Source organism: Agrobacterium sp. 22-226-1, from assembly GCF_053522345.1.
On the sequence record NZ_JBNWCP010000003.1, the window covers coordinates 318031 to 432703 of the forward strand.

Consider the following 114673-nt stretch of genomic DNA (forward strand, 5'->3'; position numbering starts at 1 on the left):
CCCCTAGGGCGTGCCACTTGCTTCTCCTTTAAAATCAGCTGTCTGCACGAAAATCTTCACACTTCGCGTAAAGAAGTTTCGTTGCGCCTCGTCCGCTCGCCTGGGCCGGTGTCCGGTGAAATTCCAGGATAGCTGGAAGGCCCTGTCAGTGCGCAAAGTCAGGGCGCAAAAGCAGCGTCCAGAACGCGCAGTTGAACGCGCCTCTGGCCCTGCCAGAGATCGGCGCCCACGGTGCCAGCGACGTGAATGTTCCTGCCACGCGCATTCAGCAGCATCTGCCCCAGAGGCGCTTCTGCGGCGCGAAACGCGATGCCATCCAGTCGTGAGCCGTCCATGGCCTCCAGCGTGATCTTGACGTGAGCTGTCCCCACAAGCCGCACATCGCGCAGGCGATGCGCCGGTACGGCAAAGATGGGCTGCGAATGACCGGAGCCATATGGACCGGCCTGCTCCAACTGGTCGACAAGCTGCAATGTGGCACCCGACGCGCCGATAGCGCCGTCGATCTTCAGCACGCTGCTTTCTACCAGCTCGTTCACGGTCTTTGCCGCCGCTTCCTCGAAGAAAGTCCTGAGCTTACCGAGATTGGCGCGCTCCACCGTCAGTCCGGCCGCCATGGCATGCCCGCCGCCCTTGACCAGCAACCCGGCCTCCACGGCGGCGCGCACCATGCGCCCCATATCGAAGCCGTTGATCGAACGGCCGGAACCGGTGCCCTTGCCGGAGGGATCGAAGGCAATGGCGAAGGCGGGACGACGGAAGCGATCCTTCAGACGCGAGGCAAGCAGACCGACAATGCCGGGATGCCAGTTTTCACGCGCAGTCACGATGACGCCCGCACCCGAGCCGTCGCCATATTCGAACAGCGCCTCCGCCTCTGCTTCCGCCAGCATGGCGGCTTCCATCGCCTGCCGCTCGCGGTTCAGCTCATCCAGCCTCTCGGCAATGACCTCGGCCTGCGAAGCATCATCGATGGTCAGGAGACGGCTGCCGAGCGCAGCGTCGCCGATGCGGCCGCCGGCATTGATGCGCGGCCCGATCAGGAAACCGAAATGATACGGCGTCACAGGTCCGCCCAGCCCCGCCTTCTTGAAGAGAGCAGCGAGCCCGGCATTGTTCATATGGCGCGCGGCAATCAGCCCCTTCACCACATAGGCGCGGTTGAGCCCCTTCAGCGGCACCACATCGCACACGGTGGCAAGCGCGACGATATCGAGAAGCGATAGCAGATCGAGCGTGAAAGCCTGCCTGTGCCGCCTCTCTTTCAACAGCCGCAGGGTGGCCACCAGCACGAGGAACACGACGCCGGCGGCACAGAGATGCCCCTGCCCCGAAAGATCGTCCTCGCGGTTGGGATTGACCAGCGCGACGGCCGGCGGCAGCTCCGTGCCGACCTGATGGTGGTCGATCACCACCACATCCGTTCCCGCATCCCTGGCGGCCTTCAGCGATTCATGGCTGGTGGAGCCGCAATCGACCGTCACGATCAGCGTCGCACCATTGGCGGCAAGCTGCTGCATCGCCGCCGGGTTCGGCCCATAGCCCTCGAAAATACGGTCGGGAATATAGATTTCCGGTGTCAGACCGAAATGCGCGAGAAACCGGTACATCAAAGCGGAGGAAGCAGCGCCGTCGACATCGTAGTCGCCAAAGATTGCCACCTTCTCCCCTGTCTCGATGGCCCGGACCAACCGCTCGGCGGCCTTTTCGCAATCGGTCAGCACATGCGGATCGGGCATTAGGGAACGAATGGTCGGATCGAGGAACGCCAGGGCGTCATCGACACCCACACCGCGCCCGGCAAGCACCCGTGCGATCAGTTCTGGAATGGCGTGGATCTGGGACATGGCCAGCGCGCGGTTCTGCCCGGCCTGATCCAGCCGCGACACCCAGCGCTGTTCTGTCGCCGACCGCTCCACGCTTAGAAACGCGCGGGCCACGGTATCGGCCGGCTCCATCATTGCCATCCTGTCCATTCATCCTGTCATGCGCCCAATCGCGCTTTAAAACGGGCTAAATGGCGATGACGCGTTTTTCAAGCAAAAACGCGCTTATGAGGATTCACACCGAAAAAATCGAAAAAAACGGGCTGACGATCGAGACAGCGCCAACAAGCAGTAGCAGCGAGAACACGGCAAGCGAACACCAGTTGCGCTCATGTTCCCCCATATCGAATTCCATGCTGCGAATATTGTCATTGGCATTGTGAGGCCGCGCCCGGTGATGGGCGGCCGCAACGCCTGCGCGCTTATTGTCCTTGAACAGGATGATCGATGTCACGGCCACGCCTCCCTCGCTTGGTGAACAGAATTAACCATAGTGCCGAATCGCCTTGTTTTCCAGCGCTTCCGACGCCGTCCCCCCAAATTTTATGGGCGCGAGACTACCGGCACGATGCAGGCAGCCATAGAACGAAAAACCGCGCCTCCATCCGGAAGCGCGGCCCTCGATAACATCAAGATGACGAAGCGTCTCAGGTGCGCTCGATGCGGATGACCTGCGGCTCGCTGACGAGATATTTCTCGTTCTTGATCGCCTTCACGGCCTTGCGGATCGCATCTTCCATCGTCGCGTGGGTAACGAGAATGATGGTCTGCGGCGCGCCTTCCACATGCACGCGCTGACGCTGCACGATGGATTCCAGCGAGATGTTGTTATCCGCCATGCGGGTGGCGATGGAGGCGAAGACGCCGGCCTGATCCTTCACCGTGAGGCGAATGAAATACCCCCCCTCATGGCTCTTCATCTTGGCGCGGCGGTATTCCGTCAGCGATTTCGCCGGACGGCCGAGCACCGGCACCTGCTGGGCGCCCGGACGGCTCTTGGCGATATCGGCAATGTCGCCGAGCACGGCAGACGCCGTGGCGTTGCCGCCCGCACCTGGGCCAACCATCAACAATTCGCCGAGGATGTCGGATTCGATCGCCACCGCATTGGTCACGCCATCCACCTGGGCGATAACGGAATCGAGCGGCACCATGGTCGGATGCACGCGCTGCTCGATGCCGGATTCGGTCACCTGCGCCACGCCGAGAAGCTTGATGCGGTAACCGAGTTCGGCGGCCGCCTGAATGTCCTCGCTGGAGATATTGGTGATGCCTTCCAGATAGATGTCGTCGGCCGAAATCTTGTTGCCGAAGGCAAGCGTCGTCAGGATGGCCAGCTTGTGGGCGGTATCGTTGCCCTCGATATCGAAGGCAGGATCGGCTTCGGCATAACCCAGCCGCTGCGCTTCCTTCAGACAGGCCTCGAAGGACAGCCCTTCCTTCTCCATCTTGGTCAGGATGTAGTTGCAGGTACCGTTCATGATGCCATAGATGCGCGACACATGGTTGCCGGTGAGAGACTCACGCAGCGCCTTGATGACGGGGATACCGCCGGCCACCGCCGCTTCGAAATTGAGAAGCGCGCCCTTGTCTTCGGCAATGGTCGCCAGTTCGACGCCATGCTTGGCCAGCAGCGCCTTGTTGGCTGTCACCACATGGAGACCGCGTGCAAGTGCCGCGCGCACCGCATTTTCCGCCTGACCGGAAGCACCGCCGACCAGTTCGACGAAGACGTCGATCTCGGCTTCGCTCGCCAGCTGCTCCGGCGTGTCGAACCAGGTAATACCCTTGAGATCGATGCCGCGGTCACGCGAACGGTCGCGCGCGCTCACCGCAATAATCTCAATCGCGCGTCCGCAGGTAATCGCAAGTTCGTTGCTTCTCTGCTGGAGGATGCGCACGAGCGAAGCGCCGACAGTGCCGAGCCCCGCTATGCCGATTCTCAATGAATCTGCCATGGGTATGTTCCTGATTTGCTGATGATGGTGGCGGCCGAGGCCCGGCCGCCTTCGGTTGCCCTTATCTGTGGGCGTTGAGCGAAACGACGTTATGCATCGTTTCGTCTGCGCTCGACAGGAAACGCTTCAGATTGCGCGCTGCCTGACGAATTCGATGCTCGTTTTCCACGAGCGCGAGACGGACGTAATCATCGCCCATTTCGCCAAAGCCGATGCCGGGAGCAACGGCAATATCTGCCTTCTCGACCAGAAGCTTGGAGAATTCCAGGCTGCCGAGATGGCGGAACTTTTCCGGGATCTTCGCCCAGGCGAACATCGTCGCCGCCGGCGGCGGAACCTCGAAACCGGCCTTGCCGAAGGTGTCGACCATCACATCGCGGCGGCGGCGATAAACGCTGCGCACTTCGGCGATGTCGGAACCGTCACCGTTCAGCGCATGGGTGGCCGCAACCTGGATCGGCGTGAAGGCGCCATAGTCGAGATAGGACTTCACGCGGGTCAGAGCCGCGATCAGCCGCTCATTGCCAACGGCAAAGCCCATGCGCCAGCCGGGCATGGAGAAGGTCTTCGACATGGAAGTGAATTCCACCGCAACGTCGATTGCGCCGGGAACTTCGAGAACCGATGGCGGCGGATTGTTTTCGTCGAAATAGATTTCCGAATAGGCAAGGTCGGAAAGCACGATGATCTCGTGCTTCTTCGCAAAGGCGATGACGTCCCTGTAGAAATCCAGCGAGGCGACATGCGCCGTCGGGTTCGACGGATAGTTGACGATCAGCGCCAGCGGCTTCGGAATGGAGTGGCGCACCGCGCGCTCCAGTGGCCCGAAGAAGCTGTCATCCGGCTCTACATTCATCGAACGGATAACGCCGCCCGCCATCAGGAAGCCGAAGGCATGGATCGGATAGGTGGGGTTCGGACACAGGATCACGTCACCCGGCGCGGTAATGGCCTGCGCCATATTGGCGAAGCCTTCCTTGGAGCCGAGCGTGGCGACGACCTGCGTGTCGGGGTTCAGCTTCACGCCGAAACGGCGGGCATAATAGGCTGCCTGCGCGCGGCGAAGGCCGGGAATGCCCTTGGACGAGGAATAACGATGGGTACGCGGGTCCTGAACGACCTCGCAAAGCTTGTCGACGATGGCCTTCGGGGTCGGAAGGTCGGGATTGCCCATGCCGAGATCGATGATATCGGCCCCGGCCGCTCGCGCGCTCGCTTTCAAACGGTTGACCTGTTCGAAGACGTATTGCGGCAGACGCCGGACCTTGTGAAACTCTTCCATCTCTTTCCTCATGGGAATGGACCGGTTCTGCCGGCCCATAACGAAGGTTCGTTTTTTGTTGTTAAACGCCGCCGACACGAACCGACCCGGCAGGCGTTATTCATTGTAGCGCAAAGCACGGGAAAACCTACAAGGCTTTTCTCGGCCCACGCCGCATAGCGGTGATCCGCCCGTCCTTCCGGCACGGCCTTCTCAGGCCCGCCGGCAAGGCGGATCGCGCACTATGATCAGGGAACTTGCATAACGCCAGATTCTTGGAAAATGCAAGGCAAGCCATGCTCAAGAACGGCCATTCCTGTCGTTCAGCCGCGCTCACCCTTCACAATTGCCGCGCGGATGACCGAAAGCACGCGCTCCGGCTCGATATCCGTGCAGATGAGCTGGCTCGGATGCCCGTCCCAGTCGCCAGGCGGAAAGGCGCGGCCATCCGGCTTCTGGATCGTCTGGCCGTCGGCAAGACCGCCGCACACGACACGCACCGGGCCGCTGCGGGTGGTAAACAGTTCCGGCGCGACGAGATAAACGCAGGCGCAGCTGTCATGCACCACCATGCCGTCGCCGGTGCGGGTCTTGTAGAAATCGATATAGAATTGCGACAGGTCGGAAAGCAGCTGCACGGGCTTGCCGCCGGCCTCTGCCATCTCCGCCATGAAGGCGCTGGTCATCACGGTTTTCGTCGTCACGTCCAGACCGACGACGACAACGCGCCAGGGCGCGGTGAAGACGAGATCGGCCGCTTCCGGATCGCCGTGAATATTGGCTTCGGCCGCCGGCGAGACATTGCCGTTCATGTCGAAGGCGCCGCCCATGACGATCACTTCCTTCACCAGCGCGGCGAAATCCGGTTCCTCACGCAGTGCCAGCGCCAGATTGGTCATGCGGCCGACGGCGATCAGCGTCACCTCGCCGGGATTGGCCTTCACCGTCTCGATGATGAAGCGATGCGCCGGGCGCGGATCGAGCGGCAGATCGATGGTTTCAGGGATATCGATATCGCCGAGACCGTTTTCGCCGTGGATAAAGGTCGGCCAATGGCCTTCCTTGCGGGCGGGATCGAAAGTCACGCCGGCGCCTCTCGCAACCGGCGCGGTCATCTGCCATTCCCGCTTGAGGAAAAGCGCATTGCGGGTGGTGATATCGATGGGGGCGTTGCCGAAAACCGTGGTGACGCCGATCAGATCGATATCGGGGTGGCGGTGCAGGAACAGAAGCGCCATGGCGTCGTCTACACCGGGATCCGTATCGAATATCACTTTATGCATAATGCCCTCATCCATATGTCTTCAAGCGCCATCCTCTTCTGCCGGCGACGCGCCACGGAAACATAACGATAAGCGGCAACACCGCAATCCCCCCGCAGGCGGCATATCATGCAGAAAAATATTGCGTGGCGGTCTTTTCAGTGAAAGAAGAAGCCCTCTCCCGCCGCCTGCCCGGACATCCCCAGTGCAAGACATCGCCCTCAACGTATTTATCGTCCTTTTCTGCGTCGCCATCTTTGCCGGCTTTATCGATTCCATCGCCGGTGGTGGCGGTCTCATCACCATTCCGGCGATGCTGATCATGGGCATTGCACCGCTCGATACGCTCGGCACCAACAAGCTGCAATCGCAGTTCGGCTCTGCCTCCGCCACCATCGCCTATGCCCGGCGCGGCCATGTCAATCTGAGGGAACAATTGCCCATGGCCGTCATGGCCATGCTTGGCGGCGGGCTCGGTGCGGTCACCGCCGCCTTCGTGCCGTCGGACCTGCTGCGCACCATCATGCCGTTCCTGCTGATCGCGATTGCGATCTATTTCGCCTTCAAGCCACAGATCAGCGATATCGACAGCCATCGCCGCATCACACCTTTCGTGTTCGGCTTCACCGTCGCGCCGCTGGTGGGCTTTTACGACGGCGTTTTCGGCCCCGGCGCGGGATCCTTCTACATGCTCGCCTTCGTGGCGCTTGCCGGTTTCGGCATGTTGAAAGCAACCGCCCACACCAAGCTTCTGAACCTCGGCTCGAACTTCGGCGGTTTCGTCGTGTTTGCGATAGGCGGTGCGGTTTTGTGGAAGCTCGGCCTCGCCATGGGCGTCGGCCAGTTCATCGGCGCACAGATAGGCTCCCGCTTCGCCATGAAGAACGGCGCCAAGATCATCCGCCCTCTGCTGGTGCTTTCCTGCCTGGCCATGGCGACAAAGCTCCTTGCGGATGCATCATCCGCATGGTCCATCGCCGCGATATGGGAAACGATATTCCCAAAATAAACGGGAGTGTCGTCAGAGACGGACGTGCAGCGTCATGCCGTGGCGCGGCGTCTGCGATCCTCGATTTCACGGATGACGACCATCGCGCCAACAAGCTTGTAGGCAGATGAATAACACGGCGACATTTCCAACGATTTCACGATCGTGCGGCCGTTCTGGTCTTCCGCGTAGGTATACTTCGACGTATCGCCCTTGAAACAATTGTCGAGCTTGTCCCTGAGATCGTTCTGGAAACGGTGGACGCCAACCAGTTCCGCAATATGGCAACCCACAAGCCCTTCCGGCGCATTGCGCTGAAATGCGTCAAGAGAATTGGCGAACGAAACGCGATAGCCGGGTGTAACGATCACGACAGGATCGTCCAGATCGTTGAGCATGTCTTCATCGAGGATCAGGTGGCGATGGTGCCACTCCAGCGTGTCCTCGTCCTCGTCACCAACGACTTTGGCCTTCGAAGGCATGCCGACGTAACGATCAACGAGCGTCCGCAGAAGCTCGGAGTTGCGCTGGACGCAGCCCAGATCTTCCGCCTCGTGGTTGAGGAGGTCGATGGCAAAACGAAACTGCTCGCGAATATCTTCGGAATTTTCTGTCTTGCGTCCGACGACCCGCTCGAGAAGCTGCTCCAGTTCACGCTCCAGCACTGCGATCTTGTCGGCTTCGTTCTTACCAACGGCAGATTGCAGTTCCGTATAACGCAGCCAGAACAACTCAATCAAATCTTTCAACCCAACTCTCCCTGAACGGGCATAACCCGGTTCCCAATGCGAACGGATTAACCCTTTGCCCCCTGATTATAGCGTCTTTGCACTTAAAAATGACGTAACGAAACGCAGGAACGCCGCGGGGATTGTTGTCCAAAATATCACAGCAGCCGCCAATTTTTCAATTTCGATAATCCATGAACGAAAAATGAGGTTCCGCTAATATGGAAAAACACCAAAACGCACGGTTTCCCGGCCGAATTTCGTGAAAGGCGCGGAAAATCCGGCCGCACGGCAGTCACCTCAAATCTGGTGCTTCACGTCCCAGCGATCGTGATACCACAGCCATTGTCCGGGGTATTCGCGCACCCAGCTTTCCACCTTGTCGTTCAGAAGCTGCGCCGTCGCCTGAATGTCGACATTGCCCTTCTCATCGCGCGGAATTTCAACCCTGGGCTCTATTTCCAGCCTGTAGCGATTGTCGGGAAGACGCACGCAACGGGCCGGATAGACATCGCAGTTGAACTGCCGCACCAGCTTGGCAAGCAGCGGATTGGTGCGGACTTCAAGGCCGAAGAACTTCGTTGTCAGACCCTTGCCGAACTTCTGGTCGACGAGCACGCCGACGCCACCGCCCTTTTCCAGCTGCCGCGCAAGCGCGAAAGAGGAACCGGCGTGCGACGGCACGAGATTGCCCATGCGCTCCTTGCGGAAATTGAACACCTTGTCGGCCACGAAAGGATTGTTCGGCGGACGAAACAGCACCGTTACATCGAGACCGAAAGCCGAGCCGGCCACCGGCAGCAATTCGAAATTGCCGCTATGGGCGGTAAAGACGATGAAGGGCCGCGGATTGTCGCGCAGCTCGAGGAAGGTCGGAATGCCCTCGACCTCGATGCGGCCCGGTTCGTTCTTTTCCGGATCGAAATCGAACAGCCGGTCGAGAAACACATATTCCGCCGCAAGCCGGCCCATATTGGCCCAGCTATCCATGGCGATCTCTAGCCGCTCCTCCTCGGATTTCTCCGGAAAGGCGCGCGCTAGATTATGGAGCATCAGCCTGTGGCGGCCGGTTTTCGGCCCCACCCAGCGCGCCAGCCGGTCGGCGGCGCGAATGCCCGCATCGGCGGGAAAAAGCTTCAGCAGGTTGAGAAGGCCGAAGGCGAATGTCGCAATCAGCCACTGCCGGAAGTGGTCCAGTTTCAGGACAATCCGTGTCAGGAACAGCTTCAAGATGTTCAGTCCATCCGCAGAACGATCTTGCCGAACACCTGACGCGTCTCCATGCGCTCCAGCGCCCGGTCGATATCGTCGAAGGTGACTTCGGTGTCGATGACGGGATGAACGATGCCGCGCGCCATCTTCTGCATGGCGTTGGCCATGTTTTCCATGCGGCAGCCGAAGGAGCCAAGCAGCTTCAGCTGCTGCTGGAACAGCATCATTAGGTTGATTTCGGTGGAAACGCCCGACGTGGAACCGCAGGTGACGAGACGGCCGCCACGCTTCAGCGAGAACATCGAGGCGACGAAGGTGTCCTTGCCGACATGTTCGAACACCACGTCGACACCCTTCTTTTTCGTCAGCTTGCGCACGACGCCTTCGAAACGGTCGGTGCGGTAGTTGATAACGTGGTCGGCGCCCAGCGCCTTCGCCCGTTCGATCTTGTCGTCGGAACCGACAGTGGTAATGACGGTACAGCCCATCTTCTTGGCAAGCTGGATCGCCGCCGTGCCGATGCCGGAACCGCCAGCATGGATGAGGATCGTTTCGCCCGGCTCAAGCTTGCCATTGTCGAACAGCATGTGTTCGACCGTGCCGAAGGTCACCGGTGCGAGAGCCGCAGCAACGGCATCGACGCCATGCGGCGCAGGCACGAGCTGGCGGGCGGGAATATTGATCTTTTCCTGCGCGAAACCATCAAGGTGGAAACCGTGCACACCCTGCACATGTTCGCACAGATTGTCACGGCCTTCGCGACAGGGCTTGCACAGCCCGCAGGTGCGCGCACCGTAGATCGACACGAGCTGGCCGGGCAGCACATTCGAAACGCCCGGACCGATGGCTTCGACCACGCCCGAAGCCTCGGCACCGATGGTCAGCGGCATCTTGCGCTTGGCGAAAGCCATGCCACGCCAGCCCCATACATCGATGTGGTTGAGCGCAACCGCCTTGACGCGCAGCGTCACCTCGCCCGGCGCCGGTGCATCCGGTTCGGGCAGGTCCACTTTTTCGAGCTTCCGGTCGTCCACGAGTTGAAGAGCGCGCATATATCAGTCCTTCGCCCGAAGGCGTTAATCTCTAGTGCGATTCCAGCAAAACTCTGTAACCGTTTTGCGGCCGGAATGCGTAATCAAAGAAGCGAGAGCGTTTCCGCAGTTGCCCGGGAAACGCTCCTGTTGATGGCGAAACCGGTTAAGCCGGTTCCCGCGTCATGACAAGGCTTGCATTCTGCCCGCCGAACCCGAAGGAGTTGGACAGAACCGCACTCACCTGAGCATCCCGCTTCACATTCGGCACCACGTCGAGCGTGATGGTCGGATCGGGATTGTTGTAGTTGATCGTCGGCGGCAGCGTGCCGGTCAGCATGGTCTGCAGCGAGAACACCGCTTCCACGGCGCCTGCGGCGGTCAGGGTATGGCCGATCATCGACTTGTTGGACGACAGCGGAATATCCTTCAGGCCCTCGCCGAAGACGGCGAGCATGGAGCCATATTCCATCTTGTCGTTCTCGGGCGTCGAAGTGCCATGGGCGTTGATGTAACCGATATCGCTTTCGGCCACGCCCGCATCGGCCAGCGCCGCGCGGATCGTCGCAATCGCCGGGCCGCCATCGGGCGAAGACCGCGTGCGGTGGAAGCTGTCGGCCTTCTCGCCAGCACCCTTGATGATGCCCAGCACCTTCGCACCGCGTGCAACCGCAGCTTCGAGCGATTCCAGCACCAGCGTCGCCGCACCTTCGGCGATCACGAAACCGTCGCGGTCCTTGCTAAACGGCTTGGAGGCCTTTTCCGGCGGGTCGTTCTGGGTCGAAAGCGCGGAGAGAAGCGAGAAACGAATGAGCGCCTCGGCACTGACCGAACCGTCGGTCGCAACCGTCAGCGCCCGCTCGGTGCGGCCCTGGCGGATAGCCTCGACACCGAGCTGGATCGCGGTCGCGCCAGATGCACAGGCGGTGGAAAGCGTGACCGGCAGGCCGCGTGTACCGAAACGGTCGGAAAGACGCTCGGAAATCGCGCCGAACAGGGCGGCTTCCTGGAATGCCGGGTCGGGACGCTGGCGGAAAGCCGTCAGGAACCGTTCATAAGCATCGCCCGGCTGGGCGGCCGGCGGAGACCGGTCGGCAAGCTCGAAACGGGCGCTCCATTCCGGCTCGATAGGCGGCGCTGCGAGAAACAGCGGGCCGTCGAAATCGCCGGAGATCCCGGCCTGCGCCAGCGCCTCGATGGTGGTTTCGCGGGCGAAAGCATAAGAACGCTCGACGGAATTCGGAACAGGTATATCGATGAAATCCACCGTGCCGCTGATGCGGGTCGAAAGCCCTTCGGTCGGAAAACGGGTGATCTTGTGGATGCCCGATTTTCCCGATGTCAGCGCCGCCCAGTTATCGGCAAGCCCCTGCCCGAGCGAGGTGATGATGCCCATGCCGGTGACGGCGACGATGGGACGACCGAGATGATCCCTGAAATTGGAAGTCATGGTCTTTCTCCTCAAACGTCGCGGGACAGAACGGCGACACCTTCGCCGCGCACATGGCCGACGGTGGTGACGACGGCTTCGCTGGCCACCTCGCCCATGGGCTTTTCCTCAGCCGCATCGAAGGTAGGCACCTTCGCGCCGCTTTCAAGCGTCAGCGCGGCAAACGCCAGCCCGAGCGGGAACTGTGCTTCCAGCCCATGACCGGTGACACCGCCAAAACCGCGAATGACGGCATTCGGAAGGGTCTTTTCGAGAATATCCTTCTCGCGGGCCGTCACGCCGTCATAACCGCTCGCGCCGGAAAACACGACGGTCGCCGCGCTGTCCTTGGCGGGAGCAAGCAGCCGCTCCATGCGCTTTTCCATCTTGCCTTCGTCACGGCTGCCGCGGTCGCCCTCGATGGCGTCGATGCGGGCATAAATGCGCGCGCCGCGCTCGCTGGCGTGCTTGCGCGATTCCAGCACCAGGAAGGCTCCGAGCGAACCGGAAACCATGCCGCCGCCTTCCTGGCCTTCGCGCGACCACAGCGGCTGCCAGCCGCCCTGCGCATGCGCGCCGATGGCCTCAAACAGCAGGATCATGTCGGGACGTTCCGCCGAGAAAGCGCCGCCCACCAGCGCATGGCTCGATTCGCCGGAGCGAATGCGGTGAAATGCGGTTTCGACGGCGGAAATGCCGGCCGCTTCCTCGCCCATGAAGGTGCGGGAAGAGCCGGTGACCTTGTGCACGATGGAGATATTGCCGGCCATCAGGTTGGAAAGCTGGGCGAGAAACAGCGTCGGGCGCAGTTCCGTCGTCAGCTTCTCATTGAGCAGCTTTTCGCGGTCATTGCGCTTCAGCGCCTCGTCGACGATCAGCGTATCGACATTGATGTCGCGCTCACCGCCGCCGGCCGCAACTATCATGTCCATGGTGGCGCAGGCTTCGGCATCTTCCTTCAGCCCGGCATCGTCGAGTGCGAGACCGGCGGCGAAAACGCCGAGGCGCTGCCAGTTTTCCATCTGGCGCTGGTCGCCGCGCTTGGCGATCTGCGCGGACCAGTCGATCTCCGGCATGGGATGGACCGGATAGGGCTTGAACTTTTCGGTCTCGACCACCGGCTCCGGCACGGCGGTTCCGGAAAGAAGCGCCACATGCGCCTGGCTGCCGACGCCGTGACAGGTCACGATGCCGACCCCTGTTATCACCACATCATTGTCAGATTTCATCGTCTGTCATCCTTTGCAGCCGGCCCCGTCGAAACGGTCACGGCTATCCAACAGCGGTCGCGAACAACCACTTCATGCGTTGCGGAATAAAGCGCGCGATGCGGATTGGCAATGGTGAAGGCCTGATCCGCCGTCGCGAGCCCACGATTTTCGCGCTCAAAAACCGGGCCGGCGGGAAAAACGCTCTCCTTCGAAACGAACGGAAACGCTTATTTCTGCGCATCCGCGGCAATCGCCGCCATCAGGCCGACTTCTTCCGCCCGCTTCTTGACGATAGGCCCGAGCGGAATTTCGCTGAAGGGCATGGTCCTGAGCTTAAGCTGCGCGTCGCAGACCTTCTTGCCATCCGAGGTGATCTTCGCCTTGGTAACGGCAAAGCCGGAGCCGTCATGCTCCAGCACCGCCTCGATGTCGAGAACAGCGCCCGGCTCCACGAAGGTACGCATCTTGGCGCCGTCGACCGACATCAGGAACGGCATGGACGCAAAATCGGAAAACGCCAGAACCAGCATGCCGGAAGCCTGCGCCATGGTCTCGATCAGAAGCACGCCCGGAACGAGCGGCATGCCGGGAAAGTGGCCCTCGAAAACCGGGCTTTTGTCGGGAACGACAGACTGCGCCTTCAACGTGCGCGTCGCCATGTCCACGGCCTCGACCTTGTCGATCATCTGAAAATATTCAAGCAGCATCCGTCCGGCCCGTCTCTGGTCGGTTAGTCATGGTTTGCCCGCAGGCGGCATCAAAAGAAAATGCCCGCTGCAAGCGGGCATTGTCACATCAGCCCTTGGCTGCGCGCAATTCGTCGATCTTGGCGCAAAGGTTCTTCAACACGAAATATTCTTCGGTGGAAACCTTGCCTTCGTTGACTTCCTGCGTCCACTGCTCGAGCGGAATCTTGATGCCGAATTCCTTGTCGATCGCGAAAACGATATCAAGAAAGTCGAGGCTGTCGATGCCCAGATCGTCGATCGTGTGGCTCTCCGGCGTAATGGTTTCGCGGTCGATTTCGCTGGTTTCGGCGATAATGTCGGCAACCTTGTCGAATGTAGCTGTCACGCCCATAATCCTTATTGTCGTTCGTATGAATTATCCTGTCTGACGCACCACATAGGCAAGTCGCACAAAAAAGCCAATGGTTTCGTGACGTAACTTTGAAATTTGCCCCAAAACTGTTGCCTAAACAGCAACCGAATGACGGCCGCGTCCATTGCCGAGATAAGCGTCGAAGATTGCCGCGATGTTACGCACGAAGGGCTTTCCAGCCTCCGTCACCGCAAAAATATCGGCGTCCATCCGCACCACGCCGTCCCTGTCGCTTGCGGCAAAATGCTGCGCCTGGGCTCTCACGGAATGGCTCACCTTTCCGAAACGGTGCTGCAACTGCGAAAGATCGATAGCGAAATCGCACATCAGCCTTTCGATGACATGCGAGCGCAGATGATCGTCCTCAGACAGCTCTATGCCCTTGACGGCGGCAAGACCGCCCTCGCCCACCATCCGCTGATATTCCCCCGTCGCCACCATGTTCTGCACATAACCCTGCGGCAGCCTGCCGATGGATGATGCGCCAAGCCCGATCAGCGCATCGGCCGTGTCGGTCGTATAGCCCTGAAAATTCCGCCGCAGGGCGCCGGCTTCGGCGGCCTGACACAATGTATCGGTCGGCTTGGCGAAATGATCGATGCCGATGGCCTCGTAACCCGCCTGCTTCAGCATCTCCGCCGCCATTGTCATCTGGCGGTAGCGCTCGGCAATATCCGGCAGGGCGTGCTCCTGAATCAGCGACTGGTGTTTTTTCATCCACGGAACATGCGCATAACCGAAAAGCGCGATACGATCGGGGTCGAGCGACACGATCTGGTTCACCGTCTTTTCCAATGTCCCGCAGGTCTGGAACGGCAACCCATAAAGAATGTCGCAATTGACCGAGTGAACACCCCTCGCCCGCACCGCATCCACAACGGATTTCGTCTGTTCGAAGGACTGGATGCGGTTGATGGTTTTTTGCACTTTGTCATCGAAGTCCTGCACCCCGAGGCTCGCCCGCGACATGCCGATGGCGGCAAGCGCATCGTAGCGGCTGTCATCCAGATCGTTGGGGTCCATCTCGACGCTGATCTCGGGTGCGAGGCCGAAGGTGAAATGACGCCGCAGACAATCCATCAAGTCCTGCATGTCCTCCGGCTTCAGCATGGTCGGCGAACCGCCGCCGAAATGCACGGCGCTCACCACCGCATCCGGCGAAACAAGCGCGCCGACAGCTTCTATCTCCTGCTTAAGTGCTTCAAGATAAACGGCAATCGGTTCGTATTTCAGGGTGTGCTTGGTGTGGCAGGCGCAGAACCAGCAAAGCCGGTCGCAATAGGGAATATGCAGATAAAGCGACAGGCGATTCCTGTGACCGAGCGCGCCGAGCCAGCGGCGATAGGTGCCATTATCGATTCCCTCGTGGAAATGCGGCGCGGTCGGATAGCTCGTGTAACGCGGCACTGCACCCGAATATTTGTGAAGAAGTTCGGTATTCATCGCCCGATTTGCCTTTTATCAAGAAAATGTCGATTTCCTCTCTTTCAGTAACGGCTGCGACAGTTTGCAACTTTGACTTCAATCAAATTGCACCGTAAGTTCTTGCTAAAGTAGACGCAGGGGCGACGGCTACGTGGCGAAAGCCTTGCATGAGACCGGATTTGACACCCACGGTCGCAATCGTCCTGAAAAAGCCAGCATTGGAAAAGGCTTATGGACACGCTGCAGAAGACCATCCACAATTCGGAAGAACCCGTCGTTTGTCGCTCCTGCGAGGCGCGCCATGGCGGGCTTTGCAGCAGCCTGACGCCGCAGCAGCTTTGCGAGCTGAACCGCCATTCCAGCCGGAAAAAACTGGAAGCGGGCAACGAGCTTCTTGGCCAGGGCGAACTCGTCACCTCCTACGGCAATATCCTGAACGGCGTGGTGAAGCTGTCGAAAATGATGTCGGATGGCCGCCAGCAGATCGTCGGCCTGCAATTCGCACCGGACTTTCTCGGCCGACCCTTCATGGCGGAAAGCAAGATGACGGCGGAAGCCGCAACCGATGTGGAGATTTGTCTCTTCCCGCGCCGCGTCGTCGACCGGATGGTTTCCGAAGTGCCCGATATGGAACGCAAGCTCCACAGCCAGTCCCTGAAGGAATTGGACGAGGCGCGCGACTGGATGCTGACGCTGGGCCGCAAATCGGCGCAGGAAAAGGTTGCCAGCTTCCTTTATATGATCGCCACCCATATCGACCCGGAAAACGACGACAAATCCTGCTTCGACCTGCCGCTTTCACGCGCCGATATCGCCGATTTCCTCGGACTCACCATCGAAACGGTTAGCCGGCAAATGACAAAGCTGCGCAAGGAAGGCATTATCCGCATCGAGAACAATCGCCACATCACCGTGCCCGATCTCGACGTGCTGAGTGACGCCGCCGGCAACGACTGACGGAATTCGCCCTCTCACTGCCCCTGAAGTGCAGGTGTCCCGAAATTGATGTGCGGCGCCCGCGCCTGAGCGGGTGCGAGCGCAAAACCGGCAAGAACCAGCAAAGCGGCGATGCATTTCATGATATTTCACCCCGTGCCCCGCTTTTTCAGCGGCCTGTTTGTTATGGCTGCATCATAAGCGGCAAACCTAATCCATCCGCTTAACATCTTGGGTAAGCGGAAGGTTCAAAGGCAGGGTAAAGAAGGGGTTACAAGCTCGGCATCGCCGCGTGTCTCTTCTCCCCGGCGGGGAGAAGAAGCAGAGGCACCCGCTCGCTCCATATGGAATCGCGCGTTTGGGGGCCTGTTTCGTCAATCAAAGATAATCTGGCTAGTCGCTGAGACCGCGCAAACTGCGCGGCGTGATCTCACTGCGAGGCGGCAGGCGTCGCAACCGGCTTCTGGTTTTCGGCAAGCGCCCGCAGCTCGGCCACGCGGCGCTTGTATTCGGCTTCAGAAATCTGGCCGTTGCGCCGTGCCGCACCGAGCCGCGACAGGCTCGATTCCATGGTGGAGGCCTCATCCTCGCCCATCTGGGTGCCAGCGGCCGTCAGCGGCTGCGAGAAGGTGGGATAGGTGCCGGTGTCGCGCTTCTGGCTAACCGCAGTGTCGCTGACCGGGCGCGGGCCGACGATTTCGGCCGTCGGGCGGCGCATATGGGCGGGCGCGACGATCGGCTCCGGAGCCTTGCAGGCGGCAAGTGTGGCGGCGAGCATTGCGCCGGAGAGCGAAAGCACAGCGATTCTTGCCGCATTTTCCGCATATGTTCCCCATGTGCCCATGTGCTTGCCCATCGTCATGTTCCGCCTGTAAGGATATCTGCCGATATCGAATTCGACCACGGTTCGGCCCTTTGCGGCCTCCCCTTGCTGGTGGAACTTGTATTCGTTTTCATGCAGAATGTGCAAACACAAATTTGGTGGAGGATGGTGCATGGCAGGTGTTGACGGCGGGGGCACGAAAAAGGGCGGCAAAACGCCCGGCTTCGACGCCAGCTCCGCCGAGGCTTACCTGATCCGCGATCCGGAAACCTTCGCGATCAACATCGCCCGTGCGCTCGAAAATCTCGGCAAGGCCGCATCCGAGTGGCTGGCGCCGCGCGAACGCGGTGAGATTCCCCAGACCAGCGCCGATCCGGTAACCGATCTCGTCAAGACGCTCTCCGATGTCGCCGAATACTGGATGGCCGAACCGAAGCGCTCGCTTGAGGCGCAGACCCATCTGCTTTCCAGCTATTACGATCTCTGGGCGAAATCGGTGGCGCAGTTTTCCGGCGATGCCGATTCGGCCCCGGAAAAACCCGCCGAAAGCGGCCCTGCGGAACGCAGGAGCAGGCGTTTTGCCGATGCCGACTGGCAGGCTAATCCGTTCTTCGATTTTCTCCTGAAGGCCTACCAGACCACCGTCGGTTTCGCCGACCGGATGGTGACGGAGGCAGACGGGCTGGACGAACATACCCGAACCAAGGCGCTGTTTTACATGCGCCAGGTAACGGAGGCCCTTTCGCCGGCCAATTTCGTCTTCACCAATCCACAGGTCTTCCGCGAAACGGTCGCCTCCAGCGGCGCCAATCTCGTCAAGGGCATGGCGCAACTGGCGGAAGATGTCGCGGCCGGCAATGGCCACCTGAAACTGCGCCAGACCGATTACAGCAAATTCGTCATCGGCCAGAATATCGCCGTCACGCCGGGCAAGGTGGTGGCAAAAAGCCCGCTCTGCGAAATCATCCATTATGCGCCGACGACGCAGAAGGCCTTCAAACGGCCTTTGCTGATCGTGCCGCCATGGATCAACAAATTCTACATCCTCGATCTCAACCCACAGAAATCCTTCGTCGGCTGGTGCCTCGAGCAGGGCCACAGCGTCTTCATGGTCTCCTGGATCAACCCGGATGCCCGCCTCGCCGACAAGGGCTGGGATGATTACGTCCGCGAAGGCATCGATTTTGCGCTTGATACCATCGAGGAGCGGACCGGCGAAAAAGAAATCAACGCCATCGGTTATTGCGTCGGCGGCACGCTTTTATCCTCAGCGCTGGCGCTGCATGCGCAGCAAGGCGATGAGCGCATCCGCAGCGCCACGCTGCTGGCCGCCCAGACCGATTTCATCCATGCCGGCGATCTCAAGGTCTTCATAGACGAAGGCCAGCTTGCCGCGCTGGACAAGCATATGCAGGCGGTCGGTTATCTCGACGGTTCGATCATGGCGACCGTCTTCAACATGCTGCGCGCCTCCGATCTCATCTGGCCCTATGTGGTCGATAACTACCTGCGCGGCGCCGAGCCCCTGCCCTTCGACCTGCTCTACTGGAACTCCGATTCGACCCGGGTGACGGCCGCCAGTCACTCGTTTTATCTGCGCAATTGTTACCTCGAGAACAATCTCGCCCGCGGGCTGATGCGGGTCGCCGGCAACCGGATCAATCTCGGCGACATCAAAATCCCCGTCTATGATCTCGCCACCCGCGACGACCATATCGCCCCGGCGAAATCGGTCTTCACGGGTGCCGCCCTGTTCGGCGGGCCGGTGGAATTCGTGCTCGGCGCATCCGGCCACATAGCCGGCGTCATCAACCCGCCGCAGCTTGAAAAATACCAATATTGGACAGGCCCGTCACCGGCCGGAGACTTCGACGGCTGGCAAGCGGCCGCCACCCCGCATAAGGGCTCCTGGTGGGTGCACTGGCAGAACTGGATCGAAAGCCAGGATGGCGAGAAGGTAAAAGCGCGAAAACCGGAGGACGGCAAGCGCCCCGTGCTCGGCGATGCGCCGGGAACCTATGTCCTTTCGTAGGATGTCGGTGAAAAAGATGACCACACACGACAGAAAGGTGTCTTCCACCGGCGTTCCCCTCACCCTCATTCCTGTGCTCGTCACAGGAATCCAGTCGACGCGCGTCTGCGAGGCGAAAGACTCGCTTCAGCCCAAGGACTTGGGCTGGCTGGATCCCTGTGACAAGCACAGGGATGAGGGATAAAAAGATCCCGCAAACACACACGCTTACCTTCAAGGCATCATGCTCTTCACACCCCCGCTTACCCCCGCCACGCTGATCGCCCGCTACAAGCGCTTCCTGTTCGACGCTGTTCTGGAAGACGGCACCGCGATCACCGGCTCCTGCCCCAATACCGGCTCCATGCGCGGGCTCACGACACCGGGCTCCCGCATATGGCTGTCGGAACATGACAGCCCCACCCGCAAATACCGGCACATGCTGGAAATGGTCGAGGCCGATGGCACCACGGTCGGCATCAATACCGGCATGCCCAACCGGCTGGCGGAAGAAGCGATCCTCACCGGCCGCATCCCCGAACTTGGCGGCTATTCGACGATCCGGCGCGAACAGAAATATGGCCGCAATTCGCGTATCGACTTCCTGCTGTCGCAACCCGGCCGGCCGGACGCCTATGTGGAAGTGAAGAACGTGCATTTCATGCGCGAGCAAGGCCTCGCCGAATTTCCTGATACCGCCACCAAACGCGGCGCGAAACATCTGGAGGAACTGGGTGACGCTGCGGAAGCAGGTTACCGTTCGGTGATGCTCTATCTCATCCAGCGCGACGATTGCGACCGCATGCGCATCTGCGACGATCTCGATCCCGTCTATGCGCTGGCGTTTCAGCGGGCGATGGCGCGCGGCGTGGAGGCCTATGCGGTGAAATGCGCGGTTTCCCCGACACAAATTTCGGTCAGCGGAACGGTTAAGATGGACGAATGGCGTCCGGCTGTTTTATGAACAGGGACGTAAAGAGACAGAAAGCACCAAGATGGTCACCTATATCGACGCAGCCTCCGCCCCCCTCAAGAATACCGGCGTCATCCGCCTCTATACCCCTGAGGACTTCGACGGGATGCGCAAGGCGTGCCAGCTGACGGCGCGCTGCCTCGATGAACTCGCCGCAATCGTCAAGCCGGGCGTGACGACGGACGCCATCGACCGTTTCGTCTTCGAATTCGGCGCTGACCACGGCGCGCTGCCGGCGACGCTGAATTATCGCGGTTATACCAAATCCGTCTGCACCTCGATCAACCACGTTGTCTGCCACGGCATTCCGGATGAAAAGCCGCTGCGCGATGGCGATATCGTCAATATCGACGTGACCTATGTGCTGGATGGCTGGCATGGCGATTCGAGCCGCATGTATCCGGTCGGCCAGATCAAGCGCGCTGCCGAGCGGCTGATGGAAGTGACCTATGAATGCCTGCTACGCGGCATCGCGGCGGTGAAGCCCGGCGTACGCACCGGCGCAATCGGCGCGGCAATCCAGGCCTATGCGGAAGCGGAGCGCTGCTCTGTCGTGCGCGATTTCTGCGGCCATGGCGTCGGACGCCTGTTCCACGACACGCCGAACATCCTGCATTACGGCCGCCCGGACGAAGGGCCGGAAATCCGCGAAGGCATGATCTTCACCATCGAGCCGATGATCAATCTCGGCAAACCGCATGTGAAGGTGCTTTCCGACGGCTGGACGGCGGTAACGCGCGACCGGTCGCTCTCCGCGCAATATGAACATGCCGTCGGCGTCACGGCCACGGGCTGCGAAATCTTCACACTGTCGCCCGGCGGCTTCGACCGTCCGGGCCTGCCGCCGCTTCCCCCCGCATAAGGCCAGACCCGCCTATGGCAAAACGCCCCGCCCCGCCTTCCGCCGATCTTTCCACAACTCCCGGCTTTCAGGCGGGCGAAGGCGATCTTTTCGGCGAGGCGGATGAGCGCGGCTTTTTTGCCGAATCGCGAAGCGGCGCGAAAAAGCCGGCAGCCATCGTCGAACAGGAAACGGATGCCGCCCATTATCATGGACATCGCGACCGGCTGCGGGCGCGCTATCGCGATGGCGGCGACGCGGCGCTCGCCGATTACGAATTGCTGGAGCTTCTTCTCTTCCGGCTGATCCCGAGGCGCGATACCAAACCCATCGCCAAGGCCCTGATCGCCCGTTTCGGAACGCTTGGCAGCGTGCTCGGCGCGCCCTTGCCGTTGTTGCAGGAGGTGAAGGGCGTGGGTGAGACCGTAGCGCTCGATCTGAAGCTCGTCGCCTCCGTTTCCCAGCGCATGCTGAAAAGCGAGATCCGCAACAAGCAGGTGCTCGGTTCCTGGTCCTCGGTCATCGATTATTGCCACGCCGCCATGGCCCATGAAACGCGCGAACAGTTCCGCGTCCTGTTCCTCGACAAGCGCAACGTCCTGATCGCCGATGAGGTACAGGGTCAGGGAACCGTGGATCACACGCCGGTCTACCCGCGCGAGGTCGTGCGCCGCGCCCTTGAACTTTCATCTACCGCCTTGATTTTAATCCACAATCATCCAAGTGGAGACCCAACACCTTCGCGCGCCGATATCGAGATGACCAAGACCATCATCGATACGGCAAAGCCGCTCGGCATCACCGTCCACGACCACATCATCATCGGCAAGGACGGCCACGCCAGCTTCAAAGGGCTTCGGCTGATCTGAAGTAAACGCGAAAGTTTAAGAAGAGCTGCAACCCATAGGAGCGACATCAACACAAAATTAACACCTATAAATTAGCATTTCCGAAAATAATAAATCAAGGCATCGAACCTTGATGCCTGAAGGAACGGGGGTGCTTTATGTTTAATGGAGTGCGTTTCTTTCGCGATAGATCTGGCTCGTCTGCTGTCGAGTTCGCCATCGTCGCACCGATATTCTTTCTCGTCCTGCTCACCATGATCGCCTACGGCATTTATCTGATGGCGGCCTATTCGGTGCAGCAGATTGCCGCCGACGCGGCACGGACGGCGGTTGCCGGCCTCAACACGACCGAGCGCCAGCAGCTTGCCCGGGATTTCGTCACCAAAAGCGACCTCAGCTACGCCTTCATGGACAAGAGTCGCTTCACCGTCAATGTCGCGACGGATCCCGCCAATGCCAACCAGTTCACGGTGAAGGTCGAATATGACGCCCGCGATCTGCCGATCTGGAGCCTCTACAGCTACACCCTGCCCGAGCCGGTCATCCGGCGTTTTTCCACCATCCGGATCGGAGGAGCATGACATGCGAGATATTCATTCCCTGCTTCCCCGCTTCCTCAAGGATAAAACGGGCAACATCGCCATTTCGGCGGGGCTCACCGCACCGCTCTTCATCGGCATATTGGCGCTCGGCGTCGACTACGGTTATCTGACATTGCAGAAACGGCAATTGCAGCAAACCGCCGATCTCGCAGCCATATCGGCGGCAGCCAACGCCACGGACGCCGAAAAGGCGGTTCAGCAATATTTCGCCCTCAATGGCATGGATCTCGGTGTCAGGACGGCCCAGGGCCTTTTGACCGAAAAGGGCCTGCAGCCCTTCGACCCGCTGAATGAATTCGCCAACAGCAAGGGTTATGCCGAGGTCATCAAGGGTCATTACGAGCCGGATGCGACAATCCCGGTCGGCCAGCGTTTCGTCGATAACGCCCTGCCCACCAATGCGATAAAGGTGAACATCGTCGAACAGGGCCAGATATTCTTCGCTTCCGCCTTCACCAAGCCGCCAAAGGTCTCGGCGGTCGGAACGGCCTCGTCCCAAAGGATCGCGGCATTTTCGGTGGGATCGCGGCTCGCCAGCCTCGATGAGGGAATTCTCAACAGCCTGCTCGGCGGTCTGCTCGGCACCACGGTTTCATTGAAACTCATGGATTATCAGGCGCTTCTCGCCGCCGATGTCAATGCGCTGAAGATCGTCGAGGCGCTGGCCATCGATCTCAACCTCACCGCCGGCACCTATAAGGATGTTCTGAAGACGGAAATCAGCTACGGAAAATTCCTCGACGTACTGACGAAAACCACAGGCTTGCAGCCGGCGGTCGTCAACATTTTGAATACGCTGCAAAAAACCGTCAACAAAAGCAACGTCAAGATCAAGCTCGAGGAAATCCTCAATCTCGGCCCGTTCTCGGACAAGCTGATCGGTACGGGCGAAAACCTCAAGGTCACCGCCGGCGTCTTCGATCTCATCAATGCCGCCGCCGTGGCGGGCAATGGCGGCAACCAGCTGGGGCTTAATATCAACGCCAATCTTCTCGGTCTCGCCTCGGTCAAGGCAACGCTCGCCATCGGTGAACCGCCGGTCGAAACGCCGTCGCTCGCCGTTGGCGGTCAGGGCACCGTGGTGCGTACCGCACAGACCCGTCTTGCGGTCAGTGTCGTGGTGGACGGGCTTCAGGCCATTGCCGGCCTCAAGGTCAATCTCCCGCTTTATGTGGAAGTCGCCCATGCCGAAGCGCGGCTTGCCGATATTCGCTGCACGGGCGGCGGACAGGGCACCGTCGATGTCGAGGTCGTTCCCGGCATCGTCGAAATCGCCCTTGGCAATGTCGATACCACGGCTTTTGCCAATTTCGGCAGGGACCCGCGCGTCACCAAGGCCGCAATCGTGGATTCGGCGCTGCTCGCCATCAATGGCAGCGCCCTCATCAACGCCACCAACATGACCAAGACCAAGCTGACCTTCACGCAGTCCGACATCACCCAGGCCAAGATCAAGAGTGTCTCCACCAAGGACACCGTCACCACTCTTGTCAGTTCACTGCTGAAGAACCTCAACCTGGATATCAGGCTTCTCTTCCTCAACCTGGATTTGGGAGGTCTGGCGGGCATTCAGTCGGCGCTTGCCAACACGCTTGCGGCAGTCACCGCTCCGGTCGATCAGCTGCTCTACAACGTGCTTCTGGTTCTCGGCGTCAAGATCGGCGAAGCCGATGTGCATGTCACGGATGTTCGTTGCCAGCAGCCGGCGCTGGTGCAATAATTCAGCGCCGCGCATGAAAAAGCCGCCGGAAGGTCTCCCGGCGGCTTTTTTGTTTATGGTGTCAGATCAGGCGTTGGCGATTGCCAGACGCTTCTCATCGCGGCCGCTTTTCATGCGCTCGGACAGCAGGAAGGCCAGTTCCAGAGCCTGATCGGCATTGAGGCGCGGATCGCAATGGGTGTGGTAACGGTCGGACAGCGAATCCGCCGTCACGGCGCGCGCGCCGCCCGTGCATTCCGTCACGTCCTTGCCGGTCATCTCGATATGGATGCCGCCCGGATGCGTGCCTTCGGCGCGGTGGATCTGGAAGAAGCTCTCGACTTCCGACAGGATGCGCTCGAACGGACGCGTCTTGTAGTGGTTGAGCGTGATCGTGTTGCCATGCATCGGATCGCAGGACCAGACGACCTTGCGGCCTTCCTTCTCGACAGCGCGGATGAGCTTCGGCAGGCTGTCCGCCACCTTGTCATGGCCGAAACGGCAAATCAGCGTCAGGCGGCCGGCCTCGTTCGCCGGGTTCAGCGCATCGATCAGCTCGATCAGATTGTCGGGCGTCAGCGACGGGCCGCACTTCAGGCCGATCGGGTTCTTGATGCCACGGAAATATTCCACATGCGCATGGTCGAGCTGACGCGTGCGGTCGCCGATCCAGATCATGTGGCCCGAGGTGGCGTACCAGTCGCCGGAGGTGGAATCGACGCGGGTGAGCGCCTCTTCGTAGCCGAGAAGCAGCGCCTCATGGCTGGTGAAGAAGTCGGTCTCGCGCAGGCTCGGATTGCTCTCCGCCGTGATCCCGATCGCCTTCATGAAATCCATGGTCTCGGAAATACGGTCGGCCAGCTTGCGGTAACGGTCCGCCTGCGGGCTGTCCTTGATGAAGCCGAGCATCCACTGGTGAACGTTTTCAAGGTTGGCGTAACCGCCCATCGCGAAAGCGCGGAGCAGGTTCAGCGTCGCCGCCGACTGGCGGTAGGCGTCAAGCTGGCGCTCCGGGTTCGGAATGCGCGAACCTTCGTTGAATTCGATGCCGTTGATGATGTCGCCGCGGTAAGACGGCAGCGTCACGCCATCCTGCGCTTCCACGTTGGAAGAGCGCGGCTTGGCGAACTGACCGGCAATGCGACCGACCTTCACGACGGGCAGCTGCGCGCCATAGGTGAGCACGACGGCCATCTGCAGGAACGCGCGGAAGAAGTCGCGGATATTGTCCGCGCCATGTTCGGCGAAGCTTTCGGCGCAATCGCCGCCCTGCAGCAGGAAGGCGTTGCCTTCCGCCACATTGGCAAGCTGCTTCTTCAGGCGGCGGGCTTCACCGGCAAAGACCAGGGGCGGATAGGTCGCAAGCGTGGCTTCCGTTGCCGCAAGCGCTGCCGCATCCGGATATTCGGGAACCTGCTGGATCGGTTTCTGCCGCCAGCTGCCGGGGGTCCAATTCTGTGCCATGTTCTCACCCTTTTCTCGCCCGCGCGACGTCGCGCGGCCGCCTCGAAAAATTGAGCGGCTTATAGCTCCAAGCATCGGCTTTGCATAGCCGATCCCTGAGCCATCCGGCTCATTCTGCCCGTTTTGAGCGCTCCAGACGCACAAAAGTCAATTCAAACGATTTAACAACCCCGCCGCCATTCGAAAACTTCGCTTTCAAAGGGCGGCAGGCTGATGTGGGCGGCGATTATATCACGCCTGTACCGGCGTTACACACGCTCGCCATTCACGACGCGATAGCTCGGCGAATACATCGTCACCAGCTCTTCGGCGGCTGTGGGATGAACCGCCATTGTGCGGTCGAAATCATCCTTGGTGCAGCCGGCTTTCAGCGTGATGCCGAGAAGCTGCGCCATCTCGCCTGCCTCATGGCCGAGAATATGCGCGCCGACAACCCTGCGGTCGGCGGCATTGACGATCAGCTTCATGATCGTCTTTTCCTGACGGCCGGACAACGTCGCCTTCATCGGGCGGAACTGGGCGCGATAAACTTCCAGCTCCGGATACTTCTTGCCCGCTTCCTCTTCCGAAAGACCGACAGTGCCGATTTCCGGCTGCGAGAACACCGCCGTCGCGATCAGTTCGTGATCCGGCTTGGTCGGGTTGTTCTTGTATTCGGTTTCGATAAAGCACATGGCCTCATGGATCGCCACCGGCGTCAGCTGTACCCGGTCGGTGACGTCGCCCAGCGCGAAGATGTTCGGCACATTCGTGCGCGAATAATCGTCGACGATGATCGCACCCCGCGCATCCACCTTCACACCGGCATTTTCCAGACCCAGCCCCTTGGTGTTCGGATCGCGGCCGAGCGCCAGCATGACCAGGCCGACATGCAGCGAGGCGCCCTGCTTGGTGCGGGCCACAAAGCCGCCGGTACCATCCTTGCTGACTTCCTCGATGATATCTTCCAGAAGGATGCGGATGCCCTTGGCCTCCATCGCTTCATGCAGGCCTTTGCGCATGTCCTGATCGAACCGCGACAGGATTTCCTTGCCGCGATAGATCAGGGTCGTTTCGACGCCGAGCCCATGGAAGATATTGGCGAATTCCACAGCGATATAACCGCCGCCGGCAATCAGGATCGATTTCGGCAGTTCTTCCAGGTCGAAAGCCTCGTTGGACGAGATCGTCAGCTCATGACCGGGCAGCGCCTTGTGCTCGTTCGGCGCGCCGCCAACGGCAATCACGATACGCTCGGCGGTGAAGGTCTCGCCGGTTTTCGTCAGCTTCACGGTATGGGCATCGACCAGTTCCGCCCGGCTGTCGAAAATATCGGCCTTGGCGTTTTCCAGACCCTTGCGGTAGAGCCCTTCGAGACGGGTGATTTCCTTGTCCTTCGCCGCGATCAGCTTCTTCCAGTCGAAGCTGCGCTCGCCGACGCTCCAGCCGAATCCTTCCGAATCCTCGAAATGCTCAGGGAATTGCGAGGCATAAACGAACAGCTTCTTCGGCACGCAGCCGCGGATGACGCATGTGCCGCCATAGCGGTATTCTTCAGCAATCCCCACGCGCTTGCCGAGCGAGGCCGCCACGCGGCCGCTGCGCACGCCGCCGGAGCCGCCACCGATGACGAAAAGATCGTAGTCATAAGCTGTCATAGTCAAAACCCCTGATCAAAACCGCCGCCATCAGCCTCGAGACGGGCGGCGGCGCATTCACGGCACATATAGGTGCTGCGACGCACAAATGAAAAGCCCGGTCTTGCGGCCGGGCTTTGAATATTTCTGAAGATAGGCCTTTTTGCCCGAGCGTCGGATTTTCCGGAAACCGCTTCACACGTTCCGGCCCGATGCTCTCCCTGTTCAATCAGGGCTTGGGAGCCGCCGGAGCGCCACCGGTGGCGTTCTGATCGGCCGGAAGCGGCTTCAGATCGGCGCCGGCAACCTTCTGCAGTTCCGACATGCTGGAAGCGTTGAGGTCGCGGTTGATGCCGGCTGCCCAGATGTCGGCGGCCTTCATCAGTTCGCGCGTGGCGATCGGGCCGTCCTTCAGAAGCTTCTTGCCGGCTTCGCTGCTGTAGAAGGTGGAAATGGCGTTCAGCTCTTCGACGGTGAAGGCGCGCGCATAGGTGAGCGCTGCTTCGCGCTCCAGATCGGCGCGGCGCGGCGCAAGCTCAAGAGCCTTCGCGTCAACAGTCTCGGTGATCGCGTCCTGAACGTTCGGCGAAGCCTGAATGAGTTCGGCCTTCAGACGCTCCGCCAGACCCGGCAGAATGTCGTCGAAACGGTCGGTAACGCCAAGAGAGGTAATCGCCTGCCGTGCGGCAGCGATATGCGCTTCCGAAATTTCCTGAGCGCGTGCGGCAGTACCGAACACGATGCCGGAAATGAGGATCGAAGCAGCGGCAGCTTTGCCCAGTCCCGCTAGTTTGACCATGAAAATCTCGCTCCTGTTATACTGCCTGCATCACGCGGGCGCCTTCAGGACCCGCGATAATGGCAAGCGATGCCAAATTTATGAAAAGTCCGTGCTCGACGACACCGGGAATCGTGTTCAGCTCGCGTGCTAGCGCTTCTGCATCAGGAATACGGCCAAAAGATGCGTCGAGAATAAGGTGTCCGCCATCCGTCATGAAGGCGCCGTCGCCGGAAGAACGCATCGTCAGCGTGCCGGAAAGCCCGGAACGCGACGCCAGTTTTTCGATGGCGATACGCGTCGCCACCTGGCCGAACGGGTTGATTTCGATGGGCAGCGGAAAGGCGCCCAGCGTCTCCACCACCTTGCTCTGGTCGGCGATCACGATCATGCGGGCGGATGCCGCCGCAACGATCTTTTCGCGCAGCAGCGCGCCGCCGCCACCCTTGACGAGACGCAGCGCATGATCGACCTCATCCGCACCGTCGATGGTCAAATCCAGTTCCGGCAATTCATCCAGCGATTTCAGCGGCACGCCAAGCTCGACACACAGGCGCGCGGTGCGCTCGGATGTCGGTACGCCCTCGACTTTCAGACCGGCGGCGACCTTTTCGGCCAGAAGCCTGACGAATTCCTCGGCCGTCGAACCCGTGCCGATACCGAGCCTCATCCCATCCTGTACGTGGGACAATGCGGCCTCGGCGGCCTTGATCTTCATCTGGCGGGCATCCATGTGCCTGAAACTCCGGTAACTTTGTCGTCGCCGTGCTGTTTACACGGGTCGAAAGCCAAACGAAAGCCTTTTTCAAGCCAACGAACAGAACGTTGTGACGCGGTTGCAAAGACAGGCCCGTTTGCCTAGGCTTGGCGGGAATGAAAGCACCGATACATCAGTTACACGCATTCCCGAGAGGCCAGTTCCCGTGACATCCCGCCCGCTCTCCCCGCTCGCCATTTTCGATCTCGACGGCACGCTGGTCGATACCGCTGCCGATCTGGTCTCGAGCCTCAACCACACTATCGCCGCAGCCGGGCTTGCTCCCGTCACCTATGACGACCTGACCCACCTCGTCGGCCAGGGCGCGCGGGTCATGATCAAGCGCGCCTTCGCGCTTCGCGAGACGGAACTGCCGGAAGCCGAAATCGAGCCGCTCTATGAGCGCTTCATCACTCATTACCGCGCCGAAATGCCCGGCGAAAGCCGCCCCTATCCCGGCATCATCAACACGTTGGATGCGCTGTCGGAAGCCGGCATCACGCTCGCCGTCTGCACCAACAAGACTGAAATCCTCGCTCTGCCGCTGCTCGAAGAACTCGGGCTGACACGCTATTTCGCCGCCATCACCTGCGGCGACACCTTCTCCTTCCGCAAGCCGGATGCCCGCCATATTCTCGGCACCATCGAAAAAGCCGGCGGCGACGTCCAGCGCTCCATCATGGTCGGCGACAGCATCAACGACATTCTCGCGGCAAAGAACGCCGCCGTCCCGTCGATTGGCGTCACTTTCGGTTATTCGGATGTGCCGATGGTTGAACTCGAACCGGATGTCGTGATCGACGATTTCACTGCGCTGACGCCGGCGCTCTTCGAGAAACTGATTAGCAAGGGCGCCGCTGCGGCCTGAAATGGGAGGCCGGTCTCCAAAACAAAAAAGCGCCGTCTCCGGCGCTTTTTTTCTTGATGCTGTCCTAATCAGATCGACGCAGCCCGCGCCTTCGTCGTCACGGCGAACGCCTTCTGCACATAGCTGTCGCGGTCATAGACATCGTCGAAGAACAGCACCTTGCCGTCCTTGTCCGGCCAGGCGGTGAAGTAGGCCACATAGACCGGAACCTTCTCCGGCACCTGCACGGCGCGGTTCTTGCCGGATGCGATCTGCTCGCCAACCTTGTCGACGCTGGTGCCGAGAACGGCGGCGGCCATGCGGCGCGGATCGACCAGACGGATACAGCCGTGGCTCAGCGCCCGCATGTCGCGGTTGAAGAAGCTCTTGGCGGGCGTGTCATGCATGTAGATGGCATGCGCATTGGGGAACAGGATTTTCAGGTCGCCCAGCGCATTGTCGCTGCTCGGCGGCTGGCGTACGGAAACGGCGTTGGTGGAGCCGTACCAGTTGACGCTGGTGGAGGAGACGGCACGACCGCCCACCTGCACTTCGTAGCCCAGCCGGTCGAGATAGGACGGATCGCGGCGCAGCTTCGGCAGCATCTCGTTGACGATGATCGACTGCGGCACGCCCCAATAGGGGTTGAACTCGACGGTCTGGATTTCGTCCTGGAAGAAATAGGTCTGGTTGGCCTTGGAGCCGACGACCACCTTCATGCCGAACTGTTCCACGCCATCATTGTGGTAATAGGCCATGAAGGCGGGCTGGTTGATAAAGACATAACGCTGGCCGAGATCGGCCGGCAGCCAGCGGACCTGCTCCATCGCCACCTGCACCTTGGCAATCTTCGCGTCATTGCTTTCGCCGACCATGGCGCGCACGGTGGCGCGGCCGATCACGCCATCGGGTTTCAGGCCGTTTTCGCTCTGGAACGCCTTCACCAGATCGACGAGATCGGGCGTATAATCCGGCGTCTGCTGGTAAGCGGAAATGGTCGCGGCATGCTCGGCCTTGAAGGCGGGCGAAGCGCGATGTTCGATGGCCTTGACGACATTGGCCATGTCCGCGCTGCTGTTGCCGGGCTTCAGCACCAGATCGGCAGGAACGCGGACGACATGCGCCGCATCGCCCTCACCGCGCAGGCGGGCAAGCTCCGCCTTCAGCGCCAGATATTCGGCGCTCGACGGTTCGCGGCTGCGCAGATAGGCGGCGACATCGGGGCTCAGGCCCGCAAGCTTCAGCACGGGTGCGAGGTTCACCGTCTTGCGCTTGAAATCGTGATAGCCGGAGAGCCGGTTCGGATCGACACGGCCACGGGCCGTATCCTGCACATAGGCGAGAACCTTGGCGGAAAGCGCCAGCTCGAACTGCATCTGCGCCCGCTGATAGGCGTCGGACACGGGCGCCGAGGCCGTCTCCACCGGCGTACCGGTCGCAGCCGCACTGGAAGCGTTACTGATGCTGGCCGTCACATCCTTTGCCGGTGGCGAAATGCTGTAATCGGCCGGATCGAGACCGCTTTCTCCGACCGTCTCGAGAAAGGCGATGACAGCATTGGCGCGCGCGGTCAGCTCGCCTTCCGAAATCCAGAGCGTCTTGCCGCCGGCGCCGTAATAGGCTTCCAGCGCCTTGGCGATCTCGGGGGTGGCGCTGAATTTCAGATTGGCAAGGCCTTCACCGAAATTCACCGTGTTCACCGCACGGGCCGTATCCGCCTTGTAGTCGTAATAACGCGGGCCGGAAACACGCGGCAGCGGCTCGGGATCGGAAGCATCGGCACTTTGGCCGGCACTCGATCCGGGGGGCGAGGTGACGATGCCGGCCGGCGGCAACTCACCGCGATCGCGCGCGATCTTGCCAGGGCCGCCGCGCAAGAGGTCCATCAGCGTTACCGCACCGGCGCTGCCGGGAAGAGCGGTGGAAACGGAAAGACCGAGAGCCAGCACCAGTGCTGCCGATGTTTTTCCAGATGTGACTTGCAATTTGATCCTCGTAGCACCCAGCACCGCCAGCGAAAGGGCGGGCATCAGTTTCATGCCTGTCTAGCCGATCGACGGCCCGTTGAAAAGAAAACGCGAAAAAGCCCACAACCGTGCCGAAATGAACCTTATGATACAGCCAAAGCCGTAAAAACGTAATTTCCAGAATTGGCGAGAATGGTTAAATTTCCATTTATTTCATTCACTTTGCCCTGCCCCGCCAGACCTTCCGGGCACCCCGGAAAGCCCGGTTTTCCGGCCATTTCGCGTCGTAGTAAAAATGACACGCCGGCGCCTTTTTCATCCCGCGCCGCGCCATACGGCGAAATCGCTTTTGCGCGGCGGGAAATATCTGCCTCCGCTGCATTGCAGCGCTTTCATTGCCGGCGCGATGATTCTATATATCGGCCGCGCAAGGCGGGCGAAGGCGCCGTTTTGGCGGAGGAAAACGAGTAAAAAGGCAAGATTGATGACAGCCACACGGACGGAAACCGATACATTTGGACCCATTGAAGTTCAGGCCGATCGCTATTGGGGCGCGCAGGCGCAGCGCTCGCTCGGCAACTTCAAGATCGGCTGGGAAAAGCAGCCCGCCTCTGTCGTTCGCGCGCTCGGCATCGTCAAGCAGGCAGCCGCACGTGCCAACATGGCGCTGGCAGGCCTCGACCCCAAGGTCGGTGACGCCATCATTGCCGCCGCGCAGGAAGTCATCGACGGCAAGCTGACCGAGCATTTCCCGCTCGTCGTCTGGCAGACCGGCTCCGGCACCCAGTCCAACATGAACGCCAATGAGGTGATTTCAAACCGCGCAATCGAGATGCTCGGCGGCGAAATGGGCACCAAGAAGCCGGTTCATCCCAACGACCACGTTAATATGAGCCAGTCCTCGAACGACACCTACCCCACCGCGATGCACATCGCCTGCGTGGAAGAGATCGTTCACCACCTGTTGCCGAGCCTCAAGCACCTGCACAAGGCGCTGGAAGCCAAGGTCAAGCAGTTCGAAAAGATCATCAAGATCGGCCGCACCCACACGCAGGATGCAACGCCGCTGACGCTCGGCCAGGAATTCTCCGGCTACGCCGCGCAGGTCGCCTCGGCCATCGCCAATATCGAAACCACCCTGCCCGCGCTCTCCAAGCTCGCACAGGGCGGCACCGCCGTCGGCACGGGCCTCAACGCTCCCATCGGCTTTGCCGAAAAGGTCGCCGAGGAAATCTCCAAGATCACCGGCCTGCCCTTCGTGACCGCGCCGAACAAGTTCGAGGCGCTCGCCTCGCACGATTCCATGGTCTTCTCGCATGGCGCGATCAATGCGGCCGCTGCTGCGCTGTTCAAGATCGCCAACGACATCCGCTTCCTCGGCTCCGGCCCGCGCGCCGGTCTCGGCGAATTGTCGCTGCCGGAAAACGAACCCGGCTCGTCGATCATGCCCGGCAAGGTCAACCCCACCCAGTCGGAAGCGCTGACGCAGGTCTGCGCCCACATATTCGGCAACAATGCAGCACTGTCCTTCGCCGGTTCGCAGGGTCACTTCGAGCTCAACGTCTATAACCCGATGATGGCCTACAACTTCCTGCAGTCGGTCCAGCTTCTGGGCGACGCGGCCGTCTCCTTCACCGACAATTGCGTCGTCGGCATCGAGGCCCGCGAAGACAACATCCGGAAGGGCGTCGAGAACTCGCTGATGCTGGTGACGGCGCTGAACAGCAAGCTCGGCTATGACATCTGCGCCAAGATCGCCAAGACCGCGCACAAGAACGGCACGACGCTGCGCGACGAGGCCGTCGGCGGCGGATACCTCACCAACGAGGAGTTCGACCAGTATGTGCGCCCGGAAAACATGATCGGGCCGAAGTAATCGGTTTGGATTTTGGTAGAATGCAGAACGGGCCTTCGGGCCCGTTTTGTTTAACGAAGGGTGCTTCGGTCTAATGTCTTTAATATTAAAACTGCCTGCTCTGGGATTTTTGGCGGCTGTTGTCACTGCAAGCCCGGTATTCTCAGAAGAAAGAACCAAGGCACATCTGCCTGTGGTAGATGTGATTTCAGCCTTCAATGAAGTCTGCCGCGAAGGTCGCGCATCTCCTTCCAGCAAAGCTTGGGTGATTGCATCACCTCAGAGCGCGCCACTCGCGAGAGAAGACATCGGCTCAGATTCAATCAAATTAAAAAAGCTCTTCTCAACAGATGGCGGCAAGACAATCGTCAAAGTAGAAAGCGAGAGTGGCAAGGGTGGAAACGTTACCTATTGTTCGCTCAAGACGTCGCTTGTCTCTAACGCGGTCTCAGATCGACTAACTTCCGATCTGACTTCACTTGCAAAAAGCGCGTCGCTCGGCGAGCCCGAAAAGCACGTTGGACGACGCTTCAAAAACACGAACACAAGCTGGAATCTCAAAAACTGGCGGCTAGACACTTATGACAACCGAAAGGTTCGATCTGGCATTGTAGCGATAAGCTTACAGAGTTTTCCGCCAGAGGCGCCTGCGAAGTCGGTGTTCATCGCAGCGATCGCGGTAAATAGAGGCTGACCGTACATGCCACGAGCATGCAAATCGCCATGCACCAAACCACGATTAAGTTTTTGACCTTTGAACCTTGCAAAAAGGGCCGCTTTTTGCGGCCCTTTTCCTAAAATCTATCAAACCAACCGGCTCTGCTCCACCGCAGCTTCGACGAAGCTCGCGAACAGCGGATGCGGGTCGAGCGGGCGGCTCTTCAGTTCCGGGTGGTACTGAACGCCGATGAACCACGGGTGATCGGGATATTCCACCGTTTCCGGCAGGACGCCATCCGGAGACATGCCCGAGAAGACCAGGCCGCATTCTTCCAGCCGGTCCTTGTAATCCACATTCACCTCATAGCGGTGACGGTGGCGCTCGGAAATATCCGTGATGCCGTAGATTTCGGCAATCTTGGTGTCTTTCTTCAGCGCCGCCTTGTAGGCGCCGAGACGCATCGTGCCGCCGAGATCGCCCTTGGAGGAGCGCTTCTCCAGCTCGTTGCCCTTGACCCATTCGGTCATGAGGCCGACGACCGGCTCGGACGTCGGACCGAATTCGGTCGAAGAGGCATTTTCGATGCCGGCCAGATGACGGGCCGCTTCCACGACCGCCATCTGCATGCCGAAGCAGATGCCGAAATAGGGCACGTTGCGCTCACGCGCGAACTGCGCCGCCATGATCTTGCCTTCCGAACCGCGCTCGCCGAAGCCGCCGGGCACCAGAATGCCGTTGACCTTTTCGAGATAGGGCGTCGGATCTTCCTTTTCGAAGACCTCGGACTCGATCCATTCCAGCTTGACCTTGACGCGATTGGCAAAACCGCCGTGATGCAGCGCCTCGATCAGCGACTTGTAGGCATCCTTGAGGCCGGTATATTTGCCGACGATCGCAATCGTTACCTCGCCTTCCGGCGTGCGGATGCGGTTGCAGACCTCTTCCCAGGGCTCCAGACGCGGCTTGGGCGCCGGCTCGATGCCGAAAGCGGCCAGCACTTCCGAATCGAGGCCTTCCTTGTGGTAGGCAATCGGCACGTCATAGATATTCGCCACATCCAGCGCCTGGATGACGGCGGAAGGACGCACATTGCAGAACAGCGAAAGCTTGCGGCGTTCCGCTTCCGGAATTTCCCGGTCGGCACGCACGAGCAGAATGTCGGGGTGAATGCCGAGCGCCTGCAGTTCCTTCACGGAATGCTGGGTCGGCTTGGTCTTCAATTCGCCAGCTGCCGGAATATAGGGCATCAGCGTCAGGTGAAGATAGATCGCCGTGCCGCGCGGCAGGTCGTTGCCGAGCTGGCGGATCGCTTCCATGAACGGCATCGCCTCGATGTCACCCACCGTGCCGCCGATTTCGCAGATGACGAAGTCGTAATCGTCATTGCCTTCAATCACGAAATCCTTGATCTCGTTGGTAACATGCGGAATGACCTGAACGGTTGCGCCGAGATAGTCGCCGCGCCGTTCCTTGTCGATGATGTTTTTATAGATGCGACCGGTGGTGATGTTGTCGGTCTTGGTGGCCGAACGCCCGGTAAAGCGTTCATAGTGGCCAAGGTCGAGGTCCGTCTCGGCACCGTCGTCAGTCACGAACACTTCGCCGTGCTGTGTCGGGCTCATGGTGCCGGGATCGACGTTCAGATAGGGGTCGAGTTTACGAAGCCGCACCCGATAACCACGGGATTGCAACAAAGCTCCGAGTGCTGCCGCAGCGATGCCCTTGCCTAGAGAGGAGACCACGCCGCCTGTGATGAATACATATCGCGCCATGGGATTCACCGGATACCTTTTTACCTCTGATTCCGCCAGCCCAAATTTCATGCTTTCGAAAATTCGCTGTTGACGAATTTGCGATGGGTCAGGCCGGAATGCGAACAAAAGAAAACCGGCAGGCTTTTGGCCTGCCGGAGCGTTAAATCAAAACCGGGCTTATTGACCGGTCGGAACTGCGTTCGGATCGGCTGGCTGCGCCGGGGCCGGAGCGGCCGTGCCGGAAGCGGCCGGAGCCGGGGTCGTCTGAGCCGGGGCGGCTGCACCATTGGTCGGAACGCCATTCTCAGCCGGAGCGGGCGTCGACGGCGTCGTCGCCGGGCCGAGCGTATCGAGAATGCCGTTACCCTGGCCCTGCGTGGCCGGAATACGGTTCAGAATGTCGGTCGGGCGCGATTCGTAGCGCGTCAGGAGACCGAGGCCGAGCGAGGTCGCGAAGAACAGCGCGGCAAGGATCGCCGTGGTGCGCGTCAGCGCATTGGCCGTTCCGCGCGCGGACATGAAGCCCGAACCGCCGCCGATACCGAGGCCGCCGCCTTCGGAGCGCTGGATCAGGACCACGCCGACAAGCGCCAGCACGATCATGAGGTGAATAACAATCAAAACGGTCTGCATGACAATCCATTCCATGCCCCGCGCGGAGCACTACAAAGAAGGTTTCGCGGCTCTTTACATGAGGCGAAGGCTTATTCCAAGCCCCTTTCCCGCCATCTGTAACAGGAAAACCTGTCTCAGGCCGTCAGTTGCTCGTATGCCGCATAGATGGACAGGAAGTCTGAAGCTTTCAAGCTCGCGCCGCCGATCAGCGCGCCATCCACGTTCTCGACGCCCATCAGTTCCAGCGCATTGGCGGGCTTTACCGAGCCACCATAGAGGATGCGCATGGTCTTGCCGGCGTCGCCGAAGCGCTTGACGAGTTCGTCGCGCATGAAGGCATGGGCCTCACGCACATCGTCCACGGTGGGTGTCAGGCCCGTGCCGATCGCCCAGACGGGCTCATAGGCGATGACGGTATTTTCGGCGGTCGCCTCATCCGGCAGGGAGCCGGCGAGCTGGCGCTTGAGGATATCGAGCGTCTGGCCCGCCTTGCGCTCATCCGCGGTTTCGCCGATGCAGACGATGGCGATGAGATCGGCCTGATGGGCGGCAATGGCCTTGGCGCGCACCAGATGATCGGTCTCGGCATGGTCGGTGCGGCGCTCGGAATGGCCGACGATGACATGGGTGCCGAAGCAGTCGGCGATCATCTCGGCGGAAATATCGCCGGTATGGGCGCCCGATGCGTTCTGGTGGCAATCCTGCGCGCCGATCATCAGCGGGCTGTCATCGCACAGCGCCGTTGAGACGTAGAGCAATGTCGAGGGCGGGCAGATCAGCGCATCCACCTTTTCGGACAGCGCGCCCTTGACGCCCTCTGCCATGGCCTTGATCTGATCGAGCGAGGCACGGGTGCCGTTCATCTTCCAGTTTCCGGCAACAAGCGGTCGAACATTCGGCGTCATGCGTATCCCATTCCCTTTGTCTTGAGGCCGCCCGTGGCGGCGCCCCTTCCCTCAGCCGTATCACGGCCCATAATCGCGACAGAAACACTGCCGGAAATCCCGGGATATTCCTTTAACCTCAGCCGGCAACAAATGGTACAAAAAAGCGGCCTAAAGGTTCAAAACGACGGGCAATTTCTAAAAATTTGCTGTTACTGACCCAAATCGAGGCCTCAGCGGCTCAAAATCCAGTTCAAAACCGCCCGCCAGTCGGTCATGCGCACCGGTGTGCCGTGGCTGCCGGTCTCATACCGCGTGAACCGCGCCGGCTCGCCGGCCTTCAGCAAGGAACGGAAGATCGTGGCCTGCTGATCAGCAGAATAGACCTTATCGGCGCTGCCATGGGTGAACCAGACCGGCTTCTTCGCCCTGGCAAAGGCGCTTTTCGGAAAATCCGGATCGACCGCACCGCCGAGGATCGCCATACCCTTGAGATTGGCGACCGCAACCTTGTCGCGGCTGATGCCATAGCAGATGAAACTGCCCATCGAGGCGCAGGTCAGCACGACAGGCTTGCCGCCCGATTTTTTGGCCGCATCGGCAATCAGCGCCGCGATATCGGCAACGCCGTTCTCATCGAAAGATCGCACGCTCGGCGCATAATAGGTGCCGCCATTGGCGACGGCCAGATTTTTCAGCCGGTTGAAATTGCCGCCGAACGTATAATCGTTCATGCCGAGCCGCCGGTCGCCGCCGCGCCCGTGAATGAAGATGACGGTGAAGGCCTGCCCGCTCGCCGGCCCGACGCGGCCGACCTCAAGCGCCCTGCCCTCAACGGAAACACTTTCCAGCGCCTGCGCCTTCTTCGGCGTCATATCGACATATTGCCCTTTCACCCGCCGCTCGGGCACCTCGTCGCGGCCGTTGATATCGCGCATCTCCTGATAGTCGACGACTTCTGAAGCGCCGCCATCGGCCGTGGAAAGCACCGTCTGGGCGGAAAACAGCTCATCCTTGAACGGCCGCAACGGCCCGTCGGAGGCGAAGGCTGCAACCGGCATGGCCGCAACAGTCAGGCTGAAAAGAGTACAAAACGTGAAATGAGCTGTGGACATGCCTTGGCTAACCGTTCATTCGTGGCTGCGAGACTTGCCATTGCAACCTCGCCAGCGCAATCCTCCTGTTGCGAAACCCTGACACAATCGTGGCATAGGATGCGCCGCATCTGCCAGACGGGGCTACTTCAAATCGGACGGGAACCGCGTTTGGCGTTATGATTGACGCTACTGGCATAATGATTCGCATGGCGAAATTCTGACACACGCTTTTGAACTTTGGACATGATGGACGACAGCAACGATCTCTTCTCCGGTCTTCCGGCAGCACGAAACAGCGATACGGAAACGAACGAGGACACCGCAAAGACGCCGGTGACCGCGGCCGCCAACGTGCCCGCCAACGCGAATGTGCAGCCGAAACCCGCAGCCGTTGCGGCCGTGACGCCGCCCGCCCCCGTATCACCATCCGGTGACGACTACGGCGCGTCCTCGATCCGCGTGCTCGAAGGGCTGGAACCGGTGCGCATGCGTCCCGGCATGTATATTGGCGGCACCGACGAGAAGGCGCTGCACCACCTGTTCGCCGAAGTCATCGACAACTCCATGGACGAGGCCGTCGCCGGCCACGCCAATTTCATCGAGGTCCATCTCGACGCCGAAGGTTTCCTGACGGTCACCGACAATGGCCGCGGCATCCCGGTCGAGAACCACCCGCAGGTGCCCGGCAAGTCGACGCTCGAAGTCATCATGACCAAGCTGCATGCTGGCGGCAAATTCGACGGCAAGGCTTACGAAACATCGGGCGGCCTGCACGGCGTCGGTGTTTCCGTGGTCAATGCGCTCTCCGATCTTCTCGAAGTGGAAGTGGCCCGTAACCGCAAGCTTTACCGCCAGCGTTTCTCGCGCGGCCTGCCGATCGGTCCGCTGGAAGAGCTGGGCGACGTGCACAACCGTCGCGGCACCCGCGTTCGTTTCCATCCCGATCCGCAAATCTTTGGCGATCACGCGAAATTCGAACCGGCCCGCATCTTCCGCATGGCCCGTTCCAAGGCCTATCTCTTCGGCGGCGTCGAAATCCGCTGGAGCTGCGATCCCGGCATGGTGCCGGCCGGCGGCGAAATCCCCGAAAAGGCCGTGTTCCATTTCCCCGGCGGCCTGAAGGACTATCTCGCCGCCACGCTCGGCAAGGAATTCACAGTCACCCGCGAGATTTTCTCCGGCCGCACGGAAAAGACCGGCGGCCACGGCGCGCTGGAATGGGCCGTCACCTGGTATGGCGGCGACACGCAGATCCATTCCTATTGCAATACCATTCCCACACCTGAAGGCGGCACGCATGAGGCCGGTTTCCGCATTGCGCTCACCAAGGGCCTGAAGAATTACGCGGATCTGACGCAGAACAAGCGCGCCAAGGACATCACCACCGATGACGTGATGATCTCCGCCGCCGGCATGCTCTCCGTTTTCATCCGTGAGCCTGAATTCGTCGGCCAGACCAAGGACAAGCTCGCCACCGTCGAGGCCCAGCGCATCGTCGAAAACGCGCTGCGCGATCCCTTCGACCATTATCTTGCCGGCAATCCGGGCGAAGCGGCAAAGCTGCTCGACTGGGTGATCGAGCGCGCCGAAGAGCGCCTGCGCCGCCGCAAGGAAAAGGAAGTCAACCGCAAGACCGCCGTGCGCAAGCTGCGCCTGCCCGGCAAGCTGGCGGATTGCGCCCAGAACACGGCGGAAAATGCGGAACTTTTCATCGTCGAGGGCGACTCGGCGGGCGGCTCGGCCAAGCAGGCGCGCAACCGCGCCAACCAGGCCATCCTGCCGCTGCGCGGCAAGATTTTGAACGTCGGCAGCGCCAGCCGCGAAAAGCTCTCCGCCAACCAGCAGATCGCCGATCTCATCCAGGCCCTCGGCTGCGGCACGCGCACCAAATATCGCGAAGAGGATTTGCGCTATGAGCGCATCATCATCATGACCGATGCCGATGTCGACGGCGCCCATATCGCCTCGCTGCTCATCACCTTCTTCTATCAGGAAATGCCGGAACTCATTCGTGGCAATCACCTGTACCTTGCCGTGCCACCGCTCTACGTCATCCGTCAGGGTGCCAAGAGCGCCTATGCCCGCGACGACGCCCACCGTGCCGAGCTGATGGAAACCGTCTTCAAGGGCAAGAAGGTCGAAATCGGCCGCTTCAAAGGCCTCGGCGAGATGATGGCCCAGCAGCTGAAGGAAACCACCATGGATCCCGAAAAGCGCACCCTGCTACGCGTCGAGATCGACGATGTGGATTTCGAAGGCACCCGCGAGGCCGTCGACAATCTGATGGGCACCAAGGCCGATGCCCGCTTCCGTTTCATTCAGGAACGGGCGGCATTCGCGGATAATCTGGATATCTGACTGTCCGGATGGGTTTTGGGACGGCTCGCCCAGCTGCCGTCAGATTGCGGAGAAAGTACCCAACGCTCTCTTCCGTCATGCTCGGGCCTGTCCCGAGCATCTGCAACGTCTCGATTTTACTGGACGTGATTAGATCCTTGGGACAAGCCCAAGGATGACGTCGCGTATGAGGGCAGGTTACGATCCCCCTCAATGGGCCTCGTATTAGCTATGTCGATGGGGAGCGGAACATCATGCGGATAGTGCTGACGGGCAGTTCCGGTCGGGTCGGCCGCGCGATTTTCAGTGCGGTGGCCAGCAGGCACGATGTCACCGGCATGGATCGCTCACCCTTCTCCACCACCCATATCGTCGGCGATTTTGCGGACGAAGCACTGTTACGTTCCGCTTTCGAACAGGCGGATGCGGTGATCCATACGGCAGCGCTTCACGCTCCGCATGTCGGCATCGTCCCGGAAACGGAATTCCAGCGCATCAATGTCGAGGGAACCCGCATGGTGGCGGAAGCGGCGATGGCGGCGGGCGTGCCGAGGCTGGTCTTCACCAGCACCACGGCGCTTTACGGACATGCGGTTTCTGAAGGAACCTGCACCTTCATCGATGAAGAAACGCCGCCCCGGCCGAAAAGCATCTATCACCGCACCAAACTCGAAGCCGAGCAGATGCTGGAGGGAATGGCAGGCCCGCATCTCGCCGTGCGCGTGCTTCGCATGTCCAGAAGTTTCCCGGAGCCCGCCGACGTGATGGCGGCTTACCGGCTGCATCGCGGCGTCGATATGCGCGATGTCGCCGATGCCCATGTGCTGGCGCTGACCAATGCGGGAGACGATTTCCAGCGCTATATCATATCAGCAACCACGCCGTTTTCCGCCGATGACTGCGACAGCCTCGCCGAGGATGCCGCTTCCGTTCTCCGGCAGCGGACCCCGGCCCTCGCCGACGCATTCGCGCAAAGGGGATGGGCGCTGCCTGAAACGATCGACCGGATCTATTCGCCCGCCCGCGCCACAGAGGGTCTGGGCTGGACATCCCGCTTCGGTTTCGGCGAGGTACTTGCACAATTGGAACGGCGCAGTCTGGAGGTCCTGCCTGTGGGCGCCAATATCAGCCGGAAATCCGAATAAGCGTCCGGCCTTATGCCGCGACATCCTCACGAACACCCATAATGCGATCGATCAGGCCCCATTCCAGAGCTTCCTCCGCCGTCATGAAAAAATCACGGTCCATGGCCGCTTCGAATTTTTCATAGCTGTGTTTGCAATGTTCGGAATAAAGCCGCGTCATGCGGTGCTTCGTCTGCTTCATCTCTTCGGCATGGATCAGCATATCCGAAGCCTGCCCCTGAAACCCGCCCAATGGTTGATGAATGTGGATGCTGGCATTGGGAAGGGCGCTCCGCTCGCCCGGTTCACCCGCCATCAGCAGAAACGATCCCATGGAGCGGGCCGTTCCCATGCAGAGCGTATGAACCGGTGCGCGGATATAATGCATGGTGTCATACATGGCGAGACCACTGGTCACCACACCGCCCGGCGAATTGATATAGAGATGGATCGGCTTCTTCGGGTTTTCCGCCTCCAGAAACAGCAATTGCGCGCAGACCAGCGCCGAAACCGCATCGTTCACCTCACCGTTGAGGAAGATGATCCTTTCCCGCAACAGCCGGGAATAGATATCGAAAGACCTTTCTCCCCTTGACGATTGTTCGACTACCATAGGGACGAGTTGCATCGCTTCGCGCATCGGCGAACTCCTGTCGTTGAAATGTCGGGGAACGTTCCGGATCAGGCGGCGAGCTTGATCGGCGAACCGTTATGGTTTGCAGCGGCCTTTATCATCCGGCCGGTATTGACGGGCAGATCATGAATGATGCGCAGGCTGGTGCCGCCATGGGCATTCGCCGCGATCCTGAAGGTGACGGTGCTTTCCAGAAATGGCGGATTATCCTCGCGCAGCCGGTAGCGAACCTCCTCGCCGGGCTTGATATCGATCGCATCGGGCTCCGCCAAAGCCTCCTTCGGCAGCCAGTTTTCACGAAACGCCGGAATGCTGATGGCGCGCCAGACCTTTTGCGGCGGCTCGTCCAGATCATATTCAAGCTCGATGCCGTTTTTCGGCGCTTCCGGTGTCTGCCTGTTCATTGGTCCATATCCTTCAGCAGGAGTTTGAGAGCCTCAATGCGCTGCGGCCAGTAGGCGCGATATTTGCCGAGCCAGGCCGCAATGCGCGTCAGCCCGTCCGGATCCACTTCATAATTGACGAAACGGCCCTGCCGCTTCTCGACCACCAGCCCCGCCCCGCGCAACACCGAAAGATGTTGCGACATGGCCGGCTGGCTGATCTCGATCCCCTCACGCAGGGCGGAAGCGTTCATGGCGCCATCCGCCAGCTTTTCGAAAATGGCGCGGCGCGTCGGATCGGCCAGCGCCCGGAAAATATCGTTCTCTGTCATGACAACACATAAGCACACACTTATGTGATTCACAAGCCCTTTCGGCGCGTTGAAAACGCGCCTTTTTCACGCCGATGGCACGAGGTGCGGTGAACGCTTTATCCCCTCGCGCGTTTTCATCCCGCCTGATACTCTTCGGGCCAGGAGCGATCAAAACAAGTGACTGCATTTACGGTCTTCATCGTCATTCTTCTTATGGTCATCGGGCCGAGCCTGTTTGTCGTCATCGGCAAACAGCGGGAAAAGGCAATTCCCAAGCGCCCCTCCACCGCCCTGCCCCTTGCGGAAGACGCAACGACGCTGGACCGGCACTGGCAATCGATAAGAAACGGCTGGAACGAGAAAAATGCGCTCTGCCTGCTGCATTCCAACCTCGATGCCTTTGCGGTGCGCGTGGCGGCGGCGCGTGCCGCCGGGCGCAGCCTCGATCTGATGTATTACATGTGGAATGCCGACCTGACCGGACGGCTGATGATGCGCGAAGTCATCGCCGCCGCCGATCGCGGCGTGCGCGTGCGCCTGCTGCTCGACGATCTCGGCGTTTCCATCTCCGACCGCATCTTCCACGCCATCGACAGCCATCCGAATATCGAACTCCGACTGTTCAACCCCACCAGGGCGCGGGAAAACATGCTGCATCGAAGCATCGAACTGGTGTTGCGCTTCCGAAGCGTCAACCGGCGCATGCACAACAAGGCCTGGATTGCCGATGGCCGGGCCGTGATCGTCGGCGGGCGCAACATTGGCGACGCCTATTTCGACGCCGCCGAGCGGGCGAATTTCCACGATTTCGATATTCTCGGCTTCGGCAGGATCGTCGCCGACGCCACGGAAATCTTCGACGATTACTGGAACAGCGCCGTTTCCGTGCCCGTGCGCTCGCTATTGGCGCGCAGGCCGAGCAAACTCGCAAGGCTGCGGCGCGAACTCGATGCCCTGCCGAAAAGCGAAGCGGCAAAACCCTATCTGGAGCGCGTCGAAAGCCAGTATGGCCGTGACCATTTCCTGATGTCGGACCGTCTGCACTGGGTCGAGGCGGCGGATATCCTCGCCGACCCGCCGGAAAAGGCAGCGGGCAAACGCCGCAAGGGTCATAACTTCCTGATGGAAAGCCTGCTGCCGCTGATGCAGGCGGCAAGCGACAGCCTGCACATCACCTCCCCCTATTTTATTCCCGGCAAACAGGGCGTGGGGATATTTCTACAGCTCGCAGAAAACGGCGTGTCGGTCGCCATCCTCACCAATTCGCTGGCCGCGACAGATGTGGCCGCCGTGCACGCCGGTTATGCCCGCTATCGAAAACCGCTTCTCTCCGGCGGGGTGCGCCTGCATGAGCTGCGCGCGCAGGCGGATCAGTCGAACTTCACCCTGCGCGGCTCGGGACAGGCGAGCCTGCACACCAAGGCCTTCACCCGCGATGGCAGGACCGGCTATATCGGTTCGCTCAATTTCGATCCGCGTTCCGCCTCGCTCAATACGGAAATGGGCGTCGTGTTCAACTCGGCCCCGCTGGTTGCCCGCATGGACGAGATATTCGCGGGCGAAATCCGCCGCAGCATGAGCTTCGAGCTTGAAATCGACAAAGGCAGGCACATCGTCTGGATGACGGAAGAACAGGGGCGAACGAAAACCTACCGGCGCGAACCCGACGCCACCATCAGCCGCCGCATCGTCGCCGGTATCATGCGTTTCCTGCCGCTGGAATCGCAGCTTTAGGGAGGAAAGCCTAAGCTCAGGCCGCCGGCCTTACCCCCGCTTTCGCCAGCTGTATCTGCACCAGCGTATCGAGGTTCTGGTTGACCCGGCAATAAAACTCCTCGTCGATGAAGGGGCGCAGCATGAAATCATTGCCGCCCGCCTTCAGGAACCGCGCCGAAAGCAGCCGGTTGGTGGAGGAAGACACCCCGATGATGCGCAGCTCATGCGACCCGCGCACGGTACGGATGCGCCGCGTCAGTTCGAAGCCGTCAATATCGGGCATGTTGTAATCGGTCACCACGAGGCCGATATCGGGATTGGCCTTCAGAATATCGAGCGCCTTCGCACCGCTATCCGCCAGGCTGACGCGGAAATTATAACGCTTGAGACGGCTCGAAAGCAACGCCCGCGCCGTCGGGCTGTCATCGACGATCAGCACGTGATGGCGGTGGTTGGTGAGAAAGCGGCAGACGGATTCCGTCAGCATATCCACGGCGAAAATATTGTCCTTCAGAATATAATCGACCACATCCTTGGCGATCAGCGTTTCGCGCGTCGCCTCATGAAAAGTGCTGGTGAAAACGATGGTCGGGATCGAAAGATCGATCAGATATTCCAGCGCCTCGCCCTTTTCCGCCCCCGGCAGGTTGATGTTGGAAATCGCCAGCGTCACCGGTTCGGGAGAATGCTCGTAACAGGCCTGCAATTCCTCGAAATTGCGGCACACTTCCACGGTAACGCCCAGCAGTTCCTTCAGGCGCAGGCTCACCATCTGGGTGAACACATTGGTATCTTCTGCCAGCAAGATGCGGCTGTTGGTAAAAGGCACGCCAGAATATTGCATGCCCGTAATGCCTAGAAAATTCATTCTGCCCCGATCCCCCATCGTATGTCAGGGAAAGATAGCAGGCTCATTTTTCAGAATCATTAATAACACTTTTGCCGGAAAGCCAGTTGAGCACATGCTTACCTAAACGGAAATACGGCCCACGAGGGGCCGTATTCCGACTTTGGGAGGGGATATTTTGTCTCAGGCGCGCAGAAGCGCATTGTCCGTGTCGAACGGGCTTTCTTCCACCACTTCGGCATCATAGGACGTACCGAGAATGCGGATCTTGAGCTTGGTGCCCACGGCCGCATATTCCGGTTTGAGCATGGCGAGCGCGATGGATTTGCCGAGACGCCAGCCGAAACCGCCGCTCGTCACGCGGCCCGCAAGCGCGCCGCTTTCATCGACGATCGCTTCCGAACCGCGCGCATCGACATCCGTATTGCCTGACACGGTGAGCGTCGAGAACACCCACTTCACGCCGGCCTCCTTGTACGCCACCAGCGCGTCGCGGCCGATGAAGCTCTTCTCCGGGCGCAGGAAGCGGTCGAGACCGGATTCATAGGCGTTGTATTCGACCGAAAGCTCGCGTCCCATGTTGCGATAGGATTTTTCGAGCGACATCGACACCATGGCGCGGATACCGAAGGGCTTGATGCCGAATTCGGCGCCCGCTTCCATCAGCCGGTCGAAGATATAGTTCTGCATCTCGATCGGGTGGTGCAGTTCCCAGCCAAGCTCGCCCACGAAGTTGACGCGCAGCGCATGCGCCGTCGCCACGCCGACGGAAATCTTGCTGCCGGTGAGCCAGGGGAAATCCTTGTTCTCAAGGCTGGTGCGGGTCAGCTTCTTCAGGAGATCGCGCGACTTCGGACCGGCAAGAACCAGCACGCCGTATTTCTGCGTGATCGGCTGCAGCACAACCGAACCATCGGTCGGTGCCAGACGGAACAGTACGTCGTGGTCATGGGCTTCTAGACCACCGGCCGAAACCATGTAGAAGCGGCCCGGCGCCCATTCATAGACCGTGAATTCCGCCTTCACACCGCCGTTCGGCGTCAGAAGATGGGTGAGCGCGATACGGCCACGCTTCTTCGGCACCGCATTGGCGAGAATGCTGTCCAGCCATGCCCGCGCACCGGGGCCGGAGACCTCCATCTTGGCGAAGGCCGACATATCAAGCACGCCGACATTCTGATGCACGTTCTTCACTTCGTTGCCGACATGTTCGAAGTAGTTCGAGCGGCGGAACGACCACTTCTCGACGATACGGCCGTCATCCAGAGCCGGCGCATGGTTGTGGCTGGTGATGACATCCGCACCGACGCCGAGGTCTTCCTCGCGCAGCGCATAACCTTCCGGCGCATACCAGTTGGCACGCTCCCAGCCATAGACGGAGCCGAACACGCCGCCGAGCTTCTTCAGGCGGTCATAAACCGGCGTCGTCTTCAGCGGGCGGGCGGCGGAGCGCTCTTCGTCCGGGTAATGCATGGTGAAGACGTTGGCATAGGCTTCCTCGTTCTTGGCGATGAGGTAACCTTCCGTTGCGTAAGGGCCGAAGCGGCGTGGATCGACACCCATCAGGTCGAGCGTCGGCTCGCCATCGACGATCCATTCCGCCAGCTGCCAGCCTGCACCACCGGCAGCGGTGATGCCGAAGGAGTGGCCTTCGTTCAGCCAGAAATTCTTCAGGCCCGGCGCAGGACCGACAATCGGATTGCCGTCAGGCGTATAAGCGATAGCGCCGTTATAGACTTTCTTGATGCCCACTTCGCCAAAGGCCGGAACGCGCACCATGGCGGTCTCGATATGCGGCATCAGGCGGTCGAGTTCTTCCTGGAACAGCTCATATTCGCTGTCGTCGGAGGGACCGTCGACATAACAGACCGGCGCGCCGACTTCATAAGGACCGAGGATCAGGCCGCCCGCCTCCTCGCGCATATACCAGGCGGAGTCGGATTCGCGCAGGACGCCCATTTCCGGCAGGCCCTGGCGGCGGCGTTCCTGAATGGCCGGGTGCGGTTCGGTGACGATATATTGATGCTCGACCGGAATGACCGGAATGTTGATGCCGACCATCTCGCCGGTCTTGCGGGCAAAGGAGCCCGTGCAGGAGATGATATGCTCGGCGATGATCTCGCCCTTGTCGGTCGTCACCTTCCAGTGACCGTCTTCCAGCTGCTCGATGGCGGTGACGGTGGTGTTGCGATAGATGGTCGCCCCGCGGTCACGCGCGCCCTTGGCGAGCGCCTGAGTCAGATCGGCAGGCTGGATATAACCGTCGTCGGGATGCTGGATGGCGCCGAGCAGACCGTCCGTCTCGCAGAGCGGCCAGATTTCCTTCACCTGCTCCGGCGTCAACATGTTGACGCGCACGCCGATGGTCTCGGCGATACCGGCATAATACATATATTCGTCCCAGCGATCCTTGGTGCGGGCGAGACGGATATTCGAGACCTTGGAGAAGCCGACATTCATGCCGGTCTCTTCCTGAAGCTCCTCATAGAACTTCACGGAATATTTGTGAATCTGGCCAACCGAATAGCTCATGTTGAACAGCGGCAGAAGCCCGGCCGCGTGCCAGGTGGAACCCGAGGTCAGCTCCTTGCGCTCGATGAGAACGCTGTCGCTCCAGCCCTTCTTGGCAAGATGATAAAGCGTCGAAACGCCAACGACGCCGCCACCGATCACCACCGCCCGTGCATGTGTCTTCATTTACAGAACCCCTGAAAAGCGCCGGCCTTGCCTTATTCCGCCGACATTGGATGGGAGGAATATGAAGCGCTTGCCTGCCGTTCAGCCGCCTGATTGCGACATGCCCATAGGGTGCTGCGACAGGGAAGAAAATGCGGAGCATGCCGGATGAATGCAGCACAGCTTTGCCGCTCGTTTCTTCTCCCCGCCGGGGAGAAGGTGGCCCGAAGGGTCGGATGAGGGGGCAAGCTCTCCAAATACGTCTACCCTGGCCCCCTCGTCCCGCTGCCCGGAACTCGACGTCCACAAGCAACAGCGATCTACGCTTTCGCGCCGGGTTTCTCCTTCGGCTCAGTCGGCTTCTCGCTCTTCGATGCCTCTTTCTCTGCCGCTGCCGCGCCCGTATGGGCCACCACCGCCTTGTCGCCCTCCTCCGAAAGCAGCGCCGCCAGCATCTGCGGATTGGCGTCGCCTTCCACGTGGATGTTGAGGTTGCGCTGCGGGAACGGGATGTCGATCCCCTCCTCGCGGAAGCGCTGGAGGATTGCGATACGGAGCGCGTTTTTCACGCCAAGCCCGTTGGAGAGATCGGCAAGGTGGAAACGCAGTTCGAAATCCAGCGAAAAATCGCCGAAGCGCAGGAACTCCACATGCGGCTCGGGATTGCGCAGCACCGGCGGCTGGGCGCGCACGAGTTCCAGCAGAATATCCATAACCTTCTGCGGATCGGAATCGTAAGAGACGGAAACGGGAATTTCCGCGCGCATGATGCGGTTGCGGTGTGTCCAGTTGCCGACCGAGGAATTGATGAATTCCGAATTCGGCACGATGATCGACTGGCCGCGGAAGGTTTCGATTTCGGTGGCGCGCACGGAAAGCCGCTTGACGGTGCCTTCCGTCGTGCCCGTTACCACCCAGTCTCCCACCTTGAAGGGGCGCTCGACCAGCAGGATGAGGCCGGAGACGAAGTTGGAGACGATGTTCTGCAGGCCGAAACCGATACCGACCGAAAGGGCCGAAGCCACCAGCGCCAGGCTGGAGAGGTTGAGACCGGCCGAAGACACGCCGAAGATGGCCGCCACTGCGATACCGAGATAACCGATACCGGTCTTGACCGAGTTGCGCACCCCGGCATCCACCTGGCCGCGCGCCATGACGTTATTGTCCAGCCACTTCTGGAACCAGCGGGTTATGATGTAACCGATGGCGAAGACAAGAACGCCGCCGAAGAGGCCGATCAGCGAAATGGAGGCATTGCCGACGGTGATGCCGGTCAACAGACGATAGGCCCAGCTTTCGATATCGCCCGGCTGGAAGCCCCAGGAAAACAGGATGAGCGGCACGCCGAAGGCAAGCGCGACAGCATAGATGCCTAGCCCCGCGGCAAGGCCGGCCTGATCGAGCGCCACCACGCCGAGGCCGAAACGCCGCGCGAGATAACGGCCGGCAAGCGATTCCGCAAAGGCGCCCTGTCGCGAAATCGCCTTGCCCGAAAGAATGCCGATATACATCGTCGCCAGCACCGCGCCGGTGGCGACGATCTGCGTGGCGAGGAAGCGTGCAAGCCCGACATAACCCGTCAGGCAGGCGCCGATGAGAACGAGGCCGCCCACCCGCAGCAGGATGACGAGCCAGCGCGGCAGGCGCTGGTTGCCGGTCTCATAATCCTGCCCCTCGCCGATCACCGGCCGCAGGAACGATACGGTCAGCAGGATAAGGCCGATGATGATCGAGGCGAGGAAACTCTTGGCAACCGTGACGATCAGCGGTGAATAAAGCGTCTCGCTGATCGTGCCGAGCAGGTAATCGAGCCCGTTGACGAGCGCCATCAGCAGCACCGCCGAAGACAGCGTGTGTGCGCCCTTGTTGGACACCTTCAGAAGACGCCATTCCGGCTGCGTCGGCGCGAAGATCGCGTAGCTCAGCCGTGAGACGAAATAAACGAAACCGGTGATCGCCATCGCCCCGAACAGGATCGGCGCGATATCTGACCGCAGCACGTTGAAATTATCGAGGAAGAAGGCGGAGGTGACGAGAAACAGGAACAGCGACAGCGACTGCACCATGGTCGACCAGAAGGCCACCGAAAGCCGTCTCAGATAAGAAGGCTCGCCCGTAAAGGCCCGCCGGTCCATGCGGCTGCCGAAAAAGCGGTAACCGCCCACGAGAAACAGCAGGGCGGCCATGATCGACAGCGTCACCGCCCCGAACATCGGCAGGCGCTTGTAATTCCAGACGAAACTCGCCCAACTGCTGAAAGCGTTGTTGAGGTTGGTCAATTCGGTCAGAAAGGCGGAGGAGGCATCACCCAGCGTCTGCGCCGAAACTTCGGTGCGCTTGAACAGGGTGGCGGCAAAAAGCGCCCGGCGAACGGCAGTGATGTTATTGGAAATCTGCGCGGCATTGGTGGCCGTGCTCTCCACCTCCCCGGCAATCGCATTCACCTCGGCCCGTTCCGCCGTCAGCCGATTTCGCTCCTCCGTCACCATGCTGGCTTCCGGCGGCTGGTCGTCCGCAGGCGCCGCACCCAGCGCATCCAGCCGGGTCTTGATCTGGTCGAGACGGGTGCGCAGCTTGGTGTTGGCGGCGGCGGCATCGGCGGCGATGGTGTCGGCGCGGCCCTTCAGGTCCACAAGCTGCACATCGTCGCTGCCGCCCGCTTCCACCTGTTTGGCAATCGCCGCGACATCGGCCTTCCATTTCTCCAGCTCCGCCCTTGCCTGTTCGACGGTCGAGGCCTGGATCGCCACCGGGGCGGGCGATGTTGTTTCCCCCTGCGCCGCCGCCGGCATTGCCGACAAAAGACCGCCGGCCAGAAAAAGCACCATGGCCATTATCGCCGCCATGGCGCTCCTTTGCCGCCGATCCCGCACCAGGCCGTCGAACACCCTTCTGCCATCCATCAATCCGCCGAACATCAACCGCACATCCATGCCTTTCGTCTCTTTGCGCCGCATCAGGCTTTTTAGCGCCTGCCGCGCGGAAAACCACCCGCATAAAGCGAGGTTTTCAGGAGTTTGCCTTGCTTTTCACCACGAGAATCATCACCTTTGACGATGCAGCAACATGGGAGGAAATCATGGAATCTGCTGGCATTGGCTGGATCGCAGCCATCATCATCGGTGGTGTCGCCGGGTGGCTCGCCGAACAATTCATGAAAAGCAATATGGGTGTTTTCATGAACATCCTTCTTGGAATCGTCGGCGCGATCGTCGCCAACGCCATCCTTTCGGTATTTGGAATCGTTTTGACGGGTTGGCTCGGTTATCTCATCGCCGGCTTCATCGGCGCCTGCATCCTCATCCTTATCGGCCGGGCTTTCAGGCGCGGATGAATAAAAGGAAAAATCCGTAAAACCGCGGATTTCCAGACTTTTCCAGCGCGACTGAAATTTTTTCGTCACAAAAATCGAAGAAATTTCATTTCCGCGCTGGACAAGCCCAAACTTCCCCTTTATACGCCCCCTCACACCGCCACACGGTGCCGGTCGGGTGATTAGCTCAGTTGGTAGAGCAGCTGACTCTTAATCAGCGGGTCGTAGGTTCGAGCCCTACATCACCCACCAAATTCTTCCTGAAATGACAAGACGTTGCGGTGCTAAATTAAAGCATCGCATGATCGCTTGTGCCGATGCGGCCCCTCACTTTCGCATTGCCATCCCTGCCGCCGGCAACGATATCCTCAAGAGACAGGAATCTCGTTGCGGCACCGCCCGTTTCCCCAAAGCTGTCTCAATCGTCCTTATGATCGAGACCATGGGATTGCTTATCAACATATTGCTTTTCATTCTCGGCGCGGTCGGGAGCGGGATATGTGCGTTTTTATTATCGGCAGCGCTTGCCGATTCCGGATTTCTCGGCTCCTGTTTTGAGGGAAATTGCGCTTATGCGGCGCTTTTCATGGTGCTGCCCGTCACATGGTTCGTGCTTTTTGCGCTTTATGTGATGGCGCTGCTGATCTGGCGGCGAAAGCCTTTCCGGAACGGAAGGCTCTGAAAACGAAGATGGCGACGTCATCGCCGCCGCGCACGCGTTGACAGCGATCAAGACTTGCCGCTAACGTCCGCCTGCTGGGGGATTCGCTGCCAGTGATATGCGGGCCTCATGAGCATACCCGATATCACCGGCCTCTGAATGTGCATGTTCCGATTTGCGTCTCGCGTATGTGGGCATGACGGAAAACAGGGAGACCAAAGGATGCGGGCCGCAATCAATTCCCCGTCGCTTTCGATCGACACCATGGACTATCAGGCCGAGTGCCAGTTCGCGCTGGAACCTTCCATTCACGGGCTGATCGAAAAAGCGGAACATGCCGGCTGGAACCGCCAGCAGGCCGCCCTTGCCATCGTCGCGCTCGCCAGCGAGCATCTCACCGATCTTTTGTCCGCCGGCGGCGTTCCCACGCCGGATCAACGCCCCCTCTCCTGATACCCTCCCTGAGCCGGGCGGATCAGCGCCGGCGTCATCGAAACATCATCGCAAAAATCAACACAGCAGGTCCGGAGTGTCCTGTCGACACTGCCGGAACAGGTTTGTGCTGTGAAGGTCGACGTGTGGGCAAAGCCGATCCCTCGCGCACCCGACGCAGCCTGTTGCGCGCCCGTCCGTTCATTGTGCCGGGCGCCAAACTGCCTGCCGGCAACCCTGCCATAGTGTTGACACAAGCAACCAATAATGAGAACATAAAGTGAACATTATGGAGGTCAGCGATGAACACAGCAGACGCAGCCATAGAAAATGCCCTTTCCGTTGTCGCCCGCTCCCGCGATATGCGCGAACGCGCGCTCGAACGGCGGCGCGAGCTGCAACGGCGAACGGAAGTCATCATCACCCGGCCGCTTTACGTGCTCAAAAAGAACGAAGGGCCGAAACAGCTGTCGCTGAAACTCGACAGCTAGAGCACGCCCGGTTTGAACGGAATCGGTGGACGTGCTCTACCTCTTTGTTTTTACGCATTTTCCGGACGTAAAACCGCTTCGCACTTTTACTGGAAATGCTCTAGTCGCCGATGCAAAGAACCGGCAAGAGCGGCGCTGTGAAAGCGAAGGTTGCCCGCCTTCCTCCTGAAAGCAAAATCCCGTGCGGATCACCTCACGCACGGGATTTTTAGAATGAAGAGGTTATTGTTCCTGTTTATTGCATGCGTTGCATTGCGGCTTCTGGTTCACCGGTCGTCGCAACCGTCGCAGGAAGGCGGTCGGTCTTTTTCAGGATGACGACTGGCTTTTCCACCGGATCTGTCGGCGGAACGATGCTTGCGGTTTTGAATTCACGGTCTACGGCAGGAACGGAAGCGTTGATCTGTTGATGACCTGCGCATTCCGCAAGCGCTGCACTGGCGGAAAAACCAAAGACAGCGGCGATAATGAGAACTGATTTCATGTCATTCTCCCTTCGCTCTGGTGGCGATCTCCAGTCTAGGTGGAGACGGGCCGGATTGAAAATCACACTTTAGAGACATCTAAATCTCATCATCATTTCGGCAGTCGTCGTCATCGATGTGCGGGAGCAGGCAAATGCCGTCGCCCTTATTTCTTCCGCACATCCAGCGGATTTCGGCAAAGCGGTCTGCGAAATATCATCGCCACATAACTTCCCTTAAGGGAAATGAGGCTTGGCGTGTAAGTCGAAACCTTCGCCGTGTTGGCGGCCTTTATCGTTCTCCCCTCACAGGAATTCTGCTGCATGGCACGCCTCCTTCCATAAGCAATAACGAAAATGCGCCGGTCTTGTTCCGCGCTCACGCGAAACAACGGTCAAGCGAGAAGAGAAGGTGCTGCCGCTTGTTTCTTCTCCCCGGCGGGGAGAAGAAACAAGCGGCGACCTTCCAGCCATATCCGAGGCCCCAAATGCGCAGTGCTTGAAAAATTCGCCCAAAACCTCTATATGCCTCAGCGCGAGGACGACCTCGGCCACTTTGGCGACAGCATGCGGGACGGCCCGGTCACATACCGGAGAATGAAATGCGTTCCCTGCAAGATCGTATCCGCCACGCCCTCAGCTTCGAAATCATCGGCCTGCTGCTCATCATTCCGCTCGGTGCGCTGCTGTTTGGCATGCCGATGGAAGATATCGGCATTGTCGGCATCGTCAGCGCCACGCTGGCGACGGTCTGGAACTATGTCTACAATCTCGGTTTCGACCACGTCATGCAGCGGCTGAAAGGCACGACGCTGAAGACGCCCGCCCTTCGGGTCGCCCATGCCGTGCTGTTCGAACTGGGCCTCCTGATCGTGCTGATGCCCTTCATCGCCTGGTATCTGAATATCAGCCTTGCCCACGCGCTGGTGATGGATATCTCGTTTGCTCTATTTTACGTGGTCTATGCTTTTGTCTTCAACTGGAGCTACGACCGAGTTTTCCCCCTGCCGGAATGGAAGTCGCAGCAGGATGCCGCCTGACCGGCGCGGAAAGGAACGATGCCTCAGCGCAGCGACGCCTTGAAGAAGCTGACCACCTCGGCGTTGAAGCTGCGGTGAAACCCCGCCCGGTCGAAACCCGCCGCATCGCTGCAAATCTGGGGCACGGCCTTTTCCATCTCGGCGGGGCAAGGGGCGATAAAGGAAAAGTGCCCCGCCCCTTTTACCATCCGATAGTCCGGTTTTACCGGCAGATCGTCGCGCAGCCTCGCAACATCCTGCGGCGCGACACCATCGCCGCCACGTTCCGAACTCCAGAGCTGGACGGGGATCGTGATATTCTTCAGGTCGCCCGCGCCGGGAAAGGCATTCAACGGGTCGGCGGCAACCACAGCCCTTATCCGCGCATCCTGACCGCCATGCTGCGGTAATGTCGTCTTCTGCCGCATCTGCGTGCAAATCGGCGCCTGCGGGTCGGGACAGGGCAGCCCGGCATTGGCAAAATCAGGCGTGCCGCCGGCAAGCACCAGCGCGGTATAACCGCCGCGCGAAAATCCGAAGACGCCGATCCGCCCGGCATCGATGGAACCGGCTTCGCTAAAACCTTCAAGCAGATGATCGAGCAACCGGGCAATATCCGCCGGACGCCCCGTCAGCGCGGAAAGCTCGCCGGCCTTTTTCATTTCAAGCGCATTGTCTCCGGGGTGATTGATAGCCGCAACAATGAAGCCGGCATCCGCCAGCGCCGCCGCCGTGTCCCGATGGCTGAAATAGGTGCCGCCAAAGCCATGGGAGATGACGATGAGCGGATATTTCCCTTCAGGAACAGGGCAATCGCGCACGGCGGGCAAAATGAAGGGACCGATCCTGACCTCTTCCGGCGCGGACGCGCAGGGCGACCATACCGCAGCCTTCATGGCGGCTTTGCCGTTCGCGGCTGGAATGTCGATCAGCCGGAGACCGGCCGCCATGGCGGCGCCCGTTCCAGACAGGGCGGAAAACATAAGGCAAAGCAGCAGCAGAAATCGCATCACCAACTCACGGATCGAGACCATTATGCATAATAGGCCGATCGGTGACCGGCGCTACGCGAACATAAAGCGGTTTCCTGTGACGGCAATGACACCGAACGCTTAAAGCGATTTCAGCGTCCAGGCCACGATGTCGCGCGTGGCGGCGGCAAAGGCCTGATCCAGCGCCTTCACGAAATTGGCGTTGCCGGAACCGCTGACGCGGGCGCTGGCGCGGAACACTTCCTGCGCCTTCACCGTGCCGTTGCGGTCGTTCAGGAGCTTCACGGATATTTCGATATTGGCGATATTCTTCGCCGTATCGATTTCGAAGGCACGAATATCGGTCACGACCTGATAGTCGATTGCCAGCCCCTGCCCCGGCCGGCCGACGCCGCCGAGCTTGCCGGTATCCTCGAAGGCTTCCACCAGCTTGGATTGCACCATGCGCGGCAGGCGGTCGCTCCATTGCGAGTTGCCGAGATATTGCACCTCCGAGCCGGAAAGGCGCACCACGATGTTTTCGCTGTCGAGCGCCTTCAGGGCGGTCGGATCGGCGATCAGCAATTGCCGGCTTTTCAGCGAAGGTCCCTGCGCCACCGCCGCCGAAGAAACGGAGAGATCGAAAGTATCGTTCTTCGGCGCACCCGCGCAGCCCGCCATCAAGGCGGCAAACAGCGGAGCCAGAATGAGGGCGCGGCGCTGACGGCCGTTCATCAATCGTGTCATTGGCCCATACCCCTCTTAGCGCCTTGTTCTGCCATCATATTGTTTCACGGTTTCGCCGCCGAAAATCAACCGCTGCGGATCGCGGTCGATATTGGTGATGGCATTGTTGAGATTGTCGACCGTGACCCGCGTGCTGCCGATAAGCGCCTGGAAATCCTTCAGGCCCGAGCTGGAGAAACGGGTCAGATTGTCGGCAATCGGCCCGATGCGGGCATTGAGATTGTCCGCCACCGCCTTGAAGGAGGTGAGCGTTTCGCGCGCCTTGGCAAACAGCGAATTGGCGTCATCCGTGCCGAGCATACCGTCCACCTTGGCGAGAATGCCGTCGACGCGGCTGGAAGCAAGGTTCAGCTTGCGGCCCATTTCGGTGAAGTCGGAAACCGCCTGGTCGATATCGGCGCGACGGGCGCCGACATCGTCAGCGATCCGTTTGAAGTTCGCCACGGCATCGCGCGCATCGGCGGTCGCAGAGGAAACGTCATCAACCACGGTGCTGACCTTGGCGGGATCGACCGACGCCAGAAGCTCATCCGCGCGTTTGACGACCGTCTGCACTTCCGTGCTCGCCGCCTCGAAGTTTTTCGCTGTGCTCTGCACCGTTTCCATGATGCCCTGAATATCGCTGGAGGCGGAAGCGACATCCTTCGTCACCTTGTCGACATTCGACAGGATGGAATCGATCTTGCCGGCATCCACCGCCTTCACCAGATCCTCGATGGCCGTCAGCGTGCCGTCGAGACGCACCGAGACCGACTGCACCGTTGTGGAAAGCGAGCTGAGGCTTGCAATGAAATTCTTGATGCCGTCGGAATTGGCCGCCAGCGCATCGGAGAATTTCTCGGCATTGCGCACCGTCTGCGTCAAGGGGCCACGCGCATCCTGCACGAAACCCTGCAATTCGCCGATGGCGCCATCGGCGCGCTTCAGGATTTTGTCGGCGGTGGCAAGCAGGTTGGTGACGCTGGAAAGATCGGCCGTCAGTTCCGCCGGAACGCCGCTTTCAACGGCTTTCTGCAGAATGCGCTCGCCATCCTTGTTGCCGCCGGAAAGCTCGATATAGGCAGCGCCCGTCAGGCCCTGAATTTCAAGCACGGCGCGGGTCGACGGGAAAACCGGGGCATCGGCCTGCACTTCGGTAAAGGCGATGGAATAGGCCGGATCATCGCGGTCAATGGCAAGACCGCGCACGGTGCCGACCGGAATGCCGTTGAAACGCACGGGAGAACCGACGGAAAGACCGTTTGCGGAGCCAGGAATACGCACGACAAGCTGGGCCGTCGGGCCGCCACGACCGAATTCCGCCATCCAGTAAACGAAGCCGAATGCGGCGGCGATCACGATCAGCGTGAAAATTCCGACTATGGTGTAGTTCGCCTTGGTTTCCATGCTTCTTGTTACTCCACCGGATTTTCGTGTCTGCCGTCCGGAAGAACGACAGAGCGCGCCCGTTTGCCGCGGAAATAGGACTGCACCCATGGGTCGTCGCAGGCGAACATGTCCTGCAATGTCCCTTCCACCAGCACCTTCTTCTGGCCCAGCACCGCAATGCGGTCACAGACGGAGAAGAGGCTGTCGAGATCGTGCGTCACCATATAAACGGTCAGGCCGAGCGAATCGCGCAAGCGCGCGATCAGCATATCAAATTCCGCCGCCCCGATGGGATCGAGGCCGGACGTCGGCTCATCGAGGAAGACGAGGTCGGGATCGAGCGACAGCGCCCGGGCAAGGGCTGCGCGCTTGATCATGCCGCCGGAAAGCTCGGAAGGGTACTTGTCGCCCGCATCGGGCTTCAGCCCCACCATCTCGATTTTCAGATAGGCAAGCTCGTCCATCAACTTCTTCGGCAGGTCGAGATATTCGCGCATCGGCAGCTGGATGTTCTCCTTCACCGTCAGGCCGGAAAATAGCGCGCCCTGCTGGAACAGCACGCCAAGCCGCTGGTCGAGCATCATGCGGTCGTCTTCGCTCGCCTTGTCGTAATCGGTGCCGAGAATGCGGATCGCACCTGCCTGCCGCGGCAGGAGCCGCAAGATCGCACGCATCAACACGGATTTGCCGGCACCGGAGGGGCCGATAAAGCCGAGGATTTCACCGCGATAGACATCGAGGTCGAGATTTTCGAGCACGTTGCGGCCATTGAAACCGACGGTCACGCCCTCGACGGAAAGCACCACCTCGCGGCCGTCTTTACCGGTTCTGGTCTCCTGCGGTTTCTGATCCAGTTTCTCCAACGCGCCCTCCCTAAAAATCGATGGCTGCGTAGAAGATGGCGAAAAGACCATCCACCAGAATGACGACGAAGATCGACTTCACCACCGAGGAGGTGACGTGCTGGCCGAGCGATTCGGCCGAACCGCCCACCTTCATGCCCTCAACCGCCGCGACGATGCCGATGATGAGCGCCATGAACGGCGCCTTGATCATGCCGGCGGCAATGGTCGATTCCTCGACAGCGCCATGCAGGCGCGACAGGAACACCTCAAACGTGATGCCGGAATAAAGCAGCGCCACGATGGCCGCACCGAAAAGCGCTGCGAAGTTGGCAAGAATGGTCAAAAGCGGCAACGCGATGGTGAGCGCCACCAGCCGCGGAAACACCAGCACGCCGACCGGGTTGAGACCGATCACCTTCAGCGCGTCGATCTCCTCGCGCATCTTCATCGAGCCGATTTCCGCCGTGATCGCACTGCCGGAACGGCCGGCGATCATGATCGCGGTCAGAAGCACACCGATTTCGCGCAATTGCAGAATGCCGACCAGATCGACAACAAAGACTTCCGCACCGAAATATCTGAGCTGGAACGCGCCCTGCTGCGCGATGATCGCACCGATCAGGAACGACATCAGCATGATGATCGGCACGGCGCGCACGCCCATATGGTCGATCTGGTTGACGATCGCCGCCGGCGAGACGCCGCGCCCGCGCCCGAGCTTCATCTGCGCGCCGCGCACGGCCGAGCCGAGAATATACATGCCCGCCAGGAAATCCGCGCCGTTCTGGATGACGGCCTTGCCGATGGGCGCAAAAATACGCTCGGCGAGCCCCGCCTTCGCAGCGGCTTCGCCCTCCATCTCCACCTTTTCGGGCAACTGGCCGATGACTTCTTCGATACGGTCATTGCCCGTCACAGTGACGGTGGCGCCATTTGCCTCGAGGTCCTTGCGCAGACGCTGGATGATCCATGCGCCGGTCGTATCGATGGCCTCGACGGAAGAAAGATCGATCTCCACCGGGCCGGCGGATTTGCTCTTTTCGATCTTTTCAAGACTGGGGAAAACACCGGCGAGATTGCTGTTGCGCCAGGAACCGCTCATGACAAAACGCAAGCCGCCGCCGGAGACGTTATCGTCTTCGGTGATTGCGGCCGGGTTCGCCTGTTGCCGTGTGTCCTGTTCTTGCATAATGCTCCGAGCGAGTGCAGCCGTCACGAGATTCTTAAAGGTTTCATAACGTTTTGGCCTCCGGCAAGCCACAGTGACGGCTGACAATTCGTGATAAATTTGGCGTCATGTGTCTTTTGCCGCCCAATCGGAAGTGAAAAAACATGCCCCGTTACCTTCAAGCCACAACGGAACGTTTTCCCGTCGCCGGCAGCTTCACCATTTCACGCGGCACCCGCACGCATGCGGATGTCGTAACGTGCACCATCCGCGATGGTTCCTTCGTTGGCATTGGCGAATGTGTGCCCTATCCGCGTTATGGCGAAAGCATCGAAGGCGTCATCGCCGATATCGAGGCGATGGCGGAGCGGATCGCCGGCGGCGTGACACGGCAGGAACTGCAGCAGGCGATGCAACCCGGCGCCGCCCGCAATGCGGTGGATTGCGCGCTGTGGGACCTTGAAGCCAAGATCAGCGGCAAAACCGTTGCCGAGCGCATCCTTGGACAGGCGGCAAAGCCGCTCGTCACCGCCTACACCATCTCGCTTGCCGACCCCGAGACCATGGCCGCGAAAACGGCGGAAAACGCAGGCCGCCCGCTGCTGAAGATCAAGACCGGCACGGCGGATGACGAAGCGCGTCTAAGGGCCGTGCGCGCCGCCGCACCCGAAGCGCGCATCATCATCGACGCCAATGAGGGCTGGAACGATTATAATATCGAATATTATCTGCGGCTTGCGGCAGAGCTGAAGATATCGCTGATCGAGCAGCCGCTACCCGCCGGCAAGGATGACATCCTCGCCCGCATCGACCATCCGGTGCTGATCTGCGCCGATGAAAGCGTGCATTCCACCAAGGACCTCGCCGGCCTCCGCGACCGTTACGAGGCGATCAACATCAAGCTCGACAAGACCGGCGGCCTGACCGAAGCGCTCGTCATGAAGGCCGAGGCCGAAAGGCTCGGCTTCACCATCATGGTCGGCTGCATGCTCGGCACCTCGCTCGGCATGGCGCCTGCGGTGCTGGCAGCACAGGGCGCGGCCTTCGCCGATCTCGACGGGCCGCTGCTGCTGGCCGAGGACAGGGAGCCAGGGCTGGTTTATGAGGGTTCGCTGGTTTATCCGGCACGGCCGGAATTGTGGGGTTAAGCCCCAACAAATATGCACGCAACCTCGCCCCTTGTTTCCTCTCCCCGGCGGGGAGAAGGCGAAAAAACGCACCCGCTCGCCTTAAATGACGGAAGGGCTCGTCTATGAGGAAGGCGTGGTTATCCGGCCCCGCCGGAATTGCAGAAGTCTCGCTCAGGCACCGTGCGCCAAGGCGGCATCTTCCGCGTGCCTTGCCTAAAGAGTCACAGGGAAGCAGAACCTCTCCTCCGTCATGCCGGACTGATCCGGCATCCAGCCACCGCGCGTCTGCGCGGTGAGAGGAGTCTTACGCGATCAAAGACTTGATCGCACTGGATCCCGGCTCAAGGCCGGGATGACGGTGTGCGGATATTTATTGCCACTCATCGAATGCGGCATTCCATACGAGCCTATCGTCAGCGCCCGTCAAACGCCCCAACTCAGGCCGCGTGCTTCCCGATCAGCCCCGGAATATCCACCGGCTCCATCTCGTCCGATGCCTGTTCGGCGGTAACGTCGCTCGTCTGCATCCAGGTGATCAGCTCGAAGCTGCCATCGGCATTTTCGGCAATCGCCGTGCAGCTTTCCACCCAGTCGCCGGTATTGATGTAGCGGATGCCGTCCATGTCTTCCATGACAGCATGGTGAATGTGTCCACAGATGACGCCATCGACATTGTTGCGCCGTGCCTCGTCAGCCACCACGCGCTGGAATTCGCCGATGAAGTTGACCGCGTGCTTGACCTGCAGCTTGGCCCAGGCCGAAAACGACCAGTAAGGCAGGCCGATGCGGCGGCGCACGGCGGCAATGGCGATGTTGAGCGCAATCGCCGCGTCATAGGCCCAGTCGCCGAGATAGGCGAGCAGACGGGCGTTGCGCACCACCACGTCAAACTCGTCGCCATGGATGATGAGGTACTTCTTGCCGTCGGCGGCCTCATGGATCATGCGTTCGGCCACTTCGATGCCGCCGAAATGCATGCCCGGAAATTCCCGCAGGAATTCATCGTGATTGCCGGGAATATAGACGATGCGCGTTCCCTTGCGGGCCTTGCGAAGAAGCTTCTGCACCACGTCGTTGCAGCCCTGCGGCCAGTACCAGCTGCGGCGCAGGCGCCAGCCGTCGACGATGTCGCCGACGAGAATGATCGTCTCGGCCTCGTGATGTTTCAGGAAGTCGAGCAGATAATCCGTCTTGGCCGCCTTGGAGCCAAGATGGACATCCGAAATGAAAAGCGTTCTGAACTGTCTGGTTTCGATTTGACCGGCCACGGATTTCATCCCCCTGTTCGGTTGCGTCCCTGCGGCTTTCTTACCTCTCAGAACCAGACTCGTGTTTCAGCAACATGACAGACGCCGGTTTTTATAGGGAATATGACGAAAGCCTTCACGAAAACGCGAATAAGCCATGGCCGCATTTGCATAAGGTGCGGTCAAATAACGGCTGTACCACGGGGAAGTTTGTTGTATTCAGGGGTCCGGAATTGAACCAGACATGACGGTGGAAGAATGACCTCTCACGATAAGAACAACACGCCCGCCAACACGGCAAAGGCCGACATCGAGGAACAGGCGCTCTTTTTCCACCGCTATCCGCGTCCCGGCAAGCTGGAAATCCAGGCCACCAAACCGCTCGGCAACCAGCGCGATCTGGCGCTGGCCTATTCGCCGGGCGTCGCCGCCCCCTGCCTCGCCATCCATGAAAATCCGGAAACGGCGGCGGAATATACCGCCCGCGCCAACCTCGTCGCCGTCATTTCCAACGGCACGGCGGTGCTCGGCCTCGGCAATATCGGCCCGCTCGCTTCCAAGCCGGTGATGGAAGGCAAGGCCGTCCTCTTCAAGAAATTCGCCGGCATCGACGTTTTCGATATCGAAATCGATGCGCCCGGCATCAACGACATGGTCTCCACCATCGCAGCGCTGGAACCCACCTTCGGCGGCATCAACCTTGAGGACATCAAGGCGCCGGAATGTTTCGAGGTGGAACGCCAGCTGCGCGAAAAGATGAACATCCCGGTCTTCCACGATGACCAGCACGGCACCGCGATCATCGTCGCCGCTGCAGTCACCAACGCGCTGGAACTCGCCGGCAAGTCTCTGTCCAGCGTCAAGATCGTCGCCTCGGGCGCCGGCGCGGCAGCCCTTGCCTGCCTCAACCTGCTCGTCGCCATGGGCGCGAAGAAAGAAAACATCTGGGTCCACGACATTGAAGGCCTCGTTTATGACGGCCGCAACACGCTGATGGACGAGTGGAAGGAAGTTTACGCCCAGAAGACCGACAAGCGCGTCCTGGCCGAAACCATCGACGGTGCGGATGTCTTCCTCGGCCTTTCCGCCGCCGGCGTGCTGAAGCCGGAACTGCTGGAGCGCATGGCGGAAAACCCGCTGATCCTGGCGCTTGCCAACCCCAACCCCGAAATCATGCCGGAGGCTGCACGTGCGGCCCGTCCGGATGCGATGATCTGCACCGGTCGTTCGGATTTCCCGAACCAGGTCAACAACGTTCTCTGCTTCCCCTATATCTTCCGCGGCGCGCTGGATTGCGGCGCAACCACGATCAACGAGGAAATGAAGATGGCCGCCGTGCAGGCCATCGCCGAACTCGCGCGTGAGGAAGTCTCCGAAGTGGCCGCAAAGGCCTATAGCGGCGAAACGCCGGTCTTCGGCCCGAACTACCTCATCCCCTCGCCCTTCGATCCGCGCCTCATCCTGCGCATTGCACCAGCCGTTGCCCGCGCCGCCGCCGCAAGCGGCGTCGCCGCCCGGCCGATCACCGATTTCGAAGCCTATCTCGACCAGCTGAACCGTTTCGTCTGGCGCTCCGGCTTCATCATGAAACCGGTCTTCAACGCCGCGAAAGCCGCCGAAAAGAAGCGCATCATCTTTGCCGAAGGCGAAGACGAGCGCGTGCTGCGCGCCGCCCAGGTGCTGCTGGAAGAAGGCACCGGCATCCCGATCCTTATCGGCCGCCCGCAGATCATCGAAACGCGCCTGAAGCGCTTCGGCCTGCGCATCCGCCCGCATGCGGATTTCGCCGTGGTCAATCCGGAAGACGATCCGCGCTATCGCGACTATGTCGATGACTATTTCGCCCTTGTCGGCCGCGTCGGCATCAACCCGGAAGCAGCCCGCACCATCGTGCGCACCAACACGACCGTCATCGGCGCGCTGTCGGTGAAGCGCGGCGAAGCGGATGCGCTGATCTGCGGCCTCGAAGGCCGTTACGACCGCCATCTGCGCGACGTCAACCAGATCATCGGCAAGCAGGAAGGCGTGCGTTCCTTCGCCGGCCTCAGCCTGCTCATCACCCAGCAGGGTGCGCTGTTCCTCACCGATACTTTCGTGAATTACGACCCGACCTCCGAGGAAGTGGCGGAAATGGCCATTCTCGCGGCCAAGGAAATCCGCCGCTTCGGCATCACGCCGAAGATCGCCCTCGCCAGCCATTCCAATTTCGGCTCGCGCGATTCCGAAAGCGCCCGCAAGATGCGCCGCGCCCTGAAGATCGTGCAGGAGGCCGCACCGGAACTGGAAGTTGATGGCGAAATGCAGGGCGGCTCGGCCCTTTCGGAAGCGCTGCGCAAGCGCGCCATGCCGAACAGCGTGCTGACCGGCGAAGCGAACCTTCTGGTTTTCCCGAACCTCGATGCCGCCAACATCACCCTCGGTGTCACCCGCACCTTGACGGAAGGCCTGCATGTCGGCCCGATCCTGCTCGGCACGGCCCTGCCCGCCCATATCCTGTCGCCCAGCGTCACCTCGCGCGGCGTGGTCAACATGGCGGCGTTTGCCGTGGTGCAGGCATCGCACCCTTCGGTGTGATAGAGGCCGCATTAACGCAATTTTGAACAGGCTGTTGCCGCATTGCGGCAACAGCTTATGTTATCTTCCCGAAACACGGATGTCGTGAAGTATAACGCCCCTGCCACTGGCCGGGGACATCGAACGGATCGAACAATTGACCCGCCGCAGCCGCATCATCGGCCTCCTGCTTCCCCTTGTTTTCCTCGCTCCGGCCGCCGCCTTCGCGGATCAGGTCTGTGATACGCTTTATGCGCAATTGCGCGAGCCGCCCCGCGTCATCGGCAATACGGCCGAGGTGCGGCGTTACGCCAATGCGCTCGCCCGCCAAAACATCGTCATCCGCAAGATCAGGAATGACCTGCGCGGCTATGGCTGCTCATCCGGCAGCGTCATCGTCTATGGCAATCCCAATGCCGGTATCTGCGCCGAGATCGGCGATGCGCTGGCGGAAGCGGAAAGCGAGCGCGACGCCATCATCCGTGACCGCGACGACGCCATGGCGGCCGCGCGTAACGACGACGGCGACATCAGGCGTCAGCGCATTCTCGCCGCCCTCGATGCCAATGGCTGCAACACCCTGCCGCAGACGGAAACGCAATTGCCGCCGCCTCCGGATGTGACGCGTTATCCCGACGCCTTTCGGCAGAACGGCGACGAGCCGGGACAGGCGGGGCTTTCGCCCTACCCCAACGCCGCCGCCGAGGGCGGGCTTCGCACACTCTGCGTGCGCACCTGCGACGGCTCGTTTTTCCCCATCGCGTCCAATGCCTCGCCGCTCGATTTCCGCGCCCAGGCGGAGCAGTGCGAGAAAATGTGTCCGGGCACCGAGACGGAGCTTTATTTCCACTCCATGACGGATCAGGAAACCGCCGATATGGTTTCGGCGGAAACAGGCAAACCCTACAGGGACCTGCCAACCGCCTTCGCCTACAGGAACGCCACGGCAAAAGCGCCGGGCTGCGCCTGCAACATGGCCGCCTATCACAAGGAAATGCAAAAGCAGGAAGAGGCCGCCCGGCCGCAGCCCGAAAAACCCTATTCCGGCATCACCACCATTCCATCACCGCAAGGTGACAAGACTGAGAAACCCGCCGAACAGCAACAGGCCGCCAAGCCGCCGGAACAGCCCGTTCCCGAACGCGACTATGACCCGAACGACAGCCGCGTCCGCGTCATAGGTCCGAAATTCCTGCCCGACCAGACAGGCCGGATCGACCTGAAGAACCCGGCTCTGAAGGGTATACAGCCGCAGCAGTGACATACATCGCGGAGCGAGCGGGCGCCGCTTGTTTCTTCTCCCCGAGTGGGAGAAGTCCGCGGCAGCGGGATGAGGGGGCTGCGTTAGCGATATTCGGAGAGCTTGCCCCCTCATCCGACCCTTCGGGCCACCTTCTCCCCGGCGGGGAGAAGAAATATGCGGCAACGTCCCGCCTTATTCACAGGTCTCCGCTTCTACACCCCGCCCCAACGGTTACGAAACACCAGTTCCTCCAGCGGCACGCGCTGCCGCCAGCCCTTCACCGCCAGTTCCGGCTCGTTATAGAGCGCATCGACACGCCCGAGGCAAAGCCAGGCAACGATTTCGATATGGTCGGGAATATCGAGAATGGTGCGAATGTCGCTGTCGTGGAAAATGCTCACCCAGCCGACGCCGATGCCTTCGGCGCGCGCCGCAAGCCAGAGATTCTGGATGGCGCAGACTGTGGAATAGACATCCGTGCGCGGATTATGGGTGCGGCCCAGCACCACCTTGCCGCCACGCGTCGGATCGCAGGTGACGCAGATGCTGAGCGGCGCCTTGCGGATGCCTTCAAGCTTGAGACTGCGATAAAGCGCCTGCTGCTCGCCCGTAAACATCGCCGCCGCCTCCTCATTGGCGCGGCTGAAGGCCACGAAGGCCGCCTGACGGATCGCGCCATCGGTGACGAGGGTGAAATTCCACGGCTGCATGAAACCGACCGAGGGCGCGGAATGGGCCGCCTTCAAAAGACGCTCCACCAGATCGTCCGGCAGCGGGTCCGGCAGAAACTGGTCGCGCACGTCGCGACGGGTCTCGATGGCACGGTAAATCGCCTCGCGTTCCTCACAGGAAAACGGGCGGGCGGGCGAGAGCGCATGATCGAACGAAATGGCGCCGGGCGGATTGCTCACGGACGAATCGGCTGGCATCGTTTATCCCCAACAATGCGAAGGCCGGGCGCAAATGCGCACCCCGCCTCGACAACAACCTGCCGCCGTCCGCGCGGTTCGGTCTATTTCGTCAGGCCGGTCTTCTGACTTGGCTTCATCCGCCCTTTTCGCCTTCCCGGATTGCTCCAGTGGCTTTAAAAAAAGAACGTCCGCCTCACAGCGCTGGGCACGTTCCGGTCTTTCACCGGATTCCCGATTCTCCCGCCGCATGGGCAGGCACCTAACAGGCAAGCTATGGGCAAAAAAGTTTGCGAATGCAAGCATCCTGCCGGCGGTGCGGCAATGTGGCCCGCCTCACCCCCATCATTCCACCGGGAAATACCTCACATAAGCGAACTCATCCCCATCCGGTGACCAGTTGGGCGAGTTCATCGTTCCCTGCCCGCCGAAAAGTTCGAACAGCGTCTCGGCATTGCCGCCATCCATGTCCATCAGCCGCACCCGCACATCAAGATCGCGCGGATGGTCGAAAACGTCTCCGTCATAGGAAACGAACACCACCTTGCCTCCCTTGGGAGACGGGTGCGGAAACCAGTCGCCATAAGGGCTGTCGGTGATGCGCTCGACGGCGGAGCCATCCACCCGCACGCGCCAGATCTGCATTCGCCCGGTGCGGCTGGAATTGAAATAGATCCACTCACCGTCTGACGAATAATCCGGCCCGTCATTGCGGCCCTCGCCGTGGGTCAGCCGCGTCTCGACGCCGCTTGTTATATCCATCGAATAGATATCGAAGACCTGATCGCGAATGCCGCAATAGGCAAAGCCCTTCCCATCCGGCGACCAGCCATGCCAGTAAGAGGGAAGATTTTTCGTCATCAGCCGTGGCGCGCCGCCCACCGAGGGCATGAGGTAGATGGCGCTCTTGCCAAATTCCACCTTGTCGGAAATGGCGTAAAGCGATCCATCCGGCGAAATACCGTGATCGTTGTTGCAGAGCGTGGCAAAGCCGGTATCGACCGTCTCCGGCGCGATATCACCGGCAAGAGACAGGCGGTAAAGCAGCCCTTCGCTGTTCAGCAGCAGATATTTTCCATCCGGCGACCAGTTCGGCGCTTCGAAGAGATCGGGCGTCTGCCACACCACCCGCATCTGCCGGGTGCGGATGTTGAAGATTTCGATGGAGCTGCGCATTCTGCCTCCCGGGCGTGTCCGTGTTCTCGCTCAAAGCACCCGGCAATACAGACATTCCGTTTGCATCCGCCATCGCCTCGATTATGATCCTAGGGCGGCAGGCACCGTCCTGCAAATTCAAACCGGAAAAAACGCCAGCGCTCCGGCACCGTCCGTGACCCTTGCCGTTTCTCCCAGATCCGAGGTTCCGCGATGAATACCATCGCCGATCACGGCATCCGCTTCGGCCGGATCGCCGCAATGCTTCCTGTCAAAAACATCGAAAAGGCCCACGATTTTTACGTTGGCGTGCTGGGCTTCGAAAAGACCTTCGAAAACGGCACCCCCGTCGGCTTCATGATCCTCAAACAGGGCAACGCCGAACTGCATCTGACATTGCAGCCCAGCCACAAGGCAGCACCCTTCAACGTGGCGCATATGATGGTGAGCGATGTGGATGCGCTGCATGCGCTCTGCAAGAGTCAGGGCTTGCGCATCATCAAGGGCCTGCAGGACAAGGATTACGGCCTGCGCGCCTTTGTGTTTGAAGACCCGGATGGCAACCGCATCGATGTGGGGCAGGTTATTTGAGATGAGCGAACGGCGCGGGGTTTTCTCCGCGCCGCTTGCTTAAACACGAAGGCTTGTTGTGGACCGAGCGCATGCCACTTGTTTCTTCTCCCCGCCGGGGAGAAGTCCGCGGCAGCGGGATGAGGGGGCAAGGGCAGTGAGTTATGGCAGCGTTGCCCCCTTGTAACTTGCCTTCATCGCACTGTGCTATTGTCGCTTGTGCGGTGGCGGATGGAAGACCGATCCCCCCTGGGGACATTGATCCCGTGGATGAGCCAGGGTCTCCATCCGCTTTTTCATCGAACCCGAACAGTCGCCGGGGCCGCTTGCGTGTGCGAAGCCCGCTTAGGCAAGGATGGGATAAGATGGATATTATCGTTGGTATTGACGTTTCGAAGGCCCGTCTGGATGTGGCGTTCGCAGCATCGGGCACGGCGTTCGTCGTCGAGAACAGCCATGCCGGGATCGACGATCTGGTACAGCGTCTCAAAGAGGTGCATGCCGATATCGTCGCACTGGAAGCTACAGGCGGCTTCGAGACGCTGGCCGTGGCACGGCTTTCGTCTGCCGGATTTTCGGTGATTGTGGTCAATCCGGCGCAGGTGCGTGCCTATGCCAATGCCATCGGTCGCCGGGCCAAGACCGACGCGGTCGATGCGGCGGTGATTGCCGCTTTCGTGTCTGCCACCAAGCCACAGATCCGGCCTTTGCGTGATCAGCAAACCCAGCTTTTGTCGGCGCTTGTCGACCGCAGGCGGCAGATCGTGCAGATGATTGTGGCCGAAGAGAACCGGTTACGCATGGCGCTGGAGAAATCGACCCGCAAAAGCATTCAGCGCCTGCTTGCCGCCCTGCGCCGGGAGGTGGACAGCATCGATGCGGAAATGGACGATCACATCCGCAAATCCCCCCTGTGGCGTGTGCGCGAGGCGCTGCTGACCTCCGTGCCTGGTGTGGGGCCTGCAACGGCACGCACATTGCTTGCCGAAATGCCGGAACTGGGCAGTCTCGACCGGCGTCAAATCGCCTCGCTGGCGGGCCTTGCTCCCTGGACCCGGCAATCGGGCAAATGGAAGGGCAAAAGCTTCATCGGTGGCGGAAGGGGCAAGGTCCGGGCGGTGTTGTTCATGGCAGCGCTGGTGGCCGCACGGTACAATCCAGTCCTCAAGGCCTTTCGCGATCGTCTCGTGGAAGCCGGAAAGCCGAAAATCCTCGCTACCGTCGCAACCATGCGAAAGCTTCTGACAATGCTTAACGCCATCATCAGAGACAACAAACCATGGCAAAACGCTTGACATCAAAGACAGTCGCTCATCCGACCCTTCGGGCCACCTTCTCCCCGGCGGGGAGAAGAAACGAGCGGCAACGCCGGGCAAAACATCCGCTATCAGCGTCTTCCTTCAATCACCGATCCCGGAACCGGTTGGTGATCGGATAACGCCGGTCACGCCCAAAGTTCTTCTTGGTGATCTTCACGCCCGGCGCCGATTGCCGGCGCTTGTATTCGGCGAGATAAAGCAGATGCTCCACCCGGTGCACCGTCGCCACATCATGGCCGCGAGCCAGAATTTCCTCAACCGACATTTCCTTCTCGACGAGGCATTCCAGAATATCGTCCAGCACCGGATAGGGCGGCAGCGAATCCTGGTCGGTCTGGTTGGGGCGCAATTCGGCCGAGGGCGCCTTGGAGATGATATTGGCCGGGATCACCTCGCCGGAAGGGCCGAGCGCGCCCGGCGGCACATGGGCGTTGCGCCAGCTGGAAATGGCATAGACCTGCATCTTGTAGAGGTCCTTGATGGGGTTGAAACCGCCATTCATATCGCCGTAGAGCGTGGCATAACCCACTGACATTTCCGACTTGTTGCCCGTCGTCACCACCATCGAGCCAAACTTGTTCGAGACGGCCATCAAGATGGTGCCGCGCGTGCGGCTCTGCAGGTTTTCCTCGGTAATGCCCTCTTCCGTGCCCTCGAAGAGATCGGAAAGCGCCGAGAGGAAACCCTCCACCGGCTCTGAAATCGGCACGATGTCGTAACGGCAGCCCAGCGCTTTCGCGCAATCGGCCGCATCCTTCAGCGATTCTTCCGAGGTATAACGGTAAGGCAGCATGATGCAGCGCACCCGCTCCTCGCCCAGCGCGTCGACGGCAAGGGCGGCACAGATGGCCGAATCGATACCGCCGGAAAGGCCGAGAACCACGCTCTTGAAGCCGTTCTTGTTGACGTAATCGCGGAAGCCCAGCATGCAGGCGCGATAGTCCGCCTCCTCGCCTTCGGGAATCTTCGAGAAAGGTCCGCTGTCGCAATGCCAGCCGTCTGCCGTGCGTTTCCAGTCGGTGACGGCAAGTGTTGCCTCGAACTGGCTCATCTGGAAGGCAAGCGTCTTATCGGCATTGAAGCCGAAGCTCGCGCCGTCGAACACCAGCTCGTCCTGCCCGCCCAGCTGGTTGGCGAAAACGAGCGGCAGGCCGCTTTCGATAACCTGCCGCAGCGCCACCTGATGGCGCACATCCAGCTTGCCGCGATAATAGGGCGAACCGTTCGGCACCAGCAGGATTTCCGCCCCGCTTTCGGCCAGCGTCTCGCAGACACCCATATCGTTCCAGATTTCCTCACAGATCGGAATACCGATCCTGACCCCACGGAAATTATAGGGACCGGAAATTGAGCCCTCGGCGAAAACACGCTTCTCGTCGAATTCGCCGTAATTCGGCAGGTCGATCTTGTCGCGCAGCGCGATGATCTTGCCGCCATCCAGAAGCGCCACAGAATTATGCCGGCCCGTCTCACCCTGCCGCGGAAAACCGATGACGATGCCCGGCCCGCCATCGGCAGTTTCCGCCGCCAGCTCTTCCACGGCCTTCAGGCATGCTTTCAGGAAAGCCGGCTTCAGCACCAGATCTTCCGGCGGATAGCCGGATATGAACAGCTCGGTCAGAAGCAGAAGATCGGCGCCCTGCGTCGCCGCATCGGCCCTTGCCTCGCGCGCCTTGGCGAGATTGCCCGCCACGTCGCCAACGGTGGGATTGAACTGCCCGACGGCAATCCGGAGATGGTTCTGGATATCGTGTCTGTCGCTCATAGCTTTTCAATACCGCGCCCGTGGCCGCTCCGCAACGCGGCAATTGCATGGCGACGCCCGTTACGCATGGCAGGCGCGCGTTCACGCTAAGGTTATCGCCGCACCGGCCAGACTCTTCAAAGTTCATGTCGCGTTCATCGCGCTTATGTGACAGTTACATGACACTTTTGCGACACCCGATTCACCTCCCCCGGATCGGCCGTGCCGCCTGCAATACCGGAGTATGGGTTTGAGAGATTCGGCGCCAAAAACAACGGCTTCCGAAAAGGCTGGTTTCGTCTTTTCGCCTGCATGGACAAGGAGCCTTTCCAAGCTTTCGGGCATCGCCTATCCGCTTGCCAATCTGACGGTCGCGTCCGTCGTGCTGGTCGTGGCGCTGGAGTGGATCGCCCGCGGCTCGCTCACGGATGTCGGCGCTTTCCTCACCTCCTCCGCCCGCCCCGGCATGACCACCATTGCCGCCGTGCTCGCCCTTCTCGTGGCGCTGGATGCCCTTCTTGGCAGGCGTTACCTGTCGCTGATCGCGCTTGCGCCGCTCTGCGCGCTGACGGGGCTGATTTCGGCGCAGAAACAGACCTATCTTTCCGATCCGCTTTATCCTTCGGACCTGCTGTTCGGCCGGCAGATCCTCGAGCTTCTGCCGACCATGCTGAAGGCCCAGCCGATGACGGCAGCCCTCGTCGCCCTCGGCATCTGCGCCACGATTGCAGCACTTACGGGCCTCTGGCTGCTGGCGCGCCGCCATTCACCGGGCTTGAGCTGGCGCGAACGCGCCGCTGGTCTCGCGCTGGCGCTGCCGCTTCTTGCCGGCCTTGCCTCGCTTATGGACTATTCACATTATTCCTGGGTGCGCGATCGCCTCAACATCATTCCCATGATGTGGGACCAGCAGGAAAATTACCGCCATAACGGCTTCCTGATGGCCTTCGCCTTCAATATTCCGATGGCCAATGTCTCGGCGCCGCAGGGTTACGGCGAAAACACCATTGCCGACCTGACCTCCGAGCCCGCCGCCTTCGCCGCCAACAAGGACGATTACCCCGATGTCATCATGCTGATGAGCGAATCGCTGTGGGATCCGACGCGGCTGAAAAATGTGAAGCTCTCCGCCGATCCCATGCCGACGATCCGCGCCAAACAATCCGGCAATGTATTTTCCCCGGAATTCGGCGGCATGACGGCGAATGTGGAATTCGAGGCGCTGACCGGCTTTTCCAACGCCTTCCTGCCCTATGGCAGCATTCCCTATCAGCAATATATCCGTCGCCCGGTGCCCTCGCTCGCCAGCTTCTTCCGTGGCGAAGGTTATTCCGCCATCGCCATGCACCCGTTCCAGGAATGGTTCTGGAACCGCAAGCAGGTCTACGCGAATTTCGGCTTCGAGGAATTTCGTTCCGAAGAGACGCTGCCAGCCATGGAAAAACGCGGCAACTTCGCCTCCGACGATGCGCTGATGGACGAGATCATGGCGACGGCCGAAAAGGCGCAGAACCCGCTCTTCCTCTTCGCCGTCACCCTTCAGGGACACGGTCCCTACGAGGCGACCCGTTACGCCGAAAACACCATCGGCATCGAAGGCGATCTTTCCGCCTCGGCCTCGCAGGCGCTGGCCACCTATTCCCAAGGGGTGGCGGAAGCTGACGAAGCGCTGCTGAAACTGATGCGCTGGGCGAAGAAGCGCGACCGTGAAACCATCGTCGTCCTTTTCGGCGACCATCTGCCGCCGCTCGGCCAGACCTTCGTGGAAAGCGGCTACATGCCGGGCATGGTGGCCAGCCGCCGCGCGCCGCTGGAGGTGATGAAGAAGGAACACGAGACGCCGCTCGTCGTCTGGTCCTCAAAGAAGGGCGTGCGCAAGAATATCGGCACAATCAGCCCGGCGCTTTTGCCCTTTCACGTGCTGAAAACGGCGGGCTTCTCCGATCCATTCTACACCGGCACGCTGGGCGAAGTGCAGCAGGCCTTTTCCGTCATCGACCGGCATATGCTGGTGACGACCGACGGCAAGGCCCTGCCCGACTGGTCGATCGCGCCCAATGCCGTTCCCGACGTGGTGCGCGATTACCGCCTGCTGCAATTCGACATGATGTTCGGCCAGCAATATGGCCGCGAGCGCTTCTTCCCCGGTTTCAACTGGCTGCACGAGGGCACGCCATCGGTCTGATGTTTTTCGGCGGGGACGCCTGAACCGCATGGCGGTGGAAATCGTTTGAATTCCACCGCCATGCGGGTTTATCTCGAGATAACATCCGCATCGCCCCATCAGAACCGGAGACACACCGTGTCAGATATCTCCGACTATATCGTTTCGCATTTCAAGCGTTCCTCTCGCGAAATCGGCGAAGTGGAGCGGCGCATTCTGGAACTGTCGCACCAGAAGAAGCTGGTTTCGAGCGACACCAATGCGGAATTTTCCGCTGGCGCCAGTCTCGGCGACAGGTTGGCCGATAATATCGCCAGGGTCGGCGGCTCCTGGGGTTTCATCCTCGGTTTCTGCTTTTTCCTGATCTTCTGGGCTATCATCAACACCATCATCCTGACGACCGGCGCCTTCGATCCCTACCCCTTCATCTTCCTCAACCTGCTGCTTTCCATGCTGGCGGCCATTCAGGCGCCGATCATCATGATGTCGCAGAACCGCCAGGCCGCGCGCGACCGTTTCGAGGCCGCCAAGGACTACGAGGTGAACCTGAAGGCCGAGCTTGAGGTTCTTTCCCTGCATGAAAAGATCGATGTGAAGGTGCTGGCCGAACTGGCCGCGCTCCGGCAGGACCTTGCAGCCCTTCACCGCCATGTCACCCGCAAGGAAGACTGACGCCGGAAAATTCATCCCCGCTTTTCCCCACCCCGCGACGCGCTGTTAGATTGAACGCAGTCCCGCCGGGTGGACGCCAGACGTGGCGGAAACCGAGGGACGGTCCTGGTGGTGGAACGCTGGCAACGTTCGTGGAAAGGACCATTTCGCAAAAGGCGGTGCACCGCCGCTTGCGAAATACGGCATGGCGAAAGACCCGGCTGCGCAACGCATCCGACCCACACCAACCTCAACCGAAGCGCAGCCGGGCAATCGCCGGACGGACGCTGAGTATCCCCGACCGGCAACGCCGGGCGGGATGAAGCTGTTGGGTTTTTGGGCGTTTTTTTTGGAAAAGTCGACCGAGGTGCGTGTGGCTTACCCCCCCTCTGCCCTGCCGGGCATCTCCCCCTCAAGGGGGGAGATCGCCTCGTGGTTGGGTCTCGCCCATCTCAACATTTGCGAATGGAGTAGTGGTAGCACCTCCTGCCGATCTCCCCCTTGAGGGGGAGATGCCCGGCAGGGCAGAGGGGGGTAAGCTCCACGCACCTCCGCCCTCCATGAATCGCACAACCTCCTGAAACCTCACCCCCAGTTACGAATCCGTCAGATTCTTACGCTACAGATTGACGCAGGCGTTTGTTGCATTGCACTCTTGCGGGCAAGGCTGAAGGGGAATCACTCCCCATCGTCAAAATGGCATCACGACCATTTCGCGGCGACGCCATACCGGATGCGACATCCGGTCATCGCAATGCATTCTGTTCCGGGGTTTTTCATGCACCAGTTCGATCTGATTGTTGTCGGCAGCGGTCCGGCGGGAAGACGGGCCGCCATTCAGGCCGCCAAGCTCGAAAAGAGGGTTCTGGTCATCGAGAAGGGCAGCCGCGTCGGCGGCGTTTCCGTGCACACCGGCACCATTCCATCGAAAACCCTGCGCGAGACGGCGCTCAATCTCACCGGCTGGCGCGAGCGCGGTTTTTACGGCCGCGCCTATCGCGTCAAGCAGGAGATCGATGCGGAAGACCTGCGCCGCCGCCTGCTCATCACGCTGGATCACGAAGTGGAAGTGCTGGAACACCAGTTCGCCCGCAACCGCGTGCAGCACATTCGCGGCACGGCGAGCTTCATCGACGCCAACACCATGAAGGTGGTGAAAAGCGATGGTGAAATCATGACCGTTACCGCCACCTCCATCCTGCTGACCATCGGCACCCGCCCCTACCGGCCGCCGCATATCCCCTTCGATGGCGAAGCGGTGCTCGATTCGGACGAGATTCTCGAGATCAAGGAACTGCCGCGCTCCATGGTCGTGGTCGGCGCCGGCGTCATCGGCATCGAATATGCCACCATTTTCAGCGCGCTCGATACGCAGGTGACGGTGGTGGAGCCGCGCGAAACCATGCTGGAATTCATCGACAAGGAAATCGTCGAGGACTTCACCTATCAGCTGCGCGACCGCAACATGAAGCTGATCTTCGGCCAGAAGGCGGAAAAGGTGGAGCGCGACGAAAGCGGCAAATGCCTCGTCTCACTCGGCAATGGCCGCGTGCTGAAGGCCGAGACGGTGCTGTTTGCCGCTGGCCGCGTCGGCGCCACCGATACGCTCAATCTTTCGGCCTGCGGGCTGGAGGCCGACAGCCGTGGCCGCCTGAAGGTCGATCCCGAAACCTTCCAGACCTCGGTGCCGAACATCTATGCCGCCGGCGACATCATCGGTTTCCCGAGCCTTGCCTCCACCTCCATGGAACAGGGCCGCATCGCCGCCCGCCACGCCGTCGGCGCACCGGCAGGCGAACCGCCGCAATTCTTCCCCTATGGCATCTATGCCGTGCCGGAAATCTCCACCTGCGGCCTGACGGAAGAAGAAGTCATCGAACGCGGCATTCCCTATGAATGCGGCATCGCCCATTTCCGCGAGACGTCCCGCGGCCACATCATGGGTCTCGACAGCGGCCTCTTGAAGATGATCTTCTCGCTCAAAACCCGCCGCCTGCTTGGCGTCCATATCGTCGGCGAAGGTGCGACCGAACTGGTACATATCGGCCAGGCGGTGCTGAACCTGAAAGGCACTGTGGAATATTTCGTCGAGAATACGTTCAACTATCCGACCCTTGCCGAAGCCTACAAGATTGCGGGGCTCGATGCGTGGAACCGCATGGGTGAGATCAAGAAGGATTGAGGCTTTGTCGCGGGTAAGGAGATAATCTGCAATGTTCGAAAACTTCTCCTGCCGTCATGCTCGGGCCTGTTCCGAGCATCTGCAACGTCTCGATTTATGAGACGTGATTAGATCCTTGGGACAAGCCCAAGGATGACGCCGCGTATCGAGCGAGAATGCCGATCGTACGCATTGCTTAGACGACAGGTCACGCATACCCTCACCACCGAATACTATACCGCGCACTCACCCCCGGCCGGAAATGATCCGCATAGCCCTGATCGAGCGTCCCCCGCACAGTCAGGTGATCGCCCAGTTTCTGCTCCACCGCCACGCCGCTGCTGAACTCGTTGAAACTGTTACGGCTCGCCCCCGTCAGCACAAAGGCCGTGCCGGTCTCGGAGCGGGAAAGGCGCAGCGACTGCGACACATCCACCCCGTTCCATTGCTGCGCCGTGCCGTCATAACGCACGGTGAAATTGCGGTTCGCCTCGATATCCAGCTCCGGCGTGACGATGCGCTTCTGCTGCGAGGTCACGGAAACGCTGCTCGATCCCGTCAGCGCGTTGAAGATGACGCCGACATCACGGGCCAGGGAAACGCCGGGCAACTGTTCGGCCAGCAGCGTGACATTACCCCACAGGCGCACCGGCGTATCCACCACCTGCCCTGTCTTCGAGGCATTCATGCCCATTTCCAGCCCCGCGCGAATGGGCGTATCGACCGGCAGTTTCGCGCCGATGCGCGCCGTATAGGAACGGTCGGAATTCTTCACCGGCTTCCAGATCAACCCGGCCTCATCGGCATGCACCGTCGTTCCGCCGCAGAGGCCAGCAACGAGCGACAGGTGAAAAAAGAAAATCGATGTTCGGAACGGCATATCTTGTCCCCAAATCATTTAAGGGCGTGCCGGCGCTACCCGGAAAGCACGGTAAAAGTCGAGTCCAACGAGATTGTCGGCGTGACGGCCACCCCATAAGGCTGGCCCGCATTCCCCTGAACGGCCACACGAGGCAACCGGGAAATCATGGTAGCCATTGTGCCAGATGAACGGGAGATGAACAAGCGCACATGCAGCAAAATTATGTGCGGTGCGACAAAGATGGAATGAGCGCTACCCCTCATGGCCTCTTTGCGCCAGAACCGGACGGATGAAGTGTGCGTCGCCTGATTGCCTCGGCGCCGAAAGCGAAGGCGGCCATTTCATACTGGCGCAGCATTTCCGAGGGTCGACCGTCAGCAGTGTGGGCAGAGCCACCGTTCGTCTACTCGTTCAGACTCTTTAGAACTTGTTGATAGAACGCGCCTTGGGCATTCTCAGCAGTAGACCTTACGGCCCATTCCCAATCCAAATTCAGTTTTCCTGCCGGGACCATTTGCTGCGCGATTTCAGCCGGTGTGGTTTCGTTGCTGGTTCCGTTCTCCCAGTCGTGAAAGGCCGATGCGTATCGAACGACCGCTCCGCTGATCGGCAAATCGAGCAACCCTCCCTCGGCAAAGAACCTCAACCCGTCGCCCATTTCTTCCCCGATGAGTTTGAGCCTACGTCCCAAACGATGTTTGAGGATGGCTACAAACACTATCGCTGCGGAAAACGTGAATTTGTCGATAAGCACAGCAACCTGCCTGCTAGCGTTCTCAGAGATGGCGTCGATCAAGGGCATCGTTTGAAGGAAGTCGCCACCGGTGTTTCCGCGAACGTCAATCAAGAGTTTTTTGTTCGAGCAGGTGCTTACATGCTCCGCTGCACCAGAGATGGCTTCCGGCAACGCAGTTTCGCCTGGATCGAAGAAACTTGGCAATGATATTGAAAGCCCAAGCCCCTGCCAGTCCTTAATCTCCACAAATCTCTCGGGCTTCCAGGCCGGATCAGCCTTGCCATGCTCGTTTCTCGGGTAGAGCATCGATGCAGGAACCGTATGCCCGTTCTCCACTTTCAAATCGGTTATCCGCCCATTCTCGTCTTTCACACGATATTCAGTCGTATTCTCTTTTGAAGAAAAACCGAGGTGGGCCAATGCATACGGCCATGCCAGAAGAATCGGTCCGATGACCCGTTTCCTCTGGCGCGTTCCCGCCAGAAATTTCTCTGCGGCGGCTTCAATTTGGCCCAAAGGTGTGCCGTTGACTGCTATCAGCTCTCCTCTTGGCGCAGTTGTTTCCAGTGCCGTGTCAGTTAATCGCACCACCGTCCCGACGCTCACAAACCTCAGCGGGAGCACCGCGATGGAATCGTTCGGGATCAGCCGTGTGTGTCCGTTGTCGGGAAGTGCGAGCAGGCGCATCACGGAAAACAGAAAGGCCTCTTTAGAGCCCTCCAAAGCGTATCGTCGAGTGTCATAAATGCAGCTGTCTATCGTCGCCTGTTCGATCCACCGAAAGCTGGGATCGGTTGGCAGGACAGTTTCCAGAATTTTCTCGAGGTCTTGCGTCAGGGCCATGATTTACGGTGCGCATAGTTGCTCGTCGATGTCCAGATCGGGCCGAAACCAGACATCCTCCCCGTCCCCAAAACACAAAAAAGGCCGCAGCTTTCGCCACGGCCCTTCCATTCAATCAGCTTGCGCCAGGCAAGATTATTCAGCGTCGCCTTCGGCGGCCTTCTTCTTGGCCGGAGCCTTCTTCTTCGGAGCGGCTTCTTCACCTTCAGCGGCGTCGTCAGCCTTGGCGGCAGCCTTTTTCTTGGCTGGGGCCTTCTTCTTGGTTTCCGTTGCTTCTTCGCCGTCGTCAGCCAGAAGCTCTTCCTTGGAAACGGTCTTGTCCGTTACCGAGATTTCGGAGAGCAGCTTGTCGATGACCTTTTCTTCGAAGATCGGAGCGCGCAGCGAAGCGGAAGCGCCGGGGGTGTTGCGGAAGAAATCGAGGATTTCCTTCTGCTGGCCCGGGAACTGCTGCAGCTGCTGGAACAGCGCGCGCTGCATTTCTTCTTCGGTCACTTCAACGCCGGCCTTTTCGCCGATTTCGGAGAGAACGAGGCCGAGACGGACGCGGCGTTCAGCCAGCTTGCGATATTCTTCGCGGGCTTCCTCTTCGGTCGTGTCTTCGTCAGCGAAGGTCTTGCCCGACTGGGCGAGATCGGCGTTGATCTGGCGCCAGATGTTGTCGAACTCGGCGTCGACGAGACCGGCCGGCGTGTCGAACTTGTACATCTCGTCCAGCTGGTCGAGGATCTGACGCTTGACCTTCTGGCGGGTGATGTTGCCGTACTGGCTTTCGATCTGACCCTTGACGATTTCCTTCAGTTTTTCAGCCGATTCGAGACCGAGCTTGGTGGCCAGTTCGTCGTTGATTTCAACAGCAGCGGCAGCAGCGACTTCCTTGACGGTGATGTCGAAGTTGGCGTCCTTGCCAGCGAGGTTCGCAGCCGGGTAATCGGCCGGGAAGGTCACGGTGATGGTCTTTTCATCGCCAGCCTTGACGCCGACCAGCTGGTCTTCGAAGCCGGGGATGAAGCGGCCCGAACCGAGAACCAGTTCGGCATCTTCGGCAGCGCCGCCGTCGAAGGCAACGCCGTCAACCTTGCCGAGATAGTTCATGGTGACGCGGTCGCCATCGGCGGCCTTGCCCTTCTTGGTCTCGTAGGTGCGGGCGCTTTCAGCGATCTTGAGGATCTGCTCGTTGATTTCGTCTTCGGAGACTTCAACAACTTCGCGGGTAACCTTGATGCCGTCATTGGCCTTCAGTTCGATGGCCGGAATGATTTCGTAGGCAACGGTGAATTCGAAATCGGATTCGGCCGACAGGATCTTTTCAGCTTCCTGCTCGTCTTCGGTCATGGAGATGGCCGGCTGCGTCGCAGACTTCTCACCGCGGCTGGAGAGGATTTCGGTCGGCTTTTCACGAACCAGCTCGTTGACGAGGTCGGCCATGATGGACTTGCCGTACATCTTCTTCAGGTGGCCCATCGGCACTTTGCCGGGACGGAAACCGTTGATGCGAACCTTGTCCTTGGCGTCAACCAGGCGCTCGTCCAGACGGGCCTTCATGTCGGCGGCCGGAATAACGACCTTGAGTTCGCGCTTCAGCCCTTCAGCGAGCGTTTCGATAACCTGCATTTTCCTAACCTTCACATCATGGCGGCGGTGCTCAGACAGCCGTTGGTTTACTTTCGAGCACTGCGCCGGAAACATCGTTCCCCGGCCGTGGCTTCCCTTATTTCTTTACACAAGCGCCTGCCGGACACCATTTAGCCTGCACCGGAGAAAAGACCAAAGGGGAGAAATGAACCCCGAAGCTCCCCGCATCTTATAAAGATGCACTCTGGCGCAAGCGTGGCGCAGCCATGCCTTGCTTGTGGTGCGGGTAGAGAGACTCGAACTCCCACGCCGAAGCGTTGGTACCTAAAACCAATGCGTCTACCAATTCCGCCATACCCGCACGTTGGGCGGCGGTATGTCACAATGTTCAGAAAGGGTCAAGCACGCCTTATCGCCGCCTTTCGTTTCCTCCGGACTTTTCTCATCCCCCGCGCCGGTGGCAGGAGGCGGCCGCCCTCTCCGCTTATTCGCCACCCGCGCCGGGGAACAGGGCGCAACAGCGGGACAGAGGCGATTTGGCGCGGAAAACGGCAAGCCGCACCGCATCCGCCTCTCATCGCCTTCCCGCACCACCTCGCCCGGCACATCGCATGCAGGCGGGCGGAGAAAACAGGCAATATTTATGCGGCTACATTGACATTATATATAGCGCGCGCCGCAGCCCAGTTACCGGATTGCCGGCCCCCTGCTCCAGACCAGCGATTGAGGGGCTTTCGCACCCTGCCCCGCCCCTTATCCGGTCATCCCTCACGCCTTCGCACTGCCGAACCCCCAGGCGACCACCAAAAGCACACAAATTGGTCACAAATTATGCATGAATCGCCGCAATCGGCCTGTTTTACCGGCTTGCATTGCAATCCATGCATAGGTGACATCTTGCTTTGTCTGTTTTTGTTTTGATTAAACCGATTATATTCATGGTCATACAGAGATCGAGTTCAGCCCCGGACCAAAGCCTCCCAAGACTGGCCGCAGAGACTGAACAGCACGAAGAGGAAGATGAAAATGAACATTGCACGCTCGCTCACCAACTGGCGCAAGTATCGTCAGACCGTAACCGAACTCGGCCGCATGACCGACCGCGAACTGAGCGACCTCGGCATTGGCCGTCAGGACATCCGCCGCGTCGCCAAGACCGCCGTCGGCTTCTGATTATACGCCCCGCCGCTTCTTGCGGCGGCTGCGAGACGACCTACTCAAAAAGGCCTGAGGCTCCCGCCTCCGGCCTTTTTTCGTTTTGGGCGGTTCTCCGGGTCGAAGCGGCACTGCCGTAGCCGCCCGCAGGGTCGGCAGATGAAAAATGCATCGATCGCCGACCATTTGCGCAGCGCCCGGATAGCGTCCGAGCCCCTCCCGACGCGCCTTTTCACGCGGCAAAGCCCCTTTTGCGCCGCCAAAGGCTGCCAAACCCGTCAAAACCGCCTGAAACACAGGCATTTCCGCTCATATTTTGCTCAGATGATATTCAAAGCCGCAAATTTAGCCGACATAGTGCACAAATGCATGGCAGTAGCATAAATTCTGCACTGCACAACATGGCTCAATGTCTATATATAAACCTCAACAGCCGAGAGCACAGAGAAACGCTGAGCCGGCAGACGAAATCAACAGAGATAGATTGAGGAAACGACCATGAACCCCATCCGCATCGCAAAGAACTGGATCTCCTACCGCCGCACGATCAACGAACTTGGCAGCCTTTCCAACCAGGCTCTGAGCGACATCGGCCTGACCCGTTACGACATCCGTAACGTAGCAGCCCGTTCGTTCCGCTAAGGCGTAAACGATCGTCCCGCTGCCCGACCTCCAGGGCGCGACGATTGAGCGACAGGTAAAAAAAAGCGGCGCCTCTGGCGCCGTTTTTGATTCTCGGGTTTGACTGGAGGAACCAGCCTTCAGAAAGGCGCCCGGCACCGCGGCATATTTCTTCTCCCCGCCGGGGAGAAGAAACAAGCGGCACCCGCCCGCTCCACATCCCCTCCCTCACATCCCTCACCCTCAAAAACATTTGGCTGCCCCGGCCATGCATGCTAGTGCATCCGCAAACAATGCCGCGTCCTTCGGGACCCGTGCGGAACAATCACTCGAAAGACAGCCGCCGGACGGGAGCCTTTGCCCCGCGGCCGCCCATGGACGCCAGCATGCAAGACAAGACCACTTCTCCCATTCACGTCGTGGGCGGCGGACTGGCCGGTTCGGAAGCCGCATGGCAGATCGCACAAAGCGGTGTGCCCGTCATCCTGCATGAAATGCGCGGCGTGCGCGGTACGGATGCGCATAAGGGCGATACGCTGGCGGAACTGGTCTGCTCCAACTCCTTCCGCTCCGACGATGCGACGGCCAATGCGGTCGGCGTCATCCATGCCGAAATGCGGCTTGCCGGTTCTCTCATCATGTCCTGCGCCGACAGACACCAGGTGCCGGCCGGCGGCGCGCTTGCCGTCGATCGCGACGGGTTCTCCGAGGCCGTGACGAAAGAGCTGGAAAGTCACCCATTGGTGACGATTGTACGCGAAGAGGTGAACGGCCTGCCGCCGAAGGAATGGGGCAACTCGATCATCGCCACCGGCCCTCTGACCTCGCCGGATCTCGCAGCCGCCATCCAGGCCGAGACGGGTGAGGATGCGCTCGCCTTTTTCGACGCCATCGCCCCCATCGTCCACCGCGACAGCATCAATATGGATATCTGCTGGTACCAGTCGCGTTACGACAAGGTCGGCCCCGGCGGCACGGGCAAGGATTACATCAACTGCCCGCTGAACGAGGAGCAATACAACGCCTTCATCGACGCGCTGATCGCCGGCGATACGGTGGGTTTCAAGGAGTGGGAAGGCACGCCCTATTTCGATGGCTGCCTGCCGATCGAGATCATGGCCGAGCGCGGCCGCGAAACGCTGCGCCACGGCCCGATGAAGCCGATGGGACTGACCAACGCCCATAACCCCACCGTCAAGGCCTATGCCGTCGTGCAGCTGCGACAGGACAATGCGCTCGGCACGCTCTACAACATGGTCGGTTTCCAGACCAAGCTGAAATACGGCGTTCAGGCGGATGTATTCCGCATGATACCGGGCCTCGAAAATGCGGAATTCGCGCGCCTCGGCGGCCTGCACCGCAACACCTATATCGATTCCCCGATCCTGCTCGACCGCTCGCTGAAGCTGAAATCGCGGCCGGACCTGCGCTTTGCCGGCCAGATCACCGGCTGCGAAGGTTATGTGGAAAGCGCCTCCGTCGGCCTTCTCGCCGGCCGCTTCGCCGCCGCCGAACAGAAGGGCGAGGCCCCAAGCCTGCCGCCGGCCACCACCGCACTCGGCTCGCTCCTCAACCACATCACCGGCGGCCACCTCTCTTCCGATGATGAGCCGGGCAAACGCTCCTTCCAGCCGATGAACATCAATTTCGGCCTCTTCCCGGAACTGGCCCCGGGCTCCATCGTCAAGCCGGAAGGCGTGAAGCGTTTTCGCGGCAAGGACAAGACGATCATGAAACGCCAGCTTATTGCAGCGCGGGCGTTGCGGGATTGCGCGGCGTGGCTCGGCGAAAGCCAGGCCGAGACAGAGGCTGTCTGAGGCCGATCAGTTTGCTTTGAATGGCGAGCGCTTGAGGTTCCACTTTGCGAAATCCGATTTGCCGCTCTGGTAAGGATATCGCTGGGAAAAGAACGGGTTGACCGCCGCAACATATTCGAATTTGAGCGTGATATCGGCCAGGACCGAGATCAGCGGCCGGTAGCTGTAGCGACCGGAGACGACGATGATAGCTTCCTGAGCAACGAAACCGTTGGCAATCACGGTTTTCTCCCATGGCACATCTTCGGCAGATCCCAGAAAATTGTGGGCGGGAAATTGCAGCCGGGCGACCTTATCCACCAGTTTGACGCTTCTCAGCGTCAGGTCGAGTTTGCCCGTCTGGAGAATGCCGCTGCCGGAAAGGACGACGAAGCTCGGAACCCCCGTGCGCACCCGTTCCTCGAATTCGGGGAATCTTGCCGCCCAGCGCGCTGAATTGTCGACTATCGTCATGAACCGGTCATAGCTCAGCCAACCCCGCCCGACCTCAATGATCACTGCAAGCATAAGGACGAGCAGCGGCGCCAAAAGCCCCATTTCCACCGCCGCAGCACCAGAACGGCAACGGCCGAAACCAGCAAGACGCAAAAACCATGTCGCCTTTTTCATTCCGTCACCCGCACGGCAGTGATGGCCAGGGAAATATTGCGCAACTGATGAATGCCGCCCGTGTCCGGCACGAGGAAACGCGTCGTCGGCATCAAAAAATTCCAGTTGTAGCCGATGGCCAGAATGTACTGCCCGGCGGTATCGGCGGGCGGGCGAAAATCGTTCACGATCGGTATGGGCACTTTGGCTTCGGCAATATCGTCGTCGGGGATCGGCAAAAGAGCAATCTTGAGAGTAGTCTCATCCGTCCCGCCAATAAAGCGAGAGGAAATTGCCTTGCGCAACGCAATCTCGGTCGCCGGTTTACCGTCCGCCGCCGCCTTGCGGAGATATTCGATACCCGCATTCGATGCGAACGAGAGATAAAGATAATAGAGCATCAGCAGGCCTATTTCGAGCGTCCCGAAAATCAGCGCAAAAAACAGCGGCAACAGCAGCGCCGTCTCGACCGCCGTTGCTGCCTTTCGGTCGCCAAATAGCCGGTAACAGGCGGCATGCGCGAACAGGCATCTGCGCGGGCGACCACGGCTTTTATCCTGACGCGGGAAAAGTAAGGACTTCATCTCAGCCCTCTTCCATTCGATCCACGTAGATGAGCTGGAAACCGGTGATGATGCCACCGAAGCTGTCGCTCAGGCCGGTTGCCTCAATCGTCACCCGATAGATGGAGTAGGCCTTGACCCTGAAACTGTAGTCCCTCGGCGTCCAGGCAATACTGTTTTTATCCTGGGTCAACTCCCACACCCGCTGCTGGGGTTGCAGGTCAGGAAGGAGCTGTTGGAGCGAGATCTTGATTCCGTTTGTTTTTTCCACGTCCTCGACGGCCCGGCGCCCATTATACCAAACCATGATCTTATATATTCCGGGATGAAGCTCGACATCCTTGTAGATCGAACTATTGGCTTCGATATTTTTTTTCTTGCCGGGCTTAGGCGGGCCCCAGTCGCTGTCGAGCTCCATGACATAACGGGTTGGCAATGAGAGCTCGGTGCCCGCCTTCTTGTCGATTTCGATCTTGTCGGTGGTCTTTGCCTTATCGACCTCCTTCAAAGTGCAGGCTTTGTCGTTGGCGGTAGGGGCCTCGTTGAGTTTCTTGCTCTGCATTCCCGCCGGATAGCCCTCCCAATTGTGGTTGCGGCGGCAGCAGGGGCTGCTCCAGTCCTGCAACTCGACGCCGGGGCCGGTCCCGCCATCCCATCCGATCTCCGAATAGGGATAGACACCCCAGCAACCGCCGGGGGTTTCCTTGGTAACGCCGTTTTTCAAAACCCGCTCGACGCCGAGAGCGTTGCTCTCGAACATATTGTCAATGATAACCGCATCGTCCTCGGGATAGGGCGGGATACCTTCGCAGGACTCATCAAGGCGATATTTCAGCTTCTCGAGATTGAACATCTCCGAGAAAATCAGCCCGTAACTGAACTCGGCATTGATTTTTGTCTCAGTCCATTTCACTTGCACGTCTCGCGAGAGGACCTTCTGCTTGGTGGATTGAATCATCGCATCGAAGGCCCCGGCCACATTGGCGCGCCGCACTTCATCGGACAATGTGAAGGTGCGAGTCGGCTTGGTGGCTCTTTCGCATGCCATCGCCATGACCCGCTTTGACTGGTTGTAATAGGCCAGCGCCCTGCCACCCTCAAAAAGCAGCCCCAGCAAAATGATAAAGACCGGCAGCAGCAGCGCGGTCATGATGGCGAAGGTACCCGCGCGATCCCTGAGGAGCGATGAAAATAGGCTCCATTTCCATGCCGCTTTTTTTATCCGCCTGCTCGTCATCAAAACACCGTCTCATGTCGCTCATCGCCATGGGAAAGGCGCGCTGTGAAAAGCGACAGGCCTGGCTTTCTGCGACGCTAAAAAATGTCCGGCTCACGCCGGTCGCTCGAAAATTGCTCGTTGGTCGCCGGCGGCGCTGCTTTTCGAGCAACTTCGCCTGACCACTGAAATACAGGGGTCAATTAACACGCAAACCGTAAATCAAAGCTCAATCGGAACCTAAAAATATTAAGCAAATTCATATGCTTAGTTTATTTATTAGTAAATTAGAGCTCGACAATAAAATCGTATGACCGCGTGACGGCAGTGTGGGGTTTGCATTCACGGTTTCTTCCGAAAACACAAACTTGGGCTCGCCCCTTGTCCCTCCAGCCAAGCTCGGGCAAAACAGCCCTGTTCAATCACAAGACAATGCCAGGAGATAAGATATGGACGTTCGCGCCGCAGTTGCCATTCAGGCCGGAAAGCCGCTTGAGGTCATGACCGTTCAACTCGAAGGCCCGCGCGCCGGCGAAGTGCTGGTTGAGGTCAAGGCGACCGGCATCTGCCATACAGACGATTTCACCCTGTCGGGCGCCGATCCGGAAGGTCTGTTCCCAGCCATTCTCGGCCATGAGGGCGCGGGCGTCGTCGTCGATGTCGGACCGGGCGTTACCTCGGTCAAGAAGGGCGACCATGTCATTCCGCTCTACACGCCGGAATGCCGCGAATGCTATTCCTGCACCTCGCGCAAGACCAATCTCTGCACCTCCATCCGCGCCACCCAGGGCCAGGGCGTGATGCCGGACGGTACCTCGCGCTTCTCCATCGGCAAGGACAAGATCCATCACTATATGGGCTGCTCGACCTTCTCGAACTATACGGTTCTGCCGGAGATCGCGCTCGCCAAGATCAATCCCGACGCGCCCTTCGACAAGGTTTGTTACATCGGCTGCGGCGTGACGACCGGCATCGGTGCGGTCATCAACACCGCCAAGGTCGAGATCGGTTCCACCGCAATCGTCTTCGGTCTCGGCGGCATCGGCCTCAACGTGCTGCAGGGCCTGCGCCTTGCCGGCGCGGACATGATCATCGGCGTGGATATCAACCCCGACCGCAAGGCCTGGGGCGAGAAGTTCGGCATGACCCACTTCGTCAACCCGAAGGAAGTCGGCGACGACATCGTGCCCTATCTCGTCAACATGACGAAGCGCAATGGCGACCTGATCGGCGGCGCGGATTACACATTCGATTGCACCGGCAATACCAAAGTCATGCGCCAGGCGCTGGAAGCCTCGCATCGCGGCTGGGGCAAGTCGGTCATCATCGGCGTTGCCGGCGCCGGCCAGGAAATCTCCACGCGTCCGTTCCAGCTGGTCACCGGCCGCAACTGGATGGGTACGGCCTTCGGTGGCGCACGCGGCCGCACGGATGTGCCGAAGATCGTCGACTGGTACATGGAAGGCAAGATCCAGATCGACCCGATGATCACCCACACCATGCCGCTCGAAGACATCAACAAGGGCTTCGACCTGATGCATAAGGGCGAAAGCATTCGCGGCGTCGTGGTTTATTGATTGGACAAGACGCAGGCGGGCGCGCGTACCCGCGCGCGCCCGCCATTCATGCAAATGTGATCGCCTCCAACCCGCTGCAGCCATTGCGATTAACGGGACGGTAAATCTATCGTCGTAAGCCGATACTACGCGGTGGAGTTGAAAATCCCTCTCCGCCCAGAACGACGCCAGATCTGCGGAGAGCGACCCTGAAAATCGTACCGATCGACAACGGAAACCGCGTCGCCGCCGTCGCTCTTCTGGCGAAAGGCTTCCCGGAAAAAAGCGAGGCCTTCTGGTCGCGCGGGTTGTCGCTCGTCAGCGAACATCACGAGCGGCGCGAACTCGGCCCTATCGGGCAATTGCTGATGAAGGGCGACGATGCCGCAGGCGTTCTGCTGACGATCAAAAGCCGTCTGCCGGAGGCCGGCAGGATCGTCGTCAACCTGTCCAGCTGGTATGTGGAGCCTTCCTGCCGCTGGTTCGCCCCGCGCATGTTGCAGATGGCCTCCTCCAATGAGGACGAAATCTTTACCGATCTCACCCCCTCTCCCGAAGCCTGCAAGCTGAATGAGAGGCTGGGCTTTGCGACGGTGACCGATTGCACGCTTTTTTATCCGCTGCCCTTTGCAGCGCTTCGCCCGGCAAGCGCACGGCTGCGCCCGCCAGGAGAGATAAAACCGGAAATACTCTCCGCCGAAATGCGCGACATGCTGGAAGACCACGCCCGTCTCGGCTGCATCGTGGCGGTTATGGAGGCGGAGAACCGCCATTACCCGCTGGTCTTCCTGAAAACCACGACCAAAAGATTGCCATCCGCGCGTCTCATCCATTGCGAAGACCGGCAGGTTGCGCAAAGGCACATATCCGCAATTGCCCGCCACCTTCTTGGCCATGGCCGGCTTGCGCTGACCATGGCGGCAACGGGCGCAGAGCGAAAGGCCGGCGGGCTTGCCGCACATAAATCTGCACCGATACAAGTAAAAGGCGCATGGAACCCACGATTTATTAACGAAGCATACTCAGAGTTGGTGTTATTGCCACCGTAGGTATTTTAGTGAGTCGTGCGCGACTTGACGGAATCTTGGCCTTTACAGAAAAAGCGCCGTTCCGGGCAGGTCATTGGGAAACACGCGGGAAATCGGAGAACGAGCATGCTTGCAGCGAAAAAGAGTGAAATCGACGTTGCTGATACCATCTATTCCTATCTCTCCAACCGTTTTCCCGCCTATGCCCCCTTTTCCGCCGACACGCTGCTTCTCGAAGGCGGCGTGATCGATTCGCTCGGCTTTCTGGAACTGATGATCTTCCTCGGCGAGGGTTTCGGCATCATTCTCGATGACGAACATTTCACGCCTGAAAATCTCGGCACGCCGGCCGATCTCATCGCCTTCGTCCTCAGGGAACGGAGGAGATGACACCCCATTTCCTGCTGCACCACCTGCTTACCGCCCGCGCGGCGAGCGACGATCAGGCCCTCGTCCACAAGGACCGATCGCTGAATTATCGCGAATTTGCCGCAGCGGCGGCCCGTTGCGCGGCGGCATTGCAGGAAGCCGGAGCGCAACGCGGTGACCGCGTCGTCATCTATCTGCCGCGCGGCATCGAGGAATGCTGGTCGATCTTTGGCGTGAGCATGGCGTCCGGCGTCTTCGTGCCGGTGAACGCATTACTGAAGGCGCAGCAGATCCGCCATATCGTCAGGGATTGCGGCGCAAAAATCGTCATCAGCGACGCCGCGATGATGGATGAGCTGAAAGCGGCACTGGAAGACCTTCCCGACGTCACGGTGCTGCTGGCGGAAGAGATAGACGCCCGCGCCGACACACCCGCCCGGCCTTCAGCGGCAATCGGCGAAGACCTGGCCGCCATTCTTTATACCTCCGGCTCCACCGGCTCGCCGAAGGGCGTGATGCTGTCGCACCGCAATCTTCTGGCCGGCGCGCGCATCGTACGCACCTATCTGGACATCACCGGCAAAGACCGCATTCTGTCCCTGCTGCCCTTCAGCTTCGATTATGGCCTGAACCAGCTGCTGACGGCGGTGGAACAGGGCGCGGCCACGATCATCTCCACCTTCCGGCTGGGCGATGAGATCGTCCGCGATCTGCGCGACCATACCATCACGGGTCTCGCCGGCGTGCCGACGATCTGGGCGATCCTGACGAAAGCGGCCCCGTCGCTCACAAAGACACCTCTGCCGCATCTGCGTTACATCACCAATTCCGGCGGGCGCGTGCCGCAGGAAACCGTAAAAGCGCTGCGCGAGAAGCTGCCGGATACGAAAATCTACCTGATGTATGGCCTCACGGAAGCCTTCCGCTCCACCTTCCTCCCCCCCGATGAGATCGACCGCCGCCCGACCTCCATCGGCAAGGCCATTCCCGAATGCGAAATCTTCATCGTCACCGCCGAGGGACAGAGGGCGAAGCCGGGTGAGCCTGGCATTCTCGTGCATCGCGGCCCAACCGTCTCGCTGGGTTACTGGAACCGGCCGGAGGATACGGCAAAGGTGCTGCGCCCTCACCCCTTCATTCCGGCGGCGATGGGTGGCGAGACCGTGTGTTATTCCGGCGATCTGGCGGTGGAGGACGAGGATGGTTTCTTCAGCTTCGTCGCCCGCAACGATGCGATGATCAAATCGTCGGGCTATCGCATCAGCCCGACCGAGGTTGAGGAAAGCCTGATGTCGACAGGCCTTTTCCAGCAGGTCGCCGTCATCGGCCTGCCGGACCCCTTTGCGGGCGAAAAGGTCCATGCCGTGGCGACTGCCGCCAACCAGAATATCGATGTGACGGCGGCTCTGAAGAAGGCCGCCGAAATGCTCGCCCCCTTCATGATCCCCCGCGCCATCGAACTGGTGGAACGGCTGCCGGTCACGGCCAATGGCAAGGTGGATTACCGCGCGCTGGTGCGCGAACGGACGGACAATGGCGCCAACGGATAAACCCCAGAGCCACGGCCCGGCTTTTGCAGCCGCGTTATTCGACACAAGCGAGAACGATCTGATGATCGGCGGACTTCCCGTGCGCGATATTGTCGCCGGGACCGGAACGCCCTGCTTCCTCTATGACGCCGCCGCCATGCGCCGCGCCTATCGCGATCTCGAAACCGCGCTCGGCGGTTTTGCCGATATCTATTATTCGGTGAAGGCCAATCCCCTGCCCGCCATCGTCTCGCTTTTCCGGCAGGAGGGTGCGGGTGCGGAAATCGCTTCCGTCGGCGAATATCGCGCCGCCATCAGGGCCGGTGTCGCAGCGGAAAACATCATTTTCGCCGGCCCCGGCAAAGGCATGGCCGAGTTGCGCGAAGTGATCGAGGGCGGCATCGGCGAAATCCACATCGAAAGCGCCGAGGAAATCACCCGCATCGAGGCACTCGGCAAGCCGGTCAAAGCGTCGATCCGCATCAATCCGGTGCCGGATGCACAGGCCGGCGCGATGCGAATGGGCGGCAAGGCCACCGCCTTCGGTTTCGATGAGGAAGAGCTGGAAAATGTCCTGCCGCTCTTCAAGGACGCCCGATATATCGATCTCGTCGGCGTCCATATCTACGGCGGCACGCAGATTCTCGATGCCGACATGCTTGTCTCCCAATGGAGACACGGCATTTCCCTTGCCGCGCGCATGGCCGGGATGCTCGGTAAGCCGCTCGAAACCATCGATCTCGGCGGCGGTCTCGGCATTCCCTATTTCGCAGGCGAAACGCCGCTCGATCTTGAAAAAGTCAGCGCCGCCATTCCAGATCTCAAGGCGCTCCTGAAGGCGCATCCGCTGATAACCGACGCCCATGTCATCGTGGAACCCGGCCGTTTCCTCGCCGGTCCTGGCGGCGTCTATGTGGCGGAGGTGAATTCGGTAAAGACCTCGCGCGGCACCACCTTCGTAGTGATGGATGGCGGCATGCACCACCACCTCGCCGCATCCGGCAATCTCGGCCAGATCGTCAAGCGCAACTATCCCATCGTCGCACCGGCCATGATGCAGGCGGAGCATGAGGAAACGGCAACCATCGTCGGCCCGCTCTGTACGCCGCTCGATACGCTCGCCCGTAATGCGGCGCTGCCGAAGCTCAAGGCCGGCGATCTCCTCGCCATCCTGCAATCGGGCGCCTATGGCGCCAGCGCCAGCCCTGCGGGTTTTCTGAGCCATGCGGCGGCGAAGGAGGTGCTGGTGGAGAATGGGGTGTTTGAGGTGATCGGGCGATAATCACCCCCGCAGCAACCTGTCCCCCACCGCGAACTTCGATTTCAGCAGACACTCGTCATATTCCGCCTCGGCAACGGAATCGAAGACGATACCACCGCCGACATTGAAGACGGCACGGCCGTCATCAAACAGGCTGAGCGTGCGGATCGCCACGGAGAACCGCATCTCACCATTTGGAGACATGAAGCCGATTGCGCCGCAATAGGCGTCGCGCGGCGTCGCTTCCAGCTCGCGCAGGATTTTCATCGCCCACATTTTCGGTGCGCCGGTAACGGAGCCGCAGGGAAACAGGGCGGCGAAGATATCTTCCACCGTCACGTCAGGCAGAAGTTTCGCCCGCACATGGCTGACCATCTGGTGCACGGTCGGATAGGTCTCGATATCGAACAGCCGCGGCACATCAAGGCTGCCGACTTCGGTAATGCGGGAAATATCGTTGCGCAGCAGATCGACGATCATGCGGTTTTCGGCGAGCGTCTTTTCGTCCGCCAGCATTGCGGCGACAATCGCCCGGTCTTCTTCCGCATCGGCCCCGCGCGGCGTCGTTCCCTTCATCGGATGGGTTTCGATGAAACCTTCCCCGTCGACCGAGAAGAACAGTTCCGGTGAGCGCGACAGGATAACCGGGCCGCCGAGATCGACCAGCGCGCCATATTTCACCGGCTGCCGCTCGATCAGCGACCAGAAGGCCGTCAGCGGATCGCCGCTCCAGCGGGCATGGACCGGCATGGTCAGATTGCCCTGGTAACAGTCGCCACGACGCAGATGCCCGTGCAGCCGCTCGAAACGCTGGCAATAGTCTTGAAGGGTCCATGCCGGCACGGGATCGGACAGAAACGCATCCGCATCCGGCAGATTTGCCGGGCGCGCAAACCGTCCCTCATCCGGCTGCGGACCGGAAAAGACGCCGAAATTGAGAAACGGCACGTTGCGAGGCTCGTCCGCGAAAGGCGCAAGCTTCGGCTCGAACAGGAAACCTGCCTCGTAGGACATATAGCCGGCGAGGTATTTCCCGGCCCGCCGCAGCTCTTCCATACGCTTGAGCGCAGCAAAAAACGACGCCGGTTCATCCGCGACGATGATCTCTTCCGGCTCGGTGAAGGCTGTCACCGTGCCGGTCGTGTCATCCCGGAAAAGAACGTAAGGCGCGTGTGCCAAGGAAAGCGTCCGAAACAGGAGAAAAACTCGGGAAGAGTCAGATGGGGTCTATATCGCCCCGCGCCCACATTTCGATGGTTTCCGCATAAAAATCGGCGAAACGGCCTTCCTCGATAGACTTGCGGATACCCTGCATCAGCTCCTGATAATAGGCAAGATTGTGCCAGGAGAGCAGCATGCCGCCCAGCGCCTCATTGGCGCGGGTGAGATGGTGCAGATAGGCGCGGGAATAATCGCGCGAGGCCGGGCAGTTGGACTGCTCGTCGAGCGGGCGCATATCCTCGGCATGGCGGGCATTGCGGATATTGACCTTGCCGCGACGGGTAAAGGCAAGCCCGTGGCGGCCGGAGCGGGTCGGCATCACGCAGTCGAACATATCGATACCGCGCGCTACCGATTTCAGGATATCATCGGGCGTACCGACGCCCATCAGGTAACGCGGCTTTTCGGTGGGCAGGACCGGCAGGGTGATATCGAGCATGCCAAGCATCACATCCTGCGGCTCGCCGACGGCAAGGCCGCCGACCGCATAACCCTTGAGATCGAGCTGCTTCAGCCCTTCGGCGGAGCGGATGCGCAGATCCGGCTGGTCACCGCCCTGCACGATGCCGAACATGGCCTTGCCGGGCTGCTCGCCAAAGGCGACGCGGCAGCGCTCGGCCCAGCGCAGCGACATTTCCATGGCGCGCTCGATTTCCTTGCGCTCTGCCGGCAGCGCGATGCATTCATCGAGCTGCATCTGGATATCCGAATCGAGCATGCCCTGGATTTCGATGGAGCGTTCCGGCGACATGTGGTGCAGCGAACCGTCCACATGGCTCTTGAAGGTCACGCCCTTCTCGTCGAGCTTGCGCAGACCGGAAAGCGACATCACCTGAAAACCGCCGCTATCGGTGAGGATCGGATGCGGCCAGCGGATCAGCTCATGCAGACCGCCAAGGCGGGCAACACGCTCCGGACCCGGCCGCAGCATCAGGTGATAGGTATTGCCGAGAATGATATCGGCCCCAAGCTCCCGCACCTGATCGAGATACATGGCCTTGACGGTGCCGACCGTGCCGACCGGCATGAAGGCGGGCGTGCGGATGACACCGCGCGGCATGGCGACTTCGCCGAGGCGTGCGCCGCCGCTCGTGGCTTTCAGGGTGAAGGTGAATTTGTCGTGCATCAGTTTTTCCGGAACAACAGGCTGGAATCGCCATAGGAATAGAAGCGGTATCCGGTTTCGATGGCGTGCTTATAAGCGTCACGCATCGTTTCGAGACCGCAGAAAGCCGAAACCAGCATGAACAGCGTCGATTTCGGCAGGTGGAAATTCGTCATCAGAATATCGACCGCACGGAAGCGGTATCCCGGCGTGATGAAAATGCCGGTGGCATCGGACCATGGGTGGATAACGCCATTCTCGTCGGCAGCACTTTCGATCAGGCGCAGCGAGGTCGTGCCGACACAAACGATCCGTCCGCCGCGCGCCTTTACGGCATTCAGCCGGTCGGCGGTTTCCTGCGACACATGGCCGATCTCGAAATGCATCTTGTGGTCGTCTGTATCGTCGGACTTCACCGGAAGGAAGGTGCCTGCCCCAACGTGAAGCGTCACGAAATGCCGCTCGATGCCCACCTTGTCAAGAGCTTCGAACAGGTCGGGCGTGAAATGCAGCCCGGCGGTGGGGGCGGCAACAGCTCCCTTTTCGCGGGCGTAGATGGTCTGGTAATCGATCTGGTCCTGCGCATCTTCCGGGCGCTTGGCGGCGATATAGGGCGGCAGGGGAATATGGCCGACGGAGGCAATCGCCTCGTCCAATACCGGGCCGGAAACGTCGAACAGCAGCGTGATCTCGCCCTCCTCGCCCTTCTCCTCGACGGTGGCTTCCAGATGGGCAAGGCCGCAGGCATTGTCGCGCTCATAACCGAAACGGATGCGGTCGCCCTGCTTGATGCGCTTGCCGGGACGCGCGAAGGCCTTCCAGCGGGATTGATCGGTACGCATGTGCAGCGTGGCCGAAACCGCCGTCTCCGGCGCACCTTCGCGCAGGCGTACACCTTCCAGCTGGGCGGGAATGACGCGGGTATCGTTGAACACCAGCGCATCGCCGGGCTTCAGGAAGGACGGCAGGTCGAAGACGCGATGGTCTTCCATGCGGTTCTCATTCGGATCGACGACGAGCAGGCGCGCGCTATCACGCGGGTTCGCCGGGCGCAGGGCGATATTCTCCTCGGGCAGATCGAAATCGAACAGGTCTACACGCATTGCAAAGGCTCTCGAAAATATCAAAACCCGCCCTGCATTGCATGGGGCGGGTGGAAGGTGGTGACAAGACTTCCTCTAACGAGGCGTCATCCTCGGGCTTGTCCCGAGGATCTAACGATCCACAACGTCAACGTGGTTAGATCCTCGGGACAAGCCCGAGGATGACGACGGAGAGGTTCTGACAACCTTCTCAACATTCGAACCGCCCCGCAGTTGCCTGCGGGGCGGCGTGATTCATTATCCCTCAGGCCGCAGAAGCGAGCTTGATGGAAACGATCGAATCCGGGTCCTTCACCGGCTCGCCGCGCTTGACCTTGTCGATGGCTTCCATGCCTTCGATGACCTGGCCCCAGACGGTGTACTGCTTGTTGAGCCACGGCGAATCCGTGAAGCAGATGAAGAACTGTGAGTTGGCGGAGTTCGGGTTCTGCGAACGGGCCATGGAGCAGGTGCCGCGCACGTGCGGAATGGCGGAGAACTCGGCCTTCAGGTCCGGCTTGTCGGAGCCGCCCATGCCGGCGCGGGCCGGGTTGAAGCTTTCCGCACCCTTCTTGCCGAACTTCACGTCGCCCGTCTGGGCCATGAAGTCTTCGATGACGCGGTGGAAAACGACGCCATCGTAAGCGCCTTCCGATACGAGTTCCTTGATGCGGGCGACGTGGCCCGGAGCAACTTCCGGCAGCAGCTGGATCACGACCTTGCCGGTCGTCGTTTCCATGATGATGGTGTTTTCCGGATCCTTGATCTCGGCCATGACTATTCTCCTCTGTTCGGGCTCCATTGCCCTTACCTTACTTTTTGCCGACGGTGACCTTGATCATCCGGTCGGGGTTGGAAACTTCGCCGTTACCGCCGGCGCCGCGCTTGATCTTGTCGACGGCTTCCATGCCGGACACGACCTTGCCGACCACGGTATATTGGCCGTTCAGGAACGGACCGTCGGCAAACATGATGAAGAACTGCGAATTGGCGGAATTCGGATCCTGCGAGCGGGCCATGCCGACCACGCCGCGCGTGAAGGGAACCTTGGAGAATTCGGCCGGAATATCCGGCAGGTCGGAACCGCCGGTGCCCGCGCGCTGGGCGCTGAAGCCCTTCTCCAGGTTGCCATACTGCACGTCGCCGGTCTGCGCCATGAAGCCGTCGATGACGCGGTGGAAGGCGACATTGTCATAAGCGCCCTTCTTGGCCAGCGCCTCGATCTGCGCCACGTGCTTGGGCGCGACATCCGGCATCAGTTCGATGACAACGGGGCCGTCCTTCAGCTGCACGGTCAGGAGTTCGGCGGCGGAAGCGAAGGTGCTGGCGGCGAGTGCGCCTGCAAACATGGCGCCGGCAAAGGCAAATCGAACGAGTTTCATCGGATTGGCTCCAGAATGTGAGGCTGAAGTCAGCGCTTCAGCTTGGCGTTGAGGGCTTCAAGCACGGCTTTCGGCACGAAGGCGTCGACATTGCCGCCCATGGCGGCGATCTGCCGGACCAATGTGGCTGTAATGGGTCGCGACGAGGTGCCGGCGGGCAGGAATACGGTCTGGATATCGGGCGCCATCTGGCGGTTCATCCCGGCCATCTGCATTTCATAGTCGAGATCGGTGCCGTCGCGCAGGCCGCGCAGCAGAAGGCGCGCGCCGTGCTGGCGGGCGGCATCGACGACGAGATTATCGAAGGAGACGACTTCCATGCGCGCTGCTTCGCCCGGCAGATGTTCGGCAAGCGCCCGCTTTATCAGCCCTGCCCGCTCCTCGAAGCTGAACAGCGGCGCTTTTCCGGGATGAATGCCGACCGCAACGATGACTTTCGACGCCACGTTCAGCGCCTGGAGAAGCACATCCAGATGTCCGTTGGTCATCGGATCGAAGGATCCTGGATAAAAGGCAATCGTCATATCGCTCTCAGGTGGTGGGCGCGTCTCGACGCTTCAGCATATGTGCCGCCTTTTGTCATGGAGAGGCACGCGGCGCAAGACTTTATAACCACCCCTCACAAGCGCGGCTGCGGCGTGAACCGCGGATGAATGGGCCGTTCAGTGCGGTTTCACAGCTATTTTGTCTAAATGCACGGCATCGGGAAACCGAAACGCCCCTCACTCGTTAAGCATCCGGAGAATTGAAAATGCTGGCCTTCATGATCGTCCTTTCGATCATCGCTTCATTCGCAGCCGAGTATCTTTTTCTCGAATGACGACATCAGCCAGTTTCCTGAACGCCAGATGAACGAGCCATTCAAGGAAGTTTCACAGGCGCGATGCTAATCGATTTTTACGGTTGACGCGGAACATGTCGAGACATGGCGCGTTAAGAAAGAACCAAAGGAACGGACAGATGTTTATAAGAGAAAAACAGTCTACTTCGGCGAAAATCAGCGTCATCAGCACAGCTTGGACAGTACTGGTTATCGCAATGGTAGCAACGACGTTTAGCCTTTATGAACAGAAGCCTGAAAAGCTGGGCCCGGACTATCCGCAGCTGACCGCCCGTTATCAGTATATGAATTACTACTGATAACGGAGAGAATTTTCTCGAAACTCCCGGAGACGATATCATGTTCACATTTCTGACAATGCTTCTTGCCCTGATCAGCGTTATGTTCGTGACATCGATGGTCTCCGTGGTCGCCGAGATGCGACGTGAAGACGAGGAATTCAAGGCGATGATCCGGCGCGACCGCGCCTTCTGAGCGCGACGGGCCGGGCAGACGGCCGCTTAAAAGTGATTCTTTATCAACCGCCTGGACCTTCCGGGCGGTTTTATTTTGCGCCTCGCGGGGGGCAACACGGCGAAGACGATGGCGGAAAATCCCGCCTCCAATCACACAAGCGTTTTCAAAACCCCGTTTTTCCAAGGCAAATTCCCTTCAATTTCCGTTTGGATTGATTTAAGGAACGCCGATACGTTGCGGGCCGGACAGCCGGCGACCGCGATGACGTTCCTGTGAGGTTTGCATAACGATGCTCGATTCCCTGAGAAATGCTTCTCGAACCATGGCAGCCAAGCTGCTGCTTCTCCTGCTTGTTGTCTCTTTTGGCATCTGGGGCGTTTCCGCATCGCTTGTCACCGCCAATTCCCACGCCGTCATGACGGTGGGCGACCAGACGGTCAGCCCCGAGGAATTCCGCCTCGCCTATCAGCGCCAGATTTCCGATCTCAGCCGCCAGTTCGGCACAAGGCTGACGACCGAGCAGGCCAAGGCCTTCGGCATTGACCGTCAGGTTTTCAGCCAGCTTGCGGCCGGTGCAGCGCTTGACGAGCTCGCCTCGAAGATGAATCTCGGCCTCTCGGAAAACCGCCTCGCCAATCTCATTGCCGAAGACCCGGCCTTCAAGGCGGTGAACGGCCAGTTCGACCGCAATCTCTTCAGCGAGCGCCTGCGCAATTCCGGTTTCCGTGAGGATGACTATATCAAGGAACGCAGCAAGGTCGCCGTCCGCAGCCAGATCGTCGAAGCCGTTTCCGACGGTTTTGCCGCACCGCAGGTGCTGGTGGATGCGCTGAAGCAATATCGCAACGAGCAGCGCGCCGTCGATTACGTCATTCTTTCGAACGCCGTCATTCCGCCAGTCAAGGCGCCGGGCGACGACGTGCTTGCCCCCTGGTTCGAAACCAACAAGACGAAATATCGCGCGCCCGAGTTCCGCAAGTTCACCTATGTGAAGCTTGAGCCGTCCGATATCGCCGATCAGGCCGCCGTCACCGACGCCCAGATCGCCGATTATTATAACAGCCACAAGGACAGCTTCCGCACCGCCGGCCGTCGCACGGTGGAGCAACTGACCTTCCCTGAAAAGGAAATGGCAGAGGCCGCCGCCGAGCAGATCCGCCTCGGCAACACCACCTATGACCAGGTGGTGAAGGATCAGGGCAAGACCGCTTCCGACGTCACGCTCGGCGAATTCACCAAGGATACCATCCCCGACCAGTCGATTGCCGACGCCGCTTTCGCCATCCAGAAGGACGGTGGCGTATCGCCGGTGGTCCAGGGTTCCTTCGGCCCGGTTCTCCTGCGCGTCACCGGCATCAAGCCGGAAACGACCCGCACGCTGGAAGAGGCGAAGGAAGATATCCGCAAGGACCTCGCCACCGCCGCCGCTGCGGAAGAAATCACCAATGTTCACGACCGTTACGAGGATCTGCGCGCCGGCGGTTCTTCGCTCGCCGATGCGGCAACGCAGTTGAACCTGAAACCCGTCACCATCGCCGCCATCGACGCTTCCGGCCTCGATGAAAAGGGCGATGCGGTTCAGGGCCTGCCCTCCCCGCAGCTCGCGCAGGAGGTCTTCAAGACCGAACCCGGCACGGAAGCGCTGCCGATCAATCTCGGCCGTGAAGGCTACATCTGGTTCGATGTCGACCAGATCATCGCCGCCCGCGACCGCACGCTTGCCGAAGTTCGCGACGATGTCGTGGCCGACTGGACGGCGGAGCAGCAGCGCAACGCACTCGCCGCCAAGGCCGAGGAACTGAAGGCGCGCGTCGAAAAGGGCGACACGCTGGAAGCCGTGGCCGGTGAGCTGAGCCTTGCCGTCGAACAGAAATCCGGTCTGCGCCGCAACAGCGAAGACGCTATTTTCGGCCAGCAGACGATCGCGGCGGTCTTCTCCGGCGCGGAGGGCAAGGTGGGTACGGCGGCCGATGCCGACGGTTCCAGCCGTATCCTCTTCAAGGTCACCTCGGTCGACACCAACGCGCCTGCCGACGCGCTCGCCAATGACGACCAGCAGTTCGCCGCCATTGCCCGCGCGGCCGGCGACGACATGCTGGACCAGATGGTCAACCGCCTGCAGAATGACTATGGTGTCACCATCAATCAGGCCCTCGCCGATCAGGCGATGGTCGGCTTCTAACCCGGGGGGCGACAAGATGGCCGAACTGAAGCCGCTGATCGCCAAGGTCGCCAATGGAGAAAGCCTGAACCGCGAGGAATCGCGGGCGGCTTTCGACATTCTGATGTCGGGCGAAGCCACGCCGTCGCAGATCGGCGGTTTCCTGATGGCGCTGCGCGTGCGCGGCGAGACGGTGGACGAAATCGTCGGCGCCGTCTCCTCCATGCGTTCCCGCATGTTGCCGGTTTCGGCCCCCGCCAATGCCATCGATATCGTCGGCACCGGCGGTGACGGCATCGGCACCTATAATATCTCGACGCTCGCCTCGATCATCGTCGCCGGCACCGGCCTGCCGGTCGCCAAGCACGGCAACCGGGCGCTGAGCTCCAAATCCGGCACGGCGGATGCGCTCTCGGCGCTCGGCGTGAAGCTCGATATCGGTCCGGAACTCATCGCCCGCTGCATCAGCGAGGCGGGTCTCGGTTTCATGTTCGCGCAGCTGCACCATTCGGCCATGCGCCATGTCGGCCCAAGCCGCGTCGAACTCGGCACGCGCACCATCTTCAACCTGCTCGGCCCCCTCTCCAACCCGGCCGGCGCCAAACGGCAACTGCTCGGCGTCTTTTCGCCGCGCTGGCTGGTGCCGCTTGCCGAAGTGCTGCGGGATCTGGGTTCGGAAAGCATCTGGGTCGTGCATGGCGACGGCATGGACGAGGTGACGACCACGGGCGTTACCCATGTGGCGGCACTGGAAAATGGCAAGATCCGCACCTTCGACCTGACGCCGAAGGATTTCGGTGTCGAGCCCGCTTCCATGGAAGATCTGAAGGGCGGCGACGGCATTGCCAATGCGGCGGCGCTGCGCGACGTTCTGTCCGGCAAGCGCAACGCCTATCGCGACGTGTCGCTGTGCAACGCGGCCGCAGCACTGGTTATCGCCGGCAAGGCGGAAACACTGTCTCAGGCGATGGCGATCGTCAGCGAGGCGCTGGACAGCGGCAAGGCCGCAGCCGCACTCGACCGTCTGGTTGCCGTGTCCAACGAAGAATGAGAGCGAGATCATGAGCGACATTCTGAAAAAGATCGAGATTTACAAGCGCGAGGAAATCGCCGCCGCCAAGGCGAAGGTTTCGCTGGCCGATCTGAAGGCCATGGCCGCAGACCAGAGTGCGCCGCGCGGTTTCTACAGGGCGCTCCGGGCAAAGCAGGCCGAAGGCAAGTTCGGCCTGATCGCCGAAATCAAGAAGGCCAGCCCCTCGAAAGGCCTGATCCGTCCGGATTTCGATCCGCCGGCGCTGGCGGCCGCCTATGAAGCCGGCGGCGCCGCCTGTCTTTCGGTGCTGACGGATAGCCCAAGCTTTCAGGGCGCCCCGGAATTCCTGACCGCCGCCCGCAATGCGTGCGCCCTGCCGGCGCTGCGCAAGGATTTCATGTTCGAGACCTATCAGGTGCATGAGGCGCGCGCCTGGGGCGCGGACTGCATTCTCCTCATCATGGCCTCGCTGTCCGACGACGAGGCGAAACGCCTTGAGGACGAGGCTTTCGCGCTCGGCATGGATGTGCTGGTGGAAGTGCACGATGAGGAAGAAACGGAACGGGCGCTGAAGCTTTCCTCGCCGCTTCTCGGCATCAACAACCGCAACCTGCGCACCTTCGAAGTCAGCCTCGAAACCAGCGAGAAGCTCGCAGGCCTCGTGCCGGCGGAAAAGCTGCTGGTCGGCGAAAGTGGCATCTTCACCTTCGAGGATTGTAAGCGTCTCGAAAAAAGCGGCATCGGCACCTTCCTCGTCGGCGAAAGCCTGATGCGCAAGGACGATGTGACAGCGGCGACCAAAGCGCTGCTGACCGGCCAATCCGGCATTCTGGCAGCGGAATAATGCACCGATGAGCGAGGCGGGAAAGCTCACCCATATCGATGCCGGCGGCGAAGCGCATATGGTCGATGTCGGCGACAAGGCCGAGACCGTCCGTGTCGCTGTGGCCGAAGGCTTCGTGAAGATGAAGCCGGAAACGCTGGCGCTCATCCGCGAAGGCAACGCCAGGAAGGGCGACGTCATCGGCACCGCACGCCTCGCCGGCATCATGGCCGCCAAGCAGACGGCAAACCTCATCCCGCTCTGCCATCCGCTGATGCTGACCAAGGTGGCGGTGGACATTGCCGAAGACGCCGCCCTGCCCGGCCTGCGGGTCGAAGCGCTGGTGAAACTGTCCGGCAAGACCGGCGTGGAGATGGAAGCGCTGACCGCCGTATCCATCGCCTGCCTGACGATCTACGACATGGCCAAGGCCGCCGACAAGGCGATGGAAATCGTCAATATCCGCCTTCTTGAAAAGAGCGGCGGCAAATCCGGCGATTTCCGGCGACAGGAGACGTGAATGAAACCGCTGCTGCCCGTGGATGAGGCCATGAGACGCCTTCTGGAAGCAGCGGTTCCGGTGACCGAAAGCGAAACCCTGCCGCTTGCCGAATGCGATGGCCGGGTTCTCTCGGCCGATCTCATTGCACGTCTCACCCAGCCCCCCTTCGATGCCTCGGCCATGGACGGTTATGCGCTGCGCAGCGCCGATGCGGCGGTGATCGGCTCGGTCCTCACCGTCATCGGTCAGGCCGCCGCCGGCCATGCCTTTACCGGCACGGTGGGTGAAGGTCAGGCCGTTCGCATCTTCACCGGCGCGCCCGTGCCGCAGGGTGCGGACACCATTCTCATTCAGGAAGATGCCGAAGTGCTGGAGGGCGGAAAAATCCGCACCGCCTTCGACGTCACCGCCGGGCGACATATCCGCCCGCGCGGACAGGATTTTACCGAAGGCGAAGCGGCTCTGACGGCCGGGCGGGAACTCGGTTTCACCGACCTGACGCTCGCGGCGGCTATGAACCATGCCGCGCTCACCGTCTATCGCAGGCCGCGCATCGCCATCCTCGCCACCGGCGATGAGCTGCTGCCGCCGGGAAGCGCACCGCAGCCCGCCCAGATCATCGCCTCCAACACCTTCGGCGTCGCCTCCCTCGCCCGGCAGGCGGGTGCCGAGGTTCTCGATCTCGGTATCATCGCCGATGACGACAGGCTGATCCGCGCCGCCATCGGCAAGGCGGTCGCGGCGAAGGTCGATGTGCTGGTGACGCTCGGCGGCGCCTCCGTCGGCGACCACGATCTCGTGCAGGCCGCCTTGAAGGCGGAAGGCATGCAGCTCGATTTCTGGCGCATCGCCATGCGTCCGGGAAAACCGCTGATGGTCGGGTCCATCGGCGCCATGCAGGTTCTGGGCCTGCCCGGAAACCCGGTTGCCAGCCTCGTCTGCGGCCTGCTGTTCCTCGAACCGCTGCTCCGCAGCATCGCCCGCCGCGCGCCGCTGCAACGCATGGCCACCGCCCGCACCGCCATGCCGTTGAAAGTGAATGATCACCGGCAGGATTATCTGCGCGCCCGTTTCAGCACGGACGAAAACGGCCTGCTGGTGGCGGAAGCCCATGCGAAGCAGGATTCATCGATGATGAAGATATTGGCCCATTCCGACGGCTTGATCGTGCGCCCGCCAAATGCGCCGGCGGCGGCGGCGGGAACGGAATGCCCGGTCATCAGGCTGAGATCCTGACACGCAGGCGATACGGCCGGACCTGCTGCCGGCAGCATAACTCGCCTCCCCCTGAACCTTACCGAATGGTTGCCGCGCCGTCACAAAACGGCACTGACGCGTGCCGCATGGCGCAGAAACCGAAGATAAGACTGTAACATTCCTGTATCCCGACACGAATGATAAAAAAACCGCCTATAGGCGGGATCTCCACGAATTCAAAAACCACCATGCCTTTCCGCCGCGGGATTATTTCTCCATATTGTTGTGCCAAAATAAATCACACGAATCCCGTTATTGGGATTGACAGAATAAATGCGATGCTGTCACCAAGGCGAATAGTAGAGGGAAAAAGTTCCGGAATTCTTCAAAATGAAAATTACTTATATTTATCAATTAAATAAAATAAAAAGTGACGAAAATGAAGTTTCCGGGCACAAAAATTAGTTTCCCATAAATTAAGCTTTCCAAAACGAGCTTCATAATAATAATCATAGTCGATAAGCAGACTCACTGGAGTTTCTTGATGAACACGGCATCCACGCCCAAAACCACGGGGCCCGACATTGCCGGGCAGATTGCCTATGCCATGCGGAGCATGGGTGTTTCGCCGATCCCGCGTAACTACAGCCTCTTTTACGAAGCCTATATCGGTTCGAACCCTGCCCTGACGAAGGATCTGGCAGCACTTGGAAACCGGGTCACGCAGGAGGATCTGGACGAGCTGTCCTCGCGTTACGGGGAAGGCAATCCCGCCCGGTCCATCGACGATGCGCATGAGAAGCTCAGGCGCGAACTGGAGGGCCTTCTGGGCACGCTGAGGCGCGAACAATCCTCCATCGAAAACTACAACAGGATTCTCGGCGAAACGCGCCAGCGCATCGATGACAAGAATGCCGCCAGCAGCAATATTCTGAGGAATGCGATTTCGCTGCTGGCCGAGGCCACCGGCTCGAAAATCATCGACGGCGAAAAGGCCTTCAACGATGTCAACCGCCATGCCGAGGAAATGCATCAGGTGCGTCTGGAGCTGGATGAGTACAAGCGCATCGCCAATACGGATTCGCTAACGCGCCTGTCCAACCGGCGCGCCTTCGACGACCGGCTGGCATCCGTCTATGACAGCTCCATCGGCCTGCAATATACCACGCTCGTCCTGCTCGATATCGATCATTTCAAGCGGATCAACGACACTTTCGGCCATCCGGTCGGCGACAAGATTCTCGCCACCGTCGCCTCGGTCATCCGCGCCAATGTCCGCAAGGATGGTTTTGTCGCCAGAAGCGGCGGCGAGGAATTCGCCATCATTCTGGATGGCAATACGCCGGAAGAGGTCATGGTGATGTGCGAGCGCATCCGCCTGTCGCTGGAAAGCACGCCCTTCCGCAATTCGAGATCGGGCGCCGACTACGGCACGGTGACGATCTCCCTCGGCTTCGCTTCCGCCGCACAGGCCACCAACCCGAGCGAGCTTTACGGCCATGCCGACACCGCGCTCTACCATGCCAAGGAAACCGGCCGAAACCGCTCCGTCTATTACGAGGACGGCATGCAGAAGAACTATACAGGCAAGAACTGGCTGATTTATCGGACGTGAGGAGCGACACTGGTAGGTAGCATCGAATGCAGCGCCCTCTCGCCCTCATTCCTGTGCTTGTCACAGGAATCCAGTCGACGCGCGTCTGCGCGGCGGGAGAGTCCATTCAGCCCAAAGACTTGGGCTGGCTGGATTCCTGTGACAAGCACAGGAATGAGGGCGGTTTGATATAAGCGGCGCACGCCCTGTTAAGTGCGCAACCTGTTACTGCGGCAAATGACGCCTCACCACATGGTCTTGGCCGCCCGCGCCGCCCATTCCCGGTCATAGGTCTCCTGATCGAATTCCGCCTTGGCCGCCTTGAGCAGAAGACCGGGTGTCGGAAGCGAAGCCGGGTCGACGAAATTATCGGGGTTCCACAGTTCCGAGCGCATCAGCGCCCGGGCGCACTGGAAATAGACTTCATCGATTGTCACCACGATGACGGTGCGCGGATGTTTGCCGTCCATCTCGAAGCTTTCCAGCAGATCGGGATCGACGGAGACCACGGCGCGGCCGTTGATGCGCATCGTCGTATTCGAGCCGGGTATCAGGAACATCAGCGCCACGCGCGGATCGCGCACGATGTTCAGAAGCGAATCCACACGGTTATTGCCGCGCCAGTCCGGCAAAAGCACGGTCCTCTCATCGGCCACCCGGACCACGCCGCCCTTGTCGCCGCGCGGCGAACAGTCCATGCCTTCCGGCCCGACCGTCGCCAGCGCCAGGAACGGCGAAGTCTCGATCATCAGCCGGTATTCGGCCGTCAGCGCGGCTGTCACCTTGGCGATCGATGCCTCGCTCGTGCTGTCATAGATGGCCTTCAATTCCTCAACCGTGCGAATGATCGTCATGTCCGTTCCTATCCCTGCCAATTCCCTCTGTCGCCGCCGAAAGACCGGGGCGTCCTATTCCTCCGCGGCTTCCGCCTTTTCCCGCTCGGCCCGCTCGCGCGCGGTGCGGGCGGCAACGAGGTCGGCCGGCTGGGCATTGCCACGGATCAGCGAACGGCCGGCATAAATGCCGCCGACGACTTCCATGGCGAAACGCTCCTCGTCGCGGTCGCGGAATTCTTCCACCAGACGCGCGGCGTCTTCCCGCTCCTCGCCCATGGCGCCCAGCACTTCCTCGCTGAAATTCAGCGCCGATTCCAGCGTTTCGCGGATCTGGTAATCGACGCCGGCCTTCAGCAGATCGATCGCGTGGCCGCGGTCGTAAGCGCGGGCGAGAACCGGAACTAGCGGGAATTCGTGCTTGACGATCTCCGCGATCCTGACGGCCGCCTCCTTGTCATCGACACAGATAAGCACGGCACGCGCCGTGCTCGCGCCGGCAGCATGCAGGATTTCCGCCCGCGAACCGTCGCCATAATAGACCTTGAAGCCGAATTCCGCCGCATCGCGTACGAACTCGGCATCCTTGTCGATGAGCGACAGCGTGTAGCCCCGCGCCAGAAGCGGCTGGCTGACGATCTGGCCGAAACGCCCGAAGCCAATCAGGAGAATGCTGCCCTCGACATTTTCAGGCACGTCGAGATCGTCGGTATTGGGAACCGCCGCCGGCACCAGCCGGTCATGCAGGATGACCATCAGCGGCGTCAGCACCATGGAGATGATGATGGTCGCCGTCAGGATGGCGTTCGCCTCCCGGTCGAGAATACCAGCGCTGACGGCGGCCGAATAAAGCACGAAGGCGAATTCGCCGCCCTGCGCCATCAGCACCGCCCGTTCCAGGCTTTCGCGCCGGGTGGTGCCGAGCGCCCGCGCCACGCCATAGATCAGGAAGGCCTTGAGCAGCATGTAGCCCGCGACGCTGATGACCACGAGCTGCCAGTTGGAGGCGATGACGGCAAGATCGATCGCCATGCCGACACCGAGGAAAAACAGGCCGAGCAGAATGCCGCGAAACGGCTCGATATCCGCTTCCAGCTGATGGCGGAAGGAGGATTCCGACAGCAGCACGCCGGCAAGAAAGGCGCCCATGGCCATGGAAAGGCCGCTGACCTGCATCAGAAGCGCCGAACCCAGCACCACCAGCAGCGCCGCGGCCGTCATCACCTCCCGCGCGCCGGAAGCCGCCAGCAGGCGAAAGAACGGGTTGAGAAGATAACGCCCGGCAAGGATGAGCGCACCGACGGCGGCAAGCGCAATACCGACGGAAGCCCAGCGCTCCGACGCCGTCACATGTTCGCCGCCCGAACCGAGGAAGGCGACAAGCGCCAGCAGCGGCACGATGGCCAGATCCTCGAACAGCAGGATGGCGATGATGCGCTGGCCTTTCAGGCTCGACATGCTGTTGCGCTCCTGCAGCATCTGCATGACGATCGCCGTCGACGTCAGCACGAAACCGGTGCCGGCGACGAAGGACATGATAACGGGAAAACCGAGACCGACCCCGATCAATGTCAGGCCCGCCATGCAAACCAGCACCTGCAGCGCACCCAGCCCGAAAATATCCTGCCGCATCGACCACAGCCGCGACGGCTGCATTTCAAGGCCGATGATGAACAGGAACATCACCACGCCGAGTTCCGCTATGTGCAGAATGGCCTGCGAATCGGAGAAAAAACCGAGACCGTAAGGCCCGATCACCAGACCGGCGGCCAGATAGCCGAGCACCGAACCGAGGCCGATGCGCTTGAAGATCGGCGCAGCGACAACGCCCGCCGCCAGCAACACGACCACCTGGGCCAGATCATTTCCGTTCGCTTCTACAGCCACACGCCACCCCGCTGAAAATCGATAAGACGAGGGTGTTCCCTCGCTCACTTCCTAGCGCATCGGCGTGAAAAGCGAAAACGATTTTACTGAAGGACGATGCGCAGATTCAACGGGTTATTTGTCCATCAGGCATGCGGGCCTCGGATGCCGCTGTCCTCCTCCCCTCATTCCTGTGCTTGTCACAGGAATCCAGTCGACGCGCGTCGGCGCAGCGGGAGGAGTCTTCTTCAGCCCAAGGACTTGGGCTGGCTGGATTCCTGTGACAAGCACAGGAATGAGGGTGGTAGGGTCCGCAGGCCTTGCGTCCGCCTACCGGTATCGCGGTTCCCTGCTCAAGCCCTTTTCGGCGAGCTGCCGCTCATAATCCGCAAACAGCGCATCCCCGGTCTCACCCAGTTCCTTCAGATATTTCCAGGTGTAGATGCCGCTATCGTGGCCATCGTCGAAAACGATGCGAACCGCATAATTGCCGGTGGCGACCATGGAACGGATGGTAACATCGCGTTTGCCGGGCACCGTGACCTTTTGTCCCGGCCCATGGCCCTGCACCTCGGCAGAGGGCGAAAGCACGCGCAGCATCTCGGCCTGAAGCCGGTAAACGCTTCCATCGTCGAAGGAAACGGTCAGTTCACGCCGGTCTTTCGACACAAGCAGCTCGGTCGGCCAGGCATCGCTCATTTTTCACTTCCGCAAGCTCGTCATATGCGTCAGAATTACGGACTTGCCTCACGATAGGCAAGCCACTACATCAGCTAATAGAGCACACATTCAGCGTGTGTGCCCGGCGCAAGGCGCATTGAGGATGGAGACGTGAACGGTTTCTCCGGCTCGCTTGAAAAAGCGAAAACCCTGACGGAAAACAGCACACCGATGGTGGACCCTTTCGGCCGCGCCATCACCTATCTGCGCGTTTCCGTCACCGACCGCTGCGATTTCCGCTGCACCTATTGCATGTCCGAACACATGACCTTCCTGCCGAAGAAGGACCTTCTGACGCTCGAAGAACTCGACCGGCTCTGTTCCGTCTTCATAACGCGCGGCGTGCGCAAGCTGAGGCTGACCGGCGGCGAGCCGCTGGTGCGCAAGAACATCATGTCGCTGGTGAGGAACCTCGGCCGGCATGTGCGCACAGGCGCGCTCACCGAGCTGACGCTGACCACCAACGGCTCGCAGCTTGCGAAATTCGCCACGGAACTCGCCGATTGCGGCGTGCGCCGCATCAACGTGTCGCTCGATACGCTCGACCGCGACAAATTCCGCCACATCACCCGCTGGGGCGATCTCGACCGCGTCATGGAGGGGCTCGACGCCGCCCAGGCCGCGGGTATCAAAGTCAAGCTCAACGCGGTGGCGCTGAAGGACTTCAACGACGCCGAAATTCCCGACCTCATGCGTTTCGCCCACGGTCGCGGCATGGACCTGACGGTGATCGAAACCATGCCGATGGGTGAGATCGAGGAAGACCGGACCGACCGCTACCTGCCGCTTTCGCAGTTGCGCGCCGATCTGGAAAAGAATTTCACGCTCATCGACAGCGATTACCAGACCGGCGGCCCCGCCCGTTACGTGACGGTGAAGGAAACCGGCGGCCGGCTCGGCTTCATCACGCCGATGACGCATAATTTCTGCGAAAGCTGCAACCGCGTCCGCCTCACCTGCACCGGCACGCTTTATATGTGCCTGGGCCAGGATGACGCCGCCGATCTGCGCACCGCACTGCGCGCCTCCGACAGCGATGCCTATCTTTCCAGCGCCATCGATGAAGCCCTTCTGCGCAAGCCGAAGGGGCATGATTTCATCATCGACCGCACCCACAACCGGCCTGCCGTCTCCCGCCATATGAGCGTGACCGGCGGCTGAAACTGTTTCTCGTCCACCCACCCATATAAACGGTTGAAATGCCGGCTGTGCCGTGCCACGTCTCTTTACATGGAGGAATGCGCGGTCACGCCGGAAAGGCGGCCCAAATCGCCCCGAAAGGGCCGTCGGGAAAACCGCGCATGGTCTGGGATATTTTGGAATGGCATTGACGGACAATACGCGCGGCGCCCTGTTGATGGCGCTCGCCATGGCAAGCTTCACGGCCAATGACGCCCTGACGAAATCCGTCACCCCCTATATCAACACCGGCCAGATCATGTTCGTCCGCGGCATCATGACGGTGGTGCTGATCTACATCGCCGCCCGCCATTTCGGCGCGCTACGGCCGCTGAAAACCCTCATGCGCCCCATCATCATCCTGCGCTGTCTCTGCGAGGTGACTGCGGCCGTGCTCTACCTGACGGCGCTCGGCCTCATCGAATTTTCCAATGCCTCGGCCATATTGCAGTCCCTGCCCCTGGTGGTGACGCTGGGTGCGGCGCTGTTCCTGCGCGAACCCGTGGGCTGGCGGCGCTGGGTGGCGATCATCGTCGGTTTTATCGGCGTGCTCGTCATCATCAGGCCCGGCCCGGAAGGCTTCACGCCGGGTGCGCTTCTGGTCGTCGCATCGCTCGCCGTCACCGCCGCGCGCGATCTGCTGACCCGGAAAATGTATGCCGATGTGCCCTCGCTCGCCATCACCGTCATCACCGCCTTCGTCAACATGGCGGTGGGCGGCCTGCTGATCGTGCCCTTCGGCGGCTGGCAACCGATGAACTTCATGATCGTGTCGCATCTGGCCGCCTCCGCCATTCTCGTGCTGGTCGGCTATCAGGCGATCATACTGTCGATGCGATCAGGCGAAATCTCCTTCGTCGCGCCGTTCCGTTATACCGGCCTGCTCTGGGGTTTCATGATCGGCGTGTTCTTCTTCAACGAAAAGATCGACAATTACACCATCGTCGGCGCCATGATCGTCATCGGTTCGGGCCTTTATACCTTCTACCGCGAAAGCCTGCGCAAGCGCTCGCAGATGGCCAAGCGCGCAGCCGCCACACCCACCGCCGCGACCACGGTACGGCCGGCTTCCGTAACGAAAACTGCCGTTACGGAAGAGGCGGGAGAATGACATGAACAGCGGCCGTTTTCTGGACAGGACCACCCCGCCCCACATCATCACGCTGGTCGTCATCGCCGGCGTTGCGGCGCTGTGCATGAATGTGTTCCTGCCCTCGCTTGCGGCCATGGCGGTTTATTTCGAGACCGACTACGCGGTGATGCAATTTGCCGTTTCGGGTTATCTTGCCGCCACCGCCTGCCTGCAGCTCATCATCGGCCCGCTTTCCGATCTCTTCGGACGCCGCCCGGTCATGCTGGCCAGCATCGCCATCATGATCGTCGCAACGCTCGTCTGCATGCTCGCGCCCAACATCACCGTCTTCATGATCGGGCGCGTTGCGCAGGCGGCCGTCGTTTCCGGCTTCGTGCTGGCGCGCGCCATAGTGCGCGACATGGTGCCGATGGAACAGGCGGCCTCGATGATCGGCTACGTAACCATGGGCATGTCCGTGGTGCCGATGGTGGGGCCGACGGTTGGCGGCCTGCTTAACGACATTTCCGGCTGGCAATCGAGCTTCGCCCTCCTCTCCCTGCTCGGCGTCGGCATTCTGGTGCTCGCCTGGTTCGATCTCGGCGAAACCAACCACAATAAGTCGGCTAGTTTTTCACAGCAGTTCCACGCCTGGCCGGAACTGCTGCGCTCGCCGCTGTTCTGGGGTTACGCGCTGACCTCGACCTTCTCATCGGGCATGTTCTTCTCCTTCCTCGGCGGTGCGCCCTTTGTCGGCAGCGTGCTTTACGGGCTTGCGCCGGCCATGCTCGGCCTGCAGTTCTTCTTCATGGCCAGCGGTTACATGCTCGGCAACTTCATCTCCGGCCGTTATGCCAGCGAAATCGGCATTACCCGCATGATGCTGTCGGGCAATGTCATCGCCATTGCGGGCATCGCCACGACCATGCTGCTGATCTCCGCCGGGGCGGAAAGCGCCTATGCGTTTTTCGTGCCGCTTGCCTTGATCGGCGTCGGCAACGGCGTGACGCTGCCAAGCGCCAATGCCGGCATGGTCAGCGTCCAGCCGCATCTGGCCGGCTCCGCCTCCGGCCTCGGCGGCGCGATGACCATCGGCGGCGGCGCAGCGCTCTCGGTGCTCGCCTCCTCGGTCCTGTCCAGGGAGGACGGAACCTGGCCGCTTCTTCTGGTGATGCTGGCGACCGGCCTTGTCGCCCTCCTCACCACCTATGTCGTAAGGCTGCAGGAAAAGCGGGAATGACGGCCCCTTTCGAAATACCCGGTCTCGTGCTCGCTGGCGGGCTTTCGCGGCGCATGGGCAGCAACAAGGCGATGGTGCAATTGGGCGATGCGCCCCTCATCTCCCATGTCATCAGCCGCATCACGCCGCAGGTCTCAGATGTGACCATCAACGCAGCCAATGGCTGGGCGGAGAGTTTCGGCCTGCCGCTGCTGCCCGATACGCTGAACGGCCATGCCGGGCCGCTCGCGGGTATTCTGGCGGGCATGCGCCATTTCCAGCACCGCGGGGATGCGGCGAGCCACTTCCTGACGGCGCCTGCCGACAGCCCGTTTTTCCCGGACGATCTCGTGGCGCGGCTTTACGAACACCTGTCGGACAATGCAATCGTCATCGCCGCCTCCAGCGGCCAGCTTCACCCGGTCTTTGCGCTGTGGCCGCTGGCATTGGCCGACGATCTCGAGGCGTGGCTGAAGAACGATGCGAACCGGCGCATCCGCGCCTATCTCGCCCGCCATGTCACCATCGGCGTGGCCTTCCCGCCGCTGGAAACGGCAAAGGGCAGCCTCGATCCGTTCTTCAACATCAACACGCCGGATGAACTGGCGCTGGCGCGCAGCTATCTGGAGAACCTGGAATCATGACAGCACAAAAGGTCTTCGGCATCGCCGGCTGGAAAAACTCGGGCAAGACCGGCCTTGCGGTCCGTATCGTCACCGAGCTGACGGCGCGCGGCTACCGCGTCTCCACCATCAAGCACGCCCATCATGATTTCGATATCGACAAGGTCGGGGCGGATAGCTGGCGTCACCGGCAGGCCGGCGCACATGAGGTCACCATCGTTTCCGGCACCCGTTTCGCCATCATGCATGAATTGCGCGGCGAACCGGAACCCTCCTTCGAGGATATTCTCGCCCGCCTCGCCCCCTGCGATCTGGTGCTGATCGAAGGTTACAAATACGAGCCCGTGCCGAAGATCGAAGCACGCCGGCTGGAGGCCGCCAAGACCGAACCGCTTGCGCCGCTCGATCCGCATATCGTCGCCATTGCCGCCGACCACGCGGTGACGGACACGGCGCTGCCGGTTTTCGATCTCGACGATACCGGCGCCATTGCCGATTTCATCGAGAGGACGGTGGGACTGGTGAGGGCGTAAACAGGCGTCAGAACGGCGCGGCGTCGGCGCCCAGGCCGCCTCCCCACTTCCGTCATACCGGCCCTGAGCCGGTATCCAGCCAGCCCAAGTCCTTGGGCTGAAAGGACCCTTTCGCCGCGCCGACGCGCGTCGGCTGGATGCCGGATCAGGTCCGGCATGACGGAGGAGAAGTGCCGTGAAGCCGAAGCCCACAACGCCTGACGCAATCTCCCGTGATCCCCACCCCAAAAATGAAAAAGCCGGGCTCTTCACCCGGCTTCATCATTCCTTGAGACGCAATACCTATTCAAGGAAACTGGAGGGGTTCACCGGCGTCGCATCCTTGCGAACTTCGAAGTGAACCTGCGGACGCTTGGCGCTGCCGGTCATGCCCGATGTGGCGATGGTCTGGCCGCGCTGGACCTTCTGGCCGCGCTGCACGTCGAGATTGGCGGCGTTGCCGTAAACGGTGACCTTGCCGTCGTCATGGCGGACGAGAACCGTGTTGCCGAGCTGCTTCAGGCCGTTGCCCGCATAGATGACCACGCCGTTTTCGGCGGCCTTGATCGGCGTGCCTTCCGGAACGGAGATGTTGATGCCATCATTGCGGCTGCCTTCGACATTGTCGCCGAAATTGTTGATGACTGCGCCGCGAACCGGCCAGCGATATTTGCCGATGCCCGTGGATTCCGGTGCGACGGAAGCCATGTCCGCCTTCT

Annotated in this window: 104 protein-coding genes, 2 tRNA genes and 1 riboswitch (1 of these 107 cut by a window edge); of the genes, 49 read left to right on the forward strand and 57 right to left on the reverse strand. The window is 60.4% G+C overall.

Annotation, left to right across the window (positions count from 1 at the left end; translation table 11 throughout):
* Positions 1–158: 158 nt before the first annotated feature.
* The 5 genes from recJ to ACQZ5K_RS07360 form a co-directional block, all read right to left on the reverse strand.
* Positions 159–1967, reverse strand: a complete 1809-nt coding sequence (gene recJ, locus ACQZ5K_RS07340; protein ID WP_236780859.1) for a single-stranded-DNA-specific exonuclease RecJ — start codon at positions 1965–1967, stop codon at positions 159–161.
* A gap of 94 nt (positions 1968–2061) precedes the next feature.
* Positions 2062–2286: a hypothetical protein gene (locus ACQZ5K_RS07345; protein WP_003524853.1), complete on the reverse strand. Its 225-nt coding sequence runs from the start codon at positions 2284–2286 to the stop codon at positions 2062–2064.
* Positions 2287–2473: 187 nt separating this feature from the next.
* Positions 2474–3784: a homoserine dehydrogenase gene (locus ACQZ5K_RS07350; RefSeq protein WP_003524852.1), complete on the reverse strand. Its 1311-nt coding sequence runs from the start codon at positions 3782–3784 to the stop codon at positions 2474–2476.
* Positions 3785–3845: 61 nt separating this feature from the next.
* On the reverse strand, positions 3846–5066 hold the full coding sequence (locus ACQZ5K_RS07355; RefSeq protein ID WP_448740012.1) for an LL-diaminopimelate aminotransferase: 1221 nt from the start codon (positions 5064–5066) through the stop codon (positions 3846–3848).
* A 302-nt stretch (positions 5067–5368) separates the two neighbouring features.
* Positions 5369–6328, reverse strand: coding sequence for a nucleoside hydrolase (locus ACQZ5K_RS07360; RefSeq protein WP_059758720.1), 960 nt, complete (start codon positions 6326–6328; stop codon positions 5369–5371).
* A gap of 184 nt (positions 6329–6512) precedes the next feature.
* Here ACQZ5K_RS07360 and ACQZ5K_RS07365 point away from each other — a divergent pair, with 184 nt between their 5' ends.
* Positions 6513–7316 (forward strand): TSUP family transporter, encoded by an 804-nt coding sequence (locus ACQZ5K_RS07365; protein WP_448740013.1) that lies wholly within the window; start codon positions 6513–6515, stop codon positions 7314–7316.
* A 32-nt stretch (positions 7317–7348) separates the two neighbouring features.
* Here ACQZ5K_RS07365 and ACQZ5K_RS07370 read toward each other — a convergent pair whose 3' ends face one another.
* From ACQZ5K_RS07370 to hemN, 8 genes are all read right to left on the reverse strand, one after another.
* Complete coding sequence (locus ACQZ5K_RS07370) at positions 7349–8044, reverse strand: hypothetical protein (protein ID WP_035240634.1); 696 nt, start codon at positions 8042–8044, stop codon at positions 7349–7351.
* Between the two features lie 279 nt (positions 8045–8323).
* The gene (locus ACQZ5K_RS07375; protein WP_448740014.1) at positions 8324–9253 is read right to left on the reverse strand and encodes a lipid A biosynthesis lauroyl acyltransferase; all 930 of its coding nucleotides are present in this window, start codon (positions 9251–9253) and stop codon (positions 8324–8326) included.
* Between the two features lie 5 nt (positions 9254–9258).
* Positions 9259–10287, reverse strand: coding sequence for a zinc-binding dehydrogenase (locus ACQZ5K_RS07380; RefSeq protein ID WP_448740015.1), 1029 nt, complete (start codon positions 10285–10287; stop codon positions 9259–9261).
* A gap of 145 nt (positions 10288–10432) precedes the next feature.
* On the reverse strand, positions 10433–11716 hold the full coding sequence (locus tag ACQZ5K_RS07385; protein ID WP_003524844.1) for a beta-ketoacyl-ACP synthase: 1284 nt from the start codon (positions 11714–11716) through the stop codon (positions 10433–10435).
* A gap of 11 nt (positions 11717–11727) precedes the next feature.
* Positions 11728–12924 (reverse strand): beta-ketoacyl-ACP synthase, encoded by a 1197-nt coding sequence (locus tag ACQZ5K_RS07390; protein ID WP_448740016.1) that lies wholly within the window; start codon positions 12922–12924, stop codon positions 11728–11730.
* Between the two features lie 209 nt (positions 12925–13133).
* A complete protein-coding gene (locus ACQZ5K_RS07395) occupies positions 13134–13613 on the reverse strand; it encodes a 3-hydroxyacyl-ACP dehydratase FabZ family protein (RefSeq protein WP_080816951.1) in 480 nt (159 codons plus the stop codon).
* Between the two features lie 88 nt (positions 13614–13701).
* Entirely contained in the window at positions 13702–13986 is a 285-nt protein-coding gene (locus ACQZ5K_RS07400; RefSeq protein ID WP_003495848.1) for an acyl carrier protein, read from the reverse strand.
* Between the two features lie 114 nt (positions 13987–14100).
* On the reverse strand, positions 14101–15450 hold the full coding sequence (gene hemN / locus ACQZ5K_RS07405) for an oxygen-independent coproporphyrinogen III oxidase (protein ID WP_448740017.1): 1350 nt from the start codon (positions 15448–15450) through the stop codon (positions 14101–14103).
* Positions 15451–15663: 213 nt separating this feature from the next.
* Here hemN and fnrN point away from each other — a divergent pair, with 213 nt between their 5' ends.
* A complete protein-coding gene (fnrN, locus tag ACQZ5K_RS07410; protein WP_338810378.1) occupies positions 15664–16389 on the forward strand; it encodes a transcriptional regulator FnrN in 726 nt (241 codons plus the stop codon).
* Positions 16390–16798: 409 nt separating this feature from the next.
* On the opposite strand, the gene ACQZ5K_RS07415 is transcribed toward fnrN, so the two are convergent.
* Positions 16799–17338, reverse strand: coding sequence for a hypothetical protein (locus ACQZ5K_RS07415; protein WP_003524833.1), 540 nt, complete (start codon positions 17336–17338; stop codon positions 16799–16801).
* A gap of 25 nt (positions 17339–17363) precedes the next feature.
* On the opposite strand from ACQZ5K_RS07415, the gene ACQZ5K_RS07420 reads away from it, so the two are divergent.
* From ACQZ5K_RS07420 to ACQZ5K_RS07445, 6 genes are all read left to right on the forward strand, one after another.
* Entirely contained in the window at positions 17364–19223 is a 1860-nt protein-coding gene (locus ACQZ5K_RS07420; protein WP_448740018.1) for a PHA/PHB synthase family protein, read from the forward strand.
* Between the two features lie 223 nt (positions 19224–19446).
* Positions 19447–20166 carry a DNA/RNA nuclease SfsA gene (gene sfsA, locus ACQZ5K_RS07425; RefSeq protein ID WP_448740019.1) on the forward strand — a complete coding sequence of 240 codons (720 nt, stop codon included), beginning with the start codon at positions 19447–19449 and terminating at the stop codon, positions 20164–20166.
* Positions 20167–20197: 31 nt separating this feature from the next.
* Positions 20198–21037 (forward strand): type I methionyl aminopeptidase, encoded by an 840-nt coding sequence (gene map / locus ACQZ5K_RS07430; RefSeq protein ID WP_003524822.1) that lies wholly within the window; start codon positions 20198–20200, stop codon positions 21035–21037.
* Positions 21038–21051: 14 nt separating this feature from the next.
* Positions 21052–21885: a RadC family protein gene (gene radC, locus ACQZ5K_RS07435; RefSeq protein ID WP_448740020.1), complete on the forward strand. Its 834-nt coding sequence runs from the start codon at positions 21052–21054 to the stop codon at positions 21883–21885.
* Positions 21886–22022: 137 nt separating this feature from the next.
* The gene (locus ACQZ5K_RS07440) at positions 22023–22445 is read left to right on the forward strand and encodes a TadE/TadG family type IV pilus assembly protein (protein WP_078053032.1); all 423 of its coding nucleotides are present in this window, start codon (positions 22023–22025) and stop codon (positions 22443–22445) included.
* 1 nt (position 22446) lies between these two features.
* Positions 22447–24186 carry a TadG family pilus assembly protein gene (locus ACQZ5K_RS07445; RefSeq protein ID WP_448740021.1) on the forward strand — a complete coding sequence of 580 codons (1740 nt, stop codon included), beginning with the start codon at positions 22447–22449 and terminating at the stop codon, positions 24184–24186.
* 66 nt (positions 24187–24252) lie between these two features.
* On the opposite strand, the gene ACQZ5K_RS07450 is transcribed toward ACQZ5K_RS07445, so the two are convergent.
* The 4 genes from ACQZ5K_RS07450 to rpiA form a co-directional block, all read right to left on the reverse strand.
* Positions 24253–25629, reverse strand: a complete 1377-nt coding sequence (locus ACQZ5K_RS07450; protein WP_448740022.1) for a class II 3-deoxy-7-phosphoheptulonate synthase — start codon at positions 25627–25629, stop codon at positions 24253–24255.
* Positions 25630–25877: 248 nt separating this feature from the next.
* A complete protein-coding gene (gene gor, locus ACQZ5K_RS07455) occupies positions 25878–27266 on the reverse strand; it encodes a glutathione-disulfide reductase (protein WP_448740023.1) in 1389 nt (462 codons plus the stop codon).
* A 208-nt stretch (positions 27267–27474) separates the two neighbouring features.
* Positions 27475–28044 (reverse strand): DUF2059 domain-containing protein, encoded by a 570-nt coding sequence (locus ACQZ5K_RS07460; protein WP_003524811.1) that lies wholly within the window; start codon positions 28042–28044, stop codon positions 27475–27477.
* A 16-nt stretch (positions 28045–28060) separates the two neighbouring features.
* The gene (rpiA, locus tag ACQZ5K_RS07465; RefSeq protein ID WP_003524809.1) at positions 28061–28756 is read right to left on the reverse strand and encodes a ribose-5-phosphate isomerase RpiA; all 696 of its coding nucleotides are present in this window, start codon (positions 28754–28756) and stop codon (positions 28061–28063) included.
* A gap of 190 nt (positions 28757–28946) precedes the next feature.
* On the opposite strand from rpiA, the gene ACQZ5K_RS07470 reads away from it, so the two are divergent.
* Positions 28947–29648, forward strand: coding sequence for a phosphoglycolate phosphatase (locus tag ACQZ5K_RS07470; RefSeq protein WP_448740024.1), 702 nt, complete (start codon positions 28947–28949; stop codon positions 29646–29648).
* A 68-nt stretch (positions 29649–29716) separates the two neighbouring features.
* Here the strand turns inward: ACQZ5K_RS07470 and ACQZ5K_RS07475 are convergent, their stop codons facing one another.
* Positions 29717–31666, reverse strand: coding sequence for a L,D-transpeptidase family protein (locus ACQZ5K_RS07475; protein WP_458575405.1), 1950 nt, complete (start codon positions 31664–31666; stop codon positions 29717–29719).
* 412 nt (positions 31667–32078) lie between these two features.
* Here ACQZ5K_RS07475 and fumC point away from each other — a divergent pair, with 412 nt between their 5' ends.
* Together fumC and ACQZ5K_RS07485 are read left to right on the forward strand one after the other, a co-directional pair.
* Positions 32079–33470 carry a class II fumarate hydratase gene (gene fumC / locus ACQZ5K_RS07480; protein WP_003524804.1) on the forward strand — a complete coding sequence of 464 codons (1392 nt, stop codon included), beginning with the start codon at positions 32079–32081 and terminating at the stop codon, positions 33468–33470.
* Between the two features lie 73 nt (positions 33471–33543).
* Entirely contained in the window at positions 33544–34143 is a 600-nt protein-coding gene (locus ACQZ5K_RS07485; RefSeq protein WP_448740025.1) for a hypothetical protein, read from the forward strand.
* A gap of 110 nt (positions 34144–34253) precedes the next feature.
* On the opposite strand, the gene ACQZ5K_RS07490 is transcribed toward ACQZ5K_RS07485, so the two are convergent.
* The 4 genes from ACQZ5K_RS07490 to ACQZ5K_RS07505 form a co-directional block, all read right to left on the reverse strand.
* Positions 34254–35882 (reverse strand): CTP synthase, encoded by a 1629-nt coding sequence (locus ACQZ5K_RS07490; protein WP_448740026.1) that lies wholly within the window; start codon positions 35880–35882, stop codon positions 34254–34256.
* Positions 35883–36041: 159 nt separating this feature from the next.
* The gene (secG, locus tag ACQZ5K_RS07495) at positions 36042–36497 is read right to left on the reverse strand and encodes a preprotein translocase subunit SecG (protein WP_003524802.1); all 456 of its coding nucleotides are present in this window, start codon (positions 36495–36497) and stop codon (positions 36042–36044) included.
* Positions 36498–36613: 116 nt separating this feature from the next.
* A complete protein-coding gene (gene tpiA, locus ACQZ5K_RS07500; RefSeq protein WP_448740027.1) occupies positions 36614–37384 on the reverse strand; it encodes a triose-phosphate isomerase in 771 nt (256 codons plus the stop codon).
* Positions 37385–37596: 212 nt separating this feature from the next.
* Positions 37597–38478 carry an alpha/beta fold hydrolase gene (locus ACQZ5K_RS07505; RefSeq protein ID WP_448740028.1) on the reverse strand — a complete coding sequence of 294 codons (882 nt, stop codon included), beginning with the start codon at positions 38476–38478 and terminating at the stop codon, positions 37597–37599.
* A gap of 225 nt (positions 38479–38703) precedes the next feature.
* Between ACQZ5K_RS07505 and parE the strand changes: the two genes are divergently transcribed.
* Together parE and ACQZ5K_RS07515 are read left to right on the forward strand one after the other, a co-directional pair.
* Positions 38704–40818 (forward strand): DNA topoisomerase IV subunit B, encoded by a 2115-nt coding sequence (parE, locus tag ACQZ5K_RS07510; protein WP_448740029.1) that lies wholly within the window; start codon positions 38704–38706, stop codon positions 40816–40818.
* 233 nt (positions 40819–41051) lie between these two features.
* The gene (locus ACQZ5K_RS07515) at positions 41052–41942 is read left to right on the forward strand and encodes an NAD-dependent epimerase/dehydratase family protein (RefSeq protein ID WP_448740030.1); all 891 of its coding nucleotides are present in this window, start codon (positions 41052–41054) and stop codon (positions 41940–41942) included.
* Positions 41943–41952: 10 nt separating this feature from the next.
* Here the strand turns inward: ACQZ5K_RS07515 and ACQZ5K_RS07520 are convergent, their stop codons facing one another.
* The 3 genes from ACQZ5K_RS07520 to ACQZ5K_RS07530 are packed head-to-tail and all read right to left on the reverse strand — an operon-like array spanning position 41953 to position 43270.
* Positions 41953–42561, reverse strand: coding sequence for an ATP-dependent Clp protease proteolytic subunit (locus ACQZ5K_RS07520; RefSeq protein WP_448740031.1), 609 nt, complete (start codon positions 42559–42561; stop codon positions 41953–41955).
* 41 nt (positions 42562–42602) lie between these two features.
* Entirely contained in the window at positions 42603–42959 is a 357-nt protein-coding gene (locus ACQZ5K_RS07525; protein WP_003524775.1) for an SRPBCC family protein, read from the reverse strand.
* The gene (locus ACQZ5K_RS07530; protein WP_003524773.1) at positions 42956–43270 is read right to left on the reverse strand and encodes an ArsR/SmtB family transcription factor; all 315 of its coding nucleotides are present in this window, start codon (positions 43268–43270) and stop codon (positions 42956–42958) included. Before ACQZ5K_RS07530 ends, ACQZ5K_RS07525 begins: the two co-directional genes overlap by 4 nt.
* Positions 43271–43429: 159 nt before the next feature.
* Here ACQZ5K_RS07530 and ACQZ5K_RS07535 point away from each other — a divergent pair, with 159 nt between their 5' ends.
* Complete coding sequence (locus ACQZ5K_RS07535; RefSeq protein WP_448740032.1) at positions 43430–44986, forward strand: phospholipase D family protein; 1557 nt, start codon at positions 43430–43432, stop codon at positions 44984–44986.
* A gap of 16 nt (positions 44987–45002) precedes the next feature.
* Here the strand turns inward: ACQZ5K_RS07535 and ACQZ5K_RS07540 are convergent, their stop codons facing one another.
* The 3 genes from ACQZ5K_RS07540 to ACQZ5K_RS07550 form a co-directional block, all read right to left on the reverse strand.
* Entirely contained in the window at positions 45003–45836 is an 834-nt protein-coding gene (locus ACQZ5K_RS07540) for a response regulator (protein ID WP_448736823.1), read from the reverse strand.
* Between the two features lie 162 nt (positions 45837–45998).
* Positions 45999–48512: a GcvT family protein gene (locus ACQZ5K_RS07545; RefSeq protein ID WP_448740033.1), complete on the reverse strand. Its 2514-nt coding sequence runs from the start codon at positions 48510–48512 to the stop codon at positions 45999–46001.
* Positions 48513–48811: 299 nt separating this feature from the next.
* Positions 48812–51448, reverse strand: a complete 2637-nt coding sequence (locus tag ACQZ5K_RS07550) for a mechanosensitive ion channel domain-containing protein (protein ID WP_448740034.1) — start codon at positions 51446–51448, stop codon at positions 48812–48814.
* Between the two features lie 122 nt (positions 51449–51570).
* Here ACQZ5K_RS07550 and ACQZ5K_RS07555 point away from each other — a divergent pair, with 122 nt between their 5' ends.
* The 5 genes from ACQZ5K_RS07555 (at position 51571) to ACQZ5K_RS07575 (ending at position 53388) form a co-directional block, all read left to right on the forward strand.
* Complete coding sequence (locus ACQZ5K_RS07555) at positions 51571–51825, forward strand: GlsB/YeaQ/YmgE family stress response membrane protein (RefSeq protein ID WP_003524764.1); 255 nt, start codon at positions 51571–51573, stop codon at positions 51823–51825.
* Between the two features lie 155 nt (positions 51826–51980).
* Positions 51981–52056 (forward strand) — tRNA-Lys (locus ACQZ5K_RS07560).
* 178 nt (positions 52057–52234) lie between these two features.
* A complete protein-coding gene (locus tag ACQZ5K_RS07565; protein WP_448740035.1) occupies positions 52235–52486 on the forward strand; it encodes a hypothetical protein in 252 nt (83 codons plus the stop codon).
* A gap of 201 nt (positions 52487–52687) precedes the next feature.
* Complete coding sequence (locus ACQZ5K_RS07570; protein WP_059760125.1) at positions 52688–52918, forward strand: hypothetical protein; 231 nt, start codon at positions 52688–52690, stop codon at positions 52916–52918.
* Between the two features lie 281 nt (positions 52919–53199).
* The gene (locus ACQZ5K_RS07575; RefSeq protein WP_003524758.1) at positions 53200–53388 is read left to right on the forward strand and encodes a hypothetical protein; all 189 of its coding nucleotides are present in this window, start codon (positions 53200–53202) and stop codon (positions 53386–53388) included.
* Between the two features lie 235 nt (positions 53389–53623).
* On the opposite strand, the gene ACQZ5K_RS07580 is transcribed toward ACQZ5K_RS07575, so the two are convergent.
* Positions 53624–53872, reverse strand: coding sequence for a hypothetical protein (locus ACQZ5K_RS07580; protein WP_003524756.1), 249 nt, complete (start codon positions 53870–53872; stop codon positions 53624–53626).
* A gap of 581 nt (positions 53873–54453) precedes the next feature.
* Between ACQZ5K_RS07580 and ACQZ5K_RS07585 the strand changes: the two genes are divergently transcribed.
* A complete protein-coding gene (locus tag ACQZ5K_RS07585) occupies positions 54454–54891 on the forward strand; it encodes a PACE efflux transporter (RefSeq protein WP_003520624.1) in 438 nt (145 codons plus the stop codon).
* A 23-nt stretch (positions 54892–54914) separates the two neighbouring features.
* Here ACQZ5K_RS07585 and ACQZ5K_RS07590 read toward each other — a convergent pair whose 3' ends face one another.
* The 5 genes from ACQZ5K_RS07590 to ACQZ5K_RS07610 all read right to left on the reverse strand — a co-directional run bounded on the left by ACQZ5K_RS07590 (position 54915) and on the right by ACQZ5K_RS07610 (position 59990).
* Positions 54915–55880, reverse strand: a complete 966-nt coding sequence (locus ACQZ5K_RS07590) for an alpha/beta hydrolase family protein (RefSeq protein ID WP_448740036.1) — start codon at positions 55878–55880, stop codon at positions 54915–54917.
* A 102-nt stretch (positions 55881–55982) separates the two neighbouring features.
* Positions 55983–56588 carry an ABC-type transport auxiliary lipoprotein family protein gene (locus tag ACQZ5K_RS07595; protein WP_035236961.1) on the reverse strand — a complete coding sequence of 202 codons (606 nt, stop codon included), beginning with the start codon at positions 56586–56588 and terminating at the stop codon, positions 55983–55985.
* A 15-nt stretch (positions 56589–56603) separates the two neighbouring features.
* A complete protein-coding gene (locus tag ACQZ5K_RS07600; protein ID WP_448740037.1) occupies positions 56604–57974 on the reverse strand; it encodes an MlaD family protein in 1371 nt (456 codons plus the stop codon).
* Positions 57975–57982: 8 nt separating this feature from the next.
* The gene (locus ACQZ5K_RS07605) at positions 57983–58819 is read right to left on the reverse strand and encodes an ABC transporter ATP-binding protein (protein ID WP_035223193.1); all 837 of its coding nucleotides are present in this window, start codon (positions 58817–58819) and stop codon (positions 57983–57985) included.
* A gap of 10 nt (positions 58820–58829) precedes the next feature.
* Positions 58830–59990 (reverse strand): ABC transporter permease, encoded by a 1161-nt coding sequence (locus tag ACQZ5K_RS07610; RefSeq protein WP_020810472.1) that lies wholly within the window; start codon positions 59988–59990, stop codon positions 58830–58832.
* Positions 59991–60133: 143 nt separating this feature from the next.
* Here ACQZ5K_RS07610 and dgcA point away from each other — a divergent pair, with 143 nt between their 5' ends.
* Positions 60134–61117, forward strand: a complete 984-nt coding sequence (dgcA, locus tag ACQZ5K_RS07615; protein ID WP_448740038.1) for an N-acetyl-D-Glu racemase DgcA — start codon at positions 60134–60136, stop codon at positions 61115–61117.
* Positions 61118–61536: 419 nt separating this feature from the next.
* On the opposite strand, the gene ACQZ5K_RS07620 is transcribed toward dgcA, so the two are convergent.
* The gene (locus ACQZ5K_RS07620; RefSeq protein WP_065656136.1) at positions 61537–62376 is read right to left on the reverse strand and encodes a UDP-2,3-diacylglucosamine diphosphatase; all 840 of its coding nucleotides are present in this window, start codon (positions 62374–62376) and stop codon (positions 61537–61539) included.
* 228 nt (positions 62377–62604) lie between these two features.
* On the opposite strand from ACQZ5K_RS07620, the gene ACQZ5K_RS07625 reads away from it, so the two are divergent.
* A complete protein-coding gene (locus tag ACQZ5K_RS07625) occupies positions 62605–64920 on the forward strand; it encodes an NADP-dependent malic enzyme (protein WP_448734367.1) in 2316 nt (771 codons plus the stop codon).
* 136 nt (positions 64921–65056) lie between these two features.
* Positions 65057–66160: a DUF2865 domain-containing protein gene (locus ACQZ5K_RS07630; protein WP_448740039.1), complete on the forward strand. Its 1104-nt coding sequence runs from the start codon at positions 65057–65059 to the stop codon at positions 66158–66160.
* A gap of 194 nt (positions 66161–66354) precedes the next feature.
* Here ACQZ5K_RS07630 and bluB read toward each other — a convergent pair whose 3' ends face one another.
* Both bluB and ACQZ5K_RS07640 read right to left on the reverse strand, forming a co-directional pair.
* Entirely contained in the window at positions 66355–67071 is a 717-nt protein-coding gene (gene bluB / locus ACQZ5K_RS07635) for a 5,6-dimethylbenzimidazole synthase (protein WP_448740040.1), read from the reverse strand.
* A gap of 77 nt (positions 67072–67148) precedes the next feature.
* Positions 67149–67331: riboswitch (cobalamin riboswitch) on the reverse strand.
* A 64-nt stretch (positions 67332–67395) separates the two neighbouring features.
* Positions 67396–68226, reverse strand: coding sequence for a TolB family protein (locus tag ACQZ5K_RS07640; RefSeq protein ID WP_448740041.1), 831 nt, complete (start codon positions 68224–68226; stop codon positions 67396–67398).
* 192 nt (positions 68227–68418) lie between these two features.
* Between ACQZ5K_RS07640 and ACQZ5K_RS07645 the strand changes: the two genes are divergently transcribed.
* Together ACQZ5K_RS07645 and ACQZ5K_RS07650 are read left to right on the forward strand one after the other, a co-directional pair.
* Positions 68419–68796 (forward strand): glyoxalase superfamily protein, encoded by a 378-nt coding sequence (locus ACQZ5K_RS07645; RefSeq protein ID WP_137453173.1) that lies wholly within the window; start codon positions 68419–68421, stop codon positions 68794–68796.
* A gap of 344 nt (positions 68797–69140) precedes the next feature.
* Positions 69141–70070, forward strand: a complete 930-nt coding sequence (locus ACQZ5K_RS07650; RefSeq protein ID WP_448740042.1) for an IS110 family RNA-guided transposase — start codon at positions 69141–69143, stop codon at positions 70068–70070.
* A 109-nt stretch (positions 70071–70179) separates the two neighbouring features.
* On the opposite strand, the gene ACQZ5K_RS07655 is transcribed toward ACQZ5K_RS07650, so the two are convergent.
* The gene (locus ACQZ5K_RS07655; RefSeq protein ID WP_004433039.1) at positions 70180–71859 is read right to left on the reverse strand and encodes an NAD+ synthase; all 1680 of its coding nucleotides are present in this window, start codon (positions 71857–71859) and stop codon (positions 70180–70182) included.
* Positions 71860–72082: 223 nt separating this feature from the next.
* On the opposite strand from ACQZ5K_RS07655, the gene ACQZ5K_RS07660 reads away from it, so the two are divergent.
* The 3 genes from ACQZ5K_RS07660 (at position 72083) to sthA (ending at position 76835) form a co-directional block, all read left to right on the forward strand.
* A complete protein-coding gene (locus ACQZ5K_RS07660; RefSeq protein ID WP_448740043.1) occupies positions 72083–74023 on the forward strand; it encodes an LTA synthase family protein in 1941 nt (646 codons plus the stop codon).
* 117 nt (positions 74024–74140) lie between these two features.
* Positions 74141–74674: a DUF1003 domain-containing protein gene (locus tag ACQZ5K_RS07665; protein ID WP_448740044.1), complete on the forward strand. Its 534-nt coding sequence runs from the start codon at positions 74141–74143 to the stop codon at positions 74672–74674.
* Between the two features lie 757 nt (positions 74675–75431).
* Complete coding sequence (gene sthA / locus ACQZ5K_RS07670; RefSeq protein WP_448740045.1) at positions 75432–76835, forward strand: Si-specific NAD(P)(+) transhydrogenase; 1404 nt, start codon at positions 75432–75434, stop codon at positions 76833–76835.
* A gap of 199 nt (positions 76836–77034) precedes the next feature.
* Here sthA and ACQZ5K_RS07675 read toward each other — a convergent pair whose 3' ends face one another.
* From ACQZ5K_RS07675 to ACQZ5K_RS07690, 4 genes are all read right to left on the reverse strand, one after another.
* Positions 77035–77694 carry a hypothetical protein gene (locus ACQZ5K_RS07675; protein WP_448740046.1) on the reverse strand — a complete coding sequence of 220 codons (660 nt, stop codon included), beginning with the start codon at positions 77692–77694 and terminating at the stop codon, positions 77035–77037.
* A 385-nt stretch (positions 77695–78079) separates the two neighbouring features.
* The gene (locus tag ACQZ5K_RS07680) at positions 78080–79255 is read right to left on the reverse strand and encodes a peptidase S41 (RefSeq protein ID WP_448740047.1); all 1176 of its coding nucleotides are present in this window, start codon (positions 79253–79255) and stop codon (positions 78080–78082) included.
* 135 nt (positions 79256–79390) lie between these two features.
* A complete protein-coding gene (tig, locus tag ACQZ5K_RS07685; RefSeq protein WP_448740048.1) occupies positions 79391–80869 on the reverse strand; it encodes a trigger factor in 1479 nt (492 codons plus the stop codon).
* A gap of 239 nt (positions 80870–81108) precedes the next feature.
* Positions 81109–81191 (reverse strand) — tRNA-Leu (locus ACQZ5K_RS07690).
* A 665-nt stretch (positions 81192–81856) separates the two neighbouring features.
* On the opposite strand from ACQZ5K_RS07690, the gene ACQZ5K_RS07695 reads away from it, so the two are divergent.
* The 3 genes from ACQZ5K_RS07695 (at position 81857) to trmFO (ending at position 84423) form a co-directional block, all read left to right on the forward strand.
* Entirely contained in the window at positions 81857–82003 is a 147-nt protein-coding gene (locus ACQZ5K_RS07695; RefSeq protein ID WP_004433052.1) for a DUF1127 domain-containing protein, read from the forward strand.
* A gap of 480 nt (positions 82004–82483) precedes the next feature.
* Complete coding sequence (locus ACQZ5K_RS07700; RefSeq protein WP_003495735.1) at positions 82484–82627, forward strand: DUF1127 domain-containing protein; 144 nt, start codon at positions 82484–82486, stop codon at positions 82625–82627.
* A gap of 353 nt (positions 82628–82980) precedes the next feature.
* Positions 82981–84423: a methylenetetrahydrofolate--tRNA-(uracil(54)-C(5))-methyltransferase (FADH(2)-oxidizing) TrmFO gene (gene trmFO / locus ACQZ5K_RS07705; protein ID WP_448740049.1), complete on the forward strand. Its 1443-nt coding sequence runs from the start codon at positions 82981–82983 to the stop codon at positions 84421–84423.
* A gap of 6 nt (positions 84424–84429) precedes the next feature.
* Here trmFO and ACQZ5K_RS07710 read toward each other — a convergent pair whose 3' ends face one another.
* The 4 genes from ACQZ5K_RS07710 to ACQZ5K_RS07725 are packed head-to-tail and all read right to left on the reverse strand — an operon-like array spanning position 84430 to position 86962.
* Positions 84430–85032 (reverse strand): TadE/TadG family type IV pilus assembly protein, encoded by a 603-nt coding sequence (locus tag ACQZ5K_RS07710; RefSeq protein WP_020811361.1) that lies wholly within the window; start codon positions 85030–85032, stop codon positions 84430–84432.
* Positions 85029–85595, reverse strand: coding sequence for a TadE/TadG family type IV pilus assembly protein (locus ACQZ5K_RS07715; protein ID WP_174056914.1), 567 nt, complete (start codon positions 85593–85595; stop codon positions 85029–85031). The genes ACQZ5K_RS07710 and ACQZ5K_RS07715 overlap by 4 nt, the downstream gene beginning before the upstream one ends.
* Before the next feature lies 1 nt (position 85596).
* Positions 85597–86724 (reverse strand): pilus assembly protein, encoded by a 1128-nt coding sequence (locus ACQZ5K_RS07720; RefSeq protein WP_155246289.1) that lies wholly within the window; start codon positions 86722–86724, stop codon positions 85597–85599.
* Positions 86672–86962, reverse strand: a complete 291-nt coding sequence (locus ACQZ5K_RS07725) for a hypothetical protein (protein ID WP_155246288.1) — start codon at positions 86960–86962, stop codon at positions 86672–86674. Before ACQZ5K_RS07725 ends, ACQZ5K_RS07720 begins: the two co-directional genes overlap by 53 nt.
* Before the next feature lie 277 nt (positions 86963–87239).
* Here ACQZ5K_RS07725 and ACQZ5K_RS07730 point away from each other — a divergent pair, with 277 nt between their 5' ends.
* The 5 genes from ACQZ5K_RS07730 to ACQZ5K_RS07750 all read left to right on the forward strand — a co-directional run bounded on the left by ACQZ5K_RS07730 (position 87240) and on the right by ACQZ5K_RS07750 (position 92554).
* Complete coding sequence (locus ACQZ5K_RS07730) at positions 87240–88367, forward strand: S-(hydroxymethyl)glutathione dehydrogenase/class III alcohol dehydrogenase (protein ID WP_003525152.1); 1128 nt, start codon at positions 87240–87242, stop codon at positions 88365–88367.
* Positions 88368–88654: 287 nt separating this feature from the next.
* Positions 88655–89395, forward strand: a complete 741-nt coding sequence (locus ACQZ5K_RS07735; RefSeq protein ID WP_448740050.1) for a hypothetical protein — start codon at positions 88655–88657, stop codon at positions 89393–89395.
* A 105-nt stretch (positions 89396–89500) separates the two neighbouring features.
* Positions 89501–89764: an acyl carrier protein gene (locus ACQZ5K_RS07740; protein ID WP_020810249.1), complete on the forward strand. Its 264-nt coding sequence runs from the start codon at positions 89501–89503 to the stop codon at positions 89762–89764.
* Entirely contained in the window at positions 89761–91293 is a 1533-nt protein-coding gene (locus ACQZ5K_RS07745) for an AMP-binding protein (protein ID WP_448740051.1), read from the forward strand. Before ACQZ5K_RS07740 ends, ACQZ5K_RS07745 begins: the two co-directional genes overlap by 4 nt.
* Positions 91277–92554 carry a type III PLP-dependent enzyme gene (locus ACQZ5K_RS07750; protein ID WP_448740052.1) on the forward strand — a complete coding sequence of 426 codons (1278 nt, stop codon included), beginning with the start codon at positions 91277–91279 and terminating at the stop codon, positions 92552–92554. The genes ACQZ5K_RS07745 and ACQZ5K_RS07750 overlap by 17 nt, the downstream gene beginning before the upstream one ends.
* On the opposite strand, the gene ACQZ5K_RS07755 is transcribed toward ACQZ5K_RS07750, so the two are convergent.
* The 6 genes from ACQZ5K_RS07755 to coaD form a co-directional block, all read right to left on the reverse strand.
* Entirely contained in the window at positions 92555–93712 is a 1158-nt protein-coding gene (locus tag ACQZ5K_RS07755; RefSeq protein WP_448740053.1) for an aminodeoxychorismate synthase component I, read from the reverse strand. It abuts the gene before it with no gap.
* A 37-nt stretch (positions 93713–93749) separates the two neighbouring features.
* On the reverse strand, positions 93750–94880 hold the full coding sequence (gene tgt, locus ACQZ5K_RS07760) for a tRNA guanosine(34) transglycosylase Tgt (RefSeq protein ID WP_080856425.1): 1131 nt from the start codon (positions 94878–94880) through the stop codon (positions 93750–93752).
* On the reverse strand, positions 94880–95962 hold the full coding sequence (gene queA / locus ACQZ5K_RS07765) for a tRNA preQ1(34) S-adenosylmethionine ribosyltransferase-isomerase QueA (protein WP_448740054.1): 1083 nt from the start codon (positions 95960–95962) through the stop codon (positions 94880–94882). The genes tgt and queA overlap by 1 nt, the downstream gene beginning before the upstream one ends.
* A 244-nt stretch (positions 95963–96206) precedes the next feature.
* Complete coding sequence (locus ACQZ5K_RS07770; RefSeq protein WP_020810245.1) at positions 96207–96716, reverse strand: peptidylprolyl isomerase; 510 nt, start codon at positions 96714–96716, stop codon at positions 96207–96209.
* A 37-nt stretch (positions 96717–96753) separates the two neighbouring features.
* Positions 96754–97323, reverse strand: coding sequence for a peptidylprolyl isomerase (locus ACQZ5K_RS07775; RefSeq protein ID WP_448740055.1), 570 nt, complete (start codon positions 97321–97323; stop codon positions 96754–96756).
* A 29-nt stretch (positions 97324–97352) separates the two neighbouring features.
* A complete protein-coding gene (gene coaD, locus ACQZ5K_RS07780; protein ID WP_080851830.1) occupies positions 97353–97847 on the reverse strand; it encodes a pantetheine-phosphate adenylyltransferase in 495 nt (164 codons plus the stop codon).
* A gap of 436 nt (positions 97848–98283) precedes the next feature.
* Between coaD and ACQZ5K_RS07785 the strand changes: the two genes are divergently transcribed.
* The 8 genes from ACQZ5K_RS07785 to ACQZ5K_RS07820 all read left to right on the forward strand — a co-directional run bounded on the left by ACQZ5K_RS07785 (position 98284) and on the right by ACQZ5K_RS07820 (position 105951).
* Complete coding sequence (locus ACQZ5K_RS07785) at positions 98284–98463, forward strand: hypothetical protein (protein WP_003522749.1); 180 nt, start codon at positions 98284–98286, stop codon at positions 98461–98463.
* Between the two features lie 40 nt (positions 98464–98503).
* Positions 98504–98638: a hypothetical protein gene (locus tag ACQZ5K_RS07790; protein WP_003522748.1), complete on the forward strand. Its 135-nt coding sequence runs from the start codon at positions 98504–98506 to the stop codon at positions 98636–98638.
* Between the two features lie 271 nt (positions 98639–98909).
* On the forward strand, positions 98910–100802 hold the full coding sequence (locus tag ACQZ5K_RS07795) for a peptidylprolyl isomerase (RefSeq protein ID WP_269314758.1): 1893 nt from the start codon (positions 98910–98912) through the stop codon (positions 100800–100802).
* A gap of 16 nt (positions 100803–100818) precedes the next feature.
* Positions 100819–101832 (forward strand): anthranilate phosphoribosyltransferase, encoded by a 1014-nt coding sequence (gene trpD, locus ACQZ5K_RS07800; protein WP_448740056.1) that lies wholly within the window; start codon positions 100819–100821, stop codon positions 101830–101832.
* Between the two features lie 10 nt (positions 101833–101842).
* On the forward strand, positions 101843–102658 hold the full coding sequence (gene trpC, locus ACQZ5K_RS07805; RefSeq protein ID WP_080816898.1) for an indole-3-glycerol phosphate synthase TrpC: 816 nt from the start codon (positions 101843–101845) through the stop codon (positions 102656–102658).
* A gap of 7 nt (positions 102659–102665) precedes the next feature.
* Positions 102666–103157 carry a cyclic pyranopterin monophosphate synthase MoaC gene (moaC, locus tag ACQZ5K_RS07810; RefSeq protein WP_003522743.1) on the forward strand — a complete coding sequence of 164 codons (492 nt, stop codon included), beginning with the start codon at positions 102666–102668 and terminating at the stop codon, positions 103155–103157.
* Positions 103158–104375 carry a molybdopterin molybdotransferase MoeA gene (locus tag ACQZ5K_RS07815; protein ID WP_448740057.1) on the forward strand — a complete coding sequence of 406 codons (1218 nt, stop codon included), beginning with the start codon at positions 103158–103160 and terminating at the stop codon, positions 104373–104375.
* Positions 104376–104880: 505 nt separating this feature from the next.
* A complete protein-coding gene (locus tag ACQZ5K_RS07820) occupies positions 104881–105951 on the forward strand; it encodes a GGDEF domain-containing protein (RefSeq protein WP_020809132.1) in 1071 nt (356 codons plus the stop codon).
* A 224-nt stretch (positions 105952–106175) separates the two neighbouring features.
* On the opposite strand, the gene ACQZ5K_RS07825 is transcribed toward ACQZ5K_RS07820, so the two are convergent.
* The 3 genes from ACQZ5K_RS07825 to ACQZ5K_RS07835 form a co-directional block, all read right to left on the reverse strand.
* Positions 106176–106784 (reverse strand): pyridoxamine 5'-phosphate oxidase family protein, encoded by a 609-nt coding sequence (locus ACQZ5K_RS07825; protein ID WP_262535431.1) that lies wholly within the window; start codon positions 106782–106784, stop codon positions 106176–106178.
* A gap of 54 nt (positions 106785–106838) precedes the next feature.
* Complete coding sequence (locus ACQZ5K_RS07830) at positions 106839–108650, reverse strand: monovalent cation:proton antiporter-2 (CPA2) family protein (RefSeq protein WP_448740058.1); 1812 nt, start codon at positions 108648–108650, stop codon at positions 106839–106841.
* Between the two features lie 309 nt (positions 108651–108959).
* The gene (locus tag ACQZ5K_RS07835) at positions 108960–109328 is read right to left on the reverse strand and encodes a gamma-butyrobetaine hydroxylase family protein (RefSeq protein WP_003522738.1); all 369 of its coding nucleotides are present in this window, start codon (positions 109326–109328) and stop codon (positions 108960–108962) included.
* A gap of 132 nt (positions 109329–109460) precedes the next feature.
* On the opposite strand from ACQZ5K_RS07835, the gene moaA reads away from it, so the two are divergent.
* The 5 genes from moaA (at position 109461) to mobB (ending at position 113975) form a co-directional block, all read left to right on the forward strand.
* Complete coding sequence (gene moaA, locus ACQZ5K_RS07840) at positions 109461–110510, forward strand: GTP 3',8-cyclase MoaA (RefSeq protein WP_448740059.1); 1050 nt, start codon at positions 109461–109463, stop codon at positions 110508–110510.
* Between the two features lie 160 nt (positions 110511–110670).
* Positions 110671–111639 carry a DMT family transporter gene (locus ACQZ5K_RS07845; protein WP_003522736.1) on the forward strand — a complete coding sequence of 323 codons (969 nt, stop codon included), beginning with the start codon at positions 110671–110673 and terminating at the stop codon, positions 111637–111639.
* Between the two features lies 1 nt (position 111640).
* Positions 111641–112840 carry a multidrug effflux MFS transporter gene (locus ACQZ5K_RS07850; RefSeq protein ID WP_078053076.1) on the forward strand — a complete coding sequence of 400 codons (1200 nt, stop codon included), beginning with the start codon at positions 111641–111643 and terminating at the stop codon, positions 112838–112840.
* On the forward strand, positions 112837–113463 hold the full coding sequence (gene mobA / locus ACQZ5K_RS07855) for a molybdenum cofactor guanylyltransferase MobA (protein WP_448740060.1): 627 nt from the start codon (positions 112837–112839) through the stop codon (positions 113461–113463). The genes ACQZ5K_RS07850 and mobA overlap by 4 nt, the downstream gene beginning before the upstream one ends.
* Positions 113460–113975: a molybdopterin-guanine dinucleotide biosynthesis protein B gene (mobB, locus tag ACQZ5K_RS07860; RefSeq protein ID WP_003522733.1), complete on the forward strand. Its 516-nt coding sequence runs from the start codon at positions 113460–113462 to the stop codon at positions 113973–113975. The genes mobA and mobB overlap by 4 nt, the downstream gene beginning before the upstream one ends.
* A gap of 282 nt (positions 113976–114257) precedes the next feature.
* On the opposite strand, the gene ACQZ5K_RS07865 is transcribed toward mobB, so the two are convergent.
* On the reverse strand, positions 114258–114673 hold the end of the coding sequence (locus ACQZ5K_RS07865; protein WP_196377945.1) for a LysM peptidoglycan-binding domain-containing M23 family metallopeptidase. Its footprint extends 1150 nt past the window's final position; only the last 416 of its 1566 coding nucleotides appear in the window; its start codon lies beyond the right edge, outside the window; its stop codon occupies positions 114258–114260.

Excerpts from the sequence above, each read along its gene's own strand:
- ACQZ5K_RS07460 (WP_003524811.1), bottom strand. The coding sequence starts at position 28,044 with ATGGTCAAACTAGCGGGACTGGGCAAAGCTGCCGCTGCTTCGATCCTC.
- ACQZ5K_RS07750 (WP_448740052.1), top strand. The coding sequence starts at position 91,277 with ATGGCGCCAACGGATAAACCCCAGAGCCACGGCCCGGCTTTTGCAGCC.
- tig (WP_448740048.1), bottom strand. The coding sequence starts at position 80,869 with ATGCAGGTTATCGAAACGCTCGCTGAAGGGCTGAAGCGCGAACTCAAG.
- ACQZ5K_RS07485 (WP_448740025.1), top strand. The coding sequence starts at position 33,544 with ATGTCTTTAATATTAAAACTGCCTGCTCTGGGATTTTTGGCGGCTGTT.
- sfsA (WP_448740019.1), top strand. The coding sequence starts at position 19,447 with ATGCTCTTCACACCCCCGCTTACCCCCGCCACGCTGATCGCCCGCTAC.
- ACQZ5K_RS07835 (WP_003522738.1), bottom strand. The coding sequence starts at position 109,328 with ATGAGCGATGCCTGGCCGACCGAGCTGCTTGTGTCGAAAGACCGGCGT.
- ACQZ5K_RS07790 (WP_003522748.1), top strand. The coding sequence starts at position 98,504 with ATGTTCACATTTCTGACAATGCTTCTTGCCCTGATCAGCGTTATGTTC.
- ACQZ5K_RS07555 (WP_003524764.1), top strand. The coding sequence starts at position 51,571 with ATGGAATCTGCTGGCATTGGCTGGATCGCAGCCATCATCATCGGTGGT.
- ACQZ5K_RS07770 (WP_020810245.1), bottom strand. The coding sequence starts at position 96,716 with ATGGCCGAGATCAAGGATCCGGAAAACACCATCATCATGGAAACGACG.
- ACQZ5K_RS07530 (WP_003524773.1), bottom strand. The coding sequence starts at position 43,270 with ATGACAGAGAACGATATTTTCCGGGCGCTGGCCGATCCGACGCGCCGC.
- ACQZ5K_RS07815 (WP_448740057.1), top strand. The coding sequence starts at position 103,158 with ATGAAACCGCTGCTGCCCGTGGATGAGGCCATGAGACGCCTTCTGGAA.
- ACQZ5K_RS07715 (WP_174056914.1), bottom strand. The coding sequence starts at position 85,595 with ATGAAGTCCTTACTTTTCCCGCGTCAGGATAAAAGCCGTGGTCGCCCG.
- ACQZ5K_RS07590 (WP_448740036.1), bottom strand. The coding sequence starts at position 55,880 with ATGCGATTTCTGCTGCTGCTTTGCCTTATGTTTTCCGCCCTGTCTGGA.
- secG (WP_003524802.1), bottom strand. The coding sequence starts at position 36,497 with ATGCAGACCGTTTTGATTGTTATTCACCTCATGATCGTGCTGGCGCTT.
- ACQZ5K_RS07620 (WP_065656136.1), bottom strand. The coding sequence starts at position 62,376 with ATGAAATCCGTGGCCGGTCAAATCGAAACCAGACAGTTCAGAACGCTT.
- ACQZ5K_RS07420 (WP_448740018.1), top strand. The coding sequence starts at position 17,364 with ATGGCAGGTGTTGACGGCGGGGGCACGAAAAAGGGCGGCAAAACGCCC.
- bluB (WP_448740040.1), bottom strand. The coding sequence starts at position 67,071 with ATGCCAGCCGATTCGTCCGTGAGCAATCCGCCCGGCGCCATTTCGTTC.
- trpD (WP_448740056.1), top strand. The coding sequence starts at position 100,819 with ATGGCCGAACTGAAGCCGCTGATCGCCAAGGTCGCCAATGGAGAAAGC.
- mobB (WP_003522733.1), top strand. The coding sequence starts at position 113,460 with ATGACAGCACAAAAGGTCTTCGGCATCGCCGGCTGGAAAAACTCGGGC.
- ACQZ5K_RS07850 (WP_078053076.1), top strand. The coding sequence starts at position 111,641 with ATGAACAGCGGCCGTTTTCTGGACAGGACCACCCCGCCCCACATCATC.
- ACQZ5K_RS07600 (WP_448740037.1), bottom strand. The coding sequence starts at position 57,974 with ATGGAAACCAAGGCGAACTACACCATAGTCGGAATTTTCACGCTGATC.
- ACQZ5K_RS07650 (WP_448740042.1), top strand. The coding sequence starts at position 69,141 with ATGGATATTATCGTTGGTATTGACGTTTCGAAGGCCCGTCTGGATGTG.
- tgt (WP_080856425.1), bottom strand. The coding sequence starts at position 94,880 with ATGCACGACAAATTCACCTTCACCCTGAAAGCCACGAGCGGCGGCGCA.
- ACQZ5K_RS07490 (WP_448740026.1), bottom strand. The coding sequence starts at position 35,882 with ATGGCGCGATATGTATTCATCACAGGCGGCGTGGTCTCCTCTCTAGGC.
- ACQZ5K_RS07400 (WP_003495848.1), bottom strand. The coding sequence starts at position 13,986 with ATGGGCGTGACAGCTACATTCGACAAGGTTGCCGACATTATCGCCGAA.
- ACQZ5K_RS07550 (WP_448740034.1), bottom strand. The coding sequence starts at position 51,448 with ATGCGGCGCAAAGAGACGAAAGGCATGGATGTGCGGTTGATGTTCGGC.
- ACQZ5K_RS07730 (WP_003525152.1), top strand. The coding sequence starts at position 87,240 with ATGGACGTTCGCGCCGCAGTTGCCATTCAGGCCGGAAAGCCGCTTGAG.
- ACQZ5K_RS07595 (WP_035236961.1), bottom strand. The coding sequence starts at position 56,588 with ATGACACGATTGATGAACGGCCGTCAGCGCCGCGCCCTCATTCTGGCT.
- rpiA (WP_003524809.1), bottom strand. The coding sequence starts at position 28,756 with ATGGATGCCCGCCAGATGAAGATCAAGGCCGCCGAGGCCGCATTGTCC.
- ACQZ5K_RS07680 (WP_448740047.1), bottom strand. The coding sequence starts at position 79,255 with ATGGCCCTGACGCAAGACCTCGAGAAAATTCTGGAAACTGTCCTGCCA.
- ACQZ5K_RS07380 (WP_448740015.1), bottom strand. The coding sequence starts at position 10,287 with ATGCGCGCTCTTCAACTCGTGGACGACCGGAAGCTCGAAAAAGTGGAC.
- ACQZ5K_RS07575 (WP_003524758.1), top strand. The coding sequence starts at position 53,200 with ATGAACACAGCAGACGCAGCCATAGAAAATGCCCTTTCCGTTGTCGCC.
- ACQZ5K_RS07450 (WP_448740022.1), bottom strand. The coding sequence starts at position 25,629 with ATGGCACAGAATTGGACCCCCGGCAGCTGGCGGCAGAAACCGATCCAG.
- recJ (WP_236780859.1), bottom strand. The coding sequence starts at position 1,967 with ATGGCAATGATGGAGCCGGCCGATACCGTGGCCCGCGCGTTTCTAAGC.
- ACQZ5K_RS07540 (WP_448736823.1), bottom strand. The coding sequence starts at position 45,836 with ATGAATTTTCTAGGCATTACGGGCATGCAATATTCTGGCGTGCCTTTT.
- ACQZ5K_RS07795 (WP_269314758.1), top strand. The coding sequence starts at position 98,910 with ATGCTCGATTCCCTGAGAAATGCTTCTCGAACCATGGCAGCCAAGCTG.
- hemN (WP_448740017.1), bottom strand. The coding sequence starts at position 15,450 with ATGAATACCGAACTTCTTCACAAATATTCGGGTGCAGTGCCGCGTTAC.
- ACQZ5K_RS07640 (WP_448740041.1), bottom strand. The coding sequence starts at position 68,226 with ATGCGCAGCTCCATCGAAATCTTCAACATCCGCACCCGGCAGATGCGG.
- ACQZ5K_RS07625 (WP_448734367.1), top strand. The coding sequence starts at position 62,605 with ATGACCTCTCACGATAAGAACAACACGCCCGCCAACACGGCAAAGGCC.
- ACQZ5K_RS07475 (WP_458575405.1), bottom strand. The coding sequence starts at position 31,666 with ATGAAACTGATGCCCGCCCTTTCGCTGGCGGTGCTGGGTGCTACGAGG.
- ACQZ5K_RS07520 (WP_448740031.1), bottom strand. The coding sequence starts at position 42,561 with ATGCGCGAAGCGATGCAACTCGTCCCTATGGTAGTCGAACAATCGTCA.
- ACQZ5K_RS07700 (WP_003495735.1), top strand. The coding sequence starts at position 82,484 with ATGAACCCCATCCGCATCGCAAAGAACTGGATCTCCTACCGCCGCACG.
- ACQZ5K_RS07390 (WP_448740016.1), bottom strand. The coding sequence starts at position 12,924 with ATGAAATCTGACAATGATGTGGTGATAACAGGGGTCGGCATCGTGACC.
- ACQZ5K_RS07355 (WP_448740012.1), bottom strand. The coding sequence starts at position 5,066 with ATGGAAGAGTTTCACAAGGTCCGGCGTCTGCCGCAATACGTCTTCGAA.
- trpC (WP_080816898.1), top strand. The coding sequence starts at position 101,843 with ATGAGCGACATTCTGAAAAAGATCGAGATTTACAAGCGCGAGGAAATC.
- coaD (WP_080851830.1), bottom strand. The coding sequence starts at position 97,847 with ATGACGATTGCCTTTTATCCAGGATCCTTCGATCCGATGACCAACGGA.
- ACQZ5K_RS07660 (WP_448740043.1), top strand. The coding sequence starts at position 72,083 with ATGGGTTTGAGAGATTCGGCGCCAAAAACAACGGCTTCCGAAAAGGCT.
- ACQZ5K_RS07395 (WP_080816951.1), bottom strand. The coding sequence starts at position 13,613 with ATGCTGCTTGAATATTTTCAGATGATCGACAAGGTCGAGGCCGTGGAC.
- ACQZ5K_RS07745 (WP_448740051.1), top strand. The coding sequence starts at position 89,761 with ATGACACCCCATTTCCTGCTGCACCACCTGCTTACCGCCCGCGCGGCG.
- ACQZ5K_RS07845 (WP_003522736.1), top strand. The coding sequence starts at position 110,671 with ATGGCATTGACGGACAATACGCGCGGCGCCCTGTTGATGGCGCTCGCC.
- gor (WP_448740023.1), bottom strand. The coding sequence starts at position 27,266 with ATGACAGCTTATGACTACGATCTTTTCGTCATCGGTGGCGGCTCCGGC.
- fnrN (WP_338810378.1), top strand. The coding sequence starts at position 15,664 with ATGGACACGCTGCAGAAGACCATCCACAATTCGGAAGAACCCGTCGTT.
- ACQZ5K_RS07505 (WP_448740028.1), bottom strand. The coding sequence starts at position 38,478 with ATGTCCACAGCTCATTTCACGTTTTGTACTCTTTTCAGCCTGACTGTT.
- ACQZ5K_RS07610 (WP_020810472.1), bottom strand. The coding sequence starts at position 59,990 with ATGCAAGAACAGGACACACGGCAACAGGCGAACCCGGCCGCAATCACC.
- sthA (WP_448740045.1), top strand. The coding sequence starts at position 75,432 with ATGCACCAGTTCGATCTGATTGTTGTCGGCAGCGGTCCGGCGGGAAGA.
- ACQZ5K_RS07655 (WP_004433039.1), bottom strand. The coding sequence starts at position 71,859 with ATGAGCGACAGACACGATATCCAGAACCATCTCCGGATTGCCGTCGGG.
- ACQZ5K_RS07710 (WP_020811361.1), bottom strand. The coding sequence starts at position 85,032 with ATGAAAAAGGCGACATGGTTTTTGCGTCTTGCTGGTTTCGGCCGTTGC.
- ACQZ5K_RS07570 (WP_059760125.1), top strand. The coding sequence starts at position 52,688 with ATGCGGGCCGCAATCAATTCCCCGTCGCTTTCGATCGACACCATGGAC.
- radC (WP_448740020.1), top strand. The coding sequence starts at position 21,052 with ATGGCAAAACGCCCCGCCCCGCCTTCCGCCGATCTTTCCACAACTCCC.
- ACQZ5K_RS07645 (WP_137453173.1), top strand. The coding sequence starts at position 68,419 with ATGAATACCATCGCCGATCACGGCATCCGCTTCGGCCGGATCGCCGCA.
- ACQZ5K_RS07525 (WP_003524775.1), bottom strand. The coding sequence starts at position 42,959 with ATGAACAGGCAGACACCGGAAGCGCCGAAAAACGGCATCGAGCTTGAA.
- ACQZ5K_RS07350 (WP_003524852.1), bottom strand. The coding sequence starts at position 3,784 with ATGGCAGATTCATTGAGAATCGGCATAGCGGGGCTCGGCACTGTCGGC.
- ACQZ5K_RS07385 (WP_003524844.1), bottom strand. The coding sequence starts at position 11,716 with ATGACTTCCAATTTCAGGGATCATCTCGGTCGTCCCATCGTCGCCGTC.
- parE (WP_448740029.1), top strand. The coding sequence starts at position 38,704 with ATGATGGACGACAGCAACGATCTCTTCTCCGGTCTTCCGGCAGCACGA.
- queA (WP_448740054.1), bottom strand. The coding sequence starts at position 95,962 with ATGCGTGTAGACCTGTTCGATTTCGATCTGCCCGAGGAGAATATCGCC.
- ACQZ5K_RS07360 (WP_059758720.1), bottom strand. The coding sequence starts at position 6,328 with ATGCATAAAGTGATATTCGATACGGATCCCGGTGTAGACGACGCCATG.
- ACQZ5K_RS07445 (WP_448740021.1), top strand. The coding sequence starts at position 22,447 with ATGCGAGATATTCATTCCCTGCTTCCCCGCTTCCTCAAGGATAAAACG.
- ACQZ5K_RS07775 (WP_448740055.1), bottom strand. The coding sequence starts at position 97,323 with ATGAAACTCGTTCGATTTGCCTTTGCCGGCGCCATGTTTGCAGGCGCA.
- moaC (WP_003522743.1), top strand. The coding sequence starts at position 102,666 with ATGAGCGAGGCGGGAAAGCTCACCCATATCGATGCCGGCGGCGAAGCG.
- ACQZ5K_RS07515 (WP_448740030.1), top strand. The coding sequence starts at position 41,052 with ATGCGGATAGTGCTGACGGGCAGTTCCGGTCGGGTCGGCCGCGCGATT.
- ACQZ5K_RS07720 (WP_155246289.1), bottom strand. The coding sequence starts at position 86,724 with ATGACCGCGCTGCTGCTGCCGGTCTTTATCATTTTGCTGGGGCTGCTT.
- ACQZ5K_RS07825 (WP_262535431.1), bottom strand. The coding sequence starts at position 106,784 with ATGACGATCATTCGCACGGTTGAGGAATTGAAGGCCATCTATGACAGC.
- ACQZ5K_RS07675 (WP_448740046.1), bottom strand. The coding sequence starts at position 77,694 with ATGCCGTTCCGAACATCGATTTTCTTTTTTCACCTGTCGCTCGTTGCT.
- ACQZ5K_RS07585 (WP_003520624.1), top strand. The coding sequence starts at position 54,454 with ATGCGTTCCCTGCAAGATCGTATCCGCCACGCCCTCAGCTTCGAAATC.
- ACQZ5K_RS07565 (WP_448740035.1), top strand. The coding sequence starts at position 52,235 with ATGATCGAGACCATGGGATTGCTTATCAACATATTGCTTTTCATTCTC.
- tpiA (WP_448740027.1), bottom strand. The coding sequence starts at position 37,384 with ATGACGCCGAATGTTCGACCGCTTGTTGCCGGAAACTGGAAGATGAAC.
- ACQZ5K_RS07545 (WP_448740033.1), bottom strand. The coding sequence starts at position 48,512 with ATGAAGACACATGCACGGGCGGTGGTGATCGGTGGCGGCGTCGTTGGC.
- ACQZ5K_RS07820 (WP_020809132.1), top strand. The coding sequence starts at position 104,881 with ATGAACACGGCATCCACGCCCAAAACCACGGGGCCCGACATTGCCGGG.
- map (WP_003524822.1), top strand. The coding sequence starts at position 20,198 with ATGGTCACCTATATCGACGCAGCCTCCGCCCCCCTCAAGAATACCGGC.
- dgcA (WP_448740038.1), top strand. The coding sequence starts at position 60,134 with ATGCCCCGTTACCTTCAAGCCACAACGGAACGTTTTCCCGTCGCCGGC.
- ACQZ5K_RS07785 (WP_003522749.1), top strand. The coding sequence starts at position 98,284 with ATGTTTATAAGAGAAAAACAGTCTACTTCGGCGAAAATCAGCGTCATC.
- ACQZ5K_RS07740 (WP_020810249.1), top strand. The coding sequence starts at position 89,501 with ATGCTTGCAGCGAAAAAGAGTGAAATCGACGTTGCTGATACCATCTAT.
- fumC (WP_003524804.1), top strand. The coding sequence starts at position 32,079 with ATGACAGCCACACGGACGGAAACCGATACATTTGGACCCATTGAAGTT.
- trmFO (WP_448740049.1), top strand. The coding sequence starts at position 82,981 with ATGGACGCCAGCATGCAAGACAAGACCACTTCTCCCATTCACGTCGTG.
- ACQZ5K_RS07695 (WP_004433052.1), top strand. The coding sequence starts at position 81,857 with ATGAACATTGCACGCTCGCTCACCAACTGGCGCAAGTATCGTCAGACC.
- ACQZ5K_RS07580 (WP_003524756.1), bottom strand. The coding sequence starts at position 53,872 with ATGAAATCAGTTCTCATTATCGCCGCTGTCTTTGGTTTTTCCGCCAGT.
- mobA (WP_448740060.1), top strand. The coding sequence starts at position 112,837 with ATGACGGCCCCTTTCGAAATACCCGGTCTCGTGCTCGCTGGCGGGCTT.
- ACQZ5K_RS07440 (WP_078053032.1), top strand. The coding sequence starts at position 22,023 with ATGTTTAATGGAGTGCGTTTCTTTCGCGATAGATCTGGCTCGTCTGCT.